This window comes from Tabrizicola caldifontis, from assembly GCF_004762095.1.
Lineage (GTDB): Bacteria > Pseudomonadota > Alphaproteobacteria > Rhodobacterales > Rhodobacteraceae > Tabrizicola > Tabrizicola caldifontis.
In genome coordinates, this window is sequence record NZ_SIJH01000014.1 from 56,523 (window position 1) to 146,139 (window position 89,617).

83 protein-coding genes, 1 tRNA gene and 1 pseudogene (1 of these 85 running past the window's edge) are annotated in these 89,617 nt (G+C 65.7%); 45 read left to right on the plus strand and 40 right to left on the minus strand.

Going from position 1 to position 89,617, the window contains the following annotated elements:
* On the minus strand, window positions 1–101 hold the start of the coding sequence (locus EYB42_RS12950) for a hypothetical protein (protein ID WP_135450543.1). 832 nt of this gene lie to the left of the window's left edge; the window shows 101 of its 933 coding nt (coding positions 1–101); it begins with the start codon at window positions 99–101; its stop codon lies off the left edge, out of view.
* Between the two features lie 130 nt (window positions 102–231).
* Window positions 232–2,955, minus strand: coding sequence for a preprotein translocase subunit SecA (secA, locus tag EYB42_RS12955; RefSeq protein ID WP_135450544.1), 2,724 nt, complete (start codon window positions 2,953–2,955; stop codon window positions 232–234).
* Between the two features lie 178 nt (window positions 2,956–3,133).
* On the opposite strand from secA, the gene EYB42_RS12960 reads away from it, so the two are divergent.
* From EYB42_RS12960 to mutT, 3 genes are read left to right on the plus strand one after another with little or no spacing between them, the layout of a single operon-like run.
* Window positions 3,134–3,985 carry a peptidylprolyl isomerase gene (locus tag EYB42_RS12960; RefSeq protein ID WP_394346493.1) on the plus strand — a complete coding sequence of 284 codons (852 nt, stop codon included), beginning with the start codon at window positions 3,134–3,136 and terminating at the stop codon, window positions 3,983–3,985.
* A gap of 37 nt (window positions 3,986–4,022) precedes the next feature.
* Window positions 4,023–5,402 carry a bifunctional glutamate N-acetyltransferase/amino-acid acetyltransferase ArgJ gene (argJ, locus tag EYB42_RS12965; protein WP_135450546.1) on the plus strand — a complete coding sequence of 460 codons (1,380 nt, stop codon included), beginning with the start codon at window positions 4,023–4,025 and terminating at the stop codon, window positions 5,400–5,402.
* Window positions 5,399–5,803, plus strand: a complete 405-nt coding sequence (mutT, locus tag EYB42_RS12970) for an 8-oxo-dGTP diphosphatase MutT (RefSeq protein ID WP_135450547.1) — start codon at window positions 5,399–5,401, stop codon at window positions 5,801–5,803. Before argJ ends, mutT begins: the two co-directional genes overlap by 4 nt.
* Before the next feature lie 78 nt (window positions 5,804–5,881).
* Here the strand turns inward: mutT and infB are convergent, their stop codons facing one another.
* From infB to rimP, 4 genes are read right to left on the minus strand one after another with little or no spacing between them, the layout of a single operon-like run.
* On the minus strand, window positions 5,882–8,467 hold the full coding sequence (gene infB / locus EYB42_RS12975; protein WP_135450548.1) for a translation initiation factor IF-2: 2,586 nt from the start codon (window positions 8,465–8,467) through the stop codon (window positions 5,882–5,884).
* Window positions 8,464–9,108 (minus strand): RNA-binding protein, encoded by a 645-nt coding sequence (locus EYB42_RS12980; RefSeq protein ID WP_167851018.1) that lies wholly within the window; start codon window positions 9,106–9,108, stop codon window positions 8,464–8,466. The genes infB and EYB42_RS12980 overlap by 4 nt, the downstream gene beginning before the upstream one ends.
* 22 nt (window positions 9,109–9,130) lie before the next feature.
* The gene (gene nusA / locus EYB42_RS12985; RefSeq protein WP_135450550.1) at window positions 9,131–10,741 is read right to left on the minus strand and encodes a transcription termination factor NusA; all 1,611 of its coding nucleotides are present in this window, start codon (window positions 10,739–10,741) and stop codon (window positions 9,131–9,133) included.
* An 11-nt stretch (window positions 10,742–10,752) separates the two neighbouring features.
* A complete protein-coding gene (gene rimP, locus EYB42_RS12990; RefSeq protein WP_135450551.1) occupies window positions 10,753–11,358 on the minus strand; it encodes a ribosome maturation factor RimP in 606 nt (201 codons plus the stop codon).
* Between the two features lie 199 nt (window positions 11,359–11,557).
* Between rimP and EYB42_RS12995 the strand changes: the two genes are divergently transcribed.
* Together EYB42_RS12995 and EYB42_RS13000 are read left to right on the plus strand one after the other, a co-directional pair.
* Window positions 11,558–11,857 (plus strand): hypothetical protein, encoded by a 300-nt coding sequence (locus EYB42_RS12995; protein ID WP_167851019.1) that lies wholly within the window; start codon window positions 11,558–11,560, stop codon window positions 11,855–11,857.
* Window positions 11,858–11,873: 16 nt separating this feature from the next.
* Window positions 11,874–12,071: a hypothetical protein gene (locus EYB42_RS13000; protein WP_136646050.1), complete on the plus strand. Its 198-nt coding sequence runs from the start codon at window positions 11,874–11,876 to the stop codon at window positions 12,069–12,071.
* Window positions 12,072–12,119: 48 nt separating this feature from the next.
* Here the strand turns inward: EYB42_RS13000 and EYB42_RS13005 are convergent, their stop codons facing one another.
* The 3 genes from EYB42_RS13005 to EYB42_RS13015 form a co-directional block, all read right to left on the minus strand.
* Window positions 12,120–12,617 (minus strand): hypothetical protein, encoded by a 498-nt coding sequence (locus EYB42_RS13005; RefSeq protein WP_135450554.1) that lies wholly within the window; start codon window positions 12,615–12,617, stop codon window positions 12,120–12,122.
* 23 nt (window positions 12,618–12,640) lie between these two features.
* The gene (locus tag EYB42_RS13010) at window positions 12,641–12,934 is read right to left on the minus strand and encodes a hypothetical protein (RefSeq protein ID WP_135450555.1); all 294 of its coding nucleotides are present in this window, start codon (window positions 12,932–12,934) and stop codon (window positions 12,641–12,643) included.
* Between the two features lie 137 nt (window positions 12,935–13,071).
* Entirely contained in the window at window positions 13,072–13,698 is a 627-nt protein-coding gene (locus tag EYB42_RS13015) for a class I SAM-dependent DNA methyltransferase (protein WP_135450556.1), read from the minus strand.
* A gap of 153 nt (window positions 13,699–13,851) precedes the next feature.
* On the opposite strand from EYB42_RS13015, the gene EYB42_RS13020 reads away from it, so the two are divergent.
* Together EYB42_RS13020 and EYB42_RS13025 are read left to right on the plus strand one after the other, a co-directional pair.
* A complete protein-coding gene (locus EYB42_RS13020) occupies window positions 13,852–15,669 on the plus strand; it encodes an autotransporter assembly complex protein TamA (RefSeq protein ID WP_135450557.1) in 1,818 nt (605 codons plus the stop codon).
* Window positions 15,669–19,190 (plus strand): translocation/assembly module TamB domain-containing protein, encoded by a 3,522-nt coding sequence (locus EYB42_RS13025; protein ID WP_135450558.1) that lies wholly within the window; start codon window positions 15,669–15,671, stop codon window positions 19,188–19,190. The genes EYB42_RS13020 and EYB42_RS13025 overlap by 1 nt, the downstream gene beginning before the upstream one ends.
* 30 nt (window positions 19,191–19,220) lie before the next feature.
* Here the strand turns inward: EYB42_RS13025 and EYB42_RS13030 are convergent, their stop codons facing one another.
* From EYB42_RS13030 to EYB42_RS13055, 6 genes are all read right to left on the minus strand, one after another.
* On the minus strand, window positions 19,221–19,904 hold the full coding sequence (locus EYB42_RS13030; protein WP_167851020.1) for a YjbF family lipoprotein: 684 nt from the start codon (window positions 19,902–19,904) through the stop codon (window positions 19,221–19,223).
* The gene (locus tag EYB42_RS13035) at window positions 19,901–22,012 is read right to left on the minus strand and encodes a YjbH domain-containing protein (protein ID WP_135450560.1); all 2,112 of its coding nucleotides are present in this window, start codon (window positions 22,010–22,012) and stop codon (window positions 19,901–19,903) included. The genes EYB42_RS13030 and EYB42_RS13035 overlap by 4 nt, the downstream gene beginning before the upstream one ends.
* A gap of 137 nt (window positions 22,013–22,149) precedes the next feature.
* Complete coding sequence (locus EYB42_RS13040) at window positions 22,150–22,596, minus strand: MarR family winged helix-turn-helix transcriptional regulator (protein WP_135450561.1); 447 nt, start codon at window positions 22,594–22,596, stop codon at window positions 22,150–22,152.
* Complete coding sequence (locus EYB42_RS13045) at window positions 22,593–23,423, minus strand: carbon-nitrogen hydrolase family protein (RefSeq protein WP_135450628.1); 831 nt, start codon at window positions 23,421–23,423, stop codon at window positions 22,593–22,595. Before EYB42_RS13045 ends, EYB42_RS13040 begins: the two co-directional genes overlap by 4 nt.
* Entirely contained in the window at window positions 23,423–23,680 is a 258-nt protein-coding gene (grxC, locus tag EYB42_RS13050; RefSeq protein ID WP_135450562.1) for a glutaredoxin 3, read from the minus strand. Before grxC ends, EYB42_RS13045 begins: the two co-directional genes overlap by 1 nt.
* A gap of 33 nt (window positions 23,681–23,713) precedes the next feature.
* A complete protein-coding gene (locus tag EYB42_RS13055; protein ID WP_135450563.1) occupies window positions 23,714–24,436 on the minus strand; it encodes a ComF family protein in 723 nt (240 codons plus the stop codon).
* Here EYB42_RS13055 and EYB42_RS13060 point away from each other — a divergent pair.
* Together EYB42_RS13060 and hemH are read left to right on the plus strand one after the other, a co-directional pair.
* Entirely contained in the window at window positions 24,413–25,300 is an 888-nt protein-coding gene (locus EYB42_RS13060) for a methyltransferase domain-containing protein (protein WP_240784157.1), read from the plus strand. The two genes, EYB42_RS13055 and EYB42_RS13060, sit on opposite strands and share 24 nt — an antisense overlap.
* 96 nt (window positions 25,301–25,396) lie before the next feature.
* Window positions 25,397–26,455: a ferrochelatase gene (gene hemH / locus EYB42_RS13065; RefSeq protein ID WP_167851022.1), complete on the plus strand. Its 1,059-nt coding sequence runs from the start codon at window positions 25,397–25,399 to the stop codon at window positions 26,453–26,455.
* A 19-nt stretch (window positions 26,456–26,474) separates the two neighbouring features.
* On the opposite strand, the gene EYB42_RS13070 is transcribed toward hemH, so the two are convergent.
* The gene (locus tag EYB42_RS13070) at window positions 26,475–27,398 is read right to left on the minus strand and encodes a LysR family transcriptional regulator (RefSeq protein ID WP_135450566.1); all 924 of its coding nucleotides are present in this window, start codon (window positions 27,396–27,398) and stop codon (window positions 26,475–26,477) included.
* A 105-nt stretch (window positions 27,399–27,503) separates the two neighbouring features.
* Between EYB42_RS13070 and EYB42_RS13075 the strand changes: the two genes are divergently transcribed.
* On the plus strand, window positions 27,504–27,950 hold the full coding sequence (locus EYB42_RS13075; RefSeq protein ID WP_135450567.1) for a cupin domain-containing protein: 447 nt from the start codon (window positions 27,504–27,506) through the stop codon (window positions 27,948–27,950).
* Between the two features lie 92 nt (window positions 27,951–28,042).
* On the opposite strand, the gene EYB42_RS13080 is transcribed toward EYB42_RS13075, so the two are convergent.
* Complete coding sequence (locus tag EYB42_RS13080; protein ID WP_135450568.1) at window positions 28,043–28,636, minus strand: L,D-transpeptidase; 594 nt, start codon at window positions 28,634–28,636, stop codon at window positions 28,043–28,045.
* Between the two features lie 183 nt (window positions 28,637–28,819).
* Between EYB42_RS13080 and EYB42_RS13085 the strand changes: the two genes are divergently transcribed.
* The gene (locus EYB42_RS13085; protein ID WP_135450569.1) at window positions 28,820–29,332 is read left to right on the plus strand and encodes a CAP domain-containing protein; all 513 of its coding nucleotides are present in this window, start codon (window positions 28,820–28,822) and stop codon (window positions 29,330–29,332) included.
* 38 nt (window positions 29,333–29,370) lie between these two features.
* Here EYB42_RS13085 and EYB42_RS13090 read toward each other — a convergent pair whose 3' ends face one another.
* From EYB42_RS13090 to hslO, 7 genes are all read right to left on the minus strand, one after another.
* A complete protein-coding gene (locus tag EYB42_RS13090) occupies window positions 29,371–29,868 on the minus strand; it encodes a L,D-transpeptidase family protein (RefSeq protein WP_135450570.1) in 498 nt (165 codons plus the stop codon).
* 89 nt (window positions 29,869–29,957) lie between these two features.
* Window positions 29,958–31,175: a class I SAM-dependent RNA methyltransferase gene (locus tag EYB42_RS13095; RefSeq protein ID WP_135450571.1), complete on the minus strand. Its 1,218-nt coding sequence runs from the start codon at window positions 31,173–31,175 to the stop codon at window positions 29,958–29,960.
* Window positions 31,172–33,025: an ABC transporter ATP-binding protein gene (locus EYB42_RS13100; RefSeq protein WP_135450572.1), complete on the minus strand. Its 1,854-nt coding sequence runs from the start codon at window positions 33,023–33,025 to the stop codon at window positions 31,172–31,174. Before EYB42_RS13100 ends, EYB42_RS13095 begins: the two co-directional genes overlap by 4 nt.
* 113 nt (window positions 33,026–33,138) lie before the next feature.
* A complete protein-coding gene (locus EYB42_RS13105; protein ID WP_135450573.1) occupies window positions 33,139–34,986 on the minus strand; it encodes an ABC transporter ATP-binding protein in 1,848 nt (615 codons plus the stop codon).
* 162 nt (window positions 34,987–35,148) lie between these two features.
* Window positions 35,149–36,297, minus strand: a complete 1,149-nt coding sequence (locus EYB42_RS13110) for a CCA tRNA nucleotidyltransferase (protein ID WP_135450574.1) — start codon at window positions 36,295–36,297, stop codon at window positions 35,149–35,151.
* Window positions 36,294–36,893, minus strand: coding sequence for a CoA pyrophosphatase (locus tag EYB42_RS13115; protein ID WP_135450575.1), 600 nt, complete (start codon window positions 36,891–36,893; stop codon window positions 36,294–36,296). The genes EYB42_RS13110 and EYB42_RS13115 overlap by 4 nt, the downstream gene beginning before the upstream one ends.
* Window positions 36,890–37,876, minus strand: a complete 987-nt coding sequence (gene hslO / locus EYB42_RS13120; RefSeq protein ID WP_135450576.1) for an Hsp33 family molecular chaperone HslO — start codon at window positions 37,874–37,876, stop codon at window positions 36,890–36,892. Before hslO ends, EYB42_RS13115 begins: the two co-directional genes overlap by 4 nt.
* Before the next feature lie 79 nt (window positions 37,877–37,955).
* On the opposite strand from hslO, the gene EYB42_RS13125 reads away from it, so the two are divergent.
* A complete protein-coding gene (locus EYB42_RS13125; protein ID WP_135450577.1) occupies window positions 37,956–38,393 on the plus strand; it encodes an NUDIX hydrolase in 438 nt (145 codons plus the stop codon).
* On the opposite strand, the gene EYB42_RS13130 is transcribed toward EYB42_RS13125, so the two are convergent.
* A complete protein-coding gene (locus EYB42_RS13130) occupies window positions 38,385–39,626 on the minus strand; it encodes a PP2C family protein-serine/threonine phosphatase (protein ID WP_135450629.1) in 1,242 nt (413 codons plus the stop codon). The genes EYB42_RS13125 and EYB42_RS13130 overlap by 9 nt on opposite strands.
* Window positions 39,627–39,820: 194 nt before the next feature.
* On the opposite strand from EYB42_RS13130, the gene EYB42_RS13135 reads away from it, so the two are divergent.
* Window positions 39,821–40,168, plus strand: coding sequence for an Hpt domain-containing protein (locus EYB42_RS13135; RefSeq protein ID WP_135450578.1), 348 nt, complete (start codon window positions 39,821–39,823; stop codon window positions 40,166–40,168).
* Between the two features lie 3 nt (window positions 40,169–40,171).
* Here the strand turns inward: EYB42_RS13135 and ilvA are convergent, their stop codons facing one another.
* Entirely contained in the window at window positions 40,172–41,419 is a 1,248-nt protein-coding gene (gene ilvA, locus EYB42_RS13140) for a threonine ammonia-lyase IlvA (RefSeq protein WP_135450579.1), read from the minus strand.
* Window positions 41,420–41,526: 107 nt separating this feature from the next.
* On the opposite strand from ilvA, the gene EYB42_RS13145 reads away from it, so the two are divergent.
* Window positions 41,527–42,417: a hypothetical protein gene (locus tag EYB42_RS13145; protein ID WP_167851021.1), complete on the plus strand. Its 891-nt coding sequence runs from the start codon at window positions 41,527–41,529 to the stop codon at window positions 42,415–42,417.
* A gap of 179 nt (window positions 42,418–42,596) precedes the next feature.
* Entirely contained in the window at window positions 42,597–43,826 is a 1,230-nt protein-coding gene (locus EYB42_RS13150) for an argininosuccinate synthase (protein ID WP_135450581.1), read from the plus strand.
* Between the two features lie 201 nt (window positions 43,827–44,027).
* On the opposite strand, the gene EYB42_RS13155 is transcribed toward EYB42_RS13150, so the two are convergent.
* A tRNA-Lys gene (locus EYB42_RS13155) sits at window positions 44,028–44,103 on the minus strand.
* A 96-nt stretch (window positions 44,104–44,199) separates the two neighbouring features.
* On the opposite strand from EYB42_RS13155, the gene dapF reads away from it, so the two are divergent.
* The 4 genes from dapF to EYB42_RS13175 all read left to right on the plus strand — a co-directional run bounded on the left by dapF (window position 44,200) and on the right by EYB42_RS13175 (window position 49,022).
* A complete protein-coding gene (gene dapF / locus EYB42_RS13160) occupies window positions 44,200–45,039 on the plus strand; it encodes a diaminopimelate epimerase (protein WP_135450582.1) in 840 nt (279 codons plus the stop codon).
* Between the two features lie 17 nt (window positions 45,040–45,056).
* The gene (mtaB, locus tag EYB42_RS13165) at window positions 45,057–46,307 is read left to right on the plus strand and encodes a tRNA (N(6)-L-threonylcarbamoyladenosine(37)-C(2))-methylthiotransferase MtaB (protein ID WP_135450630.1); all 1,251 of its coding nucleotides are present in this window, start codon (window positions 45,057–45,059) and stop codon (window positions 46,305–46,307) included.
* A gap of 109 nt (window positions 46,308–46,416) precedes the next feature.
* On the plus strand, window positions 46,417–47,676 hold the full coding sequence (locus tag EYB42_RS13170) for a glycerate kinase type-2 family protein (protein WP_135450583.1): 1,260 nt from the start codon (window positions 46,417–46,419) through the stop codon (window positions 47,674–47,676).
* Window positions 47,677–47,807: 131 nt separating this feature from the next.
* Window positions 47,808–49,022, plus strand: a complete 1,215-nt coding sequence (locus EYB42_RS13175; protein ID WP_135450584.1) for a M24 family metallopeptidase — start codon at window positions 47,808–47,810, stop codon at window positions 49,020–49,022.
* 117 nt (window positions 49,023–49,139) lie between these two features.
* Here EYB42_RS13175 and EYB42_RS13180 read toward each other — a convergent pair whose 3' ends face one another.
* Entirely contained in the window at window positions 49,140–49,916 is a 777-nt protein-coding gene (locus EYB42_RS13180) for a creatininase (RefSeq protein WP_135450585.1), read from the minus strand.
* A 99-nt stretch (window positions 49,917–50,015) separates the two neighbouring features.
* Here EYB42_RS13180 and EYB42_RS13185 point away from each other — a divergent pair, with 99 nt between their 5' ends.
* From EYB42_RS13185 to EYB42_RS13210, 6 genes are all read left to right on the plus strand, one after another.
* On the plus strand, window positions 50,016–50,909 hold the full coding sequence (locus EYB42_RS13185; protein ID WP_135450586.1) for a LysR substrate-binding domain-containing protein: 894 nt from the start codon (window positions 50,016–50,018) through the stop codon (window positions 50,907–50,909).
* Window positions 50,910–51,035: 126 nt separating this feature from the next.
* Window positions 51,036–52,160, plus strand: a complete 1,125-nt coding sequence (locus EYB42_RS13190; protein WP_135450587.1) for a polyamine ABC transporter substrate-binding protein — start codon at window positions 51,036–51,038, stop codon at window positions 52,158–52,160.
* A gap of 89 nt (window positions 52,161–52,249) precedes the next feature.
* Complete coding sequence (locus EYB42_RS13195; RefSeq protein ID WP_135450588.1) at window positions 52,250–53,095, plus strand: ABC transporter permease; 846 nt, start codon at window positions 52,250–52,252, stop codon at window positions 53,093–53,095.
* Complete coding sequence (locus EYB42_RS13200) at window positions 53,092–53,913, plus strand: ABC transporter permease (RefSeq protein WP_135450589.1); 822 nt, start codon at window positions 53,092–53,094, stop codon at window positions 53,911–53,913. Before EYB42_RS13195 ends, EYB42_RS13200 begins: the two co-directional genes overlap by 4 nt.
* A gap of 5 nt (window positions 53,914–53,918) precedes the next feature.
* The gene (locus EYB42_RS13205) at window positions 53,919–54,998 is read left to right on the plus strand and encodes an ABC transporter ATP-binding protein (protein ID WP_135450590.1); all 1,080 of its coding nucleotides are present in this window, start codon (window positions 53,919–53,921) and stop codon (window positions 54,996–54,998) included.
* A gap of 239 nt (window positions 54,999–55,237) precedes the next feature.
* Complete coding sequence (locus EYB42_RS13210; RefSeq protein ID WP_135450591.1) at window positions 55,238–56,257, plus strand: GlxA family transcriptional regulator; 1,020 nt, start codon at window positions 55,238–55,240, stop codon at window positions 56,255–56,257.
* Here EYB42_RS13210 and EYB42_RS13215 read toward each other — a convergent pair.
* The 3 genes from EYB42_RS13215 to EYB42_RS13225 are packed head-to-tail and all read right to left on the minus strand — an operon-like array spanning window position 56,254 to window position 60,014.
* Window positions 56,254–57,096: a sterol desaturase family protein gene (locus tag EYB42_RS13215; protein WP_135450592.1), complete on the minus strand. Its 843-nt coding sequence runs from the start codon at window positions 57,094–57,096 to the stop codon at window positions 56,254–56,256. The genes EYB42_RS13210 and EYB42_RS13215 overlap by 4 nt on opposite strands.
* 32 nt (window positions 57,097–57,128) lie before the next feature.
* Window positions 57,129–57,536: a Cu(I)-responsive transcriptional regulator gene (cueR, locus tag EYB42_RS13220; RefSeq protein ID WP_135450593.1), complete on the minus strand. Its 408-nt coding sequence runs from the start codon at window positions 57,534–57,536 to the stop codon at window positions 57,129–57,131.
* A 12-nt stretch (window positions 57,537–57,548) separates the two neighbouring features.
* A complete protein-coding gene (locus EYB42_RS13225) occupies window positions 57,549–60,014 on the minus strand; it encodes a heavy metal translocating P-type ATPase (protein WP_135450594.1) in 2,466 nt (821 codons plus the stop codon).
* A 165-nt stretch (window positions 60,015–60,179) separates the two neighbouring features.
* Here EYB42_RS13225 and EYB42_RS13230 point away from each other — a divergent pair, with 165 nt between their 5' ends.
* Together EYB42_RS13230 and copM are read left to right on the plus strand one after the other, a co-directional pair.
* Window positions 60,180–60,368 (plus strand): heavy-metal-associated domain-containing protein, encoded by a 189-nt coding sequence (locus EYB42_RS13230; RefSeq protein ID WP_135450595.1) that lies wholly within the window; start codon window positions 60,180–60,182, stop codon window positions 60,366–60,368.
* A gap of 20 nt (window positions 60,369–60,388) precedes the next feature.
* A complete protein-coding gene (gene copM / locus EYB42_RS13235; protein ID WP_135450596.1) occupies window positions 60,389–60,829 on the plus strand; it encodes a CopM family metallochaperone in 441 nt (146 codons plus the stop codon).
* Between the two features lie 57 nt (window positions 60,830–60,886).
* Here copM and pyrF read toward each other — a convergent pair whose 3' ends face one another.
* Window positions 60,887–61,576: an orotidine-5'-phosphate decarboxylase gene (gene pyrF / locus EYB42_RS13240; protein ID WP_135450631.1), complete on the minus strand. Its 690-nt coding sequence runs from the start codon at window positions 61,574–61,576 to the stop codon at window positions 60,887–60,889.
* An 82-nt stretch (window positions 61,577–61,658) separates the two neighbouring features.
* On the opposite strand from pyrF, the gene EYB42_RS13245 reads away from it, so the two are divergent.
* The 9 genes and pseudogenes from EYB42_RS13245 to EYB42_RS13290 all read left to right on the plus strand — a co-directional run bounded on the left by EYB42_RS13245 (window position 61,659) and on the right by EYB42_RS13290 (window position 69,759).
* Window positions 61,659–62,531, plus strand: a complete 873-nt coding sequence (locus tag EYB42_RS13245; RefSeq protein WP_135450597.1) for an ROK family protein — start codon at window positions 61,659–61,661, stop codon at window positions 62,529–62,531.
* The gene (locus EYB42_RS13250; protein WP_135450598.1) at window positions 62,522–63,247 is read left to right on the plus strand and encodes a copper homeostasis protein CutC; all 726 of its coding nucleotides are present in this window, start codon (window positions 62,522–62,524) and stop codon (window positions 63,245–63,247) included. The genes EYB42_RS13245 and EYB42_RS13250 overlap by 10 nt, the downstream gene beginning before the upstream one ends.
* A gap of 9 nt (window positions 63,248–63,256) precedes the next feature.
* Window positions 63,257–64,030 carry a hypothetical protein gene (locus tag EYB42_RS13255; RefSeq protein WP_135450599.1) on the plus strand — a complete coding sequence of 258 codons (774 nt, stop codon included), beginning with the start codon at window positions 63,257–63,259 and terminating at the stop codon, window positions 64,028–64,030.
* A 274-nt stretch (window positions 64,031–64,304) separates the two neighbouring features.
* Window positions 64,305–65,147 (plus strand): SDR family NAD(P)-dependent oxidoreductase, encoded by an 843-nt coding sequence (locus EYB42_RS13260; protein WP_205909990.1) that lies wholly within the window; start codon window positions 64,305–64,307, stop codon window positions 65,145–65,147.
* A 37-nt stretch (window positions 65,148–65,184) separates the two neighbouring features.
* Window positions 65,185–66,249, plus strand: a complete 1,065-nt coding sequence (locus EYB42_RS13265) for a D-TA family PLP-dependent enzyme (protein WP_135450601.1) — start codon at window positions 65,185–65,187, stop codon at window positions 66,247–66,249.
* A 39-nt stretch (window positions 66,250–66,288) separates the two neighbouring features.
* Window positions 66,289–66,612, plus strand: coding sequence for a RidA family protein (locus EYB42_RS13270; protein ID WP_135450602.1), 324 nt, complete (start codon window positions 66,289–66,291; stop codon window positions 66,610–66,612).
* 142 nt (window positions 66,613–66,754) lie between these two features.
* A pseudogene (locus tag EYB42_RS13275) lies at window positions 66,755–67,672 on the plus strand (LysR family transcriptional regulator).
* A 116-nt stretch (window positions 67,673–67,788) separates the two neighbouring features.
* On the plus strand, window positions 67,789–68,934 hold the full coding sequence (locus tag EYB42_RS13285; RefSeq protein WP_135450605.1) for an alanine racemase: 1,146 nt from the start codon (window positions 67,789–67,791) through the stop codon (window positions 68,932–68,934).
* Window positions 68,935–68,976: 42 nt separating this feature from the next.
* A complete protein-coding gene (locus EYB42_RS13290; RefSeq protein ID WP_135450606.1) occupies window positions 68,977–69,759 on the plus strand; it encodes an SDR family NAD(P)-dependent oxidoreductase in 783 nt (260 codons plus the stop codon).
* Window positions 69,760–69,775: 16 nt separating this feature from the next.
* Here EYB42_RS13290 and EYB42_RS13295 read toward each other — a convergent pair whose 3' ends face one another.
* Window positions 69,776–70,918, minus strand: coding sequence for an amidohydrolase/deacetylase family metallohydrolase (locus EYB42_RS13295; protein WP_205909991.1), 1,143 nt, complete (start codon window positions 70,916–70,918; stop codon window positions 69,776–69,778).
* A gap of 18 nt (window positions 70,919–70,936) precedes the next feature.
* On the minus strand, window positions 70,937–72,382 hold the full coding sequence (locus EYB42_RS13300) for an aldehyde dehydrogenase family protein (RefSeq protein WP_135450608.1): 1,446 nt from the start codon (window positions 72,380–72,382) through the stop codon (window positions 70,937–70,939).
* A gap of 220 nt (window positions 72,383–72,602) precedes the next feature.
* Here EYB42_RS13300 and EYB42_RS13305 point away from each other — a divergent pair, with 220 nt between their 5' ends.
* Window positions 72,603–74,135: a M81 family metallopeptidase gene (locus tag EYB42_RS13305; protein ID WP_135450609.1), complete on the plus strand. Its 1,533-nt coding sequence runs from the start codon at window positions 72,603–72,605 to the stop codon at window positions 74,133–74,135.
* 93 nt (window positions 74,136–74,228) lie between these two features.
* Here EYB42_RS13305 and EYB42_RS13310 read toward each other — a convergent pair whose 3' ends face one another.
* The 3 genes from EYB42_RS13310 to EYB42_RS13320 are packed head-to-tail and all read right to left on the minus strand — an operon-like array spanning window position 74,229 to window position 77,166.
* On the minus strand, window positions 74,229–75,197 hold the full coding sequence (locus EYB42_RS13310; protein ID WP_135450610.1) for an ornithine cyclodeaminase family protein: 969 nt from the start codon (window positions 75,195–75,197) through the stop codon (window positions 74,229–74,231).
* A 17-nt stretch (window positions 75,198–75,214) separates the two neighbouring features.
* On the minus strand, window positions 75,215–76,006 hold the full coding sequence (locus tag EYB42_RS13315; RefSeq protein WP_135450611.1) for an SDR family NAD(P)-dependent oxidoreductase: 792 nt from the start codon (window positions 76,004–76,006) through the stop codon (window positions 75,215–75,217).
* A 20-nt stretch (window positions 76,007–76,026) separates the two neighbouring features.
* A complete protein-coding gene (locus EYB42_RS13320) occupies window positions 76,027–77,166 on the minus strand; it encodes a hypothetical protein (protein WP_135450612.1) in 1,140 nt (379 codons plus the stop codon).
* 259 nt (window positions 77,167–77,425) lie between these two features.
* Between EYB42_RS13320 and EYB42_RS13325 the strand changes: the two genes are divergently transcribed.
* The 5 genes from EYB42_RS13325 to EYB42_RS13345 all read left to right on the plus strand — a co-directional run bounded on the left by EYB42_RS13325 (window position 77,426) and on the right by EYB42_RS13345 (window position 82,691).
* Window positions 77,426–78,307 (plus strand): NAD-dependent epimerase/dehydratase family protein, encoded by an 882-nt coding sequence (locus EYB42_RS13325; protein ID WP_135450613.1) that lies wholly within the window; start codon window positions 77,426–77,428, stop codon window positions 78,305–78,307.
* A 243-nt stretch (window positions 78,308–78,550) separates the two neighbouring features.
* A complete protein-coding gene (locus EYB42_RS13330; protein ID WP_135450614.1) occupies window positions 78,551–79,783 on the plus strand; it encodes an ABC transporter substrate-binding protein in 1,233 nt (410 codons plus the stop codon).
* An 87-nt stretch (window positions 79,784–79,870) separates the two neighbouring features.
* The gene (locus tag EYB42_RS13335; protein ID WP_135450615.1) at window positions 79,871–80,779 is read left to right on the plus strand and encodes a carbohydrate ABC transporter permease; all 909 of its coding nucleotides are present in this window, start codon (window positions 79,871–79,873) and stop codon (window positions 80,777–80,779) included.
* Window positions 80,776–81,606, plus strand: coding sequence for a carbohydrate ABC transporter permease (locus EYB42_RS13340; RefSeq protein ID WP_135450616.1), 831 nt, complete (start codon window positions 80,776–80,778; stop codon window positions 81,604–81,606). Before EYB42_RS13335 ends, EYB42_RS13340 begins: the two co-directional genes overlap by 4 nt.
* A gap of 26 nt (window positions 81,607–81,632) precedes the next feature.
* A complete protein-coding gene (locus tag EYB42_RS13345) occupies window positions 81,633–82,691 on the plus strand; it encodes an ABC transporter ATP-binding protein (RefSeq protein WP_135450617.1) in 1,059 nt (352 codons plus the stop codon).
* 72 nt (window positions 82,692–82,763) lie between these two features.
* On the opposite strand, the gene EYB42_RS13350 is transcribed toward EYB42_RS13345, so the two are convergent.
* Window positions 82,764–83,219 (minus strand): hypothetical protein, encoded by a 456-nt coding sequence (locus EYB42_RS13350; RefSeq protein ID WP_135450618.1) that lies wholly within the window; start codon window positions 83,217–83,219, stop codon window positions 82,764–82,766.
* Window positions 83,220–83,508: 289 nt separating this feature from the next.
* Here EYB42_RS13350 and clpB point away from each other — a divergent pair, with 289 nt between their 5' ends.
* Window positions 83,509–86,124: an ATP-dependent chaperone ClpB gene (clpB, locus tag EYB42_RS13355; RefSeq protein WP_135450619.1), complete on the plus strand. Its 2,616-nt coding sequence runs from the start codon at window positions 83,509–83,511 to the stop codon at window positions 86,122–86,124.
* Between the two features lie 265 nt (window positions 86,125–86,389).
* Here the strand turns inward: clpB and EYB42_RS13360 are convergent, their stop codons facing one another.
* Both EYB42_RS13360 and EYB42_RS13365 read right to left on the minus strand, forming a co-directional pair.
* Window positions 86,390–86,953: a DUF4202 domain-containing protein gene (locus EYB42_RS13360; protein ID WP_135450620.1), complete on the minus strand. Its 564-nt coding sequence runs from the start codon at window positions 86,951–86,953 to the stop codon at window positions 86,390–86,392.
* A gap of 122 nt (window positions 86,954–87,075) precedes the next feature.
* Window positions 87,076–87,561: a fasciclin domain-containing protein gene (locus EYB42_RS13365; protein ID WP_135450621.1), complete on the minus strand. Its 486-nt coding sequence runs from the start codon at window positions 87,559–87,561 to the stop codon at window positions 87,076–87,078.
* A 287-nt stretch (window positions 87,562–87,848) separates the two neighbouring features.
* Here EYB42_RS13365 and msrP point away from each other — a divergent pair, with 287 nt between their 5' ends.
* The gene (gene msrP, locus EYB42_RS13370; RefSeq protein ID WP_135450622.1) at window positions 87,849–88,754 is read left to right on the plus strand and encodes a protein-methionine-sulfoxide reductase catalytic subunit MsrP; all 906 of its coding nucleotides are present in this window, start codon (window positions 87,849–87,851) and stop codon (window positions 88,752–88,754) included.
* Window positions 88,754–89,362: a protein-methionine-sulfoxide reductase heme-binding subunit MsrQ gene (gene msrQ, locus EYB42_RS13375; protein ID WP_135450623.1), complete on the plus strand. Its 609-nt coding sequence runs from the start codon at window positions 88,754–88,756 to the stop codon at window positions 89,360–89,362. The genes msrP and msrQ overlap by 1 nt, the downstream gene beginning before the upstream one ends.
* Window positions 89,363–89,617: the final 255 nt, after the last annotated feature.

An 89,617-nucleotide genomic window follows, 5' to 3' on the forward strand; every position in this document is an offset into this window, starting at 1 on the left:
ATGTTTTCCACAAGATGTCCGGCCGCTACAGCGACCGACAGCACGGAAATGACCCGCAGTATCCGTTTCCGGCCAAACAGCATCCGTTTCCGGCCAAACATCGCACCACCCCAAACCGATTCGAACCCTTAGGAGTTAGGGGGGAATCCGGGCGATGACGTGGCGAATCCTGGGAACGGCTCAGGTTTCGGACACGAAATTGCCACGGTTTTGCTGCGCCGACCGACAGGCTCAGACCAGCTTTCCGTGGCAGTGCTTGAACTTTTCGCCCGATCCGCAGGGGCAGGGCTCATTGCGCCCCGGATTTCCCCAGGTCGAGGGATCGGCCGCGTCGAACCCGGCAAGGGCTGGGGCTGCGGTTGCTGCCGGTGCGACGGCGGCCGCGCCGGCCCCCTGGTCGGCAGCAATCCGCGCTGCCGGTGGCTGCTGGGCGGCGAGCATCTGGCGCATCATTGCTTCCTGCTCTTCCTTCGTGACCGGGCGGATGCGGGAAAGCTGCTGCGTCACCGTCTCGCGCAGCGAGTTCAGCAGCCCTTCGAACAGCTGGAAGGCCTCGGTCTTGTATTCGTTCAGCGGGTCGCGCTGGGCATAGCCGCGGAAGCTGACGACAGAGCGCAGATGTTCCAGCCGCAGCAGGTGTTCGCGCCATTTGCTGTCGATGGCTTGCAGAAGAACCTGCTTCTCGATCGTTGCCATGGTCTCGGCGCCGAAGGCCTCGGTCTTTTCGGCCATCATCCTGTCCGAAGCCTCGGTGATCCGCTCGAGAATGCCCTGCTGGTCTACGCCTTCTTCCGATGCCCAGTCGGCGATGGGCAGATCCAGGTTCAGCATTTCGCGGCAGGCCTCGGTCAGCCCCTCGACGTCCCACTGGTCGGGGTAGCTTTTCGGCGGCATGTTCAGATCGACCAGATCAGAGATCAGCTGGTGACGCATGTCGGTCGCGACATCGCCGACGTGATCGGCCTGCATGATCTCCATCCGCTGGCTGAAGATCGCGCGGCGCTGGTCGTTCATCACGTCGTCGAACTTCAACAGCTGCTTCCGAATGTCGAAATTTCGGCCCTCGACCTTGGCCTGCGCCTTTTCCAGGCTCTTGTTCACCCACGGGTGGACGATGGCCTCGCCTTCGGCCATGCCCAACGTGGACAGGACCTTGTCCAGCCGTTCCGACCCGAAGATGCGCATCAGGTCGTCCTCGAGGCTGAGGAAGAAGGCCGAACGGCCCGGGTCGCCCTGACGGCCCGACCGACCGCGCAGCTGGTTGTCGATCCGGCGGCTTTCGTGGCGTTCGGTGCCCAGGACGAACAGGCCGCCGGCAGCCTTCACCGCCTCTTCCTCGGCCTTGTGCTCCTCTTCGATCCGGGCACGGATGGCGACGTGATCGCCGTGCGGATCGGCGGCGATGGCTTCCATCACCTTGAATTCGACATTGCCGCCCAGCTTGATGTCGGTGCCGCGGCCGGCCATGTTGGTGGCGATCGTCACCGCGCCAAGCTTGCCGGCATCGGCGACGATCTTGGCTTCCATCTCGTGCTGGCGGGCGTTCAGCACGTTGTGCGGAATGCCGGCCTCTTTCAGCATGGCAGAAAGCTTTTCGGATTTCTCGATCGAGGTAGTGCCGACCAGGATCGGCTGGCCCTTGGCATGAGCGTCCTTGATCGCAGCGAGGATACCTTCGTATTTCTCGCGCGCCGTGCGATAGACCTTGTCATGTTCGTCGATCCGCGCCACGGGGCGGTTCGTCGGCACCTCGACCACGCCCAGCCCATAGATTTCGCGGAATTCCTCGGCTTCGGTTGCAGCCGTCCCGGTCATGCCGCCAAGCTTTTCGTAAAGCCGGAAATAGTTCTGGAACGTCACGCTGGCGTAGGTGACGTTCTCGGGCTGGATCTTGACGCCTTCCTTGGCCTCGATCGCCTGATGCAGGCCGTCGGAAAGCCGCCGCCCCTTCATCATGCGTCCGGTGAATTCGTCGATCAGCATCACCTCGCCGTCGCGGACGATATATTGCTGGTCCTTGTGGAACAGCTTGTGCGCCCGCAGGGCCTGGTTGACGTGGTGGACGATCGTGGTGCTTTCGGCCGCATAGAGGCTTTGCCCTTCGGGCAGTATGCCGGCCTTGTGCAGAAGATCCTCGATCGCTTCGTTGCCTTCTTCGGTGAAGGTGACGTTGCGCAGTTTTTCGTCGATGACATAGTGTTCGGGCTTAAGCTGCGGAATGATCTTGTCCACAGCCTGGTACAACGTCCCGCGGTCCTGGCTGGGGCCAGAGATGATCAGAGGTGTGCGTGCCTCGTCGATCAGGATCGAGTCCACCTCGTCCACGATGGCATAGTAGTGCCCGCGCTGCGCCATGTCCTCCAGCGAGGACTTCATGTTGTCGCGCAGATAGTCGAAGCCCAGTTCGTTGTTCGTCGCATAGGTGATGTCGGCGCGATAGGCGGCCTTCTTCTCGTCATCCGGCTGGTGCGAATAGACGACGCCCGTGGTCATCCCCAGCTGGGAATAGACCTTGCCCATCCATTCTGCGTCGCGCTTGGCCAGATAGTCGTTCACGGTGACGACATGCACGCCCCGCCCTGTCAGGGCGTTCAGATAGGCTGCGAAGGTGGCGACAAGGGTCTTGCCCTCGCCGGTCTTCATTTCGCTGATGTTGCCCTGATGCAGGAAGATCGCCCCCATCAGCTGCACGTCGAAGGCGCGCAGGCCCAGTGCCCGGCGCGCCGCCTCGCGGCAGTTGGCGAAGGCCTCGGGCAGCACGTCGTCAAGGCTTTCGCCGGCTTCCTGCACCCGCTTCTGCAGATCGCGCGTACGCTCGATGATGCCGTCGTCGGTCAGCGCCTGGAACTCGGGTTCAAGCGCGTTGATCTTGTCCACCAGCGGCCGGACAGATTTCACCTTGCGGTCGTTCGGCGTGCCGAACACCTTCCGCGCAAGTCCACCCAATCCCAGCATGTTCACTCCGTGAGCCACTTCCTGACAGCATCGTGTGGGTCTCGGACTTGTCCGCCCTCAACGCCTTCCATAGAAGAGCCAAGTAGAAGGCCGGACGGCCCCGTCTCACGCGACTGTCGCGATGTAAGGGGTGGGCACAGGATAGTCAACGTGGCAGGCTGAGGCCGCCCGATCAGGAGTGGGTGAAATGATGAAACAGATGCGGCTTGCGACGGCCTTCGCGCTGGCCACGGCCCTTGCGGCGCCGGCTCTGGCCGAGGGCGAAACCGCCGACACGGTGGTGGCCACGGTCAACGGCACGCAGATCACGCTTGGCCAGATGATCGCGCTGCGCGAAAGCCTGCCGCCGCAGTACCAGTCGCTGCCCGACGATGTGCTGTTCAAGGGGATCATGGACCAGCTGGTGCAGCAGGAGGTTCTGCGCCAGTCGGTGACCGAGCTTTCGACGCGCGACAGGGCGATGCTGGAAAACGACACCCGGGGCTATATCTCGGGCGTCGCCATTCAGGCCATCGTGGAAAAGGCCGTGACGGACGAGGCGCTGCAGGCCGCCTATGACGCCCGGTTCAAGGACCAGCCGAAGGCGACCGAATACAATGCCGCGCATATCCTGGTCGAGACCGAGGAAGAGGCGAACAAGCTGAAGGAGGAACTGGCCGGCGGGGCCGACTTCGCCACCCTTGCGCGCGAGCACTCGATCGACGCAGGGTCTGGTGCAAATGGGGGCGACCTGGGCTGGTTCGCTCTGGGCATGATGGTCAAGCCGTTCGAGGATGCCGTGGTCAACGCCAAGGTGGGCGAAGTGGCCGGGCCGGTGCAGACCGATTTCGGCTGGCATCTCGTCCTGGTAAAGGAAACCCGTCTGATGGATCATCCCACGCTTGACGACATCCGCGATGACCTGGCGACCGAGATCGAGAACGCCGCGATCGAGGCGAAGATTGCCGAACTTCAGTCTGTCGCGACGATCACCCGCGAAGGCGAGGGGATTGATCCTGCGATTCTGAAGAACTCGGCACTGATCGACTGACCGCCGGCAATTGGCAGCGCACAGGGGGGGGGCGACGATGGGCAAGACCGACTGGAAGGCCGAAGCAAAGGCGCTGAAGAAGAAGGTTCGCAAGCTGAAGGACAGTCTTGCCGCCGTCGCCGGCCCGGTGGCAGAGGCGGTCGGCGACGCCGTGGAAGACGTGGTGGCCGCCGCCAAGAAGGCGATGAAGCCGGTCTCGCCGCTGGCCCCGGCCAGCTTTCCGGCCCTGCCTGCGATCCGCGGCGCCGAATTTGCCGCGGTCGAGGCCGGGGTGCGCTACAAGGATCGCAAGGACGTGATGCTTGTGCGCCTCGGCCCCGGCACCAGCATGGCCGGGGTCTTCACCAGGTCTTCCACGCGGTCGGGTTGCGTCCGTGACTGCCAGGCTAAGCTGGCGATGAAGGTGCCGCCAGGTGCGGGGGCGGCGATCATCGTGAACTCGGGCAATTCCAACGCCTTCACCGGCAAGCTTGGCGACGAGGCCGTGGCAGCCGTGACTGGCGCCGTGGCCGAGGCGCTGGGCATCCCCGCCAGCCGTGTCTTTTCGTCCTCTACCGGGGTGATCGGCGAGCCCCTGCCTTACGAAAGGATTACCGCCAAGGTGCCCGAACTTGTCGCAGGACTGCGGGAAGACGCAATGGAAATGGCCGCCCAGGCGATCATGACCACCGACACCTTCCCGAAAGGCGCCGCCGCCACCGTTCAGGGCGATGGCGGCACGATCCACATCGCCGGCATCGCCAAGGGTTCGGGCATGATTGCGCCCGACATGGCCACCATGCTGGTCTATATCTTCACCGACGCGAAGATTGCGCCCGCCGCGCTGCAGCGGATGGTCTCGCGCAATGTGGGCGACACCTTCAACTCGATCACCGTGGACAGCGACACCTCGACATCGGACACGCTGCTTGTGGCCGCAACCGGTCAGTCCGACGCTGCCGAGGTGAAGGGACCGGTTGCCAAGGCCTTCGAGACGGCTCTGCACGGCGTGATGCGTGACCTGGCGTTGCAGGTGGTGCGCGACGGCGAAGGGGCGACAAAGCTGGTCGAGGTCCGCGTCACCGGCGCGGCCTCGGACGACGATGCCGCGAAGGTTGCCTTCGCGGTTGCCAATTCGCCTCTGGTCAAGACGGCCGTGGCGGGACAGGATCCGAACTGGGGCCGGATCGTTGCCGCCGTCGGCAAGTCCGGGGCCGAGGCCGACCGGGACCGCCTGTCGATCCGGTTCGGCGACATCCTCGTCGCCGAAAAGGGGTGGCGCAACCCGGACTACCGGGAAGAGGATGGTGCGGCCTACATGCGGCAGGACGAACTGCTGTTCCACATCGACCTTGGACTTGGGAAGGGCAGGCGCACGGTCTGGACCTGCGATCTGACCGCTCGCTACATCGAGATCAATGCCGATTACCGATCGTGACTGGTCGCATCATCCTTGTCTCTGCGGTCGCACTGATCGACCCTGATGGCCGCGTGCTTCTGGCGCAGCGGCCCGAGGGCAAGTCGATGGCAGGCCTGTGGGAGTTTCCCGGTGGCAAGGTGGAACCCGGCGAGACGCCCGAGCAAGCGCTGATCCGCGAGCTGAAAGAAGAACTTGACATCGACACGTGGGCCTCGTGTCTGGCGCCGCTGACCTTTGCCAGCCACAGCTACCCGGACTTTCACCTGCTGATGCCGCTGTTCGCCTGCCGCCGCTGGCAAGGCACGGTGCGCGCGACCGAAGGGCAGAACCTTGCCTGGGTCAAGCCCAATGCCCTGCGCGACTATCCCATGCCGCCGGCGGATCTGCCGCTGATTCCGATTCTGCGCGACTGGCTGTGACCTGCCGCCCGTGGCGCCGGGTCATCGGTCCTCCCATTAAAAAGGGCGCCAGGCCAGATGGCCGGGCACCCTATCGGTTCAGGCCAGCGTGCGCTGCACTTCCTCGCGTTCGAAGATCTCGATCACGTCACCCGGACGGATGTCCTCGTAGCGTTCGAAGGCCATGCCGCATTCCTGGCCGGAGACGACTTCCTTAACCTCGTCCTTGAAGCGCTTGAGCGTCTTCAGCGTGCCTTCGTGAATCACCACGTTGTCGCGCAGCAGACGAACGCCCGCCGACCGACGAGCCACCCCCTCGGTGACCAGGCAGCCCGCCACGTTGCCGACGCCGGTGATGCGGAAGACCTCCTTGATCGTCGCGTAACCGATGAAGTTTTCGCGCACTTCGGCCTTCAGCAGGCCCGAGGCCGCCTTCTTGATGTCGTCCACCAGGTCGTAGATGACCGAGTAATAGCGGATCTCGACCCCTTTCTGGTGCGCCGACTGGCGGGCGCTGGCATTGGCGCGCACGTTGAAGCCGATGATCGGGGCCTTGGACGCCTCGGCCAGGCCCACATCGGTGTCGGTGATCGCACCAACGCCCGAATGCAGCACCCGCACGCGCACTTCCTCGTTGCCGATCTTTTCCAGTGCCTGGACGATCGCTTCGGCGCTACCCTGGACGTCGGCCTTCACCACCACCGGCAGTTCGGCGACCGAAGCATCTGCCTTCGCCTTGGCCATCAGCTGTTCCAGCGTGGTCGCAGCACCTGCCGCAGCGCGTTTGTCCTTGGCCGCCTTGATCCGGTAGTCGGCGATCTCGCGCGCCTGGGCTTCGGTTTCGACCACGTTCAGCGTGTCGCCGGCCGACGGTGTGCCGGAAAGCCCCAGCACCTCGACCGGAACAGAGGGCCCGGCTTCGGACACGGTCTCGCCCTTGTCGTTGATGAGCGCGCGAACCTTGCCCCACTGTTCGCCGACGACGAAGATGTCGCCCTTGCGCAGCGTGCCGTTCTGCACCAGCACCGTTGCGACCGGGCCCCGGCCCACATCGAGCTTGGCCTCGATCACCGCGCCCGCGGCCGCCCGGTTCGGGTTGGCCTTCAGTTCCAGCAGCTCGGCCTGCAGCGCGATCGCTTCCAGCAGGTCGTCAAGCCCCTGGCCGGTCTTGGCCGAGACTTCCACGTCCTGCACGTCGCCTGACATGGCCTCGACCACCACTTCGTGCTGCAACAGGTCGGTGCGCACTTTTTGCGGGTTGGCGTCGGGCTTGTCGATCTTGTTGATCGCCACGATCATCGGCACCTTCGCCGCCTTGGCGTGGTTGATCGCCTCGACTGTCTGCGGCATCACCGCGTCATCGGCCGCCACCACCAGCACCACGATGTCCGTAACCTGCGCCCCGCGCGAGCGCATCGAGGTGAAGGCCGCGTGGCCCGGCGTGTCGAGGAAGGTGATGACCTGACCATTCGCTGTCTTCACCTGGTAAGCGCCGATATGCTGGGTGATCCCGCCGGCCTCGCCCGACGCGACATTGGTTTTGCGCAGGGCGTCCAGAAGGCTGGTCTTGCCGTGGTCCACATGGCCCATGATCGTCACGATCGGCGGGCGCGGACGCAGGTCTTCCGGCCTGTCCTTGACCGTGTCGATCACCTGTTCCACGTCCGCGTCCGACACGCGGACGGCCTTGTGGCCGAATTCCTCGATCACCAGTTCGGCAGTGTCGGCGTCGATGGTCTGGTTCATGGTGACCATCATGCCCATTTTCATCAGCGCCTTGACCACGTCGGCGGCACGTTCGGCCATACGGTTGGCCAGTTCGCTGACCACGATGGTTTCCGGCAGCTGCACTTCGCGGCTCTGCTTCTCGGCCTTGTGGCCCAGACCCATCGCCTTCTGGCGGGCCTTTTCCTGCTTGCGCTTGATCGCGGCCAGACTGCGCTGGCGGCCGCCCTCGTCCGAGATGGCGTCCGACAGGGTCAGCTTGCCCGACCGGCGGCCTTCGTCGCCGCGCTTGGCGCTGCGGTCGCGCTCGCCTGCGCGTTCGTCCTTTTCGCGGTCGGTCTTGCGCGGGCTAACACCCGGCTTGCCGGCGGCAGGGCCGCGGGCTTCCTCGGTCGCGGCCGGGGACGGGGGCGGGGACGCACGGTCTGCGGGCTTTGCCGCAGGCTGGGGCGTGGCCGACCGGGCACGCGTGCCCAGAACCTCTGCCCGGCGTGCTTCGGCTGCAGCGGCCTTCGCGGCAGCTTCTGCCTTCGCAGCGCGTTCCTCTTCCTCGGCCTTCAGGCGCAGGGCTTCCGCGCGCTCGCGCTCTTCACGCTCCTTGGCCTCGATCTCTTCGCGGCGGCGGGCGCGGTCTTCCTCGCGTGCGCGTTCCTCTTCGGCGCGGCGCGCGGCCTCTTCGGCCTCGCGCGCCTTGGCGGCGCGAAGGGCGGCGAGGCGCCGTTCCATCTCGGCATCGGAGATCCCCGCAGGACGCTTCGACGGGTCTCCCCCGCCAGCCGCAGACACAGGCGTACCAGCCCCGGGCGCGCCAGGCTTGGTTGCCGTCGGCACCACCACGCGCTTGCGCTTGGTTTCGACCACGACGCTCTTGGTCCGGCCGTGACTGAAGCTTTGCTTCACCTGTCCGGAACGGGGGGCGCCCCCAATGCCAAGAGGTTTCTTGCCGTCTGTATCGCTCATGCGTTCTTCGTATCCTTCATGGCGGTCCCGCCGCCCAATTGCCCACCCGCCTGCACCCGCAGGCCGGTCAGCCTTGCCGCTTCCTCTACAACACGGGTCCTGAGTCCACCAGCCGCAAGCGCCGCGTGTATCGCACGTTCGCGCCCGAATGCCAAACCGATTTCCCCAGCCGTCAGACAGCCGATGAAGCCGCCTGCGCCATCAGGCGCGTGAAGCTTCGTCTTGCCGCGTTCCGACCCGTCGCTGGCCTGGATCAGCGTCGCCGCCTGCCCCTTTACCAGCCAGTCCTTGACCTTCTCATAACCAGTCACCGCCGCACCTGCCTTGCGGGCCATCGACAGCAGTTCCACCACCCGCTGCGCCACAAGCCGTTCGACAAGATCGGTGAGCCCGTCGGGCACCTTCACCGGTTGCCGGGCCGCGCGGGCAAAAAGACCCTTGCCCGCAGCCTTCTCGATAAGCGCGCGATCGGCCGAGACATAAAGCCCGCGGCCCGGCAACCGGCCAAGCACATCCGGCACGAGCACCCCGTCGGGTCCGACACAAAAGCGGATCAGCCCCGCCTTCGGCTGGCTTTCCCCGGACGCGATGCACCTGCGTTCCGGTTCGTTCCTGTCCTTTTCCCGGCCGCCGCGCGTCAACGCGTGTCCCCGAGGCCTGAAATCAGGCCTCGGCCTCCTCGTCGGCATCGGCCTCGTCGGCGGGCTCTTCCAGCTCTGCCGGATCAACCCAGCCCAGCATGACCCGTGCGGTCATGATCAGGTTCTGCGCCTCTTCCAGCGACACGTCGAACTTTTCCAGGATGCCTTCGTCCTTCTTGCGGACGCCATTCTCGGTCGTCCAGCCGCCGGCCAGTTCCCAGTCGGCACAGGTGGCGAAATCTTCCAGCGTCCTGATTCCATCCTGGGCCAAAGCTTCCAGCATCTGCGGGGTCAGCCCTTCGAAGTTGGCAAGGCTGTCCTCCAGCCCCAGCTTGCGGGCGTTTTCCATCGCCTTGGCATTGGCCGCTTCCAGGTAGTCGCGGGCGCGGGCCTGAAGCTCGGCTGCCGTCTCCTCGTCGAAGCCGTCGATCGACAGCAGTTCGTCGATATCGACATAGGCGACTTCCTCGAGGTTGGTGAAGCCCTCGGCCACCAGCAGCTGCGCCATCATCTCGTCTACGTCCAGCGTGTCCATGAACAGCTTGGTGCGCTCGGCGAATTCGGCCTGACGGCGCTGCGATTCCTCGGCCTCGGTCAGGATGTCGATGTCAAGGCCGGTAAGCTGGCTGGCCAGACGGACGTTCTGACCGCGACGGCCGATGGCCAGCGAAAGCTGTTCGTCCGGCACCACGACCTCGATCTTGCCGGCCTCTTCGTCGATCACGACCTTCGACACCTCGGCCGGTTGCAGCGCGTTTACAAGGAACGTGGCCGGATCCTGGTTCCACGGGATGATGTCGATCTTTTCGCCCTGAAGCTCGTTCACCACGGCCTGCACGCGACTGCCGCGCATGCCGACGCAGGCGCCGACCGGGTCGATCGAGTTGTCATAGCTGATGACGGCGATCTTGGCGCGGCTGCCCGGATCGCGGGCCACGGCCTTGATCTCGATGATGCCGTCGTAGATTTCCGGCACCTCCATCTTGAAAAGCTCGGCCATGAACTGCGGGTCGGTGCGCGAAAGGAAGACCTGCGGCCCCCGTGGTTCGCGGCGCACGTCCTTGATATAGCAGCGGATGCGGTCGCCGATGCGGTAGGATTCGCGGCCGATCTTCTCGTTCCGGCGCAGGATGCCTTCGCCGCGGCCGATATCGACGATGATGTTGCCGTATTCCTCGCGCTTGACGGCGCCGTTGATGATGGTGCCCTTGCGGTCCTTGAATTCCTCGTACTGGCGGTCGCGTTCGGCCTCGCGCACCTTCTGCAGGATGACCTGCTTGGCCGACTGCGCGGCGATACGGCCCAGATCGACGGGCGGAACCTCGTCCACGATCTCGTCGCCGACCTTGGGATCGGCCAGGTAGGACTTCGCCTGTTTCACCGTCAGCTGTGCGTGGTGGTTTTCCACCGCGTCATCCTCGACCACGGTGCGGACGCGGGTAAAGGTGGCGCGGCCGGTCTTGCGGTCGATCTTGACGCGGATGTCCATTTCCGCGCCGTAGCGCGACTTGGCGGCCCGGGCGAGGCTGTCCTCCATCGCCTGGATCACCAGATCCGGGTCGATCATCTTCTCGCGCGCCACGGCTTCGGCAGTCTGCAGAAGCTCCAGCTGGTTGGCAGAGGTGATTGCCATGGGGTCTCTCCCTAGTGTTTCGTCTCGGGGGCGGACCCGTCGTCCTCGTCCCCGTCAATTTCCTCGATCACGTCGAACTGGCCCTCGGTAGGTTCGGCCACCTTCTTCTGGCGCAGCATCTCGGCGATCAGTTCGTCGGTCAGGATCAGCTTGGCATCCGAAAGCCAGTCGAACTTCAGCCCGATGGTGACCTCCTTGCCGCCGTCCTCGATGGTGATCAGCACCTCGTCGCCTTCCACCCCTGCCAGATGGCCCTTGAAGCGGCGGCGGCCGTCGATCAGTTCGGTCGTCTCGACCCGGGCTTCCCAACCCTTCCAGATCTCGAAATCCTTCAGCCGGGTCAGCGGTCGGTCGATGCCGGGGGAGGAGACCTCGAGGATATAGGTATCCTCAAGCGGGTCTTCCACATCCAGCACGGCGGAAACGGCGGTGGAAATCTCGCCGCATTCGTCAACGCCGATCCCGCCCTCGGGCCGGTCGGCCATGATCTGCAACACGCGCGTCTTGCCACCCATCAGCCGCAGGCGGACAAGCTCGTAGCCCATGCCTTCGATCACCGGCTGGACGATGTCGGCCAGACGGCGGTCGATGGAGGTTTTCGCGACAAGATCGGACATAAGGGTTCCAAAACGAAAAAGCGGACCAGGCGGCCCGCTCACATCTTCCGGTAGCTTCGGGTTTGGACCCCGAAACCGCTGTTGAAGCTCATATACGCCCTTGACCTTGGGGATGCAAGGCCGCTCTCCCTATCGCGGAACCTTTTCGCCTGATCGAGCCGTATTATCTTTTGTCATGCCGATCACGAAGAGGCTGCCCATGGTGCCCGTCAACAGGGTTTGCGAGCCGTCCTATGCACTCAACATCCCCCAGTTCGAGGCGGCGGAACGACCGATCGGCTTCGCCATGGTCAACGCCATCATTGCCATCCAGCTGGATCTTCAGAGAACGGTAAAGCTCAGGCCCGAGGAATGCATGGTGTTTCTGGTCATCGTCGCCGCCACGGTCCAGCGATTCATGCGCGCCCCCCCCCGCAAGCGAGGCGCTGCTGACCCGCCAGCAGCTTCCGCCCGAGTATCGCGGCCACATCTCGCGCCGCCGGATTGCCGAAGCCCTTGATCTGCCGGTCGAAACGGTGCGCCGCCACGTTGACCGACTGTTGCAGCGGCAACTGGTGGTCGAAAGGGGGCGCGGGCAGATCTCGACCCCTGGCGGAACCCTCGCCAGGTTCAGCGAACACGGCACGACCCTGTCGGTCGCGCGCCAGTTCCTCGGGGTGGTCAGGATGATGGACCGCCTCGGAGCGCTGTCGAGGCCGCGGACTACGCCCTGATCCGGCCGACGCCCCGCTGCGGCGGGGCGCCTTTGCGGTCCAGCCGGATTACTGGGCGGGCATCAGAACCGAAATGCGCCCTTCGGTATCCTCGGCCAGTTCGTCCCGGATCTCGGCGCCGCGGGAACAGAAGCGTGCAGTGTCATAGGCGGCGACTGCTGTAAGCCCCCCGAGGCTCATCGCATAGGCCCCCATCACCATGTCCACCGCCAGATTGTTCTGGCCTTCCTCGGTCATCCCCTGAAGGCCGGACAGGATATCGGACATCACCGCCGCGAATTTCGTTTCATCGACGGCATAGCCTTCGCAGTTCTCGGCAAGGGCCCGCTGCTGCGCGACGATCAGAAGACGCAGGCCGTCGCCGGGCGACAACAGGCCCGATTCGTCGGTCATGATGCGCTCGAGCGCCTTGGTGTTCACCGCCTTCTCCATCCGGGCGACCGGATCGATGGTTGCGGGATCGACCGGGGTCTGGGCCTCTTCCGCCGACAGGGGCAGCGCGGCCAGCAGGCTTGCCGCCAGAACAAGGATATGACGAGACTTCATGGTTTTCCTTTCCGTGCAGAGGGTCAGATACCGAAGATCCGCCGGGTCCAGCGGTAGGAGAAACGCCCGTCCTTGAAGCACTGTTTCGGCTTCGGCAGGCAGATCACGCCTTGGGCCGGGCTGAACGGATCGCCGTAACGGTCCTCGTCCCAGCCGTCCGGGTCGTTCCTGGCCTTGGCGACCGCAACGCCCAGGATCGCCAAGGCCGCAAGCGCGCGGGCAATGTCTTCCTTGTCGGCCTTGGCCGCAACGGGAACCGGCATCGCCACCAGCGCCGCAACGGCCAGCGCGGCGACACCACCTTTCAGAACCCTCATTCCTGATCCTCCTCCAGCTTCCACTCCGCAGTCCGCACTCCATGGCCCGACCCGGGCCTGGCGCAGCCGAAGGTAGCCAAGGGAATCATGTCATTCCTCAAGACATGACCCGGATCGGGTCATGTCCTGCCCCGGCCTCAGAGCCGGCGGAACACCATCACGAGGCCCCGATCGTCCTTGTGCGGATGCTCGGCGCCCTCGTAGATCGGGATGTCGCGCCAGGCGACCGGGGTGATCCGGCCATGCGCCACTATGCGGGCAAGTTCCGAGCCGAAGCCGGCCCCGTCCAGCACCGGGCCGATGGTGCCGCAGGCAAAGACCGCGCCGGGGCGGGTGATGCGCAAGAGTTCCGCAAAACATTCCGGGCCGACATGGCCGTGGGTGAAGGTGCCGCAACTGACCACCGCGTCGTAGCTCGCGTCGGGGATGTCCAGGGCCTTGGTCAGGTCGCCCAGCATCAGCTTCCGGTAAAGGCCCTTCGGTCGTGCGACCTCCAGCATCTCGGGCGTGATGTCCAGCGCGTCCACCGTCAGTCCGCGCAGGTGCTCTGCCACCAGGCCGGTGCCCGCGCCGATGTCCAGGATCTCGGCCCCTTGCGCGATCTCGTCCTTCAGGATCGCCGCGATCTCGCGCGGGGCGATGTAGCCCCAGGCCGCGCCGAAGCTTTCGTCATAGGTGGCCGCCCAGTCGCCATACATGCGCCGGGCGTCCTCGGGGCCGTCGATCCGGTAGGCGGTGTCAAGATCGTAGCTGCCGTCGTCCATCGTGGGTCTCCCTTTCGGTTGCCCCTTGATGGCGTGGCCGCATGACACCCCGGTGACAGGCGCAGGAAGCCACCACCCGGCCCAGCCGGCGGATTGCCCCCTGCGGCGCAAGCTGCAATAGTTGTTGCGATCAGGAATGGAGGCCCGACGGAAATGTCTGCCCGTCCCGGACAGCGTGTTCGCCGGTTTTTCCTTGCCCTTGCGGCAGCCTGGCTGTCCTGTGGCGCCGTGCAGGCGCTGGATCGGGTCGATGTTCAGATTCGTGGCGGCGACGAGGAGATCGCGGCTGCGGTGAATGCCGCGTCGCAGGTTCGTGCCCTGCAAGCGCAGGGCCAGACCGACCCGCAGGATCTGCTGGCAGCCGCAAGGTCCGACTACGGGCGCATTCTTGCCGCGCTTTATGCGCGGGGGCACTATTCCGCAGTCATCCGCATTTCTGTGGACGGGCGCGAAGCGGCAGAGATTCGTCCGCTGGAAGGGCCGCGCAGCGTTTCCAACATCACCATCCTGGTTGATCCCGGCCCTACCTTCCTGTTCGGTGCGACACGGATTGTGCCGCGCATTGCAGGGGGCGAGCTTCCCGCCGGGTTCGGCACCGGCCGGCCAGCCGAAAGCGGCGTGGTGGCGGATGCGGTCGATCTTTCCCTTCGCGCCTGGCGCGAGGCGGGCCATGCAAAGGCCGCAGTCGCAGACCAGCGTGTGGTCGCCGACCACGCGAGGGCGGTTCTTGATGTCGATGTCAGGCTCGACCCCGGCCCGCGGTTGCGCTTCGGGCCTCTGGCGATCACGGGTGAACAGCGGATGCGCGAGGCCCGAATCCGCAAGATCGCCGGCCTGCCCGAGGGCGCAACCTTCAGCGAAAGCGAACTGCGCCGGGCCGAGACGCGCCTTCGCCGGACCGGCATCTTCAGTTCGGTCGCCCTGGTCGAGGACGATGTCATCACCGCCCCCGATCTTCTTGGAATCACGGCACAGCTTGTCGAACAGAAACCGCGCCGCTACTCGCTGGGGGCCGAGATTGCCAGTCTGGACGGTCTGTCCCTGACCGGCATGTGGCTGCACCGAAACCTGCTTGGCGGCGGCGAGAGGTTGCGGCTTGACGGGTCGATCACGAACGTCGGTTCTGGCGCAAGCGGGATCGACTATGCGATCGGCGTGACCATCGACCGCCCCGCAACGCTGACACCCGACACAACGGCCGGGCTGCTGCTGCGTTACGAGCATCTGGACGAGATCGACTATTCCGCCGACACGGTCAATTTCGGCCTGGTCTTCTCGCATGTCTTTTCGGAACAGCTGACCGCGCGCGCCGGGCTGACCTATTCCTACCAGAACGGACAGGATCCTGCTGGAAGCTTCAACTTCCGCAACCTTTCACTGCCCCTGGGCGTGATATGGGACCGGCGGGATGTTGCCACCGATGCGACAAGCGGCACCTATCTTGATGCCACCCTGCAGCCCTTTCTGGGTTTTGCGACCACCGGCTCGGGCGTCCGCGTCACGGCGGATGGGCGCATCTATCGCCTGCTGGGCCAGACCGGCCGCCTTGTCGTTGCAGCCCGGCTGCAAGGCGGAGCGATCTATGGGCCGACACTTCTGGACACGCCGCGCGACCTGCTGTTCTTTTCCGGCGGCGGTGGAACGGTTCGGGGGCAGCCCTATCGTTCGCTGGGCATTCCCGTGACCCGTGGCGTGTTCGATTTTCAGATCGGCGGCAAGTTCTTCGCGGCCGGGTCACTGGAACTGCGCGGCAAGGTGACCGAACGGATCGGACTGGTGGGCTTCATCGACGCGGGGACTGTCGGGCTGGACGGCATTCTGGATGGCCAGGCCGCAAGCCATGCCGGGGCCGGCCTGGGTCTGCGTTACGATACGCCCATCGGCCCTATCCGGCTGGATGTCGCTGCCCCGATCAGCGGCACGACGGGCGACGGGGTGCAGTTCTACATCGGTCTGGGGCAGGCTTTCTGATGCGCGCCGCCGTGATCCTGTCGCTGGCCCTGCTTGCCCCGCCCGCCCTGGCGCAGGAGGACGACCGCGGCTTTCTGACCGCGTTTCTGGAAGACAACCTGTCCGACGCGGGACGCGAAGTCATCATCACCGGTTTCGAGGGGGCCTTGTCCGCCCAGGCGACGATCGAGCAAGTGACCATCGCCGACGATACCGGAATCTGGCTGACCATTCGCGGCGTGACCCTGGACTGGAGCCGCTCGGCCCTTCTGTCGGGACAGGTCAATGTCAGCGAACTGTCGGCAAGAGAAATCATCCTCGACCGCCTGCCCGACACACCCGAAAGCACCATCTCGCCCGAGGCAACCGCGTTCAGCCTGCCCGAACTTCCGGTGTCGATCCGCATCGACCGTCTTTCCGCCGATCGCATCGAGATCGCGCCCTCGGTCCTTGGCCAGCCGGTCGAGGGCAGCCTTGATGCGGCGCTGACCCTGGCAGGCGGCGAAGGGACCGCAAGGCTGAACCTGATCCGCACCGGCGATGGACCTTCGGGCGAGATCATCCTGGACGCCGGCTATTCCAATGCCACAGGAACATTGCAGATCGACCTGAGCGCGGCCGAGGGACCCGGCGGCATGGTCGTCAGCCTGCTGGACATTCCGGGCGCCCCGGCGGCCGAGTTCCGCATGCAAGGAACAGGCCCGCTGGAGGATTTCAGCGCAGATATCCGCCTTGCCACCGACGGGCAGGACCGGCTGGCGGGCGCCGTGACCCTGAAGGGCGGGGACAGCGGCTATCGTCTTCTGGCCGATGTCGCGGGAAACCTCGTGCCGCTGCTGGCCCCTGATTACGTGGACTTCTTCGGCAACGAGGTTGCGCTTGCCCTTGATGCCCTGCGCAGGCCCTCGGGCCGTCTGGAAGTGGATGCCTTTGCGCTGACCACGCGGTCCTTGCGGCTGACCGGAAGCGGAGCGCTGGCAGCGGATGGTCTGCCCGAGACGCTGGATATGCAGGGTACGCTTGCCGCGCCTGACGGCAACCCGGTTCTGTTGCCCTTCGGCCAGACGCCGACGCGCGTTGCCGGCGCCGACCTGACCCTGGTTGCGCGGCTTGGCAATGATGCGGGCTGGCGGGCATCCGTCGCGCTGCGCGGGCTGGACCGGGATGATCTTTCGGCGGAACGGATCTCGCTGGAAGGCTCTGGCCGGATCGGCCGAACGCCAGCGGGCAATACCTTCGGCGGCACGCTGCGGCTGGCGGCGTCGGGCCTGGCCCCCGCCGATCGGGCGGTTGCCGATGCACTGGGGCCGGCATTGGACGGCAGTTTGCGCTTCCATGCCCTGCAGGGCAGCGGGGCGCTGACCCTTTCCGACATCTCGCTTGGCGGGGCGGGTTTTGCGGTCACGGGCAATCTTCGGCTGGAAGGGCTTCAGTCCGCACTGCGTACCTCGGGCCGGGTTATCCTGACTGCCGATGATCTGGGCCGCTTTTCCGGCCTGGCTGGGCGCCCCCTGGCGGGCAGCGGGACGATCAGGCTGGAAGGTTCGGCCAGCCCGCTTTCAGGGGCCTTCGATGTGCAGGCCGAGGTCGAGGCCACCGACCTTCGCCTTGACATCGCAGCCATCGACCGGCTGCTTGCCGGACCGTCGAGGCTTGGCCTTTCGGCCCTGCGCGACACCAGTGGCACCACGCTGCGTGCGCTGGACATGACTGCCGGGCCCCTTCGCGCCACGGCCAGCGGCAGGATCACCACCGGAAGGTCCAGCTTGACCGGCGAGATCCTGCTCTCCGACCTTGCGCCTCTTGGCCCCGGTCTGGGCGGCAGCGCCAGCCTTGGTGCCCGGTTCGACGGCACGCCGGAACGCGGCACGATCGCGCTGTCAGGCTTGGGACGGTCCTTGCGCACGGGCAAACCCGAGGCCGACCGGATCCTGGCCGGGGAAAGCCGCCTTGCGGCCCAGCTGACGCTGCAGGACGGGCTGATCCAGATCGACCGTGCCAGCCTTGCGAATCCGCAGATCGACGCCTTGATATCCGGACGGCTCGAGGAAGCGGTCCGACGGCTGACGATCACCGCACGGCTGGCGAATCTTGGCCTGCTGATCCCCGACCTTGCCGGACCGCTGGTCGTTTCAGGCGAGGCGACACAGGATGCGACCGGCTATTCGCTGAACCTCGGGGCGCGTGGTCCCGGCGGGGTCGATGCCCGGGTCAGCGGGCGGTTGGCGCAAAGCCTTGTCTCCGGCGATCTTGCGATCACTGGGACCAGTCAGGCGGGGCTGGCGAACCTTTTCATTTCGCCCAGGGCGCTGGAAGGCGCGACCCGTTTCGACCTGCGCATGAACGGCCCATTCCGGCTGGCGTCGCTTTCGGGCCGGGTCACCCTGGCGAACGGGCGCCTGTCGGATCCAGACCTCGGCGTGGCGCTGGAACGGCTGGAGGCCATGGCCCAGTTGCAGGGCGGCGAGGCGCAGGTTTCGGCCACGTCCCGGCTGTCGACGGGCGGAACCCTTCGGCTGGATGGTCCCGTCGGCCTGTCGGCCCCGTTTCCTGCGCGCTTCCAGATCGGACTTGAGAACATCCGCCTGATAGACCCCAACCTCTACGAGGCCTTCCTGCGCGGGTCGCTGTCCGTAAGCGGGCCTCTGACCGGCGGCGCGCTCATTACAGGTGCCCTGGCCGTTAGCGAGGCAGAGCTGCGCGTGCCGTCCACCGGTTTTGCCAGCACAGCCGCGCTGCTGGATGTTCGCCATGTCAACGAACCCGCTGAAGTGCTGGCCACCCGATTGCGGGCCGGGCTGCTGGGTGACGGCAAGGGCGGCGCCGGCCGGGATGGTGGTGCCCGCCCCTTCGGGCTGGATGTCATGCTGTCGGCCCCGGCGCGGGTGTTCGTGCGCGGGCGCGGAATCGACGCCGAGCTTGGCGGGCAGATCCGCCTGATGGGAAGCTCGGCGCAGATCCTGCCGTCGGGGGCATTCAATCTGATCCGAGGCCGGCTGGACATTCTGGGCAAGCGCCTCGTCCTGTCCCAGGCGGATCTGCAACTGTCAGGCAGTTTCGTTCCGACCCTGCTGGTGTCCGCCCAGGCCGAGACCGACGGGGTCGTCAGCACCGTCACCATCGAAGGCCCGGCAGACGATCCTTCGGTCCGCTTCACCTCGGTCCCCGAACTGCCGCAGGAAGAGGCACTCGCGCGACTTCTGTTCGGACGTGCGCTTGACAACCTGTCGGTGCTGCAGGCCGCGCAGCTGGCCAATGCGATCGCGGTTCTCGCCGGACGCGGGGGCGAGGGCCTGGTCAACCGGCTGCGACAGGGTTTCGGCCTTGACGATCTGGACGTGGCCACGTCGGAAGAGGGCCAGACCGCCCTGACTGCCGGAAAGTACATCAGCAAGAATGCCTACAGCGAGATCGAGATCGAACAGGCAGGCAAGAGCACGATCAGCCTTAACCTGGACCTCCGGCCCGGTGTGACGGTAAAGGGCAGGGTCAGCGACACTGGCGAAACCGGGATCGGCATCTTCGTCGAGCGCGACTACTGATCTGCTGGGGCGGCACCGGGAAGGCGGCCGTCAGTCGATCACCAGCTCGAATTCTCCGAACCCGGCGGCACCGCTGATCAGTTGGCGCGACTTGCGGATCGTCTGGCCTTCGAACCAGAAGTCATTGGTGATCTTGCCCTGCGCACGGGCGCATTCCTCGCGGACCTTCGTCACCCTGTGAGATCGCCCGAGAATTTCGATCACTTCCTGCCCGGCAATCGTCACCGTGCAGTCATAGGCGCGCCGGGTGGTCCGGTCGTCCGTCCCGAGGAAGAAATACTGCCGAGGGTGGGTTCCGCCAGGGGTCAGGAGCTGCGAAACCGTCGGGGCCTGCGACGACATCAGGTCGGGCCCAAGCCCGCGGGTCTGGATCAGCACTCCGTCGCGCAGCGTGAAGGTGGTGCCGTCGGTGGTTGACCAGGTGACCACATCGCCCTTGGTGTCGATCGGGGTGACAAGGGCATCTGTCGAACGCACCGGGATCACCACGCGCAGGATCGGCACGCCGTATTTCTCAAGATCGGCCCGGGTCACCTTGGCAGTGGCCTTGGCCGGTGCCGCGGCAGCCCGGCGGCCGGGCAGTTGCGAAAGCGTTGCCTTGGCCACCGTGCCAAGGGTCGCCGTCATCGGCGACGGCTCTGACCGTTCCTTGCCGCAACCGGCCAGCAGTGCCAGCAGCAGAAGCCCGGCCGACAGCCGTTTGCAAAGCGTCAACGCCACACCCTTCCCCATTCCGTATCCAGCGCGGTGCCGTGGTATTCGCGTATCGTGTTGTAGATGCGCCCGTCCACATCGACCCGTGCGCCGCCATCGCCAAGTGCCGGACGCAGCGTTGCGCCAAGGCTGGTGCCGCCCTCGTTCCCCAGCGCCCAGTTCAGCGGAATCGAGAACCGGATCCCCTTGTCGAACCCTCCCTCGCCGAACTCCTCGGGGCTGACGTCGGTGACGGTGGCGAAGGCCCCGACCCGCCAGCCATTCGCGAACACCCGGTCGACCGACACGGTGGCGCCATAGTCGCCGGCAAGATACCTGCCGACATCCAGCTGGCCGATGAAGCCGTTGCCGAACTCGTAATAGGCCGAGACATGGCCGGTCACCACGTCATAGTCATATTCGTCGAAGCCCAGGCCGCCATCCGTGTCCCGTTGCCGCGTGTAGTTCAGTTCGACCCCAAGCGCGAGGCGGCTGTCCACGGGTTTCCACAGCAGTTCGCCCGAAATGCCGGCGTGCATCCGTTCCAGGTAGCCCAGCGTGACACGGGAATAGAGGTTCTCCGCCGGCCGTGCATACCAGGCAAGGGTCAGCTTCTCGATCCCGGGATCGGCGAATTTCGTGTAGCGAGAGCTGTCGGACCTGACATGCGGCAGATCCGAATCCGAATACTCGCCGGAACGGTCCACGTTGCCGAACAGGCGCTTGTAGACCGATCCCGAAAGCACCAGCCCGGGGCGAATGTCGTACGAGGCCCCAAGCCGAACCCCGACATCCCCCTTCAGCGGTTCGGACAGGCGGAACGCCGGGCGCAGGCCCCAGCGGAATTTCGGATAAAGCCCGTCGTCGCCCACGGCATTTGCCGCCAGCGGGCCGGCGTCCGACAGGATCACCTTCTGGCGCAGAAGCGTGGCGTTGTCGGCGGCGAATTCCAGCTGTTCCAGGTCGCTGCGGCGGATGGTGACCTTGGATGCCCCGATGCCATTCACGATCGGCACGATCTCGAACACCTCGACCGAGGCAGGCATCACATGGCTCAATGCGCGGGCGGTGCGGCCGATCGCCTGCGGTCCTGCGTCGATCCGACCGTTGCGGATGCGGATCTGCACGGTCTGGGCCGTGTAGGACAGGTTCTCGATGATGATGCCGTCCTTGGCCAGCCGCTTCGCCAGGTTCTGGCGCAGCACCGGCCCGGCATCGGGCTGGCTCACCCACTCGCCGTCATATGCATCGGGGTCCGCCGTCCGCGACGGCCTTGCCTTTACCGGCGTGGGTGCCGCGCCCATCACCCCACCCGTTGCCCGGGTTTTCGGGTCAAGCGTCAGATGGAAGGCAAAGCCGATCTCTGACCCATGCAGCGAATAGATGCCGTAGCGCGCCATCGGGCCGCGCTGATATTCGAAGCCGAAGTTGAACGGGCTGTCGCGTTCGATCAGACCCCGGTCTTCCTCCATCACATAGGCATCCGAGGAATATTCGCCCTTGAAGGTCCAGTTGTCGTTGATCCGGTATTCGATCCCGGCGAAGGGCGCCGCATCGCCCCTGAACCACTGTTCTGTGTTGGGCGTGCCGTAGTCGGACGGATCCAGCGGCGGACGGTCGCCGAAAGGCGCCCCGATCCCGCCGTAGGATCCCAGCCGGCCCCAGCCGAGACCCGCCGTCACCTTGAGCCGGTCGCCGAAGCTCTTGGTCGCCGCCACATATTCCGACGAATACAGGCCACGGCCGGTGAAATCGATCATCCCGATGGTCAGCGCAGGAAGGTAACGGCTTTCCTTCAGCAGCAGGTAGCGGATGTCGAAACTCTTGTCGGTAAGTTTCTCGGGGGCGTCCGGGACAAGTTCGTTCCAGTTGCGCCATGTCTGGAACCTGAAAGAGCCCGAGAGCCGTTCGGTGAACTGGAAGCTGATGGTCGCGCGGGTGATCGGCCCGGCCACAGCCAGGGAATAGATGAAGCGCGCATCCTCCTGCGCCTCGCCCGAGGGCATGTCGATCAGCCCGGTCGTGCCGTTCAGGTTCAGGGAATTGGGTATCTCGGCAAGGGCCGGAACGGTGAAAAGTGCCGTGCTGACGGCAAGCGAGGCGAGGATGCGGCTTGGCAAAGGCAACATGTGTCCGGAACCCTGGATACCCCATCCATCTATGCGAAGATAACCGGGGCAGGGCAAGGCCTAACGACCGACAGCAGGCTTATCCACAGTAAACGTGGCGAAAAGCCCCGGCCCATGTGCTGCCGGTGCCACGCCGTTCAGGGCGCATCTTCAAGTCGCTGGCGCAGTTCGCGCAGCACCGGCAGAAGCGCGCGCACCCGGTCGGGGCCCAACGCCTGCACCACCTCGGCGATCAGGGGCACGACGGCTGCCACGGCGGAATCGCGCGCCGCCCGGCCCGAAGGGCTGATCGCGACGAACTTCTGCCGCGCGTCGTCCCAATCCGGGCGGATGTGGATGTGACCCGCCCATTCCAGCCGGGACAGCGTGTTCGTCATCGCTCCGCGCGTGACGTGGAACGCCTTGGCCAGCTGCGCCGGCGTGCGTTCGTCGTTGATCCGGGCCAGATGGTTCAGGACCGAGAAATGCGACAGCTCCATCCCCTTGGGCAGCACCTTCGAGATCCGGTTCCGCGCCAGCTGGTCGGCCATGAACAGCTCGCCGAACAGCGCCACTGCGATGTCGTCGGTCTTGTCCGCGCTCATGGTCCTGCAAAGTCCCGGTCATGGGTCAGCGAGGGGACGCGGTGGCGCGCTTCGGCCACCCGGGAAAGGTCGAGATCGACCAGAGTCACGCCGGGTTCCGTACCCCCATCAGCCAGCACCTCGCCCCAGGGGGCGACGGCCAGGGAATAGCCATGGGTGCGCCGGCCCTTGCCAGCCGTTTCGGGGTGAAAACCGGTCTGCGCCGGGGCGAGGACGAAGCAGCCCGTCTCGATCGCCCTTGCGCGCAGCAGCGTTTCCCAGTGCGCCGCGCCGGTGATGTGGTTGAAGGCCGCAGGAACCGTCAGGATCTGCGCACCCGCCTGCGCCAGGCGGCGATAAAGCGCCGGGAAGCGGACATCATAGCAGACCGTCATCCCGATTCTGGCAAAGGGTGTCTCGGCCAGCACCGCACGGTTTCCCGGCCGGTAGCCGTCGCTTTCGCGATACACCTCGGTTTCCGAGACATTCACATCGAACATGTGGATCTTGTCATAGCGTGCCCGTACCTGGCCATCCGGCCCGACCAGCAGGCTGCGGTTCGCAAAGCGGCCGTCCGCATCATGGGTCAGAAGGCCCAGCGAGCCGATCAGCAGCCAGATGCCCGCCGCCTGAGCCTCGGCCCGAAGGGTGGCAAGCGTCTCGTCCGCTTCCTCATGCCGGAAGACGCTGCGTTGGTGGGCGCGGCTGGAGGACAGGCCATTGGTCAGCTCCGGGGTCAGGACGAACCCGGCCCCGGCTGCCGCCGCCTGCCGGACAAGCGCCACCGTGGCCGGCAGGTTGGCTGACGGATCGTCGGAGACGTTCAGCTGGACCAGCGCAGCCCGGATCATGCGGCAAGAAGCGGGTCAAGCTTGCCCGCCGCCTCCAGCGCGTGCAGGTCGTCCGACCCGCCGACATGCGTATCGCCGATGAAGATCTGCGGCACGGTGTGCCGTCCGTGCGCGCGCTGGATCATCGCCTGCCGCAGACCGGGGTCGCGGCTGACGTCGATTTCACGGTAGGCCACACCCTTGCGGTCCAGAAGCCGTTTGGCTGCATGACAATAGGGACAGAACGGGGTGGTGTAGATTTCGACCGGGCGCATGGGAACCTCGCTGTGCGCCGCGACTATAGGGATTCAGCCGTCTTTCGCAACGCGCGCAAGGGCCACAACACAGACAGACCGCGCATTTGCCGCATGCAGCGCCTCGGTCGCGGCGGCGAAGGTCGCCCCCGAGGTCATCACGTCATCGACCACAAGGATGTCGCGGTCCTCGACCAGCCGGCGACGGCGAGGCGGCACCCGGAAGGCCCCGGCCAGGTTGGCGAGGCGGCCGTCGCGGGTCCGGCCGTCCTGCGTGCCCGTGTTGCGGCTGCGAACGAGCGCGTCCGGGCAGTGGTCCAGCCCCGCAAGCCCTGCTACCGCCTTCGACAGAAGTGCCGCCTGATTGTAGCGGCGGCGGAACAGGCGGCTCAAGTGCAGGGGCACGGGAACGACCAGCATGCCCGGACGCAGGATCGGTGCCGCCGCGCGGTGCAGCCAGGCCCCGGCAGGGCGCGCAAGGTCCAACCGGTCGCCATGCTTCAGCGCCAGGATCAGCCGGCGCCCGTTGTCCTGATACAGCAGCGCCGCGCGGCCCTGACCCCAAGGCCGCGCGATGGTCATGCAGTCGTCGCAAAGGGCGGTCTCTCCCGGCTCGCCCCCCGGCAGGGGCAGGCCGCAGCGGTCGCAGACCAGCCCGACGATGAAGGGCGTCTCGCGCCAGCAGGCGCCGCAGAGGCCGAAGTCGGTCGTCACCGCCGCGTCGCAGCTGATGCATTGGGGCGGATACAGCAGATGCAGCGCAGCTTGCATTCCCATACCGTCCCCCTATGGTCCGGCGCGATGACCACGCCGCCGCCCCTGACCGACCGCAACGCCCTTGCCCGCCACCGTGCCCGCGCCCAGGCCCTGCCGGGCCATGGCGAGGCCCTGTTCCTGCACCGCATCGCCCGCGCCGACATCGAGGAAAGACTGGACGAGGTTAACAGAACCTTTACGGCCCCCGCTATCGTGACGCCTTTTCCTCATGTCTGGGCCGATTTTCCGGGCAACCCCCGGATCGTGCCGGATCAAGAGGTGCTGGCCCTTGAACCGGGGGCGCACGATCTTGTGATCCACGCAATGGCCCTGCACTGGGCGAACGATCCGGTGGGCCAACTGGTGCAATGCCGTCGCGCCCTGCGCCCAGACGGGTTGTGCATCGCGGTGCTGCCGGGGGGCGAGACGTTGCACGAGCTGCGCGCGAGCCTGGCCGAGGCGGAAAGCCTGGTGACGGGGGGCCTGTCGCCCCGGGTGCTGCCGATGGGGGAAATCCGCGATCTGGGCGCGCTGATGCAACGCGCCGGACTGGCCCTGCCGGTGGCCGACAGCGTGACCCAGACGGTACACTACCGCGCGCTGGCTACGCTTTACGCCGACATGCGCAGCATGGGAGAGACGAATGCCCTGGCAGGTCGCCTGCGCCGGTTCACGGATCGTCGGGTGTTTGCCGCGGCCGAGGCGGTCTATCGCCGCGCGTTTTCCACCCCCCAAGGCCAGTTGCGCGCGACTTTCGAACTGGTGTTCCTGACCGGCTGGGCCCCGCACGAAAGCCAGCAGCAGCCGCTGCGGCCCGGTTCGGCCAGGGCAAGACTGGCCGAGGCGCTGCGTGTGCCGGAACACCGGTTGCCCAAGGACGGTTGACCCTGCCCGCCAAGCCTATATGTCCCGCAGGGAACATTCGGGATCATTCAGATGCTTGACGCCAAATCCGCGCAGGACACCGACACCGACCTGGTCATGCCGGGGCAGGGACGCCTTGCCCACGCCCCCGCCGACCATCCTCCGGTCCGCAGGGCGAGGATCGGGGTGCTGGTCGCCAATCTGGGCACGCCGGACAATTACGATTACTGGTCGATGCGCCGCTATCTGAACGAGTTCCTGTCGGACAAGAGGGTGATCGACTACGCCAGCTGGAAGTGGCAGCCGCTGCTGCAGCTGATCATCCTGACCAAGCGGCCGTTTTCGTCGGGGGCGAACTACAGGCAGATCTGGAACCACGAGCTGAACGAAAGCCCGCTGATGACGATCACCAAGGCGCAGACGGCGGCGATCGCGGCGAAGCTGACCGAACGCCACGGGCCCGAGGTGATGGTTGATTTCTGCATGCGCTACGGCAACCCTTCCACCGAAAGCCGGGTGCGCGCGATGGTCGAGGCCGGGTGCGAGAAGATCCTGTTCTTCCCGCTTTATCCCCATTACGCCGGCGCCACTTCGGCCACGGCGAACGACCAGTTCTTCCGTGCCCTGATGAAGGAGAAGCGCCAGCCCGCGGTGCGGACGGTGCCGGAATACTTCGAGCATCCGCTGTATGTCGAGGCGCTGGCCCGGTCGGTCGAGACGGCCTATGCGAAACTGGACCACAAGCCCGACGTTCTGGTGGCCAGCTATCACGGCATGCCGAAGCGTTACCTCATGGAAGGCGACCCCTACCACTGCCAGTGCGCCAAGACCTCGCGCCTGTTGCGGGAACGGCTGGGGTGGGAAAAGGGGTCGATCGACACCACCTTCCAGTCCGTCTTCGGCCCCGAGGAATGGCTGCGCCCCTACACGGTCGAACATGTGGCCGAACTGGCCAAGGCGGGCAAGAAGCGCATCGCCGTCATCGCCCCGGCCTTTTCGGCCGACTGCATCGAGACGCTCGAGGAAATCAACGGCGAGATCCGCGAGGCGTTCGAACATGCAGGCGGCGAGGAATTCACCTACATTCCCTGCCTGAATGACGACCCGGCACATATCGAGGCGCTGGTTGCGGTGATCGAAGAAAATCTGACGGGCTGGCTGCCGCGCGGGCGCTAGCCCGCGCCCCACGTTTCCGTCAGATCCGGCTAAGAAGGTCGAACACCAGATTCCGCATCCAGGCTGCAAAGGGCGACCTGTCGGTTCGCCGGTGCCAGACGCCGATCATCTGCGCGGGTGCGATCTCTACCGGGGGCAGCCGGATCTCAAGTCTGTGGCTGGCGCGGACCCGCTCTGCCAGCTGGCGGGGCACCAGCGCGACAAGGTCGCTTTCGCTTACCACGCGGCACACGGCCGAGAACAGCGGCACCGTTATGGCGATCCTGCGGCTGCGGCCCACCCGGGCAAGTGCCGCGTCCCCCATGCCGGAAAGCCTGCCCTCGGGCGAGAAGAGGACATGCGAAAGGGCACAGAAGCGGTCGATCGGAATGGTGGCGCCTTCGGCAAGATCGGCAAGCGCGGGGTTGCCTGAGCGGCTGATGACCACGAAGGATGAGGTGAAGGCAGGGGCGGAAACCATCCAGTCCGGCACGGGTCTCTCGGGCAGAAGGGCCAGATCCGCGCCGCGCTGGTCGATGCTGGCCAGATAATCGGAAGGCACCAGATCGACCAGTTGCACTGTTACCCCGGGCGCCTCGCGCCCAAGCCGCGCCCCCAGTTCCGGCATCAGCATTTCGGCGAAGAAATCACTGCCCGCGATCTTGAACGCTCCGGTCGCCGTGTCGGGACGGAACGGTGCCTCGGGCGACAGCAGGGCCTGAAGGCGCTCAAGCTCGGCCTGCAGCGGTTCGGCCATCCGGGCGGCCCGTTCGGTCGCGACCAGCCGGTTCCCCTGCCGCACGAACAGGGGATCGTCCAGCGCCTGCCTGAGGCGCCCAAGCGCCCCCGAGACGGCAGATTGCGAAAGGCCCAGCTTCTGCCCGGCGCGGATCGTCGATCCTTCGCGGAGCAGGCAGTCGAGCACACGCAGGAGGTTCAGGTCGAAGGTAGCGAAATTGACCATGCCGATAGCGCCTATTCAAAGGATCGGTTGGACGGATAGCCTGCGCCTCGTTTAGCCTGTCGTCAACGAAGGCGCCTTCGTTTCGAACCATGACGGAGCGAAACGATGAAAGATATCTCCACGGATCCAGGCTGCGTCGAATGGCGCGGTGTGCAGTACAGGACCATTCTTTCGCCGGGCGAGAGCGGTGGCGCAATGTCGATCGTTGACAGCCATTCGCCGCAGGGCAGTGGCCCGCCCCGCCATGTGCATGAGGCCGAGGACGAGACTTTCGTGGTCCTCGCCGGATCCTGCCGCGTCTGGACAGCCGCGCGCCAGGCCGGCCTGCAGCCAGGTGAGGCCTTCTTCATCCCGCGCGGCACCGAGCATACCTTCCAGGTCGACGACCCGGCGGGCTGCAGGCATCTGGTCATTCTGACGCCGGGCGGGTTCGAGGGCTTCTTCACCGAGGCGGCCGCTGCCGGTCTGCGCATTCCCGAGGACATGGCCGCCCTGCAGGGCCTGGCGGCAAGGTTCCATCTGCGGTTCACCGGCCCGCCGCTGGATCTGTGAAACCGGCGCCGGCACGTATTGCGGCGCAGAAAGAAAATCGGGCCGCAGCATGTCTGCGCTGCGGCCCGATGCTTTCGTATGGGGAAAACCCGTCAGATCAGCAGAACCTGCGTGCCGACCCGGGCATATTCGAACAGCTCTTCCACATGTTCGTTGTAAAGCCCGATGCAGCCGTTCGATGACTTTCGACCGATCTTGCGCGTGTCGTGCGTGCCGTGGATGCGATAGTAGGTCCACGACAGATACAGGGCGCGGGTTCCAAGGGGATTGTCCTTGGCGCCACCCGGCACCATGTCCGGCCAATCCGGGTTGCGCTGCTTCATCGCGGGGGTCGGGCGCCATGGCGGGTTCACCACCTTCTGCACCACCTCGGTCCGGCCCCGGCGCGTCAGATCCTCGGACAGTGGCACAGAGGTCGGATAGAGCCGGTAGATCGACTGGTCCTCTGACCAGAAATGCAGGGCACGCGAGGTGATGTCGACAAGGATCGCCCCGTTGCGGGTGTTGTCGAAGTAGTCCTGCCATTGCAACATGCGGAAACTGGAAATGTTGTTGCGCACGCTGCTGGATGCCGGAGGGGTGAATTCGGTGGTCCCGTCCTGTGCCAGCGCCGGAAGCGCGGCAAGACCGGCCATCCCGGCAGCCCCCCCCAACAGGGCACGGCGGCTGATGGACCCATTGGCCATGGCGGATACTCCTGCTCTGTCTCTGTTCAACTTTTCGCGGGATATAGTCAGATGGGTCCCGTTCCGCAATTCAAACCGCCGTCATCCCTTGCCGATCGGCACGAGTCCCGTTTGAACCCCGATCCGGCTTCCGATATGACGGCGCGGACCGCCGCGAACTGCGGCAGAACAACGGTGGACGGAATGGATCGACGTTTCCTGCTTCTGCAAGGTGCCGCGCTGGCTCTGGCGGCCTGTGCCCCGACAACCGCCCCGACCCTGGGGCCGGACGGCCGGCCGCTGCCGAAGGTTTACTGGATAAGGCCAGGCGACGAGGAAGAGGTTTCGTTCCGCCTGCTTGATTCCGTGAACACCCTGCGCGCGGCGCGCTCGCTGCCGCCGGTGACCTTCGATGCAAGGCTGAACGCCGCCGCTGCGACCCATTCGCGCGACATGGCGGTGCAGAACCGTCCCTGGCACTTCGGATCTGACGGATCATCGCCGCTGACCCGCGTGCAGCGCGTCGGCTTCACCGGCCGTCTGGTGGGCGAGCTGATCTCGGAAACCTACGAGACCGAGCTGGAAACGCTGGCGACCTGGATGAACAATCCTGACACCCGAAACGTCATCATGGACCCATCGGCGCGGCTGATCGGCTTCGCATGGTTCCAGGAGCCCAGCGGCAAGATCTGGTGGACACTGGTCACCGGCGCCTAGCATCCGGGCGCCGCTGGCGCCCATTCCCGTGCAGCCATTCAGGGCAGGATGTGGATGGGGGTGCCCGGCTTGACCATCGAATAGATCACTTCCATCTCCTTGTCGCTGACCGCAATGCAGCCCTCGGTCCAGTCGCGGGCCGTGGTCGGACGCCGCGGTCCGCCGTGAATGAAGATGTCGCCGCCGGGGCTTTTGCCCTGAGCCTCGGCGAAGGCGCGGTCCGCCTCGTTGGGGTAGGAGATGCCAAGCGACAGATGGAAGCGCGAGTTCGGGTTCTTGTGGGTGATGAAGTAGCTGCCTTCCGGCGTCTTCCCGTCGCCTTCGAACTGCTTGTGCCCCTCGGGTGCAAATCCAAGTCCGACATCATATGACTTCAGCACCCGGTCCTTGTGAATGAGGTACATCTTGCGGTCGGTCTTGTGGACCTGGACCTGCGTGACCTCTGGCCCGCGATACTTCAGGAATTTCGTCTTGGGCGCGCACCCCGCAAGCCCCAGCGTAACCACCAGAAGGAGGAGAAGTCCTATCCCGCGCATGTCCCTGCCCGCTGCTCTTTTTTCCAAGTCCTACAGGAATCGGGCTTATCTGACCAGCCGGTCAGGCTGTCGCAGGGATCACGGGTTTGTCAGCCCGGCAGGCTGAGGCGGGCCACAAGCTCTACGTGCGTGGACCAGCGGAACTGGTCGATGACCTGCACCCAGTCCAGCCGGTAGCCGGCGGTGACCAGGGTCTTCGCATCGCGTGCGAATGTGACCGGGTTGCAGGACACGAAGGCGATCACCGGAACGCCGGATCGCGCGAGACGGTCAGTCTGCGCTTCGGCCCCGGCGCGGGGCGGGTCGATCAGGGCTGCGGTGAGGCCCCTCAGTTCGTCTGGCTCCAGCGGGCGGCGGAACAGGTCGCGGGTTTCCGTGCTGATGCGGTGCAGATCGGGTGTGTTGCGTGCGGCAAGGTCAAGTGCGGCAATCATTGCCGCGTCACCTTCGACGGCGTGGACCTCCATCACCTGTGCCAGCGGCAGGGTGAAGGTGCCGACGCCCGAAAACAGATCGACGACGCGCTTCTGCGGACCCAGTGCCTGACGCACGGCCGCCAGGAGCGTGGCCTCGCCTTCGGCCGTGGCCTGCAGGAAGGCGCCGGCAGGGGGCACGACGGTGGCGGCTCCCATGGTCAGCGCGGGCCGATCGCGCAGCGCAACGGTTTCGCCGTCCCAGGTCAGACGCGACAGGCCGTGGGTTTCGACTATGCGAGCCAGGTCCATCCGCAGTTCGGCGTCCAGGGGCTTGCCGCCGGTGACCACAACATCCGGGCCACCGCGCGTCAGGGTCACCTGCAACGACAGCTCTGCCGAACGCGAGCCCCCCGCGCGGACCAGGGCCTCGAGCCCCGGAAAGGCGGCAAGGATGCCGGGGTGAAGCAGCTGGCAGTCCGCGATGTCCACGATCGTTTCCGAGGCGCGGGCGTGAAAGCCGATCAGCACCCCGCCTCTGGTCCGCCGGGCAGACAGCGTCGCGCGCCGCCGGGATTTCGCGGGCGAGGTCGCCAGTGGCAGAAAGTCCGCGCGAAGCCCCTGGCCGGCAAGCGCGGTTTCGACGACCTGACATTTCCAGGCCGCGACAAAGGCATCCGAGGCATGCTGCAACTGGCAGCCACCGCAGGTCCGGGCATGGCGGCATGGCGGTTTCACGCGGTCGGGCGAAGGGGTGATGATCTTCGGCTCCAACAGCCGGTCACCATCAGGCGTGCCCTCGACCACTTCGCCCGGCAGGGTGCCGGGGACATAGATCGGGCCTGATGCAATTCCGTGGCCGAGGTGCCCGAGCCTTTCGATGGTGACGATCACTCTGCCGCTTCCGCCTGATCTTCCGTACCGATGAACCCGCCCGACTGGCGTTTCCAGTAGCGGGCGTAGAGGCCGTTCTTCGCCAGAAGCGCCTCGTGGCTGCCTTCCTCGACAATGCGGCCACGGTCAAGCACGATGATGCGATCCATTGCCGCGATGGTGGACAGCCGGTGCGCGATGGCAAGCACCGTTTTGCCCTGCATCACCCGGCCAAGCGCCTCCTGGATCGAGGCCTCGACTTCCGAGTCCAGCGCCGAGGTTGCCTCGTCCAGCACCAGGATCGGCGCGTCCTTCAGGAAGGCGCGGGCCAGCGCGATGCGCTGGCGCTGCCCGCCGGACAGTTTGACCCCGCGTTCGCCAAGGAAGGCGTCATAGCCCTTGCGGCCCTGGTGATCGACCATCCCGGCGATGAATTCGTGCGCCTCGGCTGCTTTTGCGGCGGCGATGATCTCGGCTTCGGTCGCTTCGGGTCGGCCATAGGCGATGTTGTCGCGGGCGGATCGGTTGAACATCGCGGTTTCCTGCGTGACCATGCCGATCTGGCGGCGCAGGCTTTCCTGAGTGACGGACCGCAGGTCGTGGCCATCAATGGTGATGCGGCCCTGTTCGGGGTCGTAAAGCCGCAGAAGCAGAGAAACAAGCGAGGATTTTCCCGCACCCGAGGCGCCCACGATGGCCAGCTTCTCGCCCGCGCGGATGGTCAGGTCGATGTCCCGCACCCCGCCGCGTTCGCGGCCGTAGGCGAAGGTCACGCCCTCGAACCGGATGTCGCCCCTGACGCGGGGCAGGGGCCGGGCATCCGGAGCATCGGTCAGTGTGTGCGGCGCGGAAAGGGTGCGCATCCCGTCCTCGACCTCGCCGACCGAGGTGTAGATCGACATCAGCGTGAAGCTGACCCAGCCCGACATCTGTGCAATGCGCAACGCAATGGCCCCAGCGGCGGCGATGTCGCCGGCCGTGGCCTGCCCCTGCTGCCACAGCATGACGGTGCCCCCGATCAGCAGCACCGGCAACACCCCGGCCAGCAGCATGAGGCTGAACCGGAACCAGGTCGAGATGACGCCGAATTCCAGGCTGCGTTCGCGGAAGACCTCCATCGCGTCCAGCGCCACGCGGTCCTCGAAGGCGGCATGCGCGAACAGCTTCACAGTCTTGATGTTGGTGATCGTGTCCACGACCTGACCCGAAACCATGGCACGGGAGGAAGCGCGGGCGGCCGAGTTCTTCCTGACCATGGGCAGGAAGAAGCGGATCAGCAGGATATAGGCAACCAGCCAGACCATCAGCGCGATGGCGGCCTTGTAATCGACGGCGACCAGGAAGGCGACCGAACCGATGACCGAGGCCAGCGCGAAGCAGACGGTGTTGATGACTTCGGTCGCGACATCAGTGACGGCACGGGCGGCCTGCATCTGCTTTTGCGCGATGCGGCCGGCAAAGTCGTTGTCGAAGAAGGTGACGGACTGGCCCAGCGTCCAGCGATGCAGGCGGGACAGTACCAACGGCATCACGTTCGGCCCGATGACGATCGAGTTCGAGGCCGAGGAGACGGCGAAGGCCAATGGTCTGAGGACCAGGTAGAAGGCGAGGAACCACAGCACCAGGTGCCAGTGTGCGGCAAAGAAATCGGCAGGGCCGGAGTTCACCGCGGCATCGATCACCCAGCCGAGGATCAGCGCGCTGACCACCTCGGTCACTCCGGCCAGAGAGGACAGCAGGCCCGCCAGCACCAGCATTGGCCAGGATCCCGCCAGCGACCAGCGCATGAAAGCGCCAAGGCGCTGCGGCGGGGGGCCGTCGGCGGGGCGGAAGGCGTCGATCAGGGAGCCGAGGCTTCGAAGCGCGCTCATGGGCGAGACGTAGGCCCGTCAGCCACAAAGGGCAAGGGTCGCCTGGTCGTGCGACTTCGTCTCCTCATCGGGACGGCGCGCAAGGAGTGACGAAGCCATCGACGAGCAGAATCCTATCCCGCCGCGTTTTCCTCCAGCCCGATGAAGCCGCCGGACTGCCGCGCCCAGAAGCGGGCATAGAGACCGCCCTTGCGCAGAAGGTCTGAATGGTGGCCGTCCTCGACCACCCGGCCGTCCTCCAGCACCACGATCCGGTCCATCGCGGCGATGGTGGACAGGCGGTGCGCGATTGCGATGACCGTCTTGCCCTGCATCACCCCGTAAAGCGCGCCCTGGATTGCGGCCTCGGCCTCGCTGTCCAGGGCCGAGGTCGCCTCGTCAAGGATCAGGATCGGCGCGTCCTTCAGGATCACCCGCGCGATGGCGATGCGCTGGCGCTGCCCGCCGGAGAGCTTGACCCCCCGTTCGCCAACATGGGCGTCATAGCCGCGGCGGCCCTGCGGATCCTCAAGCGTCAGGATGAAGTCATGCGCCTCGGCCTGTTTCGCGGCGGCGATCATCATCTCTTCGGTCGCGTCGGGGCGGCCGTAGAGGATGTTGTCGCGCACCGACCGGTGCAGAAGCGAGGAATCCTGCTGAACCATGCCGATCTGGCGGCGCAGGCTCTCCTGTGTGACATCGGCGATGTTTTGCCCGTCGATCAGGTTCGCGCCCGATTCGGTGTCGTAGAAGCGCAGCATCAGCTTGACCAGCGTCGATTTCCCAGCGCCCGAGCGGCCGACGACGCCGATCTTCTCTCCCGGCCGGATGGTCAGCGTGACATCGCGCAGCCCCCCGAAGCCGCGGCCGTAGTGGTGGCTGACGCCCTTGATCTCGATGAGACCCTTCTCGAAACGCAGTGCGGGGGCGCCGGGCCGGTCCACCAGGGCGATCGGCTGGGCGATGGTCTGCATGCCCTCGGCCAGGGTGCCGAGGTTCTGCGCCAGGTTGGTCGAGGCCCACATGATCCAGTAGGTCATCGAGTTGATGCGCAGCACCAGCGCCAGCGCCGCCGCGACCACGCCGACCGTTGCCGTGCCCTGCACCCAGAACCAGACCGCCAGCCCACCGACCCCCAGAATCAGAAGCCCGTTCAGGAAGGTCAGCGCCATGTCCATCCGGGTGACGATGCGCATTTCCGTCTGGAAGGTCTTGCGCGCGCGCTCGATGGCCTCCTTCGCGTAGTCCAGTTCCTGATCCTGATTGGCGAAAAGCTTCACCGAATGGATGTTGGTATAGCTGTCCACCACCCGCCCCGTGACCGCGCTGCGCGCCTCGGACGAGACGGTGGCGGCGGGCCCGGCGCGGCGGATCGTCCAGCGCATCAGAAGCACATAGCCGGCGAACCACAGAAGCAGCGGAACCATCAGCCGGGGATCGGCCTCGGCCAGCATCAGCAGCGCGCCGACAAAGGTGGCAGCGGCAAAGGCGGCCATGTCGAAGACCTGGAACACCGCTTCTCCTGCGGCCGGGGGGGCCTGCATGATGCGGTTGGCGATGCGGCCGGCGAAATCGCTTTCGAACCAGCCGACCGGTTGGCGCAGCACATGCCGGTGCGCCCGCCAGCGCATCATGGTGCCGAAGTTGGTCAGGATCGTGTTGTGCAAGAGGCTGACCGAGCCCCCGGCGACCAGCGGTCGCAGGATCAGCACCACCAGCGCGACCAGCAGCAGTTCGGACCAGTGCGCGGCCAGAAAATCGGCCGGGGACTGGCCGGCCATCTGGTCCACCAGGCGGCCCAGATACCAGATCATCCCCACTTCCAGCACGGCATTGCCGACCGAGAACAGCCCGGCAAAGGCGAATACACCGCGGAAGGCGCGGACATAATCCTTCAGGAAGGGCCAGAGCCGCCGGGGCGGATTGTCGGTCTCCGCATAGTGTTGATACGGATCGACGAGGTTTTCGAAGAAGTGGAACATTGTGGGGGAACCCGGCAGAAAGTGCAGCGATGGAATGATGCGGGGCCGGAACGCGACCACCGCGACGGGATCGGTCGACTCAGCCGAGGCGAGGCGTAATCCCGTGTTCCATGCCGGTCTCCTTCTCGGGCTGCGATCTGGTAGCCCAAGCGGGTCGCATTGTCACGCCCCTTTCAGCAGCTCCTCGCGGCTGGCGGTCAGGCCGGATGCCAGCCAGCGCGCCTCCAGTTCCTTCAGCCGGGCGCCCAGTGCCGCGCCTTGCAGGGCGGGAATCAGGTCGGCGGCGGTGACCGGAAAGGTCGCTGCCGCCCCGCGGGCGACCTCTGCCTGCCAGCCGGGGGGGAGAGGGGTGCCAAGGCAGGCTGCGCGGGCAAGTACCGCGTCGGCGGCCAGGTCCGCCCCGAGCTTCCAGCCCAGAACGGCGGGATCGGCTGCCGCGCCGATGGCGTTTCGCAGCGCGTCCAGATTGCGGGCCTCTGCCCGCGACAGACGAAGTGCCGCTGCGGGGTTCTCGCCGCCCAGAACAGCCAGCCGCCGCAACCAGCGCGGAGCGACGGCGGCATCAAAGTGGACCAGCGGTGCCAGCGCGCGCGGGTCAGCCCCGGGCAGGACGACCCGCAATACACCTGCCTGCGCCATGGCTGCCACGGCGGGCGCGGGATCACGCGCGGCAAGCAGCTTGCGCAGTTCGGCCGTGATGCGTTCGCGTGAAATCGCCCCCAATCCTGCGGACAGGGCCGCGCAGGCGGCCAGACCCTCTGGATCCAGGCCCTGATCGGGATCACCGTAGCAGGCATGAAAACGGAAGAAGCGCAAGATGCGCAGGTAGTCCTCGCGGATGCGGGTTGCCGCATCGCCGACGAACCGCACACGGCGCGCCAAAAGGTCGGGCAGGCCGCCCAGCGGGTCGATCACCCGGCCCAGCCGGTCGGCATAAAGCGCGTTCATGGTGAAATCGCGTCGCGCCGCGTCTTCCTCGATTCGCGTCGAAAAGGCCACTACGGCGCGGCGACCATCGGTTTCGATGTCGCGGCGAAAGGTCGTCACCTCGTGCGGCCGGCCCTCGGCCACGACCGTCACGGTGCCGTGGTCAACACCAGTGGGCACGACCTTGAAGCCGGCAGCTTCGGCGATTTCCGAGACGGTTGGGGGCGTCGCATCGGTGGCGATGTCCACGTCTGCAACCGGCACCTGCAGCAGGGCGTTTCGCACGCAGCCCCCGACCAGAAACGCCTGGTGGCCTGCGCCTTCCAGCGCGGCACACAGGGCCTGCGTTCCGGGATGTTCCAGCCAGTCGCCCGCGACCTTCATGCCCGTGCCCGTTCTGCCAACCCTCGCAGGATACGCGCGGTGGCACCCCAGATGTAATAGGGGCCGTAGGGCACGGCGTAATAGCGGCGCCAGACCCCCATCCAGCGGCGACGCTCGATGGCATATCGGGCTGGCGTCAGGACATGGTCGAGAGGAACCGTGAAGATTTCATCCACCTCGCCGTCCTCGGGCACGGGGTCGAAGGTGCCATGGATCAGGCCGACGAAGGGGGTGACGGCAAAGCCGGTGACTGTTTCGTGGACCGGCAGGGAGCCAAGGATCTCGACACGGGTCGGGTCGAGGCCGATCTCCTCGTGCGTCTCTCGCAGGGCTGCGGCCTGTGGGCCGTCGTCCGAGGCATCCACCTTGCCGCCGGGAAACGCGATCTGGCCGGGGTGATGCTTCAGCCGCGATGACCGCTTTGTCAGTATGACCCCGGCACCTTCGGGTTTCAGCCAGATCGGCACCAGAACCGCAGCCGGGCGCAGAGGCCGGTCCGGCGACGGACGGAGTCCGGGATTCAGATCGAAATCCGAGGACGGCCCAGCCTGGCGCGACAGGGCATCGCGCAGCCGGGCCTCGACCGGATCGGTCATTCCGGCTTGACCGCTTCGAACCCGAGGGTCTTGGGGTCCAGCTCGTAATGCGCACCGCAGAACTGGCAGTCGGCGGTCACGACGCCCGCCTCGGTCGTCATCTTCGCGATGTCCTTCTGGCTGTAGATCGACATAGTGTTGCGGACCTTTTCCTCGCTGCAAGAGCAGCCGAAGCGCACCGGCTGGGCGTCGAACACCCGCGGGCCTTCCTGGTGAAACAGCCGCACCAGCAAGTCGGTAGGCGTGACCGAGGGACCGATCATTTCCAGTTCCTCGACGGTGTCGAGCAGCATGTTCGCGCGGTTCCAGTCGTCGGATGCCTCTCCGCCCAGGATGTCGGCATGGGTCAGAAGCCCGCCCTCGCCGCTGCCCTGCTCGGCGGCGACACCGCCCGTCGCGGGCATGTGCTGCAGCATCACGCCGCCCGCCCGCCAGCGCAGGGGACGCCCGGGTTCGGCGCTTTCGCCGAAGGCCAGCGCAAATCGGGTCGGGATCTGTTCGGACTGGGCGAAATAGGTTTCGGCGCAGGCCGAAAGGCTGCCACCGGCAATGGGCGTGAAGCCCTGATAGGGCAGCATGCCTTCGCCCTGATCAAGCATCACGGCAAAGTAGCCTTCGCCAATCTGGCTGAACGGGTCGGCATGGGGATCAAGCCGGTCGGCATCATAACTGGCATAGGCGCGGATGCGGGCAGGCTGGCCGTCCTCGGTCGGGCCGTAATAGTCGGTCGCGATCAGCCGGGCCGGGCCATTGCCGCGGACCTGAAGGGAAAGTTTCCAGCGCAGCTTGATGGTCTGGCCGATCAGCGCCGTCAGAAGCGCGGTCTCGGCCACCAGTGCCTCGATGACGGAAGGATAGGCGTGCTGTTTCAGCACCTGGTCCAGCACCCCGTCCAGCCGCGCGACGCGACCGCGGATGCCCGAGGCGTCCAGTTGGAATGGCAGGACGGTATCGTCCCAGGCGATCTGTGAACCGGTAGACATGGGGGGTTTCCTGAAACTGCCAGTGTTGGCATATCGCGCCTATATAGGCAGCACAACCGACGGTCCAAGGGGGATGCGCATGATCAGACGCCATGGCGAGCCGGTGAAACCGGGGCAGGGCTACATCCGCAGGCCTGGCGTCTATGCGATCCTTCTGCGGGGCGACCATATCCTGACCACCCACCAGGCCGAGCCGGTGCCAGAATTCCAGCTGCCCGGCGGCGGTATCGACCCCGGCGAACAGCCGATCCCGGCCCTGCACCGCGAAGTGCTCGAAGAAACCGGATGGCGGATCGCCGTCTTCCGGCGGCTGGGGGCATTCCGCCGGTTCACCTACATGCCGGAATACGACCTTTGGGCGGAAAAGGTCTGCACCGTCTATCTGGCGCGTCCGGTCCGCCCCCTTGGTCCGCCGTCCGAGCCGGGCCATGCCGCGATCTGGCTGCCGGTGGAAGAGGCGTTGGTGCGGCTCGGCAATGCAGGCGACCGGGCAATGCTGGCCGATGCGCTAGCCTAGGTCCAGCACGACGCCGGACACGTCGTCGGCAAAACTTTCGCTGCCCGATTGCCGCGCCAGATCCCGGATCAGCGCTTCCAGAAGCTCGGCCCCGCCTAGTCCGGCCGAGGTCTTCAGGCTGGTCTTCAGGCTGGTCGTCAGGCCGTCTTCCCCGAAGTCGCGCCCAGAAGGCAGAGGACATTCGGTGATGCCATCCGACACCAGGATGAGCCGGTCACCGGGGGTGAACGGGATGTCTTCCCATTCGTATGTCGCGCCGGGAACCAGGCCGATGGGAAGCCCGCCCCGCCCCAGCCGCTGCACCGCGCCGGATTTGCGCAAAAGCATGGGGTGCGGATGGCCGGCCTGCACAAGGCTGATCTGCTGCGCCACGCGGTCGGCGACGGCAAAGACCATCGTGAAGTACTGTTCGACCTGAATCTCCTCCAGCATCAGGCGGTTGAACCGTTCGGCCACCGCTTCCGGCGGCAATAGGACATGGGCACCCCGCGGCCCTTTCTGGAATGCCAGGTTCTGTTCGGGGGAAGATCCGGTCAGGAATCCGGCAAGGCGGGCCGTCATCATCGCCGAGGCAACACCGTGGCCGGAGACGTCGATCGAATAGACCGCCACGCGGTCGTCATCGACCCGGAAGCTGCCGACCAGATCGCCCCCCACCCGCCCCGAATTCCGCAAGAGCAGCGACGCCCTTGCCCAGCCATAATCCCGCACCCGGTCGCGAACCAGCGTCTGCTGCAACTTCCGCGCTTCGATCAGGTCGCGGTCGAGCGAATCGTAAAGGTCCTGCAATTCGACAAGGGTTTTCGCGATGACCCGGTTCTTTGCCAGCAGCTCTGCCTGCATGGACAACATCCGCTCTCCCGCGCGAAGTCGGGCGCGAAGTTCGCTGCTGGCGACGGGCTTGGTCAGGAAGTCGTCGGCCCCGGCCTCAAGGCCATCGGCGATCTCGGCCTTTTCCGACTTGGAGGTCAGAAGCACGAAATAACCGTAGTTCTCGCGCCCCAGATCCCGGAACCGGCGGCAGAATTCCAGGCCGGACATGCCCGGCATCATCCAGTCGCTGATGACGATATCCACGCCTTCCGTGGCGCAGAAATCCAGCGCGGCAAGCGCAGATTCGCGTTCCGTCACCCTGTAGCCCCAGCGTCGCAGCTGCATCGACAGGATGTGCCGCTGCGCCCGGCTGTCATCGACAATCAGCACATGACGCACCCCGCCCGCGACTGGCGTCATCCGATCGTCTGGCAGCGTGATGGACAGCACCGGCAACCCCTTCCTGACCGAAGGTCCAGTCTGGCCTTGCCTGTTTAACACTGGGTGAACGGTAAAATTGCAGGCGATTGCCACAGCCCTGTCGACTTCGGGCCCATCAAATGCTGGGTTCGCCACTTCACGCTGCTTGCGTGGACATCAGGGGGACTGCCGACATGATCGACTGGAAGCGGATAGAGGAACTGCGCTGCGAAATCGGCGTTGGCGGTCTTGCCGAGGTGGCCGACATGTTCCTGGAAGAGGCCGAGCAGGCCGTCCGCGCCCTGTCTGCCGGCCCCGCACCAGGCGAGTTGGAAGCGCATCTGCATTTCCTGAAAGGCAGCGCACTGAACCTCGGGCTCAGCGATCTTGCCGCGATCTGCCAGGACGGCGAACGCAAGGCCGCCGCGGGATACGGGGCGCTGGTCGATCTGGCGCAGGTGCTGAGGGTCTATCGCGCCTCGCGCGCGCAGCTGGTTGCAGGCTTGCAGGGTGGGGCGGTGTCTGAAGGCACGGCGGCCTGAAGGTCAGATCAGGAATTCTGCCAGCGCCTCGTCGGCGGTGATGTCGCGGAAGGCAAGTCCCGCCGCATCCATCCGGTCGGTGAAATGGCGGAAATTGTTGGCATCCTTGGTTTCGATCCCGATCAGCACCGACCCGAAGTTGCGTGCCGATTTCTTCAGGTATTCGAACCGGGTGATGTCGTCGTCGGGGCCCAGGAGGTTCAGGAACTCGCGTAGCGCGCCGGGGCGTTGGGGCATGCGCAGGATGAAGTATTTCTTCAGCCCGGAATAGCGCTGGGCGCGTTCCTTGACTTCGGGCAGGCGCTCGAAGTCGAAATTTCCGCCCGACGTCACGCAGACAACGGTCTTGCCCCGGATCTCCTCGGCCAGTTCCGGCAGGACGTCGACAGACAGGGCACCGGCAGGTTCCAGCACGATGCCCTCGACGTTCAGCATTTCCAGCATCGTGACGCAGATGCGGTCTTCGGGGGCCAGATGCACCGCCTCGCGGGGGATCCAGGCAAGATGAGCGTAGTTGCTGTCGCCGATGCGCGCCACTGCCGCACCGTCAACGAAGCTGTTCACCCGGGGCAACCTGGTCGGGCCGCCCTCCCGCAGGGCGGCGGTCAGGCTGGCCCCGCCAAGCGGCTCGACGAACCGGAACCGGACCGAAGGCGCCACCTCGCGCATGTAGCGCGTGACACCCGAGGCCAGGCCGCCGCCGCCCACAGGCAGTATCACGAAATCCGGGGCGCGGCCCAGCTGGTCCAGGATTTCCACTGCCACGGAGGCCTGCCCCTCGATCACGTCGGGGTCATCGAAGGGCGACAGGAAATGCGCGCCCTGTTCCGCGCAGAAGGCCTGGGCCGCGGCAAGGGTCTGATCGAAGTAGTCACCGGTCAACTCGATGCGCACGTGGCCGCCGCCGAACATACGGGTCTTGTCGATTTTCTGCTGCGGTGTGGTGACCGGCATGAAGATGACGCCTTCCACCCCGAAATGCCGGCAAGCATAGGCAACGCCCTGCGCATGGTTTCCCGCACTGGCGCAGACGAACTGGCGCTGCTCGGGCTGGCGGTCGCGCACCTTGCGCATGGCGTTGAAGGCACCGCGGATCTTGTAGCTGCGGACCGGCGAAAGATCTTCACGCTTCAGCCAGATGTCGGCGGCGAATCGCTGCGACAGATGGTCATTCCGCTGCAGGGGCGTTTCGGGAAACAGTCCGCGCAGGGCCTTGGTCGTGCTTCGTGCGGCTTCCGGAAACGCTGACATTGCGCTGCTATACCTTTGGTTTATACAGGTTGCCATATTCTTGCCACGATCGGCGCGTCGGATCGAAGGCCAATCCCATCATGCCATCCAGACAGGGAGTTCCGGCAATGCGCAAGATGCAACTGACCACGGTGCTTGCGGCATCGCTTCTGATGTTTTCGCCGGCGGTTCCGGTTTTCGACCTGGATGCCGCAGGCGCTGCCCATGCCAAGGGCAATGGCAACGGCAATGGCAACGGCGGCGGGAACGGCAAGTCGGAGTCCAAGAAATCCGAGTCGAAGTCGGCCGAGAAGTCGAAGGGCAACTCTGACAAGTCGGCCAAATCCGCGGCGACGAAGAAGCCCAAGCCCGCCGCGGCAGAGGGGGCCAAGGCCGCCAAGGGCAAGCCAGTGAAGAACGGCGAACTTGCCCCGAACGAACTGGGCAAGATGAACGGCGCGATGAATGCCAACATCAACGCGGTCCTTGCTCATATCCGCAACGGCCAGACGACGAAGGGCCCGGTGGGGCTGCTGGCCGGTCTGGCGGTGGCGGACACTTCAGCTGCTGCGGCGGCAGACAGGGCAGCCGAACTGGAGGCCCGTGCAGACAGCTTCGACGCCCTTCAGACAAAGGTCGAGGAAGCCGGGTTTGCATCCGTCGATGAATACCTGCAGGCCAAGGCTGACGGCACGCTGACCGAAGAACAGCTGGCGCTGTCGGGGGACATCGACTCGCTGATCGGCGATGTTGGCGGCACCGACGAAACCGGGCTGCAGCTCGCCGAGAGCCGCCCCTCGGACGATGACATCCAGGCTGCCCGTGACGCCGCTGCGGCTGCGGCCGAGACGGTGATCGCGGCAGAACAGGCAATACTCGATGCCTGGAACAAGGACGGCGATGCCGTTGCCCTGCTGACAGCACTGCGCAACAAGCTGGCGCCGCACCAGGCCGCGATCGATGCCGCCGTTGCGCAGACTTCAGCGCCCGATGAAACGGCGGCCGTGGAGCCGGAATAGGAATCGGTCATCATCGTGAAGTGACCCGCCAGATTCCGTTCCTTTCCGGGAAGCGCGTGCCGCGGCATCGGGGCGCGCGCCCTGCTTTTCACGGCATTGCCCGGCCTGCCGACCTGGCCATTCTTGCCCTTGCCCCGGTTTCGCTTTAAGCGCCAGCGAAACCGGGACGGAGTGCATCCATGCAGAAGCCGAAGAAAGTTGTCCTCGCCTATTCGGGCGGGCTTGATACCTCGATCATCCTGAAATGGCTTCAGACGGAATACGGCTGCGAGGTCGTGACCTTCACGGCCGATCTGGGCCAGGGCGAGGAACTGGAACCGGCGCGGCAGAAGGCGCTGCTGCTGGGGATCAAGCCCGAGAACATCCACATCGTCGATGTGCGCGAGGAATTCGTGCGCGACTTCGTGTTCCCGATGTTCCGGGCCAACGCGCTGTATGAAGGGCTGTATCTTCTGGGCACCTCGATCGCCCGGCCACTGATCAGCCAGCATCTGGTGCGCATCGCCCATGAAACCGGGGCCGATGCGATTGCGCATGGCGCAACGGGCAAGGGCAACGATCAGGTGCGGTTCGAACTATCGGCCGCGGCACTGGACCCGGCGCTCAAGGTGATCGCGCCCTGGCGGCTGTGGGATCTGACCAGCCGGACGAAACTTCTTGAATTCGCCGAGGCGAACCAGATCCCGATTGCCAAGGACAAACGGGGCGAGGCACCGTTCAGCGTCGATGCGAACCTGCTGCACACCTCTTCGGAGGGCCGGGTGCTGGAGAACCCGGCCGAGGAATTCCCCAACTACGTGCTTCAGCGGGTCGTGCCCGTGGAAGAGGCCCCCGATGCGCCCGAAATGGTGGAGATCACATTCGAGAAGGGCGATGCCGTTGCGATAAACGGCGAGGCGATGAGTCCGGCCACCATCCTTGCCCGGCTGAACGAACTGGGCGGCAAGCATGGCGTGGGCGTTCTGGATCTGGTGGAGAACCGGTTCGTCGGCATGAAGAGCCGCGGGGTCTATGAAACCCCCGGCGGCACGATCCTGCTGGAGGCGCACCGGGGAATCGAGCAGATCACCCTGGATTCGGGCGCCGGCCACCTGAAGGATTCGATCATGCCGCGCTATGCAGAGCTGATCTACAACGGCTTCTGGTTCAGCCCCGAACGCGAGGCACTGCAAGCCCTGATCGACAAGACCCAGGAACATGTTACCGGGACGGTGCGCGTCAAGCTTTACAAGGGGTCTGCCCGGACGGTGGCGCGCTGGTCGGATCATTCGCTTTACAGTGAAAAGCACGTCACCTTCGAGGAAGATGCCGGCGCCTACGACCAGAAGGATGCCGAAGGTTTCATTCGGCTGAACGCACTGCGGTTGAAACTGATTGCAACCCGCAACGCGCGCGTGGCGAAGAAGTAGGCATAACCATCGGTCCGGGCCCCTTTTCTGGCGGGCCCGGTCGTCCCGCGGCGGCAATCCCTGCGTCCGGTGTTCGGGGCAGGGGCGTGTCGCAATGCGGCAGTCTTCAGGAAAGCAAGGCATCCCGTGAGCGGAAAGCCCTGGGCACAGACATGTCATGCCCGTGATGGCCAAAGCCTTTTCACCGTCGATGTCTGGAAGTGGTGAGCCGGACAGGATTCGAACCTGTGACCCGCTGATTAAAAGTCAGCTGCTCTACCAACTGAGCTACCGGCCCCACGAGGCGGCTGATTAGTCAGGCCCGCTCACAGGGTCAAGGGCAAAAACGTGCTGTGTCTTTCAAAAGGTTCTCTGCGGGCGTATATGCCGGGGCATGAAGGATACAAACAGCCAGACCGGCCTGCCGTTCATGAAGATGCACGGCGCAGGCAACGACTTCGTGGTGATCGACTCGCGCGGGCGCGCGACGGTCATGACGGCTGGCCTGGCAAGAGCCGTGGGTGACCGGAACCGTGGCGTGGGGTTCGATCAGCTGGTCGAGATCACCGATGCACCGGGCGCCGATTTCGGGTTGGTGTTCTGGAACAGTGACGGCAGTCAGGCGGGGGCCTGCGGCAATGCCACGCGCTGCGTGTCGGACCATGTGATGCGGGGGCGGGGGATAGATCGGGTGACCCTGACCACCGCGCGCGGCGCGCTGCGGGCCGAACGGGCGGCGGATGGGCGCGTCTGGGTGAACATGGGGCAGCCGCAGCTGGACTGGCAGGCGATTCCCCTGGCGCAGAAGGTTGACCACCTGCATCTGCCATTGGCCGGCGATCCTGTGGCCGTGGGAATGGGCAACCCTCACTGCGTGCATTTCGTTCCGGATGCTGAAGCGGTGGACCTTGCCGCGCTCGGCCCGAAGATCGAGCATGATCCGCTTTTCCCGCAGCGAACCAATGTGGAATTCGCCACTCTGCTTTCGCCATGCCGCATGCGCATGCGCGTTTGGGAACGGGGTACTGGCATTACCCTTGCGTGCGGATCGGGTGCCTGTGCCACGGCGGTCGCGGCACATCTGCGCGGCATCAGCGGGCCACGTCTGGTGCTGGAGGTCGATGGCGGCACGCTCGAGGTTGACTGGCGCGATGATGGCGTCTGGCTGACCGGGCCGGTGGCGCGGGTTTTCGACGGGGTGCTTCTGCCCGAATTCCTGGCAGCCGTCGCATGAACGCGCCCGCACATCCCGTGCAAGCGCCGGTCTTTGCCACGCTTGGTTGCCGGCTGAACGCCTACGAGACCGAGGCGATGAAGGAACTGGCCGCAGCGGCGGGCCTGTCGGATGCGGTGATCGTGAACACCTGCGCCGTCACCGCCGAGGCGGTGCGCAAGGCCCGGCAGGAGATCCGGCGCCTGGCGCGGGAAAACCCAGGCGCGCCAATCATCGTGACGGGCTGCGCCGCGCAGACCGAGCCCGAGACCTTCGCCGCCATGCCCGAGGTGACCCGCGTCGTTGGCAACCACGAGAAGATGCAGGCCGCGACCTGGAAGGCCATCGCTGCGCCGGACCTGATCGGCACGACCGAGAAGGTGCAGGTCGATGACATCATGTCGGTGCGCGAGACGGCCGGGCATCTGATCGACGGCTTTGGTCGGCATCGGGCCTATGTGCAGGTGCAGAACGGCTGCGACCACCGCTGCACCTTCTGCATCATTCCCTATGGCCGGGGCAATTCGCGCTCGGTCCCGGCGGGGGTGGTGGTCGAGCAGATCAGCCGGCTGGTGGACCGCGGTTTCAACGAGGTGGTGCTGAGCGGGGTGGACCTGACCTCCTGGGGCGCCGACCTGCCCGGCCAGCCGCGGCTGGGCGATCTGGTGCGGCGGATCCTGAAGCTGACCCCGATCCCGCGCTTGCGGATCAGCTCGATCGATTCCATCGAGGCCGACCCTGCGCTGATGGAAGCGATCGCGACCGAGCCTCGGCTGATGCCGCACCTGCACCTTTCATTGCAGGCCGGCGACGACCTGATCCTGAAGCGGATGAAGCGGAGGCACCTGCGCGACGACGCCATCCGCTTCTGCGAGGAGGCGCGACGGCTGCGGCCCGATATCGTCTTCGGGGCTGATATCATCGCAGGTTTCCCGACCGAGACCGAGGCGATGTTCCAGCGCAGTCTGGATCTGGTGATCGACTGCGGCCTGACCTTCCTGCATGTCTTTCCCTTCTCGCCTCGCAAGGGCACCCCTGCCGCGCGGATGCCGCAGGTGAAGGGGCCCGAGATCAGGGACCGTGCGGCACGGCTGCGGGCGCTGGGCGACCGGGTTCTGATGCAGCACCTTCAGGCGCAGGTCGGCCGGACGCACCGGGTGCTGACCGAAGGTCAGCGCATCGGCCGGACGGAACAGTTCGCCGAAGTCGTTTTTTCCGCCGATCAGCCCGAGGGCGCGATTCTTGACCTTTCCATCCGGGGCCAGGACGGCGCCCGGCTGCTGGCCTGATCGCGCTGCCCTGTCGCAAACGCCCGGCGATGGCGGGAAACCGAGATCGACAGGGCCGGCCGAATCGTCATGATCGGGCGGGGCAGATGCCTTGTGAGGACCGGCAGCCGTGACCGATGAGGACCGCGCTTTCCTGACCGCCTTGTTCCGCTCTGCGGTGGCGGCGGCCGACCCGGAACGGGCACTGGCCGCACATCTGCCCGCCCGGCCTCGGGGCCGCACGGTCGTCGTCGGCGCGGGCAAGGGGGCGGCGCAGCTGGCGGCGGCCTTCGAGCGGCTCTGGGACGGGCCGCTGGGGGGCGTGGTTGTCACCCGATACGGCTACGGCTGCCCGACGCGCAGCATTCGCGTGATGGAGGCAGCGCATCCCGTGCCCGATCCGGCGGGACTTGCGGCCTCGGCGGCGCTGTTCGACGCAGTTCGTGGCCTTGGCCCAGATGATCTGGTAGTGGCGCTGGTCTGCGGCGGCGGTTCGGCCCTGCTGCCCTGTCCGCCGGGCAACCTGACGCTGGAGGACGAGGTGGCGCTGAACCGGGCGTTGCTGGCCTCGGGGGCGCCGATCTCGGTGATGAATGCGATCCGCAAGCAGGTGTCGGGCATCAAGGGCGGGCGGCTGGCGGCGGCCTGCCATCCGGCGCGGGTGGTCACTCTGGTGGTTTCGGACGTGCCGGGTGATGATCCGGCCCAGGTTGCCAGCGGACCGACCGTGCCCGATGCGACGACACGGGAGCAGGCCCGGGCGCTGGTTGCCAGCTGGCGGATCGACCTGCCGCCGCGGGTGGCTGGCTGGCTGGCCGGAGACGCAGAGCCCGCGCCCCTGCCGGATGATCCGGTCTTTGCCCGCAATGAGGTGCATGTCATCGCCTCGGCCCGGCTGTCGCTTGAGGCCGCCGCGCAACGGGCCCTGGCGATGGGTGTTCCGGCCGTGATCCTGTCGGACGCCATCGAGGGCGAGGCGCGTGATGTGGGCCGGGTTCATGGCGCGATCGCCCGCGAGGTGGCGGCCCGCAACCGCCCCTTTCCGCGCCCCGTGGCGATCCTGTCGGGCGGAGAGACGACGGTAACCTTGCGCGGCAGTGGAAAAGGCGGGCGGAACAGCGAATTCCTGCTGGCCCTGGCGCTGGCGGCGGAAGGGGTGCCCCTTGCGGCACTGGCTGCGGATACCGACGGTATCGACGGGTCCGAGGACAACGCAGGCGCCTTTGCCACCGGCGCCAGCGCAGCGCGGCTGCGGGCTCTGGGGCATGACCCTGCTGCGCTTCTGGCTGCCAATGACGCCTACACTGCCTTTGCGGTCCTGGGCGACCTGTTCGTTCCCGGCCCCACCGGCACGAACGTCAACGATTTCCGCGCGATCCTCTTGCGCTAATGGCGCGGCCATCTGCTGTCGGCTGACGGCTGGACCGGCGCAAATAGCAGGATTTCCATAACAAATTTCTGGCTGCTTCCCTGGGGCAGTAATGTCCGGCCAGCGCCTTCGAACAGGGAAAGGATCACGCGATGACCGACGACATGCTGCATGTCATGGAATGGCACAATGGGGAGAAGGACTATTCACCCTTCTCCGACGCCGAAATGAAGCGCCGTCAGGATGACGTGCGCGGCTGGATGGCCGCGAACAACGTCGATGCGGCGCTTTTCACCAGCTATCACTGCATCAACTACTATTCCGGCTGGCTTTACTGCTACTTCGGCCGGAAATACGGCATGGTGATCACCCAGGATGCAGCGACCACCATCTCGGCCGGGATCGACGGCGGCCAGCCCTGGCGCCGGACCTTCGGCAACAACATCACCTACACCGACTGGCGGCGCGACAACTACTACCGGGCAGTCCGGCAGCTGACGCCGGGCGTCAAGCGGCTGGGGATCGAGTTCGACCATGTCAGCCTTGATTTCCGCAATGCGCTGGAGGCGGCGCTGCCGGGGGTGGAGTTCGTCGATGTGTCCCAGCCCTCGATGTGGATGCGCACCATCAAGTCGGCCGAGGAGCAGAAGCTGATCCGGACTGGCGCACGGATCGCCGACGTGGGCGGCTGGGCCGTGGCCAAGGCCGTCAAGGCGGGCGTGCCGGAACATGAGGTCGCCATCGCCGGGACCAGTGCGATGATCCGCGAGATCGCAAGTTCCTTCCCCTTCGTGGAACTGATGGACACCTGGACCTGGTTCCAGTCGGGCATCAACACCGATGGTGCGCACAACCCGGTGACGAACAAGAAGGTCAAGTCGGGCGAGATCCTGTCGCTCAACACCTTCCCGATGATCTTCGGCTACTACACCGCGCTGGAGCGGACGCTCTTCTGCGACCATTGCGACGACGCGAGCCTCGACATCTGGGAGAAGAACGTCGCCGTGCACCGCCGGGGCCTGGAGCTCATCAAGCCCGGCGCCAAGTGCAACGAGATCGCGCTGGAACTGAACGACATGTACCGCCAGTGGGATCTCCTGAAATACCGCAGCTTCGGCTACGGCCATTCCTTCGGCGTCCTTTCGCACTACTACGGCCGCGAGGCCGGGGTGGAACTGCGCGAGGACATCGAGACGGAACTGAAGCCCGGCATGGTGGTGTCGATGGAGCCGATGGTCATGCTGCCGGAAGGCACGCCAGGGGCAGGCGGCTACCGCGAACACGACATCCTGATCGTGACCGAGACGGGCGCCGAGAACATCACCGGCTTCCCCTTCGGACCGGAACACAACATCATCAAGAACTGATCCCCCATCGGGACAGCGCGACAGGGGCCGGGTCATCCGGCCCCTTTTGCTTGCACCCCGCGACCGGTCAAAGAAAAAGGGGGCCGAAGCCCCCCAGGTCACCAGGAAGAAGCTTGCTCAGCCGAACTCGGCCCGCAGCGCGCCGACGATGCCCGCCGTGCAGACCTCAAGCAGGATGTGCCCCTTTTCGACCGAGGCGTCCTTCGGCGAGGACAGCGTGCCCGAAGGGGGCGTCCATTCCGGCTTGACCGGGTAGACGTCATAGGGCGGGAAGGTCGCGGGCGCATGATCCACCGCGCGGTCGAGATGGACGTGTTCGGGATGCAGCGCCAGCATCAGCGATGTCTCCAGCACGCCGCCGTGTTCCACGTCCCAGCCGGGGAAGCCGCCAGGATACAGTCTGGCGATGGCCTCCTTGTGGACGAAATCCCAGTAGGACAGCACCACGATTTTCATGTCGGTGATCCCGTCCCAGCGCAGTTCGCGCAGGGCAAGGTCGATGCCTTCGACGATGAACCAGGAATTCTCGAAATGGCCGTTCACAAGGCAGATCCTGCGCACGCCGTGGCGGGCGAATTCCTTGATCACGTCCTTCAGTGCCGCGACCAGCGTGGCACCGTCCAGGCTGGTCGTGCCCGGCAGGTGGTTCCCGCCACCCGATTTCTGGTGCGACTTGTAGCCATAGGTGAAGGGCGGCGCGACGAGGGCTCCGATTTCAAGCGCAACACGGCGGGCGAATTCGGTGGGCAGAAGCACGTCCACATGCAAGGGCATGTGGTGGCCGTGCTGTTCCATCGACCCGATCGGAATCAGGATCGGTGTCTGCCCGCCCTTCACGGCGGCGGCGTAGTCGGGCCAGGTCAGCTCCGAGGCGAAGGCGGTCGTGTGTTTCATGGTGGCCAAAATCTGCAAGGGTGATGGCGAAAATCTACGTTGCCGGAGGTGCATAAGGAAAATAGATTGCCCCAATGCTTCCATTGGCGGGGCAAATCCATGGCACTGATCACCAATCTGCCCACCGACCTGTTGCGCACCTTCATCGCGGTAGTGGAACTGGGGGGGCATTCCAAGGCCGGGGCGGTGCTGGGCCGCAGCCAACCTGCGATTTCCCTGCAGATCCGGCGGCTGGAGGAACTGGTGCGCGCGCCCCTGCTGACGCAGGAGGGCCGCGCCATCCACCCCACCCCCGCAGGCGAGGCGCTTCTGTCCTATGCCCGCGAAATGGTGCGCATCAACGACGAGGCGGTGCGCTGTTTCCACCGTTCGGACATGACGGGCGTGCTGCGCATAGGCCTGCCCACTGATTACGCGGTGGCCTTCCTGCAGAACACCCTCACCACCTTCCTGCGCCACCATCCGGACGTGGACCTGGAGATTCACTGCGACCTGAGCCGCGAGTTGCATCAGCTGCTGCGTTCGGACGACCTGGACATCATCGTTGCCACCATGCCTACGGCGCGAATGCCCTATCTGTCGCGCGCCTGGGTGGAACAGCCGATCTGGGCCGCGTCGGAAACCATGGCCATGGACGCATCGCGCCCGGTGCCGCTGGGCGCCCATCTGGAAGGCTGCGACTACCGCGCTCGAATGATCGACGCGCTGGACGGTGCGGGCCGGCGCTGGCGCATCGTCTATACCGGCCCTGGCATCTCAGGCCTTCAGAACGCGGTGCTGAACGGTCTGTGCGTGACGGCGTTGACCCAGGCCACCATGCTGCCCGGGATGCGCGAACTGGGCGAGGACGAGGGATTCCCGAAGCTGGAGCCGCTTCGGGTCGGGCTGTTCTACAAGCATCCACGCCTGTCTGCCGCAGGCCTTCAACTGGTCAGCGACCTTGTGGCCGGCCTGGAAAGCGTGGGCTCGGGCGTCAAGACCTTGCCGGGCTGACGAAATCGCGGGCCATATAACCGGCGCTTATCAATGGATTTCAAGAACCGATTTTGTTCTCGCCTTCCGGTCTCCTAACGTCGCAGCCACGAACACGGCCTTGCGGCTGAAACGGGGAGTATCGGAATGACCAAGACCGAGGTGATTGCAAAGGGCCTGACGCGCCGGGCACTTCTTGCGTCCGGGGCAGCCGCGCTGGCCACGCCCATGCTGTCGCGCCGCGCCTTCGCCGCGCCGACCGAGTTGACGATGCTGGCCTGGTATGGCCACGCCGAGCCCGACATCGTGGCCGAGTTCGAGGCCGAGAACAACGTCAAGTTCGTGCCGAAATACTACACCGGCGGTGACAACATGCTGGGCCTGATCTCGCAATCGCCGCCCGGCACCTTCGACGTGATCCTGTCGGATGCCGAATATGTCCAGGCGCTGAACGCGGCGGGCTATGTCGAGGAGCTGGACCCGGCCGACTATGCGCTGGATGAATACTTCCCCGAATTCCAGCAGTTCCCGGGAAACTGGCAGGACGGCAAGCTGTTCTCGCTGGTCACGCGCTTCGGGTTCCTCGGCGTGGCCTACAACACCGACGCGCTGACCGAGGCCGAAGCTGCGACCTACAATGTGTTCTGGGCCGAAAAGCTTAAGGGCAAGGTCGGCCATTTCGACTGGCACCTGCCCAACCTCGGGCAGATGAGCCTTCTCAACGGCAACCCCGCCCCCTACGACATCGACGAGACCGCCTGGGAGGCGGTCAAGGAAAAGACCATGTCGCTGCGGCCCCAGATCGGCGGGTTCTTCGACTATGGCGGCACCTTCTCGTCCTTGAACGACGGGCAGATGCTGGCCTTCTGCGGTATCGGTGACTGGATCACCGGGGTTCTGGAGAAGAACGGCGCCAAGGTGCGCACCGTGATCCCGGAAGAGGGCGGGCTGCAATGGTCGGAATGCTTCTCGATCGGCAAGGGTTCGCAGAAGGCGGATCTCGCGAAGAAGTGGATCCAGTACATCACCTCGGCCAAGGGTCAGGCAAAATCGGCCCAGATGGCGGCCTATCCGGCGCTGATCCCGAACGCGAAGGGCTGGGAGGTCCTGCAGGCCGAGAACCCGGATGAAGCCAGGCGTCAGGGCATGACCAAGGACGCCGGCAACGTGATGGACATGATCCGGGCTGGCCGGATCAAGTATCGCGAATGGCCCATCCAGCAGGATCTTGAGACCTGGAACGACTTCTGGTCCGAATACAAGGGTGCCTGACCATGGTGCCTGAGCCCCAGGCCCTGACATTGCCGGCTGGCGGGGCTTCCCTGCCGGCCGGCGCCCCATCAGCCGGAGTGCGCCCGACGATGCGACGCAGGATTTCCCTTTACGGCATGACCTTCGCACTGCCGCTTCTGATCTGGCAGATCCTGTTCTTCTTCTTTCCGCTGGTCTTCCTGGTCGCCCTGTCGTTCTGGACGGTCAGGAACTTCGCCATGCAGCCCGATTTCGACACGGTGAACTGGGCGACGATGTATGGCCGCACGGTCTTCTGGCAGGCCTACGGCACGACGCTGGCGCTGGCCGCCGCGGCATCCGTTCTGACCAGCTTGCTGGCCTTTCCCGCCGCCTATGCCATCGCCTTCAAGCTTTCTGACAGCGCCCGGCGCTGGGCGATCTTCCTGATGGTGATCCCCTTTTTCACCAGCTACCTGGTGCGCGTCTATTCCTGGCAGATCTTCCTGTCGGACAATGGCATCATCAATGTGATCCTTGGCTGGGTCGGCCTCGGGCCCTTCCCGATGCTGAACACGGTCTTGGCCACGATGATCGGCTACCTCACGCTCAGCTTCCCGCTGGTCGTCCTTCTGCAACTCTTCAGCCTGGCCTTCATCGACCGCACCCTGATCGAGGCCGCGCACAACCTGCGCTGCGGGCGCGTCCGCACCGTGTTCGAGGTGGTCATCCCCTCGGCCCGCACCGGCCTGGTCATTGCAGCGCTCTTTGCCTTCATCCTGTCGTTCGGCGATTTCGTAAGCCCGATCTACCTGGGCGGCGGTGACCCGACGACCCTGTCGATCCTGATCACCGACACCACAAAATCCGGCCAGCAGTGGCCCCGTGCAGCAGTCATTGCACTGACCATGATCGGCACGCTGATGGTCGTGGCCTTCGCTGCCGTCAAATTCGCCTACAAGGGGAAATCGACATGAGCGGTGCCGCCGATCTGAACCGCAACCGCGCGGTGGACTGGGCGCTGATGGTCTACATCCTGCTGGCCTATGCCTTCGTCTTCGCCCCCATCGCGGCAAGCTTCGTCTTCAGTTTCAATTCCGACCGCTTCCCCTCGCTGCCGCTGGGAGAGTTCTCGCTGGAATGGTATCGTGCGGTGGCCAACGACCCGCTGGTCTGGCAGGGCGCGCGCAACACCCTTCTGGTGGGTGTCGCGGTCGGCGTGATCTCGACCGTTCTGGGCTTCGGGGCGGCCTACACCGACTATCGTTACCGGTTCGCGGGCAAGCAGGTCTATCTGGCCCTGGCGCTGCTGCCGCCGACGATTCCCGTGGTCATCCTGGGGCTTGCGATGCTGGCCTATCTGTCCCGCATCAACCTGTCGGGCAATGCGCTGTCGGTCATCATCTCTCATGTCGTCGTCTGCGCCCCCTTCGCCATGGCGATCATCCGGCTGCGCCTGTCGCAGATGGACCCGGCGCTGGAGCCCGCCGCCTGGAACCTCGGCGCCTCGGAATGGGCAGCGATGCGGCATGTCATCATTCCGTTCTGCGCGCCCGCGATCCTTGGCGCGCTCTTCATCACCATGGCCGTCTCGTTCGACGAATTCGCCGTGGCCTGGTTCGTCTCGGGCCTGAACGAGACGCTGCCCGTCAAGGTGCTGGGCTTCCTGCAAGGTCAGGTCAGCCCGCGGATCAACGCGATCGGCACCTTCGTCTTCATCCTTTCCATGAAGCTTGTGATCCTGGCACAGCTGCTGCTGTCCGGTCGCAGCGCCAGGGTGCCCGAAAAGGAGTAGGCCCCATGACCCGCGATACCCTGGTTTCCTTCGAAGGTGTGGTGAAACGTTTCGGTGCCTTCGTCGCCGTGCAGAAGCTGGATTTCGAGATCAAGAAGGGCGAGTTCCTGGCGATCATGGGCTCGTCGGGCTGCGGCAAGACCACGACGCTGCGGATGCTCGCGGGGCTCGAGGCGCCGACCGAGGGCGTGATCCGCCTTGCCGGCAAGCCGATCAACGACCTGCCGACCTGGTGCCGGGACACACCTATGGTCTGGCAGAGCCTTGCGCTGTTTCCCTTCCTGAACGTCCGCGAGAACGTCGAATTCGCGCTGAAGATGCGCGGCGTGGGCAAGGCGGAACGGCGGCGGCGGGCCGAACACTGGCTTGAACGGATGCAGATCGCCGAATTCGCCGAACGCAACATCTCGCAGCTTTCAGGAGGCCAAAGGCAGCGGGTGGCGCTTGCGCGGTCCTTGGTGGTGGAGCCAGAGATCCTGCTTCTTGACGAGCCGCTTTCGGCGCTCGACGCGGCGCTGAAGGTCCGGATGCAGTCGGTGCTGAAGAACCTGCAGCGCGAGACCGGGATCACCTTCGTCTATGTCACGCACAGCCAGTCCGAGGCCTTTTCCATGGCCGACCGCGTGGTGATCATGAGCCGGGGCAAGATCGAACAGATCGGCACACCGCAGGAAATCTACCGCACCCCGCGCACGCGGTTCGTGGCGGATTTCCTGGGATCGTCAAACCTTTTCACGGGTACCGTCCGCAAGGCTGGCGCAGGGCTGGAACTTGACAGCCCGGTCGGTCGTCTGCGGCTTGCCGGCGGGGCTGAGGCCGGAACGTCGGCCACGATCACGGTTCTGGATACCAAGACCCATCTCAGCGTTGCCCCGCCGGCCGGGAATGTGAACGCGGTGCCGGTCAGGGTGATCGGCGAGGAATTCGTCGGCGCGACCGCGACAGTCTATCTGGAGACGGCGCAGGGCCAGGAAATCCGGGTGCAGAAGGGACATGACGAACTGGCCGACCTGCCCCTTGGCATCGGTCAGCCACTGTTTGCCTGGTGGATGCCCGAAGATGCCCATCTTGTCGCGGAAGGCTGAGCCATGATCCCCTTTCACAGCGCACGTCTTGGTCCCGCCATTGCCGATCTGGCGAAGGAAAGGCACGCAACAAGCCTGATGTTTCTGCAGGGTGGCGGTATCAGCCCGGAGCAGCTGCGTCGGGTCCCTCTGCCCGGTTTCCCGTTCGCAGCCCTTCTGCGGCGACTTGCTTCTGGACTTGCCGGCAAAAAGCGCTGAAAGGCTGATCCGGGCCCCACCGTTTCAGGGAAGGAATCGTCGTGACACGCCATGCCGATGAACAGAGCTTTCACAGCGCAACGGCCGTGATTCCCCGCGGGGTGGCGCATTTCCGTCTGCCCGGCCCCGCCCCGACACGCGACTTCGCCTTTCTCGCCCTGCCGCGCTTCACGCTGCTGGCCTTTTCCTCGGCTGTCGAGCCGTTGCGTATCGCCAATCAGCTGACCCAGCTGCCGCTGTATCGCTGGCGGCTGGTCAGCATGGACGGAAAACCCGTCGAAAGCTCGGCCGGGGTGCGGATCGAGGTGGATCAGGGTCTGGCCCCCCTGGGACGAGAGGTCACGGTGGTGGTCTGTTCCGGCACCGATGCAAGCCAGGCTGCCGACCGCAAGGTGCTGAACTGGCTGCGCGACCATTCCCGGCGGGGCGGGGGGCTGGGGGCGATCTGCACTGGGGCCTATACGCTGGCCCGTGCCGGACTTCTGGGCGACGACACGCCTGCGGTCCACTGGGAAAACCGTCCGGCGTTCCGCGAGCTTTTTGATGTCGAGCCGCTGGAACAGATCTACGTGATCGGTCGCAAGCACTTTTCCTGCGCCGGCGGCGAGGCCGGGGTTGACATGATGCTGGCCCTGATCGCCCAGGACCATGGGCAGAAGCTGGCCGATGCCGTGGCCGAGATGTGCCTGCACAGCCGCCGGCGCGAAGCGAACGTGACTCAGAAAAAGGTCTATCCCGCCCCGATGACAGCCCGCCACCCGGCCATCGCCCGGGTGATTGCGGCAATGCAGGAAAACATCGCGACCCCGCTGGATCAGGACGAACTGGCTGCGATCTTCGGCCGTTCGCCCCGGCACCTGGAGCGGGTATTCAAGGCGGTGCTGCAGGAAACGCCGAAAAGCTACTATCTTGGCCTGCGTCTGGAAGAGGCGCGCAATCTGCTGGCCGACACCACGATGTCGATCCTGGAGGTCGCCATCGCCACGGGCTTCAATTCCCGCTCAAGTTTTTCAAAGGCCTATCGCAGCCGGTTCGGCATAAGCCCCTCTCGCTATCGCTAGCGTCGGTCGTTCGCGGGATCCAGCGCGTGGCCCGAGGCCGGGCCACGCAAGGGCTGCACCAGCATCCGGTCCAGCCATAGATCGCGCGGGGTGCGGAACTGTTCGATCCCGATCTGCATCCCTTCGTGGCCCTTGGCAGGCTGGGCGATGTAGGTGCCGAAGAGCCGATCCCACCAGGGAAACGAGAAACCATAGTTCGAATTCGTCTCGCGCGGGTCGATGGAATGATGCACGCGGTGCATGTCGGGTGTCACCAGAACCCAGCGCAGCATCCGATCCACCCCGCGTGGCAGGGCGACGTTGCCATGGTTGAACAGCGCGGTCGCGTTCAGGATCACCTCGAAGGCCAGCACTGCCACTGCCGGCGCCCCGATTGCGCCGACGACCGCCAGCTTGATGAGCATCGACAGCAGGATTTCGACCGGATGAAAGCGCAGGCCTGTCGTGGCATCGAAATCCAGGTCGGCATGGTGCATCCGGTGCAGCCGCCACAGGCCCGGCACGGCGTGAAAAAGGACGTGCTGCAGGTAGATCGCCAGATCCAGAATCAGGATCGAGACGAGGATCGCAACCCAGACCGGCAGGTCCAGCCGGTTGAACAGACCCCAGCCCTGCGCCTCGGCCGCGGTCGCAAGCCCGACCGCCAGAACGGGAAAGGCCAGCCGCAGGATCGCCGTATCCAGCACGACCAGCGCAAGGTTGTTGGTCCAGCGGATGACGCGGGGAATTTCCAGCCGCCGGCGGGGGGCGGCCAGTTCCCACAGCATCATCGCCACCAGAACCGACAGGAAGGCCCCAAGCCGGATCGTCACTTCATGGGCAAGCAGATAGCCGATCATCCCTGTTTCCTGTCGGCGAAAGGGGCATCTGTCTAATGCTTTGTGACACCCGTTCCCTGTTCCAGGTCGGCTAGGATCGGGCAGTCCGGCCGGTCATCGCCGCAGCAGGCATCGGCCAGGTGGCGCAGGGTGTCGACCATCGCCTGCATCCCGGCAATGCGGTCCTGCAGCTCGGCGATCTGGGTGGTTGCGATGTGCTTGACATCGGCACTGTGCCGCGACCGGTCGCGCCAGAGGGCAAGCAGTTCCTCGATCTTCTCGACCGAGAATCCCAGGTCGCGCGCGCGGCGGATGAAGCGCAGGATCTGCACCTCGGTCTGGCCATAGACGCGGTAGCCGGATGCGGTGCGCCCGGCGGCGGGTATCAGGCCGATGGATTCGTAGTAGCGGATCATCTTTGCCGAGACGCCCGAAGCTTTCGCTGCCTGTCCGATGTTCATGGTGTGGCTCCTTCAGGCTGGGGTTGCGGGGGCAAAGCGGCGCAGGCGCAGCGCGTTGCCAAGGACGAAGACCGACGACAGCGCCATGGCCCCGGCGGCAAAGACCGGCGATAGCAGGATGCCCCAGAAGGGCCACAGCACTCCGGCCGCCACGGGCACCAGCGCGGTGTTGTAGGCGAAGGCCCAGAACAGGTTCTGCCGGATGTTGCGCATCACCGCCCTGGAGAGCGCGATGGCGTCGGAGACGGCGGTCAGCCGCCCCGACATCAGCACCACGTCCGCAGCCTCGATGGCGATATCGGTGCCGGTGCCGACGGCGATGCCCACGTCGGCCTCGGCCAGGGCGGGGGCATCGTTGATGCCGTCGCCGACGAAGGCCAGACTGCCGAGGGATTTCAACCGGCGCACGGCATCGACCTTGCCCTCGGGAAGGACCTCGGCCACCACCTCGTCGATGCCGAGCTGGCGGGCGATGGCCCCGGCGGTGCGGGCGTTGTCGCCGGTGATCATTGCGACCTTGAGGCCCATCCGGTGCAGGGCTTGGATTGCCCTTGGGGTGGTGGGCTTCACCGGGTCGGCCACGGCGAGGATGGCGGCAAGCCGGCCGTCGATGGCGGCGTAAAGCGGCGTCTTGCCCTCGTCCGCCAGCCGGGCGGCGGTGTCGGAAAAACTCGCCACGTCGAGACCGAGCCGGGCCATGTAGCGGTCGGCGCCGACCGCGACCCGGTGCCCCCCCGCCGTGGCCTCGACCCCGTAGCCGGTGACCGAGGCGAAGCCGGTGACCTCGGGCAGGGTCAGCCCCTCGTCAACCGCCGCTACCGCGATCGCCCGGGCGATCGGGTGTTCCGACTTGTCTTCGACTGCCGCGATCAGTGCCAGAACCTCGGCGCGGTCGAAGCCCGGCGCGAGGGAAAGGTCGGTCAGCCGGGGCTTGCCTTCGGTCAGCGTGCCGGTCTTGTCGAGCGCCACCACCGCCACGCCCTGCAGGGCCTGCAACGCCTCGCCCTTGCGGAAGAGGACGCCCATCTCGGCCCCGCGCCCGGTGCCGACCATGATCGAGGTCGGCGTGGCCAGGCCCATGGCGCAGGGGCAGGCGATGATCAGGACGGCGACGGCGTTCACCAGCCCGAAGGTCAGGGCAGGGGAGGGGCCGAGGGCCAGCCAGACGAGGAAGGTCAGGACAGCGATGCCCATGATCGCCGGGACGAACCACAGTGTCACCCGGTCGACCATCGCTTGGATCGGGAGTTTCCCGCCCTGCGCCTGTTCGACCATGCGGATGATCTGCGCGAGGAGCGTCGCCTCGCCCACGGCGGTGGCGCGGAAGGTGAAGGCGCCGGTCTGGTTGACCGTGCCGCCGGTCACCGTGCTTCCTGGCGCCTTGGCCACCGGCAGGGGCTCGCCCGAGATCATGCTTTCGTCGACCCAGCTTTCGCCTTCCGTCACCGTGCCGTCGACCGGCACACGCTCGCCCGGGCGGACCTCGACCAGATCGCCGGGGCGAAGATCGGCGACGGGCACCTCCACGGCCGCGCCGTCGCGGACCAGGCGCGCGGTGCGGGGTTGCAGGCCGATGAGCCGCCGGATCGCCTGCGAGGTGCGGCCCTTGGCCCGCGCCTCGAGCAGGCGGCCCAGCAGGATCAGGGTGACGATGACGGCGGCGGCCTCGTAGTAGACGTTCACCGTGCCGCGGGGCAGGAGGCCGGGCAGGAATGTTGCGACCAGCGAATAGCCGTAGGCGGCAGATGTCCCCACCGCGACAAGGCTGTTCATGTCGGGCGCAAGGCGGAAGAGGGCGGGAAAGCCCTTCAGATAGAACCGCCGACCGGGACCCAGAAGGACCAGCGTGGTCAGCGCCCATTGCAGATACCAGCTGTTCTGCATGCCTATGGTGTTCATCACCGCCATGTGCACCCAGTCGAAGAGGTGCCCCCCCATCTCCAGCAGGAAGACGGGCAGGGTCAGGGCGGCGGCAAGTGCCAGGTCGCGGCGGAGGGTCGCTTCCTCGGCGTCCTTTCGTGCGGCGAGATCGTCGGCGGCCTGGCCGGCAGGCGCAGCCGGATGGGCCTGATAGCCCGCGCCCTCGACTGCTTGAATCAAGGCGGAAGGATCGGCCCGGCCAGTCACGCTGGCCCGTTCTGTCGCCAGGTTCACACTGGCCGATCTCACACCCGGCACGGCGGCCAGAACCTTTTCCACCCGCGCCACACAAGAGGCGCATGTCATTCCCTCGACCACCAGATCGACCGTGCGTTCGGGCACGTCATAGCCCGCACCCTCGATCGCCTTTGCCAGTATGGCGGGGTCGAGGCCCTGGCCGGTGACCTCGGCCCGTTCGGTTGCCAGATTCACGGATGCCTCGCTGACGCCCGGCACCGCCTTCAGCACCTTTTCCACCCGTCCGACGCAGGAGGCGCAGGTCATGCCCTCGACGTGCAGCGTCACGTGTTCGGTGCCGGGCTTGGTCTGGATGTTCATGGCGGCGGTCCTTTCCTGAGGCTTCCGCAGACCCAGATAGGCCTTCCCATCATGGGAAGGTCAAGGGGCCTTTCGACATGCCGCCATCACGGGCTTGTGCTCTTGACCTTCCAACGGTTGGAAGCCCTATCTCACGCTGACGAGGCAACACGAACGGAGACAGTCGTGCAATTCCACATCGAAAACATGACCTGCGGCGGCTGCGTCCGCGGTGTGACGCGGGCGATCCATTCGGTGGACCCCACGGCCGAGATCAACGCCGATCTGGCCACGCACAAGGTAGAGGTCGCCACCCAGGCTCCGCGCGAGCAGCTGGTCGCCGCGCTGACCGATGCCGGGTTCCAGCCCGCCTGAAAGGAAACAGGGAGACAGAGATGCAGAAGAAGATACTCGCTGCTTCGGCAGCCGTGGCAGCCATCGTCGGCGGACTTGCACTTGCGCAGACGATGGACCATTCGATGATGGACCATTCCGCCATGGATCACTCTGCCATGGGAATGGCGGACATGGGCGTCGCCAGCGCCGGCCATGCAGCGATGATCCCGCCGGAACTGGCCGGCAACCCGGCTGTAGTGGCCTATGCCGCCGCCATGGACAGAATGATGGCGGACATGATGATCCCCTATACCGGGGATGCCGATGTCGATTTCGTCCGCGGCATGATCCCGCATCACGAGGCCGCCGTCGCCATGGCGCGGATCCAGCTGGAACACGGGACCGATCCCGAGATTCGCAAGCTGTCGGAAGAGGTGATCGCGGCGCAGGAGGCCGAGATCGCCATGATGAAGGCTTGGCTGGCGGCCCGGGGGCTGTAGGTCACGGCGCGTTCATCGCTTCCTTGCGGTCGCTCTTCGCCCGTCCAGGAGCGGCGGTCAGGGCAATTCGGCGATCACCGCGCGGGCTGCCGCCGCCGGGTCGGTGGCCTGCCAGATCGGCCGGCCCACAACGATGTGATCCGCCCCTGCGGCGATGGCCTGGCGTGGCGTGGCGGTGCGCTTCTGGTCACCCGTTGCCGCCCCCGCCGGGCGCACCCCGGGGGTGACGATCAGCCTGCCCCGCGACTGCGGCAGCGCGCGGATCATGGCCGCCTCCTGCGGGCTGGCGATCACGCCATCCGCCCCTGCCTCGAATGCGCGGGCGGCGCGTTCGAGGGTGATGTCGCGGATATCGCCGGGCTTGATCAGGTTTGCGTCCAGATCGGCGCGGTCAAGCGAGGTGAGGATCGTCACGGCAAGGATCTTGAGCCCGCTGCCGCCCTTGCCGGTCGCGGCAGCCGCAACGACCTGGGGGTCGCCGTGGACGGTAAGGAAGTCAAAGTCGTATTGCGCAAGGCCCCGCACCGCCGCCTCGATCGTGGCGCCGATGTCGAACAGCTTCATGTCGAGGAACACGCGCTTGCCCTGTTCCTGCTTCAGCTGGTTGGCCAGTGCAAGGCCGCCCCCCGTCAACATGCCGAGGCCGATCTTGTAGAAGCTGACTGCGTCGCCGATCCTGGCCACGAGGTCGAGGCCCTGCACCACATTCGGCACATCCAGCGCCACGATAAGTCGGTCATCCGCAATCATCTGCGTCTCCACGATGGGGTCGTGGCGGTTTGACGGGGCCTGCCTGGCCTGTCAAGACTGGCGCAAACGGAGGGGCGGGATGATCCTGGCATTCGATATCGGTGGCAGCCGGATCAGGGCGGCGGCGTGGGACGGGCGGCTTCAGCCGCTGGGCGAGGTTCCGACCCCTGCGCAGGACAAGGCGGCCTTCGCTGCGGCGATCGCGGGCTTTGCCAAGGGGCGGGCCGCCTCTGGCATCGCCATTTCGATTGCCGGTGTGGTGGATCCGGTGACGGGGGTCGGGAAGGTGGCCAATATCCCTGCCATAGACGGCCTGGCGCTGGGTCCGGCCTTGCAGGAAGCCACCGGCCTGCCGGTCATGGTGCTGAACGATGCCGACTGCTTTGCCCTGGCCGAGGCAGGCCACGGGGCGGGAAAGGGGCATGGCACGGTGTTCGGGGTGGTTCTGGGCACGGGCGTCGGCGGTGGGCTGGTGATCGGCGGGCGGGTGGTCACGGGCGAGGGCGGTTATGCCGGGGAATGGGGACACGGCCCGGTGATCCGGGGGGAATTCGCCTTTCAATGCGGCTGCGGGCAGGTGGGCTGCATCGACCCGATCGGCGGTGCGCGCGGGCTGGAGCGGTTGCACCGCAAGCGCACGGCAATGGTTCTGGACTCGGAGGCGATCATTGCCGAATGGCTGGCGGGTGATGCCGAGGCCGGGAAAACCATGGCGCTCTGGCGCGAGCTGGTCTCGGGCCCACTGGCGATGGTGGTGAATGTCGTCGGCGCCGATGTGGTGCCGGTGGGCGGGGGCCTCAGCCGGGCGCCGGGGCTGGTTACCTGGCTGGACGAAGCGGTGCGGGCGGGCATCCTGCGGCGGACCACGGCGCCGCTGCTGGTGCCGGCCGTATGCGGGGCAGATGCGGGACTGCTGGGCGCAGCCATCGCAGGGCAGGCGGCATGGGGGTGACGACCAGGGGCGTGATCGTCGAGGTCTGCGTGGACAGTTCGGCGGGTCTCGCGGCGGCGGTTGCGGGCGGTGCGGACCGGATCGAGCTGTGTTCCGCGCTGGCGCTGGGCGGCTTGACGCCCTCGGCCGGGTTCATCGCCGAAGCGGCCGGATGCGGTGTGCCGGTCATGGCGATGATCCGGCCACGGGCAGGGGGCTTCGTCTGGACGGAGGCGGAACTGACGGTGATGGAGGCCGATATCGCGGCGGTACGGGCGGCCGGGCTGGCGGGCGTGGTGCTTGGGGCTTCCTTGGCGGACGGGCGGCTGGACGGGCCTGCGCTGCGACGCTTGATTGTTGCGGCCCGAGGGCTGGATCTGACGCTGCATCGCTGTTTCGATCTGGTTCCGGATATGGACGCCGCGCTGGAAGAGGCTGTCGCGGCAGGGTTCCGGCGCATCCTGACTTCGGGCGGGGCGCCGACGGCGGCAGAGGGGGCGGTGCGGATCGAGGCGCTGGTCCGGCAGGCGTCGGGGCGGGTCGCGATCATGGCAGGGTCGGGGGTGACGGCCCGGACGGCAGCTCTGCTGACAAGTCTTGGCGTTCGCGAGGTGCATTCGTCATGCTCGGAAACCGTGCGGGTTGCGGGTAATGGTCCGGCAATGGGTTTCGGGCCGGAAATGGAGCGCCGGACCAGTGCCGCGCTGGTCAGGGCCCTGAGGCTGGCTGTCGGGTAAGGAGCAGGGATGAACATCACAATGACATTCGAGCGTCCCGAGGAAGGGCCGGGATCCGGACCGTTGACCGTGGGCTGGTTCCTGACGCAGGACAAGGGGGCGGTGCTTTACGACCCGCCCGAACGGGTGGCGATCCGCCCGCCGAACCGGGCGCATGCCAAGTCGGCCAGCCGCTGCCCGGCGGTGATCCAGCTGGAAAGCCGATACTTCATGGTGAAATGCCCGTTCGACCTGCACATCGGCTTTCAGCGTGACGACAAGGGCAGGGCCGTGCTGGTCAACCGGGCGGGGGCGGCAAGCCCGGTGCGCCCGGCCAAGCTGAACGAGGTGCTGACCCTGGTGAACGAAGCGGAATGGCGCTTCCCGGATCGGCCAACGCTGCAGCTGCAACTGCCTTACTGCTTCATCGCCGACGAGCCGGTCTACCTCAGCCAGTTGTCAGCCTTTGCGCATTACCGCCCCGATCCGCTGCCCGGCACGATCTTCGGTGGGCGCTTTCCGGTCTCGGTCTGGCCGCGGCCGCTGATGTGGGCCTTCGAATGGCACGAGCCGCAGAAGGATCTGATCCTGCGTCGGGGCGAGCCCTTATTCTATGTGCAGTTCGAGGGGATGGACCCTTCGCGTCCGGTGCAACTGGTAGAGGCGGAGAAGACACCGGAGCTGATGGCCTATCTGGAAAAGCTGTCGGGTGTGGTGAACTACGTCAACCAGACGTTCAGCCTGTTCAAGGCGGCCGAGGAACTGCGGCCGAAAAGGCTGCTGGTGCCCCTGTCGCGCCAGTAGGAACGGTCCCGGCAAGGATCGCACGAACCTTCGCCCTGCTGCGGATCAACCGCACGCAGGAATTTGCGCCGCGTGCGAGGCCGGCCTGCACCGGATCGATGCGCGCAAGCCGGACAGGCCCAGGACAGGAAGGAACCGCGTGTGGGGCGCAATGGGCTTTACCAGACCGGGGCCGGGGCCATAAGGTTGCCTGGCTTCGTGATCGGCTGTGTCGTCAGGGGAAGACCGTCAGATGTCGCCGCATTCCGAGCCATGACATGAAAGGAGAATACCCGTGCATCCGGCTCTTGAAAGGGGCGGCGTTGCCGTCATCACCGGCGGGGCATCCGGCATCGGGCTGGCCGCCGCCAGACATCTGGCCCGCCAGGGCCTGCGGGTCTGTCTGGCCGATCTGGGGGACGCGCGGCTTGCCGCGGCACGGGCCGCGCTGCTGGCCAAAGGGGCGGCCGAGGACGCGGTGATGACGGTGCCGACCGACGTGGGCGAGCGTGCACAGATCGCGGCGCTGGCCGATCGCGTGACCTCGACCTGGGGGGCGGTCAACTTCCTGATGAACAATGCCGGCATGCAGCCCGGCAGCTCGATCTTCGATGCCGAGGGCAACTGGGACCGCATCATCAATGTGAACATGCTGGGCGTCATCCGGGGGTCGCAGATCTTTGCGCCGGGGATGATTGCATCGGGGCAGCCGGGACTTATCGTCAACACCGGGTCCAAGCAGGGTATCACCACGCCGCCGGGTGATCCGGCCTACAATGTCTCGAAGGCCGGGGTGAAGGTGTTTACCGAGGCGCTTCAGCACGCATTGCGCAACACGGCGGATTGCAGGGTCGAGGCGCGGCTGTTCATTCCGGGCTTCGTGTTCACGCCGCTGACCGCCGCTGGCCGGACCGAGAAACCTGCCGGCGCCTGGACGCCGGATGAGGTGGTGGCGTTCCTTTTCGCCGCTCTGGAGCGCAGCGATTTCTACATTCTCTGCCCCGACAACGAAGTCGATCGCGCCACCGATGAAAAGCGCATCCTCTGGGCCGCCGGCGACATCGTCGAAAACCGCCCGCCCCTGTCGCGCTGGCATCCGGAATACAGCGAGCTGTTCAAGGAATGGCTGAAGATCTGATCCTGGCCTGTCGCCAAGCACCGGAAAGAAAAGCAACATGCCCGCTACCCTCGACAGTATCGAGACCCCGGCCTTCGTCGTGCGCGAGGCTGTCGCCCTCCACAACATCACGGCGTTCCAGCGTCATTGCGACCGGGTGGGTCTGGCGCTGCGCCCCCACATCAAGACGCACAAGCTGATCCGCTTCGCGAGGGCCCAGATCGAGGCCGGTGCGCGCGGCATCACCTGCCAGAAGATCGGCGAGGCAGAGGTCATGGCCGATGGGGGGCTGGACGATATCCTGATCACCTACAACATCCTTGGCCCACAAAAGCTGGCCCGGCTGCGTGCCCTGTCGGACCGTCTGGCGCATCTTGCCGTGGTGGCCGACAATGAAACCGTCGTCGCGGGGCTTTCCGGGGCCTTCGCGGGTGCATCGCGCCCGCTGGAGGTGCTGGTGGAATGCGACACGGGCGGCCGGCGCTGCGGCGTCCAGAGCCCCGCCGAAGCCCTGTCGCTGGCCCGGCGGATTGCCGAAGCCCCGGGGCTGCGCCTGGGCGGGCTGATGAGCTATCCCGCCGCCGGCGGAGCCGCCGAGGCGGCAGCGTTCCTGACCGAAGCGCGCGACCTGCTGCTGCACGAGGGGATGCAGTGTCGGGTCGTAAGTTCAGGGGGGACGCCCGACATGTGGCGTGCCGAACCGCATGGCGTGCTGACCGAATACCGGGCGGGAACCTATATCTACAACGACCGTTCGCTGGTGCAGCGCGGCACCTGCACCTGGGACGATTGCGCGGGGCACGTCCTGGCCACGGTTGTCAGCACCCCAACACCCGACCGCGCGGTAATCGATGCCGGGTCGAAGGCCCTGAGTTCGGACCTGCTGGGGCTGACGGACCACGGGCATGTCCTGGGCCATCCGGAAATCCGGATCACCGGGCTGAGCGAGGAACACGGCGTGCTGCTGGTGGATCCTGCACGGCCGCTGAAGATCGGGCAGAGGATCCGCGTCGTGCCGAACCATGTCTGTGTCGTCTCGAACCTTTTCGACCGGATCTGGATCGAGGCCGAGGATGGAAGCCTGGAAGAGGTCGCGGTGGATGCGCGCGGATGCGTCACCTGACACCCGAGACAGGCACCAGATACGGGGAGACAGCGGAAAATGACCAGCAGACGTTACGGATCGGGCCCAAGCGGCGCCGGCAAGCAACCCTTGCCCTTCGCCCGCGCGGTCTGGCCGGACGGCTGGCGTTATGTCTCGGGCCAGGTGGCCTCGGAAAACGGCGAGATCGTCGGGGGCGGCATCATCGCCCATTCCCGTCGCGCGATCGAGAAAATGACCGCCATCCTGCATGAGGCCGGCTATGGCATCGAGGATGTGGTGCGGGTCGGCGTCTTTCTGGACGACCCCCGCGATTCCTGGAGCTTCAACGCCGTATATGCCGAATGCTTCGGCGAGAATTCGCCCGCCCGTGCTGCCGGATAGTCGCGGATGATGTTCGACTGCAAGATCGGGATCGACTGAGGGGCCTTCAGGGCCGACCGCAAGGTCGCTGCGCAATAGACATCGGGTCAACGTGTTGTTTACTGTCCTGCGCGGAGGCGGACAGAACCAAGGAGTTGACGCGATGGAAAGCCGATGGCTGGAAGATTTCCTTAGCCTGGTCGATACGCGCAACTTCTCGCGGTCAGCCCAGGCGCGCTATACGACGCAGCCTGCCTTCAGCCGCCGCATCAAAAGCCTGGAGGAATGGGTCGGCGCACAGCTTTTCAACCGCAGCACCCAGCCCATCACGTTGACCCTGTCGGGCGAGAGGTTTCGTCCGGTGGCCGAGGATGTGCTGCGCCGCCTGTACCAGGGGCGCGAAGAGGCCAGGCGGATCGGGGACGTCTCGTCACAGACCATCCGTTTTGCGGCGACCCACAGCCTGTCGCTGAACTTCTTCCCGGGCTGGCTGCGCGCGCTGGAGGTGCGCAGCCATACGTTCAACACGCGGTTGGACACAAGCCAGTTCAACGATTGCATCCACATGATGCAAAGGGGCGATTGCCAGTTCCTGATCAGCTACACCCATCCGGTGATCCCGATGCACCTGCCGCCGGAACATTTCAGCGCAAAGCTGGTGATGCGCGACAGGCTGGTGCCCGTGACCCTGCCCGACAACCGGGGCCAGCCGGTCGATCGCCTTCCGGGAACCGAGGACGAGCCGGTGCATTACCTCGCCTATACCGAAACCTCTGCGATCGGCCGCGTCGTCGAACACGTGATCGCCACCTGCTAAGAGCCCCTGCACCTGAAGCGGGTCTTCGTCTCGCAAATGGCGGCCGTACTGAAGGCGATGAGTTCGGAGGGCCGGGGCACGGCCTGGTTGCCGGAAAGCCATCTGACGCGCGAATTTGCCGAGGGTTCGCTGGTGCGGGCGGGAGATGAACGGTGGAACATTCCGGTGGACGTGCGGGTGATTCGGTCGCGCGATCCCCTTCCCGAAATGGCCGAGGAGCTTTGGGCGCTGCTGCCGGGGGACGAGGATACCGACTGGGGTTGATGCACCACAGGCATGATGCCTGCCGCAGCTTGCATTGGCCAGCATGGCGGTGGCCGGTCTAGCTTTCGGGGGTAGCCCCGATCGGATGCGGGGCAGATCCTGCCCCGGAGACTGTTATGACCACCCTTGCCAGTCTTGAAACCCCCTGTCTGATCCTTGATCGGGGTAGGCTGGAGCGCAACGCTGCCCGGATGACGGCGCGTTTCGCCGGCACCGGGGTGAAGCTGCGACCGCACATGAAGACGGCCAAATCCATTGATGTGGCGCGCATCGCGCTGGCCGGGAACTTCGGGGGTGTCACCGTCTCGACCCTGAGGGAGGCGGAATATTTCGCAGACCACGGGATCGACGACATCATCTATGCCGTGGGTCTTGTTCCCGACAAACTGCCCCGCATGGCCCGGTTGATCCGGCGCGGGGTGCGCGTAAGCGGGATCACCGATAGTCTGGCTCTGGCCGAGGCGATCAGCCGGGCCGCCGTCGCCGAGGGCGTCGTGGCAGAACTGATGATCGAGCTTGATTCCGGCGAGCGTCGCGGAGGCCTTGCCGCCGGAAGCGACGCGATCGTGGAACTGGGCCGGGCGCTGCACGATCTGCCAGGCACGCGGCTGGGAGGTGTGCTGACCCATGCCGGCAATTCGTATCAGTGCCGCAGTCTTCAGGCCTTGCAGGATGTCGCCGAGCAAGAGCGGCTGACCGCCGTGACCGCCGCTGCGCAGCTACGTGCGGCCGGTCTGGCTTGCCCTGTGGTCAGCGTCGGCTCGACCCCCACGGCGACGCACGGTCTGTCGCATGAAGGGCTGACCGAGATGCGCTGCGGCGTCTACCTGTTCGGGGATGTCTTTCAGCACGAGATCGGATCGCACGCGCTGGACGACATAGCGGTTTCCGTGCTGGCAACCGTGATCGGCCACCGGCCCGACCTGAACGCGGCGCTGATCGATGCGGGCGCGCTGGCACTGTCAAAGGACCGCAGCACAGGCGCCCCGGGGCTGCCCGAGGATGTGGGTTTCGGCATGATCATGGACGAAACCTGTTCGCACCGTATCGGGCGTGTGCGCGTCGGTCATGTCTATCAGGAACACGGGATGCTGGTCTGCGACGGCCCCTTCCCCTTTGACCAGCTGCAAGTCGGCACACGTGTGCGCGTACTGCCCAACCATGTCTGCATGACGGCGGCCATGTATGATGGCTACCGCGTGCTTGACCCGGCCGACCCGCGGCGCGTCGCGGATTACTGGCCGCGCGCCAACGGCTGGTGATCAGCCGGACCGCATTCGTCACCACGCAACGGGAGCACTGAAATGGGCGTCTTCGATCGCCTTCGTCTGGACGGCAAGACTGCATTCATAACGGGTGGAAGCCGGGGCCTTGGACGCGAGATCGCCCTTGGCCTGGCCGAGGCGGGGGCCGACATCACCATGGCAGCCCGAACCGCGGACAGTCTGGCGCGGACGGCGGCAGACATCCGGGCGCTGGGCCGGAAGGTCACGACGATCGTCGCCGACATGGCTGACCCCGCAACCTGCGAGGCCGCCTGCACCGCCGCCCTGGACCGGGCGGGGTGTTTCGACATCCTCGTCAACAACATCGGCGGCCGCCGGGTCAACATCGGGCTGGAGGAAATGGAGCTGCAGCAGTGGCACCAGCTTCTGGACCTGAACCTGACCTCGACCTTCCTGTGCTGCAAGCACATGGGCGGAGCGATGATCCGGCGCGGCACGGGCGGGCGGATCATCAACCTGGCCTCGATCAACGCGATGGTGGCCGGGCGCAATATCCAGGGCAGGCATTACGAGGCAGCCAAGGCCGGTGTGCTGATGCTGACGCGGTCGCTGGCGGTGGACTGGGCAAGGCACGGCATCACCGTGAATGCCATCTGTCCCGGCATCTTCGCGACCGAGCCGAACCGCATCTGGGCCGAGAAGAACCCAGCCATCATCGAGGGCTATGTCCAGACGATCCCCATGGGGAAGCTGGGCGATCCCGAGGATCTGGGCACGCTGGCGGTCTATCTGGCCAGCGATGCCGCGCGCTACATGACGGGCGCGGGTCTGGTGATAGACGGCGGATATACCTGCCTGTGAACGGGGGGGCGGGGGCTCAGCCCTCCCCGCCCTCGGCCCACCACTTGCCGCGCAGCACCATCCCGCGGCTGACCAGGCCGGTTTCAGCCACGATCACCTCGCCCGAGACATCGACATGTTCGAACCGGCCTTCGGCCAGTTCCAGGATCGTCGCATCGCCGGGCGTTCCCGGTCGCAGCGAGCCCAGTTCCGGCCGACGCAGGGCGCGGGCAGGGTTCTGTGTGGTGGCGCGGATCACCTCGGTCAGCGACATGCCCAGCGCCATGAACTTGGACATGACCGCAAGAACGTCGAAGGCCGGGCCGTCGCAGCACAGCACGTGCACGTCCGACGAGATGACGTCGGGCAGGATGCCTTCGGCCAGCATGGGGCGGGCGGACTTGAAGGAAAAGCCGCCGAAGCCGTGGCCGATGTCGAAGATGATGCCACGGCGGCGGGCTTCAAGGATGTCTTCGCGGATCCGGCTGCCACGGGTTACGGGCGCGTTGGGGAAGGGACGGAAGCAATGGGTCAGCACGTCGCCGGGACGCAGCGCCTCAAGCACCTCTTTCCGGCCGGGCGGGGGAAAGTCGATATGCGCCATGACGGGCAGGTCTAGTTCTTCGGCCACCTCGATGGCCAGAAGCAGCGGCGCCAGACCGGAACTGCCGCCGGCCCGCGCGCCGACCCGTGCCTTGATGCCCACGATAAGGTCCAGGTTCCTTTCGGCCAGCGCCAGGCATTCGCGGCTGTCCAGAAGGCGCAGATCTTCGCATTCGCCCATCATCACGTTCTTCGAGAAGGCGAAAATGCCGGGGAAGGAAATGTTGAGATAGGCCAGGATACGCGGTGCGGCAGGTTCGACGATGAACTTGCGCAGGCCCGCGAAGTTGCCCGCCCCGGCGCTGCCGGCATCGACGAAGGTGGTGGTGCCGCTGCGTCTGGCGATGGTTTCGGCATCGACGCCAAGCGAGGTGCCGCCCCAGTAGACATGACTGTGCATGTCGATCAGCCCCGGCGTGACGATGCGCCCCGCGACCTTTCGGACCTCGCGCGCACCCTGACCCAGATCGGGGCCGATGGCGGCGACCTTTCCCCCAAGGAAGGCCACGTCCGTCACGGCATCAAGGCCCTGATCTGGGTCGATCACCCGGCCACCCTTCAGCAGAAGGTCATACATCAATCTCTCCCCGTGGCATCAGTAGCGGATGCCGACATTCTTGGTCTGGACATAGCCCAGAAGCGCCTCTTGACCCTTTTCCCGGCCATAGCCGGAACGTTTCATGCCGCCGAACGGCGTTTCCACCCCGCCAGCCCACCATTCGTTGACATAGACCTGGCCGGCGACCAGGCGATCGGCCGTCCAGTGCGCCAGCCGAAGGTCACGGGTGTAGACGCCGGCGGCAAGGCCATAATCCGTGCCGTTGGCGATAGCGACCGCCTCTTCGGGCGTATCGAACGGCAGGACGACCAGAACCGGGCCGAAGAATTCCTCCTGCGCGATGCGCATGTCCGGGCGGACGCCCATGAAGATCGTCGGCGCCATGAAGTGGCCCCTCAGGCCCGGCACCCGCGCGCCGCCCAGGACCAGCGTCGCGCCTTCCGCCACGCCGGCGCGGCAGAGCGCCTCGACCCTGTCCAGCTGGCGCGCGTTGATCAGGGGGCCCATGTCACAGCCGTCGATCCCCGGCCCGACCTTCAGGGCGCGGGCCCGCGCGGCGATGCGATCCACAAGTTCGTCGTGGATGGAGCGGTGCACGATCAACCGCGCCCCGGCCGAGCAGATCTGGCCCGCGTGATGAAATATCCCGCGGGTGGCCGAGGCTGCGGTTCTTTCCAGATCGGCGTCGGCATGGACGATGGCACCCGACTTGCCGCCAAGTTCCATGACGCAGGGGATCACGCGCTCGGCCGCGGCGCGCAGGACGCTCTTTCCCGTTTCCACAGAGCCGGTGAAGACGATGTGGTCGATATCGTGATGGCTGACCAGGGCGGCGCCTGCCTCCGGGCCGTAGCCACAGACGATGTTGACCGCACCCGCCGGAACGCCGGCCCGATGGCAGGCTTCCGCCAGGAGGAAAAGACTTAGCGGAGAGTCCTCGGGCGACTTCAGCACGACGGTATTGCCGGTGACGATGGCGCAGGCGACCGAGCGCGCACCGACAGGCAGGGGGCCGTTCCAGGGAACGATCTGGGCGGACACCCCATAGGGTTCATGCGTCGTGTAATCGATGTAGCCAGCGCCAAGCGGGATCTGCCGGCCTTCCAGCTTGTCGGCGAGGCCGGCGTAATAGTTCAGATACCGCTGGGTCAGGGCAACCTCGGCCCGGCCTGCCGCCAGGGTCTTCCCGTTGTCGCGGCATTCGACCAGGGCGATCTCGTCGGCCATGTCACCCAGGTGGCGGGCGACCTCGATCATCAGGTCGCCGCGCCGGTGCGGGCGCAGGTCGCGCAGGACGCGGCTGTCAAAGCAGCGCCGGGCGGCAGCAACGGCGCGGTTGATGTCGGCTGCAGTTGCGCGCGCAACTTCAGCGATGGGTTCGTCCAGCGCGGGGTCGGTAACGGTGATCCGCGTGCCGTCGCCCCCATCGACCCAGGCCCCGTCGATATAGTTCTGCCAGTAAGGCCGAACCTGCTGTGCCATACGTCCTGCTCCTGCCCGGGCGGAACCCGCCGCCTCTGGCACGAGTATTTACCGGCATGGGGCAGGTGGCGAATGCCAAAAGCCGATCATGCCATGCCGCAAACGCATTCCGACCGGCCTTCATGCCGGCGGCGCATTGGTCTAGACCGTCCTTGCATTGGCCGGTCAGGCGCGGGTCGGACTATCGTTCACCCAAGCGAACTGGACCGGGAATGACGAAATGACAAGAAACGCGCCCCGCCGAGTTGCCATTCTCGGGCTCATGCTCGAAAGCAACCGCTTCGCCCCGGTCATCAGTGAAGACGATTTTCTGAAGCGGGTCTATCTGGTCGGCGACGAGATCCTTGAGGATCTGTACAGCCTGGAACCCAAGCTGCCAACCGAGATCCGGGGTTTCCGGGCCGAGATGGACAGCCGAGGGAACTGGCAGCCGGTGCCGATCCTTGTCGGCCTGGTCGAAGCGGGCGGGCCGATGGACCATGCCTTCTTCGAGACGGCGATTCAGGAAATCCGCACCCGGCTGACAGCGGCGCTGCCGGTGGATGCGGTCTACATCTCGAACCATGGCGCGATGATCACGACCGAGAATGCCGATCCAGACGGGGAAATCTTCGCTGCCGTGCGCCAGATCGTCGGGCCGGAGGTGCCGGTGGTGGCAACGCTGGACCTGCATGGCAACGTGTCCGAGCGGATGGTGGAAAGCGTGGATGCCATCGTGGCCTATCAGACGAACCCCCATGTCGACATGCTGGATCGGGGGCGCGACGCGGCGTCGATCCTGCACGAGCTTTTCGCGGGCATGAAGCCCGAAGTGGCCTTCGTCCGCCTGCCGCTGGTGCCGCCGACCGTAACGCTGCTGACCGAGGCCGGGCCCTATGCTGACATCATGCGTTTCGGCCAGTCGCTGCGGGATGACAGGATTGCCAACGTCTCGATCCTGGGGGGATTTGCCTACAGCGACACACCGAAGAACGGCCTGGCGATCATCGTGACGGCGCGCGAGCGCGATGGCAGCGCGCGTCGGGTCGCCAATGCGATCGCCCGCCATGCCTGGAGCCAGCACAAGCGGTTCGTGCCGCACCTGACATCGCTGGATGAAACCGTGCGCAAGGTGCTGGAGGTGGGGGCGGATCCCTCGTTGCCGGCGGTTATCCTGGCCGATGTGTCCGACAACCCGGGCGGCGGCGGCAATGGCAACACGATGTGGATTCTCGAGGCCCTTTACAAGGCGGGGGCTACCGGCGTGATCGTCGGTGTCATCAACGATCCGGCCCTTGCGCAGGAGGCCGCAAGGCTTGGGCAGGGCGCGCGGTTCCGGGCGGTGTTCAACCGGGTGCCGCCGGACGAATTCTCGCAACGGTTCGAGGCGGATGCCCGGGTGGTTTCCATCCGGGATGGCGATTGCGTCGGCCGGCGCGGGTTCTATGCCGGTCGGCGGATGAACCTTGGCCTTTCGGTGCTGCTGGATCTGGGCGGAATCCAGGTGGTAGTCATCTCGATCAGGACGCAATGCGCCGATCCGATCTTCCTGGAGATGATGGGGCTGGACATCAGGGCAGCCCGGGCGGTGGTGGTCAAGTCGCGCGGGCATTTCCGCGCGGGCTTCGACGAATTCTTCGGCCCGGATCAGGTGATCGAGGTGGATGTGCCGGGTCTGACTTCGCCGGTTCTCACGCGGTTCGACTTCCGCAGGATGCCACGTCCGGTGTTCCCGATCGACGCCGAGGTGGACTGGACGCCCCCGCAGGATTGATGCAGGCCCTGCCGCATCCGAAAGCCCCGCCTCCCTGCCGGGCAGGCGGGGCTTTCTTGCTGCCGCGCGGGAGGAAGGCGCGACAGCGGTAATTCAGTAGGCAACCTCGGTTCCCCGGCCGGAGTCGCGTGCGCGCCTTGCTGCCAGATCGGCCACCACCAGATCCTGCAATGCAACCCCGGTGCCGTCGAAGAGGGTGATGTCCTCTTGCGATGTTCTGCCCCGGGCTGCTCCGGTCAGGACCTGGCCAAGGGGCACAAGGTCAGCCGCGCGGATCAGCCCTGCGGCATGGGCATGCTGGCATTCTCCGATGCTCACCGCTTGCGCGGCCTCATCCACAAAGACCCGCGCCGCGCCGACCAGCGCGGGATCCAGCTCCTGCTTGCCCCGCGTATCGGCACCCATTGCGCTGATATGGGTGCCGGGGCGGATCCAGTCGCGCATGAGGATCGGCTTTTGCGAAGGCGTGACCGTCACGATGATCTCGGCCGCGCGGGCGACGGCTTCCGGGGTACTTTCGGCCACGCAGTCGAACCCCATCTCCTGCACGACCCTTGCGAAGCGCGCTGCGCTTTCGGGCTGCATGTCCCAGGCGTGGACGCGGTCGATCCGTCGCACCGCCACCGTGGCACGAAGCTGGTGCAGAGACTGTCCGCCGGTGCCGATGATGCCCAGCACCGAGGCATCCTTCCGCGCAAGGCTGCGGGTGGCCAGCGCCGATGCGGCGCCCGTGCGGATGCCGGTCAGGTAGTTCGCGCTGACCAGGGCCGTTGCCCGGCCGGTTTCCGGATCGAACAGCAGGGTCGAGGACTGGTGGTTTGTCAGCCCCCGGCCAAGGTTGTGCGGCCAGTATCCACCCGCCTTGAGGCCAAGGAACGGAGCCGAGATATCGCCGCCTGCCTTCACGCCAAAGACCGCATCGGCATGGCCCACCACTTCGCGCACGACGGGGTAGTTGCGGGCCTCGCCCCGTGCCATGGCGGAAAAGACGCTGGCGACGGCCTCGATCGCGTCCTCGACGCTGACCAGTGACTGGGCAAGGGATTCCGAGATGATGAGCATGCCTGGGTTTCCTACTGCTATTCGAGGATGAATTCGCTGATCATCACGTTCATCCCGGCAAGCAGCCCGCCATCCACCGGAAGCGATACGCCGGTGATGTAACCTGCCTCGTCCGAGCCAAGGAACGAGACGGCCTTGGCGATGTCCTCGGGCTCGGCCACGCGGCCCATGGGATACCAGCGGGCAAGTTTCTGGAAGATCTGCGGATCCTTCTGCTGGCGGATCGTCCAGGTGATGTTGTCAGTGCGCACCGAGCCGGGCAGGACTGCGTTGCAGCGGATGCCGTGGCGGCCGTATTCCGAAGCTACAGATTGCGTCAGATTGATCAGGCCCGCCTTGGCGGCACTGTAGGCCGGGTTGCCGAAGTAGCGCACCGCGTTGACCGAAGAGATGTTGACCACGGCCCCGCCGCCGCGGGCCTGCATCCGCGGCAGGACCGCGCGCAGGCAATGGTAGGTTCCGTTCAGGTTGACGTCGATTTCCCTGTGCCATGATTCCAGACCGATCCCGGCCAGATTGCCGGCATCGGTAAAGGCCGCATTGTTGACCAGTAGCGTGATCGGACCCAGCGCTGCTTCGCAGGCATCGATGGCGGCAGTCAGCACGTCCATGTCCGTGATGTCGGCGCCGGTGGCAAAGGCGCGGCCGCCTTCGTCCTGGACGAGACGCGCGGTTTCGGCCACGCCTTCGGCATCAAGATCGATCACCGCGACCGAGGCCCCCTCGCGCGAGAGATGCCGGGCGATGGCGCGGCCGATGCCATGGGCGGCACCGGTCACAAGGGCGATTGTCTGGTCATGTCTGGGCAAGGTGTCCTCCGGTCGGGATGTCACAGGGCCGCGGCAATCCAGTCGAGAGACCGGAGGCGCATGTGCCCGTAGTTGTAGAAGGAGATCCGGTCCGCCCCGGCGGCGCGGGCGGCCGCGATGCAGGAGGCAAGCTCGGGCGCGCCGGTGACATGCGGCCAGGTTGGACGCAGGATGAAGCCAAGGCGGGCCTTCGGGCCGGCAGTGGCGCGAACCTCGGCCATGTCTTCGGCGATGGCTTCCGGCCCACGCTGGTAGGCCGTCACCTCAAGCCTGTCCGCCGAGCTGGCCAAGGCAGCAAGATCACTGCCTTCGCGCCAGGCCAGGCTGTTCGGGGTCTGGGTCGAGGGGATCACGGACAGGCCGATGTCACGGGGCAGGGCGGCGCGGATCTCGGTGATCAGGCTGGTCACGGTATCGGCGCGCATGGCCAGGAAGGCGGCCCAGTCCGTATCCGAAGGCAGGTCGGGCAGGGGCGCGGCGTCATCGGCAAGGAAGGCATCCAGCGCGTTGCGCGACTGCGCCGCAAGTGCCTGACCGTCAATTCCGGCCTGGCGTGCGCGGGCAAGGCAGGCCGGGCAGAAGCACATGCCCAGCAGCGTTTCAGCCGCGGGCGTCAGTTCGATCAGTTCGAATTCGTGATGGTGGCCATGCCGATAGGTCTGGAAGCCCGGTGTTTCGATCGCGATCTCGCGCACGCCCGGCTGGGCGGCCGTGTCAAGGCATAGGGCAGTCAGGTAATGACGCACCTCGGGTTGCGAGGGGCAGAGGGCGTTCACCAGCACATCTCCGAATGGTGTCTGGCAGGCCAGGTCGGGATGCAGGGAGCCCAGTCGCGAATTGTGCAGGCCCACGGTCCAGGCGGTCACATGAAGGTCGGGGGCAGCGCGGGTCAGGTCGGCCAGGGCATCATGCTCATCAACCAGACTTGCGGCCAGCGGTTGCAGCCGGCCGTAGCGCGACGGATCGGGCCGGAAATACACGGTCCCGTCCTGGGGAAAGATGACGCGCCCATGGGGGGAATGGGGTCGCAGGAACTTGCCGGCGTGATAGGCGGTCGCCACCGACACGGCGTTCAGCCCGGCACCGGTCAGCCGTGCGGCGACCTCGGCGGTGCCTTCGTCCTGAAGATCCCAGGGATAGACGAACATGCCGCGCAGCATGGCGCGCCCTCCTCTGCCTGCGGTTCAGCGCAGACTGCCGTGCGGGGCAGCCCCCGTCTCTGTCGCCAGATTAGGCGCCTGTGCTGCGCGCAACCAATGCCATGCCGGTATGACGGCATTCGGTAAACGCATTCGCCTGTGCCCTACGGTTGGGTTACTGTCAGGAAGGCCCATCGCTCGCGAACCGCGACGGACGCGCTGGGGAGCAGCCGGAACGGTTCTGCTTGAGCGATGGCCAACTTGCAGGGAGGACCGCAGAATGAAGAACATCGTCGTCACCGGCGGCAGCGGGAAGGCGGGCCGGGCGGTCTGCCGGCATCTGGTCGAACGCGGCTACACGGTGCTGAACGTGGACATGGCGGCATCCCCCGATCCGGTCTGCCCGCTGCTGAAGGCGGATCTGACCGATTTCGGGCAGGTCATGGACGCGATGCAGTGGACGGGCGGCAAGGACCATCCGTTCCGTCAGTTCCGGACGCCCGATGCGGTCGTGCATCTGGCGGCGATCCCCGTCCCGGACACCACGCCCGAGGAACTGACGTTCCGCAGCAATGTCGTGTCCACCTACAACGTCTTTGACGCGGCACTGCGTGCGGGGGTCCGGCGCATCGTGTGGGCCTCGTCCGAGACGACGCTTGGCCTGCCCTTCGGTCCGGCGAACCCGCCCGCCTATGCGCCTGTGGACGAGGACCATCCGATGCGCCCCGAAAGTGCCTATTCGCTGTCCAAGGATCTGGCGGAAGAGATGGCGCGGCAGATGGCGCGCTGGAACCCCGGGACGACCTTCATCGGCCTGCGCCTGTCCAACGTGATGGAGCCGCATGACTATGCCCGCTTTGCCGGCTGGCAGGACAATCCGCGGTTCCGCGAATGGAACCTCTGGGGCTACATCGACGCACGCGATGCCGCGCAGGCGGTGCGCCGGGCGCTGCATGTCGACATGGAAGGGGCGGACCATTTCATCATCGCCAATTCCAATACGGTCATGACCCGCGACAGTGCGGATCTGATGGCCGAGGTCTTCCCCAACGTCCCGATGCGCGCGGCCGTCGCCGGGCGGGCCACGCTGCTGTCGATCGACAAGGCGCGTCGGATCCTTGGCTACGAGCCGGAGTATGACTGGCAGGGGCCGAACGGCTGAGCCGCGCCGGGAAGCGGGCGGGATTGGGGGCGTCCGGCCGCAAAGTCGGGCGCCTTTGCCTTTCAGGACGGAGGGCAGAAACCCCTTGATTTCCAATATTATGCAGGGACCACATACCCCCATGCGATTATTCAATTTCGTTTGAGGCGGCATAGCCTGCACAGTGAAGCCATCAAGATCGGCCGCAAGAAGCCGGTTCTGAAGAGAAGCGACCACCGTAAACCCAGCAGGAGAGACCTCCCAATGACCCATCCGTTCCGGACGTCCACGGCGACCCTGGCGCTCAGTCTTGGCATCCTCGGCTTCGTGCCGGCGGCCCTGGCTGAAACCGTCGTCGATTTCACCGTCGCCGAATACAGCTCGAAGACCGGCCCCTATTTCCAGGAAGTGGCCAACGCCTTCCAGGCCGAGAACCCCGACATCAGGATCAACATCGAGGTCGTGCCGTGGGATACCCTGCTGCAGCGCCTGACCACCGACGTGGCCGGCGGCAGCGCGCCCGACATCTCGATCATCGGGACAAGGTGGCTGCTTGACTTCGCCTCGCAGGGTGTGGCCGAGCCGATCGACGGCTATCTGACGCCGGAGTTCAAGGATACGTTCATCGACACCTTCATGGCGCCCGGCGTGATCGACGGGAAGACCATGGGCCTGCCGGTGGCGGCCTCGGCCCGGGCCATGATGATCAACATGGATCTGTACGATCAGGCTGGTGCCACCCCGCCCACGACCTGGGATGAGCTCTACGAGGCCTCCAAGAAGATCGCGGCGCTGCCGGAAACCTTTGCTTTCGGCCTGCAGGGCAAGGAAATCGAGACCGACGCCTACTTCTACTATGCGCTCTGGACGCACGGCGGCGACATCCTGAAGCCCGACGGAACCAGCGGGCTCGACAGCCCCGAGGCGCTTGAGGCGGCGACGCTTTACAAGAAGATGATCGATGAAGGCCTGACCCAGCCCTCGCCTACCAACTATACCCGCGAGGACGTGTTCAACCTGTTCAAGCAGGGCAAGGTCGGCACGATCTTCACCTTCCCGATGCTGATCCCGCAGATCAAGGCCGAGGCGCCGAACCTCAAGTATCGCATCATGCCCTTCCCGGAAGGCAAGGCCAAGGCGACCTATGGCGTGACCGACACGCTGATGATGTTTGCGGATTCCGATGCGAAGGAGGCCGCCTGGAAGTTCATCGAGTTCGCCTACAAGGATGAATGGCGCGAAAAGTTCGACATGGGCGAGGGCTTCCTGCCCGTGACGAAGAACGTGGCGGCGCTGCCCCACTTCACCGAAGATCCGGATGTGGCCGGCTTTGCCGCAGGCCTGCCCTATGCCAAGTTCGCGCCGACCATCGCCAACTGGGAAGAGATCGCCGACGTGACCGTGCGCACGCTGCAGCGGATCTATCTGGGCCAGGTGTCCCCGGAAGAAGGGCTGAAGGCGGCTGCGGCCGAGATCAACAAGATCCGCGGTCTCTGAGCCCGAAAACGGCAAGAGCGGCCTTGTGCCGCTCTTGCCATGTCTCAGTCGAATGGGTGCCCTGACTGTTGCGGGGCGTGAGGAACGATGGCGAACCGCATCCAGAAAGCCGTGCCACTGATGATGATCCTGCCGGGTCTGCTGCTGGCGATCACCATCATCGGCTATCCGATCATCGACCTGGCCTGGACCTCGATGCAGGACGTCAGCCGTTTCGGCAAGCTGACAGGCTTCAACGGCGGTGCCAATTATGCAGAGGTCTTTGCCGACCCGCTGTTCTGGGGGTCGCTCTGGCGCACCGGGATCTGGACGGTCGCGGTCGTGGGCGGAACACTCGTGATCTCGATGCCGGTGGCAATGATCCTGAACGACGATTTCTACGGACGGGGTCTGGCTCGCGTCATCATCATGCTGCCCTGGGCGATTTCGCTGACGATGACGGCGGTGGTCTGGCGCTGGGCGCTGAACGGGCGCGCGGGCCTGCTGAACGCGACGCTGATGAATGCGGGCATCATCGATCAGCCGATCGAATGGCTGGCGACCGCCAATACCGCCTTTGTGGTGGAAATCCTGGTGGGAATCCTTGTCTCGATCCCCTTCACGACGACCATCCTTCTGGGAGGGCTGTCCTCGATGCCGCAGGACGCCTACGAGGCCGCAGTGGTGGATGGCGCGTCGGGCTGGGACCAGTTCCGCCACATCACGTTGCCCCTGATGAAGCCTTTCATCAACATCGCGATCGTGCTGAACGTGATCTACGTCTTCAACTCGCTGCCGATCATCTGGGTCATGACCGAAGGCGGACCGGCCAATGGCACCGACATCCTGGTGACTTACCTTTACAAGCTGGCCTTCCGCTTCGGGCAGCTGGGCAAGGCGGCGGCGATCTCGCTGGTGATGTTCCTGGTCCTGCTTGCCTTCACCATGTTGTATGTCGCCCTGGTCAGCCGGAACGACCGCGATGATGCCGCCCCGGAAGAGGAGGTCGACGCATGACCAGCAAGCTGACCCGCAGCCTGATCTACTGGGCAATCCTGTCGCCGCTGGTCGTGGTGATCCTGTTTCCGTTCGGCGTCATGTTCGTCACCGCCGTGCGCCCCCGCGAAGAGCTGTTTGTCTATCCCCCGACCTGGGGCTTCACCGAATTCCGCTGGGAGAACTTCTCGGAAATGTGGGTCAAGACCAACTTCGGTGGGGCGCTCCTGAACAGCCTTTATGTCAGCATCGCGGCAACGGCGGTCGCGCTTTTGCTGTCGATTCCGGCGGCCTATGCCATGTCGCGCTACCGCTTTGCCGGCAAGGGGGCCTATCGCACCTTCCTGCTGATGACGCAGATGATGTCGCCCATCGTGCTTGTGCTGGGCCTGTTCCGGCTGATGATGGCGTTGGGGCTGGTGAACGACCTGAACTCGCTGGTGCTGACCTATGCGGCGTTCAACATGGCTTTCACCATCTGGATGCTGCAAAGCTACTTCAATTCGATCCCGCGCGACCTCGAGGAAGCAGCCTGGATGGATGGGGCCAGTCATCTGACCAGCCTGGTACGCATCTTCCTGCCGCTGGCCGTGCCGGCGGTGGTCGTGACGGCGATCTTCACCTTCATCAACAGCTGGAACGAATTCGTGCTGGCGCTGACGATGATGCGCTCGTCCGAGGACTTTACCCTGCCGGTGCAGATCTATGCGCAGGTCGCCGGGCGGTACCAGGTCGAATGGCACCATGTCATGGCCGCGACCGTTCTGGCCACCGTTCCGGTTGCCATCGTGTTCTCATGGCTGCAGCGCTACCTCATCCGGGGCATGGCGCTGGGTGCCGTCAAATGACCAGACTGCTTCACAAGGGTTGAAAGATGTCCTCTGTCACCATCCGCGGGGTCACGAAGAGGTACGGCGCGCTGCCCGTGCTGCACGGGATCGACCTCGAGATCCGCGATCGGGAATTCGTCGTGCTGGTCGGTCCCTCGGGCTGCGGGAAATCCACGCTGCTGCGCATGATCGCCGGGCTGGAGACGATCTCGTCGGGCGATATCCTGATCGGTGACCGTGTGGTCAACGACGTGCCGGCCAAGGCCCGCGACATCGCGATGGTGTTCCAGAACTATGCGCTTTATCCGCACATGTCGGTCTACGAGAACATGAGCTTCAGCCTTCGCCTGAAGCGGACGGCAAAGGACGTGATCGACCGCAAGGTGCGCGAGGCGGCCGATATCCTGAACCTGTCCAAGTTCCTCGACCGTTCGCCCCGGCAGCTTTCGGGCGGTCAGCGCCAGCGCGTGGCAATGGGCCGGGCACTGGTGCGTGACGCGCAGGTGTTCCTGTTCGACGAGCCGCTGTCGAACCTGGACGCCAAGCTGCGCGTGGTCATGCGCACCGAGATCAAGGCGTTGCACCAGCGGCTGCAAACGACCTCGGTCTATGTGACGCACGATCAGATCGAGGCGATGACGATGGCCGACCGGATCGTGGTAATGAACGCGGGCCGGATCGAACAGATCGGGACACCGCTGGAACTGTATGATACCCCGGCCAACCTGTTCGTGGCCGATTTCATCGGTTCGCCTTCGATGAACTTCCTGCTGGGCACGCTGGAGCAGGGCGCTGTCACGCTTGCAGACGGCAGTCGTCTGCCGGTAGCTGCGGCCCCTCAGGTCGCGGCCGGCCGCAAGGTGGTCTTCGGCATCCGGCCCGAACATCTGGCCCTGTCGGACGATGACAATGGGCTGGCGGCCGAGGTCGAGGTGGTGGAACCGACGGGCGCGAACATCCAGGTCTATGCCAAGGTCGCAGGGATGCCGCTTTGCGCGGTATTCAATGAACGGCATGACTTCCGCCCCGGTCAGGTCATCCGACTGACCTGGTCACCCAGGCAGGCACATCTGTTCGACGAGGCATCTGGACAACGGATGTGATCCTGCCCCGAGCCGCCCGGGACCGCAGATCGGACCGGGCCGTTTGGCGACTGCGAAAACCCGGAAGGTTGCTTACCCCAGGCCGTTTCCTTGCGATGGACCGGCCCCCCGGGAAGCCTTGAAGATCGGGGGCGGGATATCATCTGCGTCTTCGGGCAGGAAGGGTCGCAGAACCGGATGAAGATGGCGCGGGTCCCCCCAGACCGAGACATAGACCTCGGGTGGGTAGCCGTTCGCCAGATGCTCGGGCACCAGGTCGATGATCCGCACCCGCAGGTCATCGCCATGGGCAATCGAAGGGGTCACGATCTCTTCCGCGACAGGGCCGAGATGGCCCAGGCAGACCGGGCGCTGACGCGGAATCACGCCAAGTAGTGGCTGGCGAACCCGGGCGAAGACGCCGATCCGGCCGTCTGCCAGCCGGTCCAGCCAGGCAGGATCGCCGATCGACAGGCCCGTGCGGGCGACATGGACTGTCAGGCCCTCGACCGGGGCCTTGTGGATCAGGGGAAGTTTCGCGTCAGTCATGGGCCATGCCTTCCTTGGGCGAGGTCCAGAAGGCGGGGTTGTCCTGCGGGATGCAAGGCGCGATCCGACAGGGTGCCGGGCATGCGCGGGGACCGGCGCAGCAGGGCTTTCGGGGTCGGCGGAGAAAGGCCGAACCTGCCGACGGGGCGGGAAGCTGCCGATGGCGGTTTTTCTGCCGACGGGGATTGCAAAGCCCGTGGACCGCGCCCACCTGTGGCCCAAGGCCCTTTGCGATGCGCTGGAGATCCGGGCACCGCCGTCAGGGCGCTTCATGAGAGGAGAATTGCCGATGAATTTGGAGAAATTCACGGAGCGGTCGCGCGGTTTCCTTCAGGCCGCCCAGACCATCGCGATGCGGGAAAGCCACCAGCGTGTGCTGCCCGATCACCTGCTGAAGGCCCTGATGGACGATGACCAGGGGCTGGCCGCCAACCTGATCCGCCGCGCCGGGGGCAGCCCCGAGCGGGTGAACGAGGCGATCAATGCCGCAATCGCCAAGCTACCCAAGGTTTCGGGTGGCGACGGGCAGACCTATATCGACCCGAGCCTCGTGCGCGTGCTGGACGAGGCCGAGCAGGTCGCCAAGAAGGCGGGTGACAGTTTCGTTCCGGTGGAACGCCTGTTGACGGCGCTGGCGCTGGTGAACACGCGCGCGAAGGACGCGCTGACCGCGGGGGCGGTGACGGCCCAGGGGCTGAACGCCGCGATCAACGACATCCGCAAGGGCCGCACGGCGGACAGCGCCTCGTCGGAAGACACGATGGAGGCCCTGAAGAAATATGCCCGCGACCTGACGGAACAGGCGCGGGACGGCAAGATCGACCCGATCATCGGCCGCGACGAGGAGATCCGCCGCGCGATGCAGGTGCTGTCGCGGCGCACCAAGAACAACCCGGTGCTCATCGGCGAGCCCGGCGTCGGCAAGACCGCGATCGCGGAAGGTCTTGCGCTTCGTATTGTCAATGGCGACGTGCCGGAAAGCCTGAAGAACAAGCGGCTGATGGCGCTGGACATGGGCGCTCTGATCGCCGGGGCCAAGTACCGCGGCGAATTCGAGGAGCGGCTGAAGGCCATCCTGAAGGAGATCGAGGCTGCCGCCGGCGAGATCATCCTGTTCATCGACGAGATGCATACCCTGGTCGGTGCGGGCAAGTCCGAAGGCGCGATGGATGCGGCGAACCTTATCAAGCCGGCGCTGGCGCGGGGGGAACTGCACTGCATCGGCGCAACGACGCTAGACGAATACCGCAAGCATGTGGAGAAGGATGCAGCCCTTGCCCGCCGCTTCCAGCCGGTCTTCGTCGAGGAGCCAACGGTCGAGGACACGATCAGCATCCTGCGCGGCATCAAGGAGAAATACGAGCTGCACCACGGGGTTAAGATCAGCGACTCGGCCCTGGTTGCCGCGGCGACGCTGAGCCACCGCTACATCACCGACCGCTTCCTGCCCGACAAGGCCATCGACCTGGTGGACGAGGCCGCCAGCCGCTTGCGGATGGAGGTGGATTCCAAGCCCGAGGAGCTGGACGCGCTGGACCGGCAGATCCTGCAGTTGCAGATCGAGGCCGAGGCCCTGAAGAAGGAGGACGATGCGGCATCGAAGGACCGGCTGGAGAAGCTGGAGAAGGAGCTGGCCGAGCTGCAGCAGCAGTCGGCCGAGCTGACCGCCAAGTGGCAGGCCGAGCGCGACACCCTGGAAGCCGCGCGCAGCCTGAAGGAACAGCTGGACCAAGCGCGCGCGGAACTGGAGCAGGCCAAGCGCGAGGGCAACTTCGCCAGGGCTGGCGAGCTGCAGTACGGCCGCATCCCCGAGCTGGAGAAGAAGCTGGCCGAGGCCGAGGGCCGCGAAGGCGAGATGCTGGTGTCGGAAACCGTTCGGCCCGAGCAGATCGCCGAAGTCGTGGAACGCTGGACGGGCATTCCGACCTCGAAGATGCTGGAGGGCGAGAAGGAAAAGCTTCTCCGCATGGAAGAGGAGCTGGGCAAGCGCGTGGTCGGCCAGAAAGCAGCGGTCGAGGCCGTCAGCCGTGCCGTTCGCCGGGCGCGGGCGGGGTTGTCGGACGAGAACCGCCCGCTGGGCAGCTTCCTGTTCCTTGGCCCGACCGGCGTCGGCAAGACGGAGCTGACCAAGGCGCTGGCCGAATATCTCTTCGACGACGACAATGCGATGGTGCGCATCGACATGTCGGAGTTCATGGAGAAGCACTCGGTCGCCCGGCTGATCGGCGCTCCGCCCGGCTATGTCGGCTATGACGAGGGCGGCGTGCTGACCGAAGCGGTGCGGCGCCGGCCCTATCAGGTGGTGCTGTTCGACGAGGTGGAAAAGGCGCATCCGGACGTGTTCAACGTGCTGTTGCAGGTTCTGGACGACGGGCGGCTGACCGATGGCCAGGGCCGGGTCGTGGACTTCAAGCAGACGCTGATCATCCTGACCTCGAACCTCGGTGCGCGGGCGCTGTCGGAACTGCCGGAAGGCGCCGATTCCAGCGCGGCCAAGGCCGAGGTAATGGAGGCAGTCCGGGCGCATTTCCGCCCCGAGTTCCTGAACCGTCTGGACGAGCAGATCATCTTCGACCGGCTGAACCGGGCGGACATGGCCGGCATCGTCGAGATCCAGCTGAAGCGGCTGGAACAGCGTCTTGCCGCGCGCAAGATCACGCTGGACCTGGATGCCGATGCCAAGGCCTGGCTGGCGGACGAGGGCTACGATCCGGTCTTCGGCGCGCGGCCCCTGAAGCGGGTGATCCAGCGCCAGCTGCAGGACCCGCTGGCCGAGATGCTGCTGGCCGGCGAGGTCATGGACGGCTCGACGATCCGCGTGACCGCAGGGCCCGAGGGTCTGATCATCGGCGAGCGCGTGGTGGCCAGCCGCCGCGAGCGGCCCAGCGTGGCCGTGGTCCACTAGGGAGCTTCGGAAACGTCGAACGAGAAGGGCCGGTGCGGGAGCACCGGCCCTTTTCCATTGGTTTGCCCCAGCCCGGAAATCAGGGGAAGCATACGCCGGTAATAGGGGGTCGGTCCCGGGGTCCGGGCCCGGGACAGAAATCGAGCACCCTCGCGGGCGCAGGCCCGCAATCCCGCCCTTGGCCGTTCCGGCCAACCGGCTCGGGCAATGGGGGGCACAGCTCCAACCCCCGAAAGCATTTGCCAAGGCGCAAGTGCTGGGGCGGTCACACCCGGAAGGCGGCCGCAAGCTGCTCTGGCAGGGCGAATTCGGCCAGAGCGCGGGCACGGGCATCGGCCGACATCTTGCGAGCCGTCTGGGTGACGATCCGGGCCACTTCCGCCGGGTCGCGGCTGGCGGCGAAGGGCTGGAAATACCAGCGCAGGAAGGTGAAGCAGATCACGTCCTCAAGCGCCTGCACCTCGGGGTCGCGTTTCAGGCCTTCCTTGCGCAACAGGACGCCGACACGAGCGCATTCGTCCTGGCCATACCCGGCCTTGGCCATGAGATCGGAGACCCGGTCGGCATGGCGGCGGGCCTGTTCCCGTCGCCAGGCAAGATAGCCCTCTTTCCCGTCGGGATAGTTCCCGCGGGGCAGCAGCCAGCGTTCAATGTGCTGGCCACGGGCGGCGATTTGCAGGATTTCGGAGGCGTCGGGAAAGAGGCGCGCGAGTTCCCGGCTCATCCGCTGACCGTAAAGCAGTGCGGCAGGCAGGCCTTCCTCGGCCGTAGGGTCGGCGCTGTTTGCCGCGTCGATCAGGGCAAGGGCGCGGGTCAGGCGGTCGGTCATCGGTGGATCCTCCGGGACTTTTCCTTGCAAGCGATACCCGAAGGCGCCGGCCCTGGAAATGAAAACCGCACCCCGAAGGGTGCGGTGTCCGTTCCCGGGGGGCAAGCCCCATGTCTGCCAAATCAGCCTTCGGGCGGCAGGATGACCGAGTCGATGACGTGGATCACGCCGTTCGAGGCCTCGACATCCGGGCCGGAAATCACGGCGCCGTTCACCTTCGGCCCGCCCTCGAGGGTAATGGTCACGTTCGCGCCCTGGACGGTCGCGGCGGTCATGCCTTCGGTCAGGTCGGTCGACATGACCTTGCCCGGGACGACGTGGTAGGTGAGGATCGAAACCAGCTTGTCCTTGTTCTCGGGCTTCAAGAGGTCTTCCACCGTGCCGGCGGGCAGCGCGGCGAAGGCGGCGTCGGTCGGCGCGAAGACGGTGAACGGGCCTTCACCCTTCAGCGTCTCGACCAGGCCGGCAGCGGTCAGCGCGGCGGCGAGGGTGTTGAACGAGCCCGCCGCGACGGCGGTGTCGACGATGTCCTTCGAATGTCCGTCCGCAAAGGCGGGCATGGTCAGGGCGGTGGCGGCGGTCAGCGCAAGAAAGGTTCTGCGGATCATGTGGTGTCACTCCCGTTATGATCGGTATGCCGTCATTGGCAGAACGGTATATGATCGGGATGCCATGCCGGATCACCCATACGAATCCGTGAGTTACACTTGCCCGCTGAAAACGGCGCGCTAAGCCGGCGACCTTTTGCCGGGCAAGTCAAAACCATGTGAACAAAGGTCATCCGAAGTGAGGCGCAAAGCCGTGGATGTTTCAGCGCTGTCCCGCGCTTGTGACGTGGATTGCTTTGCCTTTTGCCGCTTTCGACGCAAGTCTGGCGAAAGCGAAGGAGGCTGGAATGCGCCGTCTGACCTGGTCTGATGTCACGCCGAAGCAGCTGTGGCTGAACCGCCGCCAGATCATTGCCGGTGGGGGGGCTGCGCTGATGGCGGGCCCGGCGCTGGCGCGGATCAAGGCAGCACCCAGCCGGTATTCGACGGACGCCACGCCGAATACCTTCGAGGAGATCACCAGCTACAACAACTTTTACGAATTCGGCACCGGGAAGGACGACCCGAAGCGTTACGCCGGGGCGCTGACCACGGACCCGTGGTCGGTGGTGATCGACGGGCTGGTGGAACGCCCCGGCACCTATGATCTGGCGGATGTGGTGAAGGGCCAGCCGCTGGAGGAACAAATCTACCGTTTCCGCTGCGTCGAGGCCTGGTCGATGGTGATTCCGTGGATCGGCTTCGAGCTGGCGGGCCTTCTGAACCGGGTCGGCGTCCAGTCCGGGGCGAAGTTCGTGGCTTTCGAAGCGCTGGTCCGGCCCGAAGAGATGCCGGGCCAGTCCTCGCGCTTCATCAACTGGCCTTACCGCGAGGGGCTGCGGCTGGACGAGGCGATGCATCCCCTGACGATTCTGGCCACCGGTCTTTACGGCGAGGAGATGCCGAAGCAGAACGGCGCACCGATCCGGCTGGTGGTCCCGTGGAAATACGGCTTCAAGTCGATCAAGTCGATCGTGCGGATCAGCCTGACCGACCGGATGCCGCCCACGACGTGGAACATGTTGCAGCCGCAGGAATACGGCTTCTATGCAAACGTGAACCCGAAGGTTGATCACCCACGCTGGAGCCAGGCCAGCGAACGGAGGGTAGGCGCGGGCCTTTTCGCCGGACGGCAGGACACGCTGATGTTCAACGGCTACGAGGCCGAGGTGGCCGGGCTTTACGCCGGGCAGGATCTGGCGGTGGATTACTGATGCAGCGTGCGAATGCCCTGGTGCGGCGGGTGCCGACCTGGGCCGTCTATGGGCTTGGCTGCCTGCCGCTGGCGTATCTTGTCTGGGCCGCGGTCAGAGGGGGCCTTGGGGTCGATCCGGTCAAGGCGATCGAGCATCGTCTGGGCGAACTGGGCCTGCAATTCCTTCTGGCCTCGCTGGCGGTCACGCCCCTGCGTCGGGTCGGGCTGAACCTGATCCGCTTCCGTCGGGCGCTGGGTCTTCTGGCCTTCGTGCATGTATCACTGCATCTGGCGGCCTGGGTCTGGCTGGACATGGGCCTGCGCTGGCCCGAGATGGCGGCAGACCTGGTGAAGCGGCCCTATGTGATTCTGGGCATGGTCGGGTTCCTTGCCATGCTGCCGTTGGCTGCGACCTCGACCGATTCCGCGATTCGGCGGCTTGGACCGGTTGTCTGGGGGCGTCTGCACCGCCTCAGCTATGTGGCGATTCTGGCTGGCGTGCTGCATCTGGTCCTGCTGTCGAAGGTCTGGACGGCCGAAGTGATCGCCTATGCGGGCCTTGCGCTGCTGCTTTTGGCGCTGCGGCTGGTGCCGCGCAGCCCGCGACGGGCGGCAGCCTCGGTCTGACTGCGGTTTTCTGCGACGCGCTGGCAAGATTATTGCCGAACAGCGGGGTTTCTTGTGGTCAATCTTGCGCCAACCCCAAGATTTCGTGATGGTTTCAGTCCTGCGCAAAAATTTTGCGACAATCGCATTTTTCCCTCTTGCGGCTGGTGTGTGGTCTCCGTAAATACCGGCTCACCGAAGCGGCAGCGTGACGGTGACGGGCGGAAGCGGCGGATGAAGCTGTGGAAGTCTGGAAAATCTGAAGACAAGGCGCGA

What these genes read in the sequence shown, in the direction of transcription:
- hslO (WP_135450576.1), bottom strand. Translation starts at nt 37,876, where the DNA reads ATGTCTACCGGTTCACAGATCGCCTGGGACGATACCGTCCTGCCATTC.
- EYB42_RS13340 (WP_135450616.1), top strand. Translation starts at nt 80,776, where the DNA reads ATGACCAGCAAGCTGACCCGCAGCCTGATCTACTGGGCAATCCTGTCG.
- EYB42_RS13145 (WP_167851021.1), top strand. Translation starts at nt 41,527, where the DNA reads ATGCGCAAGATGCAACTGACCACGGTGCTTGCGGCATCGCTTCTGATG.
- nusA (WP_135450550.1), bottom strand. Translation starts at nt 10,741, where the DNA reads ATGGCAATCACCTCTGCCAACCAGCTGGAGCTTCTGCAGACTGCCGAA.
- rimP (WP_135450551.1), bottom strand. Translation starts at nt 11,358, where the DNA reads ATGTCCGATCTTGTCGCGAAAACCTCCATCGACCGCCGTCTGGCCGAC.
- hemH (WP_167851022.1), top strand. Translation starts at nt 25,397, where the DNA reads ATGCCGGGGCAGGGACGCCTTGCCCACGCCCCCGCCGACCATCCTCCG.
- EYB42_RS13175 (WP_135450584.1), top strand. Translation starts at nt 47,808, where the DNA reads ATGACCGACGACATGCTGCATGTCATGGAATGGCACAATGGGGAGAAG.
- infB (WP_135450548.1), bottom strand. Translation starts at nt 8,467, where the DNA reads ATGAGCGATACAGACGGCAAGAAACCTCTTGGCATTGGGGGCGCCCCC.
- EYB42_RS13025 (WP_135450558.1), top strand. Translation starts at nt 15,669, where the DNA reads ATGCGCGCCGCCGTGATCCTGTCGCTGGCCCTGCTTGCCCCGCCCGCC.
- EYB42_RS13055 (WP_135450563.1), bottom strand. Translation starts at nt 24,436, where the DNA reads ATGGGAATGCAAGCTGCGCTGCATCTGCTGTATCCGCCCCAATGCATC.
- msrQ (WP_135450623.1), top strand. Translation starts at nt 88,754, where the DNA reads ATGCAGCGTGCGAATGCCCTGGTGCGGCGGGTGCCGACCTGGGCCGTC.
- EYB42_RS13320 (WP_135450612.1), bottom strand. Translation starts at nt 77,166, where the DNA reads ATGCTGCGCGGCATGTTCGTCTATCCCTGGGATCTTCAGGACGAAGGC.
- EYB42_RS13225 (WP_135450594.1), bottom strand. Translation starts at nt 60,014, where the DNA reads ATGAACATCCAGACCAAGCCCGGCACCGAACACGTGACGCTGCACGTC.
- EYB42_RS13325 (WP_135450613.1), top strand. Translation starts at nt 77,426, where the DNA reads ATGAAGAACATCGTCGTCACCGGCGGCAGCGGGAAGGCGGGCCGGGCG.
- EYB42_RS13245 (WP_135450597.1), top strand. Translation starts at nt 61,659, where the DNA reads ATGATCCTGGCATTCGATATCGGTGGCAGCCGGATCAGGGCGGCGGCG.
- EYB42_RS13200 (WP_135450589.1), top strand. Translation starts at nt 53,092, where the DNA reads ATGAGCGGTGCCGCCGATCTGAACCGCAACCGCGCGGTGGACTGGGCG.
- EYB42_RS13305 (WP_135450609.1), top strand. Translation starts at nt 72,603, where the DNA reads ATGACAAGAAACGCGCCCCGCCGAGTTGCCATTCTCGGGCTCATGCTC.
- dapF (WP_135450582.1), top strand. Translation starts at nt 44,200, where the DNA reads ATGAAGGATACAAACAGCCAGACCGGCCTGCCGTTCATGAAGATGCAC.
- EYB42_RS13180 (WP_135450585.1), bottom strand. Translation starts at nt 49,916, where the DNA reads ATGAAACACACGACCGCCTTCGCCTCGGAGCTGACCTGGCCCGACTAC.
- copM (WP_135450596.1), top strand. Translation starts at nt 60,389, where the DNA reads ATGCAGAAGAAGATACTCGCTGCTTCGGCAGCCGTGGCAGCCATCGTC.
- EYB42_RS13290 (WP_135450606.1), top strand. Translation starts at nt 68,977, where the DNA reads ATGGGCGTCTTCGATCGCCTTCGTCTGGACGGCAAGACTGCATTCATA.
- ilvA (WP_135450579.1), bottom strand. Translation starts at nt 41,419, where the DNA reads ATGTCAGCGTTTCCGGAAGCCGCACGAAGCACGACCAAGGCCCTGCGC.
- EYB42_RS13295 (WP_205909991.1), bottom strand. Translation starts at nt 70,918, where the DNA reads ATGTATGACCTTCTGCTGAAGGGTGGCCGGGTGATCGACCCAGATCAG.
- secA (WP_135450544.1), bottom strand. Translation starts at nt 2,955, where the DNA reads ATGCTGGGATTGGGTGGACTTGCGCGGAAGGTGTTCGGCACGCCGAAC.
- EYB42_RS13185 (WP_135450586.1), top strand. Translation starts at nt 50,016, where the DNA reads ATGGCACTGATCACCAATCTGCCCACCGACCTGTTGCGCACCTTCATC.
- EYB42_RS13135 (WP_135450578.1), top strand. Translation starts at nt 39,821, where the DNA reads ATGATCGACTGGAAGCGGATAGAGGAACTGCGCTGCGAAATCGGCGTT.
- EYB42_RS13035 (WP_135450560.1), bottom strand. Translation starts at nt 22,012, where the DNA reads ATGTTGCCTTTGCCAAGCCGCATCCTCGCCTCGCTTGCCGTCAGCACG.
- argJ (WP_135450546.1), top strand. Translation starts at nt 4,023, where the DNA reads ATGGGCAAGACCGACTGGAAGGCCGAAGCAAAGGCGCTGAAGAAGAAG.
- EYB42_RS13115 (WP_135450575.1), bottom strand. Translation starts at nt 36,893, where the DNA reads ATGACCGATCCGGTCGAGGCCCGGCTGCGCGATGCCCTGTCGCGCCAG.
- EYB42_RS13010 (WP_135450555.1), bottom strand. Translation starts at nt 12,934, where the DNA reads ATGAGGGTTCTGAAAGGTGGTGTCGCCGCGCTGGCCGTTGCGGCGCTG.
- EYB42_RS13125 (WP_135450577.1), top strand. Translation starts at nt 37,956, where the DNA reads ATGATCAGACGCCATGGCGAGCCGGTGAAACCGGGGCAGGGCTACATC.
- EYB42_RS13100 (WP_135450572.1), bottom strand. Translation starts at nt 33,025, where the DNA reads ATGAGCGCGCTTCGAAGCCTCGGCTCCCTGATCGACGCCTTCCGCCCC.
- EYB42_RS13150 (WP_135450581.1), top strand. Translation starts at nt 42,597, where the DNA reads ATGCAGAAGCCGAAGAAAGTTGTCCTCGCCTATTCGGGCGGGCTTGAT.
- EYB42_RS13250 (WP_135450598.1), top strand. Translation starts at nt 62,522, where the DNA reads ATGGGGGTGACGACCAGGGGCGTGATCGTCGAGGTCTGCGTGGACAGT.
- EYB42_RS13350 (WP_135450618.1), bottom strand. Translation starts at nt 83,219, where the DNA reads ATGACTGACGCGAAACTTCCCCTGATCCACAAGGCCCCGGTCGAGGGC.
- EYB42_RS13105 (WP_135450573.1), bottom strand. Translation starts at nt 34,986, where the DNA reads ATGTTCCACTTCTTCGAAAACCTCGTCGATCCGTATCAACACTATGCG.
- EYB42_RS13040 (WP_135450561.1), bottom strand. Translation starts at nt 22,596, where the DNA reads ATGAGCGCGGACAAGACCGACGACATCGCAGTGGCGCTGTTCGGCGAG.
- EYB42_RS13365 (WP_135450621.1), bottom strand. Translation starts at nt 87,561, where the DNA reads ATGATCCGCAGAACCTTTCTTGCGCTGACCGCCGCCACCGCCCTGACC.
- EYB42_RS13345 (WP_135450617.1), top strand. Translation starts at nt 81,633, where the DNA reads ATGTCCTCTGTCACCATCCGCGGGGTCACGAAGAGGTACGGCGCGCTG.
- EYB42_RS13205 (WP_135450590.1), top strand. Translation starts at nt 53,919, where the DNA reads ATGACCCGCGATACCCTGGTTTCCTTCGAAGGTGTGGTGAAACGTTTC.
- EYB42_RS13130 (WP_135450629.1), bottom strand. Translation starts at nt 39,626, where the DNA reads ATGACGCCAGTCGCGGGCGGGGTGCGTCATGTGCTGATTGTCGATGAC.
- EYB42_RS13330 (WP_135450614.1), top strand. Translation starts at nt 78,551, where the DNA reads ATGACCCATCCGTTCCGGACGTCCACGGCGACCCTGGCGCTCAGTCTT.
- cueR (WP_135450593.1), bottom strand. Translation starts at nt 57,536, where the DNA reads ATGAACATCGGACAGGCAGCGAAAGCTTCGGGCGTCTCGGCAAAGATG.
- EYB42_RS13090 (WP_135450570.1), bottom strand. Translation starts at nt 29,868, where the DNA reads ATGCGCGGGATAGGACTTCTCCTCCTTCTGGTGGTTACGCTGGGGCTT.
- EYB42_RS13085 (WP_135450569.1), top strand. Translation starts at nt 28,820, where the DNA reads ATGGATCGACGTTTCCTGCTTCTGCAAGGTGCCGCGCTGGCTCTGGCG.
- EYB42_RS13215 (WP_135450592.1), bottom strand. Translation starts at nt 57,096, where the DNA reads ATGATCGGCTATCTGCTTGCCCATGAAGTGACGATCCGGCTTGGGGCC.
- EYB42_RS13020 (WP_135450557.1), top strand. Translation starts at nt 13,852, where the DNA reads ATGTCTGCCCGTCCCGGACAGCGTGTTCGCCGGTTTTTCCTTGCCCTT.
- EYB42_RS13005 (WP_135450554.1), bottom strand. Translation starts at nt 12,617, where the DNA reads ATGAAGTCTCGTCATATCCTTGTTCTGGCGGCAAGCCTGCTGGCCGCG.
- EYB42_RS13070 (WP_135450566.1), bottom strand. Translation starts at nt 27,398, where the DNA reads ATGGTCAATTTCGCTACCTTCGACCTGAACCTCCTGCGTGTGCTCGAC.
- clpB (WP_135450619.1), top strand. Translation starts at nt 83,509, where the DNA reads ATGAATTTGGAGAAATTCACGGAGCGGTCGCGCGGTTTCCTTCAGGCC.
- EYB42_RS13335 (WP_135450615.1), top strand. Translation starts at nt 79,871, where the DNA reads ATGGCGAACCGCATCCAGAAAGCCGTGCCACTGATGATGATCCTGCCG.
- EYB42_RS13360 (WP_135450620.1), bottom strand. Translation starts at nt 86,953, where the DNA reads ATGACCGACCGCCTGACCCGCGCCCTTGCCCTGATCGACGCGGCAAAC.
- EYB42_RS13190 (WP_135450587.1), top strand. Translation starts at nt 51,036, where the DNA reads ATGACCAAGACCGAGGTGATTGCAAAGGGCCTGACGCGCCGGGCACTT.
- EYB42_RS13080 (WP_135450568.1), bottom strand. Translation starts at nt 28,636, where the DNA reads ATGGCCAATGGGTCCATCAGCCGCCGTGCCCTGTTGGGGGGGGCTGCC.
- EYB42_RS13270 (WP_135450602.1), top strand. Translation starts at nt 66,289, where the DNA reads ATGACCAGCAGACGTTACGGATCGGGCCCAAGCGGCGCCGGCAAGCAA.
- EYB42_RS13265 (WP_135450601.1), top strand. Translation starts at nt 65,185, where the DNA reads ATGCCCGCTACCCTCGACAGTATCGAGACCCCGGCCTTCGTCGTGCGC.
- EYB42_RS13110 (WP_135450574.1), bottom strand. Translation starts at nt 36,297, where the DNA reads ATGAAGGTCGCGGGCGACTGGCTGGAACATCCCGGAACGCAGGCCCTG.
- EYB42_RS12995 (WP_167851019.1), top strand. Translation starts at nt 11,558, where the DNA reads ATGGTGCCCGTCAACAGGGTTTGCGAGCCGTCCTATGCACTCAACATC.
- EYB42_RS13060 (WP_240784157.1), top strand. Translation starts at nt 24,413, where the DNA reads ATGCAGCGCAGCTTGCATTCCCATACCGTCCCCCTATGGTCCGGCGCG.
- EYB42_RS13255 (WP_135450599.1), top strand. Translation starts at nt 63,257, where the DNA reads ATGAACATCACAATGACATTCGAGCGTCCCGAGGAAGGGCCGGGATCC.
- EYB42_RS13300 (WP_135450608.1), bottom strand. Translation starts at nt 72,382, where the DNA reads ATGGCACAGCAGGTTCGGCCTTACTGGCAGAACTATATCGACGGGGCC.
- grxC (WP_135450562.1), bottom strand. Translation starts at nt 23,680, where the DNA reads ATGCGCCCGGTCGAAATCTACACCACCCCGTTCTGTCCCTATTGTCAT.
- msrP (WP_135450622.1), top strand. Translation starts at nt 87,849, where the DNA reads ATGCGCCGTCTGACCTGGTCTGATGTCACGCCGAAGCAGCTGTGGCTG.
- EYB42_RS13075 (WP_135450567.1), top strand. Translation starts at nt 27,504, where the DNA reads ATGAAAGATATCTCCACGGATCCAGGCTGCGTCGAATGGCGCGGTGTG.
- EYB42_RS13285 (WP_135450605.1), top strand. Translation starts at nt 67,789, where the DNA reads ATGACCACCCTTGCCAGTCTTGAAACCCCCTGTCTGATCCTTGATCGG.
- EYB42_RS13015 (WP_135450556.1), bottom strand. Translation starts at nt 13,698, where the DNA reads ATGGACGACGGCAGCTACGATCTTGACACCGCCTACCGGATCGACGGC.
- EYB42_RS13195 (WP_135450588.1), top strand. Translation starts at nt 52,250, where the DNA reads ATGCGACGCAGGATTTCCCTTTACGGCATGACCTTCGCACTGCCGCTT.
- EYB42_RS13310 (WP_135450610.1), bottom strand. Translation starts at nt 75,197, where the DNA reads ATGCTCATCATCTCGGAATCCCTTGCCCAGTCACTGGTCAGCGTCGAG.